This window comes from Paraburkholderia sediminicola (assembly GCF_046026895.1).
GTDB lineage: Bacteria > Pseudomonadota > Gammaproteobacteria > Burkholderiales > Burkholderiaceae > Paraburkholderia > Paraburkholderia sediminicola_C.
This window is the reverse complement of sequence record NZ_JAQQEU010000009.1, coordinates 1-115343: the sequence shown is the minus strand read 5'-3', so window position 1 is coordinate 115343 and position 115343 is coordinate 1. Positions and strand designations below refer to the sequence as shown.

The 115343-nt window shown below is 61.9% G+C and carries 90 protein-coding genes and 13 pseudogenes; 59 read left to right on the top strand and 44 right to left on the bottom strand.

Translation table 11 applies throughout. The features are described 5' to 3' along the window. The first annotated feature begins 599 nt into the window (after window positions 1-599). Together PQR02_RS09235 and PQR02_RS09230 are read left to right on the top strand one after the other, a co-directional pair. Window positions 600-1292 (top strand): phosphatase PAP2 family protein, encoded by a 693-nt coding sequence (locus PQR02_RS09235; RefSeq protein ID WP_408228672.1) that lies wholly within the window; start codon window positions 600-602, stop codon window positions 1290-1292. 617 nt (window positions 1293-1909) lie between these two features. Further along, window positions 1910-2299, top strand: coding sequence for a hypothetical protein (locus PQR02_RS09230; protein WP_408228669.1), 390 nt, complete (start codon window positions 1910-1912; stop codon window positions 2297-2299). A gap of 83 nt (window positions 2300-2382) precedes the next feature. On the opposite strand, the gene PQR02_RS09225 is transcribed toward PQR02_RS09230, so the two are convergent. From PQR02_RS09225 to PQR02_RS09210, 4 genes and pseudogenes are all read right to left on the bottom strand, one after another. Further along, entirely contained in the window at window positions 2383-3822 is a 1440-nt protein-coding gene (locus PQR02_RS09225; RefSeq protein ID WP_408228666.1) for an MFS transporter, read from the bottom strand. 104 nt (window positions 3823-3926) lie between these two features. After that, window positions 3927-5002, bottom strand: a pseudogene (hppD, locus tag PQR02_RS09220) (4-hydroxyphenylpyruvate dioxygenase). A gap of 41 nt (window positions 5003-5043) precedes the next feature. Next, window positions 5044-6192: a CaiB/BaiF CoA transferase family protein gene (locus PQR02_RS09215; RefSeq protein WP_408228663.1), complete on the bottom strand. Its 1149-nt coding sequence runs from the start codon at window positions 6190-6192 to the stop codon at window positions 5044-5046. Window positions 6193-6199: 7 nt separating this feature from the next. Next, window positions 6200-7066 (bottom strand): annotated as a pseudogene (locus PQR02_RS09210) (hydroxymethylglutaryl-CoA lyase); the annotation flags it as partial. Window positions 7067-7154: 88 nt separating this feature from the next. On the opposite strand from PQR02_RS09210, the pseudogene PQR02_RS09205 reads away from it, so the two are divergent. Continuing rightward, window positions 7155-8065 (top strand): annotated as a pseudogene (locus tag PQR02_RS09205) (LysR family transcriptional regulator). A 565-nt stretch (window positions 8066-8630) separates the two neighbouring features. Next, window positions 8631-9407, top strand: coding sequence for a sulfite exporter TauE/SafE family protein (locus PQR02_RS09200; RefSeq protein ID WP_408228660.1), 777 nt, complete (start codon window positions 8631-8633; stop codon window positions 9405-9407). Window positions 9408-9426: 19 nt separating this feature from the next. On the opposite strand, the pseudogene PQR02_RS09195 reads toward PQR02_RS09200, so the two are convergent. The 3 genes and pseudogenes from PQR02_RS09195 to PQR02_RS09185 all read right to left on the bottom strand — a co-directional run. Continuing rightward, window positions 9427-9513, bottom strand: a pseudogene (locus tag PQR02_RS09195) (molybdopterin-binding protein); the annotation flags it as partial. Window positions 9514-9673: 160 nt separating this feature from the next. Beyond that, on the bottom strand, window positions 9674-10504 hold the full coding sequence (locus tag PQR02_RS09190; RefSeq protein ID WP_408228657.1) for an anti-sigma factor family protein: 831 nt from the start codon (window positions 10502-10504) through the stop codon (window positions 9674-9676). Beyond that, entirely contained in the window at window positions 10501-11034 is a 534-nt protein-coding gene (locus PQR02_RS09185) for an RNA polymerase sigma factor (RefSeq protein ID WP_149675076.1), read from the bottom strand. The genes PQR02_RS09190 and PQR02_RS09185 overlap by 4 nt, the downstream gene beginning before the upstream one ends. Before the next feature lie 170 nt (window positions 11035-11204). On the opposite strand from PQR02_RS09185, the gene PQR02_RS09180 reads away from it, so the two are divergent. The 16 genes from PQR02_RS09180 to tagF all read left to right on the top strand — a co-directional run bounded on the left by PQR02_RS09180 (window position 11205) and on the right by tagF (window position 32879). Further along, complete coding sequence (locus PQR02_RS09180) at window positions 11205-11477, top strand: hypothetical protein (protein WP_408228653.1); 273 nt, start codon at window positions 11205-11207, stop codon at window positions 11475-11477. Window positions 11478-11672: 195 nt separating this feature from the next. Next, complete coding sequence (locus PQR02_RS09175) at window positions 11673-12158, top strand: Hcp family type VI secretion system effector (protein WP_408228650.1); 486 nt, start codon at window positions 11673-11675, stop codon at window positions 12156-12158. 107 nt (window positions 12159-12265) lie between these two features. Next, window positions 12266-13303: a type VI secretion system protein TssA gene (tssA, locus tag PQR02_RS09170; RefSeq protein WP_408228647.1), complete on the top strand. Its 1038-nt coding sequence runs from the start codon at window positions 12266-12268 to the stop codon at window positions 13301-13303. Window positions 13304-13353: 50 nt separating this feature from the next. Further along, on the top strand, window positions 13354-13914 hold the full coding sequence (tssB, locus tag PQR02_RS09165; RefSeq protein ID WP_408228643.1) for a type VI secretion system contractile sheath small subunit: 561 nt from the start codon (window positions 13354-13356) through the stop codon (window positions 13912-13914). 4 nt (window positions 13915-13918) lie between these two features. Beyond that, the gene (gene tssC / locus PQR02_RS09160; RefSeq protein WP_408228639.1) at window positions 13919-15436 is read left to right on the top strand and encodes a type VI secretion system contractile sheath large subunit; all 1518 of its coding nucleotides are present in this window, start codon (window positions 13919-13921) and stop codon (window positions 15434-15436) included. 44 nt (window positions 15437-15480) lie between these two features. Continuing rightward, complete coding sequence (gene tssE / locus PQR02_RS09155; protein ID WP_408228636.1) at window positions 15481-16044, top strand: type VI secretion system baseplate subunit TssE; 564 nt, start codon at window positions 15481-15483, stop codon at window positions 16042-16044. Further along, window positions 16041-17927: a type VI secretion system baseplate subunit TssF gene (tssF, locus tag PQR02_RS09150; protein WP_408228632.1), complete on the top strand. Its 1887-nt coding sequence runs from the start codon at window positions 16041-16043 to the stop codon at window positions 17925-17927. Before tssE ends, tssF begins: the two co-directional genes overlap by 4 nt. Continuing rightward, entirely contained in the window at window positions 17912-18994 is a 1083-nt protein-coding gene (tssG, locus tag PQR02_RS09145) for a type VI secretion system baseplate subunit TssG (protein WP_408228629.1), read from the top strand. The genes tssF and tssG overlap by 16 nt, the downstream gene beginning before the upstream one ends. Then, window positions 18987-21671, top strand: coding sequence for a type VI secretion system ATPase TssH (tssH, locus tag PQR02_RS09140; protein WP_408228626.1), 2685 nt, complete (start codon window positions 18987-18989; stop codon window positions 21669-21671). Before tssG ends, tssH begins: the two co-directional genes overlap by 8 nt. A 22-nt stretch (window positions 21672-21693) precedes the next feature. Beyond that, window positions 21694-22083: a DUF4280 domain-containing protein gene (locus PQR02_RS09135; protein WP_408228623.1), complete on the top strand. Its 390-nt coding sequence runs from the start codon at window positions 21694-21696 to the stop codon at window positions 22081-22083. A gap of 1 nt (window position 22084) precedes the next feature. Beyond that, on the top strand, window positions 22085-24103 hold the full coding sequence (locus tag PQR02_RS09130) for a type VI secretion system Vgr family protein (protein WP_408228620.1): 2019 nt from the start codon (window positions 22085-22087) through the stop codon (window positions 24101-24103). Next, entirely contained in the window at window positions 24100-25590 is a 1491-nt protein-coding gene (tagH, locus tag PQR02_RS09125; protein ID WP_408228617.1) for a type VI secretion system-associated FHA domain protein TagH, read from the top strand. Before PQR02_RS09130 ends, tagH begins: the two co-directional genes overlap by 4 nt. Then, the gene (tssK, locus tag PQR02_RS09120; RefSeq protein ID WP_408228614.1) at window positions 25577-26920 is read left to right on the top strand and encodes a type VI secretion system baseplate subunit TssK; all 1344 of its coding nucleotides are present in this window, start codon (window positions 25577-25579) and stop codon (window positions 26918-26920) included. The genes tagH and tssK overlap by 14 nt, the downstream gene beginning before the upstream one ends. A gap of 37 nt (window positions 26921-26957) precedes the next feature. Further along, window positions 26958-28469, top strand: coding sequence for a DotU family type VI secretion system protein (locus PQR02_RS09115; protein WP_408228611.1), 1512 nt, complete (start codon window positions 26958-26960; stop codon window positions 28467-28469). A 40-nt stretch (window positions 28470-28509) separates the two neighbouring features. Then, on the top strand, window positions 28510-32196 hold the full coding sequence (tssM, locus tag PQR02_RS09110; protein ID WP_408228608.1) for a type VI secretion system membrane subunit TssM: 3687 nt from the start codon (window positions 28510-28512) through the stop codon (window positions 32194-32196). Then, window positions 32193-32879, top strand: coding sequence for a type VI secretion system-associated protein TagF (gene tagF, locus PQR02_RS09105; protein ID WP_408228605.1), 687 nt, complete (start codon window positions 32193-32195; stop codon window positions 32877-32879). The genes tssM and tagF overlap by 4 nt, the downstream gene beginning before the upstream one ends. Before the next feature lie 64 nt (window positions 32880-32943). Here the strand turns inward: tagF and PQR02_RS09100 are convergent, their stop codons facing one another. From PQR02_RS09100 to PQR02_RS09085, 4 genes are read right to left on the bottom strand one after another with little or no spacing between them, the layout of a single operon-like run. Then, a complete protein-coding gene (locus tag PQR02_RS09100) occupies window positions 32944-33792 on the bottom strand; it encodes a PP2C family protein-serine/threonine phosphatase (protein ID WP_408228602.1) in 849 nt (282 codons plus the stop codon). A gap of 58 nt (window positions 33793-33850) precedes the next feature. Then, complete coding sequence (locus PQR02_RS09095; protein ID WP_408228599.1) at window positions 33851-35299, bottom strand: serine/threonine-protein kinase; 1449 nt, start codon at window positions 35297-35299, stop codon at window positions 33851-33853. A gap of 10 nt (window positions 35300-35309) precedes the next feature. Further along, complete coding sequence (locus PQR02_RS09090) at window positions 35310-36188, bottom strand: Tll0287-like domain-containing protein (protein ID WP_408228596.1); 879 nt, start codon at window positions 36186-36188, stop codon at window positions 35310-35312. Further along, window positions 36185-37108, bottom strand: a complete 924-nt coding sequence (locus tag PQR02_RS09085; protein WP_408228593.1) for a FecR family protein — start codon at window positions 37106-37108, stop codon at window positions 36185-36187. The genes PQR02_RS09090 and PQR02_RS09085 overlap by 4 nt, the downstream gene beginning before the upstream one ends. Before the next feature lie 306 nt (window positions 37109-37414). On the opposite strand from PQR02_RS09085, the gene PQR02_RS09080 reads away from it, so the two are divergent. Next, the gene (locus PQR02_RS09080) at window positions 37415-38020 is read left to right on the top strand and encodes a YceI family protein (RefSeq protein WP_408228590.1); all 606 of its coding nucleotides are present in this window, start codon (window positions 37415-37417) and stop codon (window positions 38018-38020) included. A 238-nt stretch (window positions 38021-38258) separates the two neighbouring features. Continuing rightward, the gene (locus PQR02_RS09075) at window positions 38259-39788 is read left to right on the top strand and encodes a phage tail family protein (RefSeq protein ID WP_408228587.1); all 1530 of its coding nucleotides are present in this window, start codon (window positions 38259-38261) and stop codon (window positions 39786-39788) included. Window positions 39789-39936: 148 nt separating this feature from the next. On the opposite strand, the gene PQR02_RS09070 is transcribed toward PQR02_RS09075, so the two are convergent. The 3 genes from PQR02_RS09070 to PQR02_RS09060 form a co-directional block, all read right to left on the bottom strand. Further along, window positions 39937-40440 carry a lipocalin-like domain-containing protein gene (locus PQR02_RS09070; protein WP_408228584.1) on the bottom strand — a complete coding sequence of 168 codons (504 nt, stop codon included), beginning with the start codon at window positions 40438-40440 and terminating at the stop codon, window positions 39937-39939. Between the two features lie 469 nt (window positions 40441-40909). After that, the gene (locus PQR02_RS09065) at window positions 40910-42568 is read right to left on the bottom strand and encodes an NRAMP family divalent metal transporter (protein WP_408228581.1); all 1659 of its coding nucleotides are present in this window, start codon (window positions 42566-42568) and stop codon (window positions 40910-40912) included. Window positions 42569-42684: 116 nt separating this feature from the next. Beyond that, the gene (locus tag PQR02_RS09060; RefSeq protein WP_408228577.1) at window positions 42685-42825 is read right to left on the bottom strand and encodes a hypothetical protein; all 141 of its coding nucleotides are present in this window, start codon (window positions 42823-42825) and stop codon (window positions 42685-42687) included. Between the two features lie 937 nt (window positions 42826-43762). Here PQR02_RS09060 and PQR02_RS09055 point away from each other — a divergent pair. The 3 genes from PQR02_RS09055 (at window position 43763) to PQR02_RS09045 (ending at window position 47042) form a co-directional block, all read left to right on the top strand. Further along, a complete protein-coding gene (locus PQR02_RS09055) occupies window positions 43763-44890 on the top strand; it encodes a VIT1/CCC1 transporter family protein (protein ID WP_408228574.1) in 1128 nt (375 codons plus the stop codon). 187 nt (window positions 44891-45077) lie between these two features. Then, on the top strand, window positions 45078-45875 hold the full coding sequence (locus PQR02_RS09050; RefSeq protein ID WP_408228571.1) for a molybdate ABC transporter substrate-binding protein: 798 nt from the start codon (window positions 45078-45080) through the stop codon (window positions 45873-45875). 834 nt (window positions 45876-46709) lie between these two features. Continuing rightward, window positions 46710-47042, top strand: a complete 333-nt coding sequence (locus PQR02_RS09045) for a hypothetical protein (RefSeq protein ID WP_408228568.1) — start codon at window positions 46710-46712, stop codon at window positions 47040-47042. Window positions 47043-47512: 470 nt separating this feature from the next. Here PQR02_RS09045 and PQR02_RS09040 read toward each other — a convergent pair whose 3' ends face one another. From PQR02_RS09040 to PQR02_RS09025, 4 genes and pseudogenes are all read right to left on the bottom strand, one after another. After that, complete coding sequence (locus tag PQR02_RS09040; protein WP_408228565.1) at window positions 47513-48502, bottom strand: cytochrome d ubiquinol oxidase subunit II; 990 nt, start codon at window positions 48500-48502, stop codon at window positions 47513-47515. Between the two features lie 16 nt (window positions 48503-48518). Continuing rightward, window positions 48519-49912 (bottom strand): annotated as a pseudogene (locus PQR02_RS09035) (cytochrome ubiquinol oxidase subunit I). After that, entirely contained in the window at window positions 49905-52253 is a 2349-nt protein-coding gene (locus PQR02_RS09030) for an FdhF/YdeP family oxidoreductase (protein WP_408228562.1), read from the bottom strand. Before PQR02_RS09030 ends, PQR02_RS09035 begins: the two are co-directional and overlap by 8 nt. Window positions 52254-52376: 123 nt before the next feature. Further along, on the bottom strand, window positions 52377-52631 hold the full coding sequence (locus PQR02_RS09025) for an H-NS family nucleoid-associated regulatory protein (RefSeq protein WP_408228559.1): 255 nt from the start codon (window positions 52629-52631) through the stop codon (window positions 52377-52379). A 514-nt stretch (window positions 52632-53145) separates the two neighbouring features. On the opposite strand from PQR02_RS09025, the gene PQR02_RS09020 reads away from it, so the two are divergent. The 6 genes and pseudogenes from PQR02_RS09020 to PQR02_RS08995 all read left to right on the top strand — a co-directional run bounded on the left by PQR02_RS09020 (window position 53146) and on the right by PQR02_RS08995 (window position 58461). Beyond that, window positions 53146-53529: a response regulator transcription factor gene (locus PQR02_RS09020; RefSeq protein ID WP_408228556.1), complete on the top strand. Its 384-nt coding sequence runs from the start codon at window positions 53146-53148 to the stop codon at window positions 53527-53529. Window positions 53530-53748: 219 nt separating this feature from the next. Continuing rightward, window positions 53749-55950: pseudogene (locus tag PQR02_RS09015) on the top strand (PAS domain-containing sensor histidine kinase). Continuing rightward, a complete protein-coding gene (locus tag PQR02_RS09010) occupies window positions 55940-56614 on the top strand; it encodes a response regulator transcription factor (protein ID WP_408228553.1) in 675 nt (224 codons plus the stop codon). The pseudogene PQR02_RS09015 and the gene PQR02_RS09010 overlap by 11 nt, the downstream one beginning before the upstream one ends. A 289-nt stretch (window positions 56615-56903) precedes the next feature. Beyond that, window positions 56904-57863, top strand: coding sequence for a helix-turn-helix domain-containing protein (locus tag PQR02_RS09005; protein WP_408228550.1), 960 nt, complete (start codon window positions 56904-56906; stop codon window positions 57861-57863). After that, window positions 57850-58017 (top strand): hypothetical protein, encoded by a 168-nt coding sequence (locus PQR02_RS09000; RefSeq protein ID WP_408228547.1) that lies wholly within the window; start codon window positions 57850-57852, stop codon window positions 58015-58017. The genes PQR02_RS09005 and PQR02_RS09000 overlap by 14 nt, the downstream gene beginning before the upstream one ends. A gap of 48 nt (window positions 58018-58065) precedes the next feature. Next, on the top strand, window positions 58066-58461 hold the full coding sequence (locus PQR02_RS08995; protein WP_408228544.1) for a DUF3331 domain-containing protein: 396 nt from the start codon (window positions 58066-58068) through the stop codon (window positions 58459-58461). Between the two features lie 178 nt (window positions 58462-58639). Here the strand turns inward: PQR02_RS08995 and PQR02_RS08990 are convergent, their stop codons facing one another. Then, window positions 58640-59092: a hypothetical protein gene (locus tag PQR02_RS08990; RefSeq protein ID WP_408228541.1), complete on the bottom strand. Its 453-nt coding sequence runs from the start codon at window positions 59090-59092 to the stop codon at window positions 58640-58642. 748 nt (window positions 59093-59840) lie between these two features. Here PQR02_RS08990 and PQR02_RS08985 point away from each other — a divergent pair. From PQR02_RS08985 to dhaK, 9 genes are all read left to right on the top strand, one after another. After that, entirely contained in the window at window positions 59841-60860 is a 1020-nt protein-coding gene (locus tag PQR02_RS08985; protein ID WP_408228833.1) for a LacI family DNA-binding transcriptional regulator, read from the top strand. Between the two features lie 113 nt (window positions 60861-60973). Next, window positions 60974-62305, top strand: coding sequence for an ABC transporter substrate-binding protein (locus PQR02_RS08980; RefSeq protein WP_408228830.1), 1332 nt, complete (start codon window positions 60974-60976; stop codon window positions 62303-62305). 71 nt (window positions 62306-62376) lie between these two features. Further along, window positions 62377-63333: a carbohydrate ABC transporter permease gene (locus PQR02_RS08975; protein WP_408228538.1), complete on the top strand. Its 957-nt coding sequence runs from the start codon at window positions 62377-62379 to the stop codon at window positions 63331-63333. Further along, window positions 63330-64283, top strand: coding sequence for a carbohydrate ABC transporter permease (locus PQR02_RS08970; protein ID WP_408228535.1), 954 nt, complete (start codon window positions 63330-63332; stop codon window positions 64281-64283). The genes PQR02_RS08975 and PQR02_RS08970 overlap by 4 nt, the downstream gene beginning before the upstream one ends. After that, on the top strand, window positions 64280-64474 hold the full coding sequence (locus PQR02_RS08965) for a hypothetical protein (protein WP_408228532.1): 195 nt from the start codon (window positions 64280-64282) through the stop codon (window positions 64472-64474). Before PQR02_RS08970 ends, PQR02_RS08965 begins: the two co-directional genes overlap by 4 nt. Window positions 64475-64477: 3 nt before the next feature. Then, complete coding sequence (locus PQR02_RS08960) at window positions 64478-65581, top strand: ABC transporter ATP-binding protein (protein ID WP_408228529.1); 1104 nt, start codon at window positions 64478-64480, stop codon at window positions 65579-65581. Next, entirely contained in the window at window positions 65574-66620 is a 1047-nt protein-coding gene (locus PQR02_RS08955; protein ID WP_408228526.1) for an ABC transporter ATP-binding protein, read from the top strand. Before PQR02_RS08960 ends, PQR02_RS08955 begins: the two co-directional genes overlap by 8 nt. Further along, on the top strand, window positions 66617-67255 hold the full coding sequence (dhaL, locus tag PQR02_RS08950) for a dihydroxyacetone kinase subunit DhaL (protein ID WP_408228523.1): 639 nt from the start codon (window positions 66617-66619) through the stop codon (window positions 67253-67255). The genes PQR02_RS08955 and dhaL overlap by 4 nt, the downstream gene beginning before the upstream one ends. Before the next feature lie 14 nt (window positions 67256-67269). Continuing rightward, window positions 67270-68259, top strand: a complete 990-nt coding sequence (dhaK, locus tag PQR02_RS08945; RefSeq protein ID WP_408228520.1) for a dihydroxyacetone kinase subunit DhaK — start codon at window positions 67270-67272, stop codon at window positions 68257-68259. 94 nt (window positions 68260-68353) lie between these two features. On the opposite strand, the gene PQR02_RS08940 is transcribed toward dhaK, so the two are convergent. Beyond that, entirely contained in the window at window positions 68354-69268 is a 915-nt protein-coding gene (locus PQR02_RS08940) for a response regulator (RefSeq protein ID WP_408228517.1), read from the bottom strand. Further along, window positions 69255-72738, bottom strand: a pseudogene (locus PQR02_RS08935) (hybrid sensor histidine kinase/response regulator). The gene PQR02_RS08940 and the pseudogene PQR02_RS08935 overlap by 14 nt, the downstream one beginning before the upstream one ends. Window positions 72739-73459: 721 nt before the next feature. Between PQR02_RS08935 and urtA the strand changes: the two are divergent. From urtA to nudC, 16 genes and pseudogenes are all read left to right on the top strand, one after another. Continuing rightward, window positions 73460-74632, top strand: a complete 1173-nt coding sequence (urtA, locus tag PQR02_RS08930) for an urea ABC transporter substrate-binding protein (RefSeq protein ID WP_408228827.1) — start codon at window positions 73460-73462, stop codon at window positions 74630-74632. 122 nt (window positions 74633-74754) lie between these two features. Further along, window positions 74755-75672, top strand: coding sequence for an urea ABC transporter permease subunit UrtB (gene urtB / locus PQR02_RS08925; protein WP_408228824.1), 918 nt, complete (start codon window positions 74755-74757; stop codon window positions 75670-75672). Between the two features lie 23 nt (window positions 75673-75695). Further along, a pseudogene (gene urtC, locus PQR02_RS08920) lies at window positions 75696-76841 on the top strand (urea ABC transporter permease subunit UrtC). 31 nt (window positions 76842-76872) lie between these two features. Continuing rightward, a complete protein-coding gene (urtD, locus tag PQR02_RS08915) occupies window positions 76873-77616 on the top strand; it encodes an urea ABC transporter ATP-binding protein UrtD (RefSeq protein WP_408228514.1) in 744 nt (247 codons plus the stop codon). Between the two features lie 53 nt (window positions 77617-77669). Continuing rightward, entirely contained in the window at window positions 77670-78359 is a 690-nt protein-coding gene (gene urtE / locus PQR02_RS08910; protein ID WP_408228511.1) for an urea ABC transporter ATP-binding subunit UrtE, read from the top strand. A gap of 67 nt (window positions 78360-78426) precedes the next feature. Then, window positions 78427-78681, top strand: coding sequence for a hypothetical protein (locus tag PQR02_RS08905; protein WP_408228821.1), 255 nt, complete (start codon window positions 78427-78429; stop codon window positions 78679-78681). A gap of 53 nt (window positions 78682-78734) precedes the next feature. Next, window positions 78735-79913 carry a formamidase gene (gene fmdA, locus PQR02_RS08900; RefSeq protein ID WP_408228506.1) on the top strand — a complete coding sequence of 393 codons (1179 nt, stop codon included), beginning with the start codon at window positions 78735-78737 and terminating at the stop codon, window positions 79911-79913. 99 nt (window positions 79914-80012) lie between these two features. Next, window positions 80013-80306, top strand: a complete 294-nt coding sequence (locus PQR02_RS08895; protein ID WP_408228503.1) for an FmdB family zinc ribbon protein — start codon at window positions 80013-80015, stop codon at window positions 80304-80306. Window positions 80307-80452: 146 nt separating this feature from the next. Continuing rightward, complete coding sequence (locus PQR02_RS08890; protein WP_408228500.1) at window positions 80453-81490, top strand: aliphatic amidase; 1038 nt, start codon at window positions 80453-80455, stop codon at window positions 81488-81490. A gap of 83 nt (window positions 81491-81573) precedes the next feature. Continuing rightward, window positions 81574-82374, top strand: coding sequence for a CbbQ/NirQ/NorQ/GpvN family protein (locus PQR02_RS08885; protein ID WP_408228497.1), 801 nt, complete (start codon window positions 81574-81576; stop codon window positions 82372-82374). Window positions 82375-82377: 3 nt separating this feature from the next. After that, the gene (locus PQR02_RS08880; RefSeq protein ID WP_408228494.1) at window positions 82378-84435 is read left to right on the top strand and encodes a nitric oxide reductase activation protein NorD; all 2058 of its coding nucleotides are present in this window, start codon (window positions 82378-82380) and stop codon (window positions 84433-84435) included. Between the two features lie 243 nt (window positions 84436-84678). Beyond that, window positions 84679-85071, top strand: a pseudogene (locus tag PQR02_RS08875) (transposase); the annotation flags it as partial. Window positions 85072-85428: 357 nt separating this feature from the next. Then, window positions 85429-85563 (top strand): DUF3563 family protein, encoded by a 135-nt coding sequence (locus PQR02_RS08870; protein WP_408228491.1) that lies wholly within the window; start codon window positions 85429-85431, stop codon window positions 85561-85563. 514 nt (window positions 85564-86077) lie between these two features. Further along, on the top strand, window positions 86078-86230 hold the full coding sequence (locus PQR02_RS08865) for a hypothetical protein (protein ID WP_408228488.1): 153 nt from the start codon (window positions 86078-86080) through the stop codon (window positions 86228-86230). 26 nt (window positions 86231-86256) lie between these two features. Beyond that, on the top strand, window positions 86257-86484 hold the full coding sequence (locus tag PQR02_RS08860) for a hypothetical protein (protein ID WP_408228485.1): 228 nt from the start codon (window positions 86257-86259) through the stop codon (window positions 86482-86484). Between the two features lie 197 nt (window positions 86485-86681). Continuing rightward, complete coding sequence (gene nudC / locus PQR02_RS08855; RefSeq protein ID WP_408228818.1) at window positions 86682-87626, top strand: NAD(+) diphosphatase; 945 nt, start codon at window positions 86682-86684, stop codon at window positions 87624-87626. A gap of 384 nt (window positions 87627-88010) precedes the next feature. Here the strand turns inward: nudC and PQR02_RS08850 are convergent, their stop codons facing one another. The 18 genes and pseudogenes from PQR02_RS08850 to PQR02_RS08765 all read right to left on the bottom strand — a co-directional run bounded on the left by PQR02_RS08850 (window position 88011) and on the right by PQR02_RS08765 (window position 106816). Further along, entirely contained in the window at window positions 88011-88529 is a 519-nt protein-coding gene (locus tag PQR02_RS08850) for a helix-turn-helix domain-containing protein (RefSeq protein ID WP_408228815.1), read from the bottom strand. Window positions 88530-88632: 103 nt separating this feature from the next. Then, complete coding sequence (locus PQR02_RS08845) at window positions 88633-89937, bottom strand: M20 family metallo-hydrolase (protein WP_408228482.1); 1305 nt, start codon at window positions 89935-89937, stop codon at window positions 88633-88635. Between the two features lie 45 nt (window positions 89938-89982). Beyond that, window positions 89983-91275 (bottom strand): amidase, encoded by a 1293-nt coding sequence (locus tag PQR02_RS08840; protein WP_408228479.1) that lies wholly within the window; start codon window positions 91273-91275, stop codon window positions 89983-89985. Window positions 91276-91299: 24 nt separating this feature from the next. Continuing rightward, on the bottom strand, window positions 91300-92007 hold the full coding sequence (locus PQR02_RS08835; RefSeq protein WP_408228476.1) for an ABC transporter ATP-binding protein: 708 nt from the start codon (window positions 92005-92007) through the stop codon (window positions 91300-91302). Then, window positions 92004-92789 (bottom strand): ABC transporter ATP-binding protein, encoded by a 786-nt coding sequence (locus PQR02_RS08830; RefSeq protein WP_408228473.1) that lies wholly within the window; start codon window positions 92787-92789, stop codon window positions 92004-92006. Before PQR02_RS08830 ends, PQR02_RS08835 begins: the two co-directional genes overlap by 4 nt. After that, window positions 92786-93967, bottom strand: coding sequence for a branched-chain amino acid ABC transporter permease (locus PQR02_RS08825; protein WP_408228470.1), 1182 nt, complete (start codon window positions 93965-93967; stop codon window positions 92786-92788). Before PQR02_RS08825 ends, PQR02_RS08830 begins: the two co-directional genes overlap by 4 nt. After that, window positions 93964-94893: a branched-chain amino acid ABC transporter permease gene (locus tag PQR02_RS08820; protein WP_408228807.1), complete on the bottom strand. Its 930-nt coding sequence runs from the start codon at window positions 94891-94893 to the stop codon at window positions 93964-93966. Before PQR02_RS08820 ends, PQR02_RS08825 begins: the two co-directional genes overlap by 4 nt. 95 nt (window positions 94894-94988) lie before the next feature. Continuing rightward, a complete protein-coding gene (locus PQR02_RS08815) occupies window positions 94989-96131 on the bottom strand; it encodes a branched-chain amino acid ABC transporter substrate-binding protein (RefSeq protein WP_408228804.1) in 1143 nt (380 codons plus the stop codon). Window positions 96132-96673: 542 nt separating this feature from the next. Continuing rightward, window positions 96674-96889: pseudogene (locus tag PQR02_RS08810) on the bottom strand (winged helix-turn-helix domain-containing protein); the annotation flags it as partial. A gap of 22 nt (window positions 96890-96911) precedes the next feature. Continuing rightward, window positions 96912-97631 (bottom strand): ferredoxin reductase domain-containing protein, encoded by a 720-nt coding sequence (locus PQR02_RS08805; protein WP_408228467.1) that lies wholly within the window; start codon window positions 97629-97631, stop codon window positions 96912-96914. Between the two features lie 366 nt (window positions 97632-97997). Next, window positions 97998-98354: a hypothetical protein gene (locus PQR02_RS08800; RefSeq protein ID WP_408228464.1), complete on the bottom strand. Its 357-nt coding sequence runs from the start codon at window positions 98352-98354 to the stop codon at window positions 97998-98000. 177 nt (window positions 98355-98531) lie between these two features. After that, window positions 98532-99380 carry an ureidoglycolate lyase gene (locus tag PQR02_RS08795; RefSeq protein WP_408228461.1) on the bottom strand — a complete coding sequence of 283 codons (849 nt, stop codon included), beginning with the start codon at window positions 99378-99380 and terminating at the stop codon, window positions 98532-98534. Between the two features lie 176 nt (window positions 99381-99556). After that, a complete protein-coding gene (locus tag PQR02_RS08790; RefSeq protein WP_408228458.1) occupies window positions 99557-100315 on the bottom strand; it encodes an amino acid ABC transporter ATP-binding protein in 759 nt (252 codons plus the stop codon). A gap of 69 nt (window positions 100316-100384) precedes the next feature. Then, window positions 100385-101521 (bottom strand): amino acid ABC transporter permease, encoded by a 1137-nt coding sequence (locus PQR02_RS08785; protein WP_408228455.1) that lies wholly within the window; start codon window positions 101519-101521, stop codon window positions 100385-100387. Continuing rightward, entirely contained in the window at window positions 101521-102753 is a 1233-nt protein-coding gene (locus tag PQR02_RS08780) for an ABC transporter permease subunit (RefSeq protein WP_408228452.1), read from the bottom strand. Before PQR02_RS08780 ends, PQR02_RS08785 begins: the two co-directional genes overlap by 1 nt. Before the next feature lie 99 nt (window positions 102754-102852). Further along, window positions 102853-103914 (bottom strand): transporter substrate-binding domain-containing protein, encoded by a 1062-nt coding sequence (locus tag PQR02_RS08775; protein WP_408228449.1) that lies wholly within the window; start codon window positions 103912-103914, stop codon window positions 102853-102855. Window positions 103915-104143: 229 nt separating this feature from the next. After that, window positions 104144-105286 (bottom strand): alanine racemase, encoded by a 1143-nt coding sequence (locus PQR02_RS08770; RefSeq protein ID WP_408228446.1) that lies wholly within the window; start codon window positions 105284-105286, stop codon window positions 104144-104146. A 99-nt stretch (window positions 105287-105385) separates the two neighbouring features. Beyond that, on the bottom strand, window positions 105386-106816 hold the full coding sequence (locus PQR02_RS08765) for an aldehyde dehydrogenase family protein (RefSeq protein ID WP_408228443.1): 1431 nt from the start codon (window positions 106814-106816) through the stop codon (window positions 105386-105388). Between the two features lie 296 nt (window positions 106817-107112). On the opposite strand from PQR02_RS08765, the pseudogene PQR02_RS08760 reads away from it, so the two are divergent. Beyond that, window positions 107113-107273, top strand: a pseudogene (locus tag PQR02_RS08760) (IS6 family transposase); the annotation flags it as partial. Window positions 107274-107319: 46 nt separating this feature from the next. After that, on the top strand, window positions 107320-107661 hold the full coding sequence (locus PQR02_RS08755; RefSeq protein ID WP_459252047.1) for a transposase DNA-binding-containing protein: 342 nt from the start codon (window positions 107320-107322) through the stop codon (window positions 107659-107661). A gap of 105 nt (window positions 107662-107766) precedes the next feature. Here the strand turns inward: PQR02_RS08755 and PQR02_RS08750 are convergent. The 3 genes and pseudogenes from PQR02_RS08750 to PQR02_RS08740 form a co-directional block, all read right to left on the bottom strand. Next, window positions 107767-108003: pseudogene (locus PQR02_RS08750) on the bottom strand (IS5/IS1182 family transposase); the annotation flags it as partial. A 28-nt stretch (window positions 108004-108031) separates the two neighbouring features. Further along, a complete protein-coding gene (locus PQR02_RS08745) occupies window positions 108032-108823 on the bottom strand; it encodes a molybdopterin-dependent oxidoreductase (protein ID WP_408228440.1) in 792 nt (263 codons plus the stop codon). A 2-nt stretch (window positions 108824-108825) separates the two neighbouring features. Continuing rightward, window positions 108826-109449: a cytochrome b/b6 domain-containing protein gene (locus tag PQR02_RS08740; protein ID WP_408228437.1), complete on the bottom strand. Its 624-nt coding sequence runs from the start codon at window positions 109447-109449 to the stop codon at window positions 108826-108828. Window positions 109450-110232: 783 nt separating this feature from the next. On the opposite strand from PQR02_RS08740, the gene PQR02_RS08735 reads away from it, so the two are divergent. Further along, window positions 110233-112326: a phosphocholine-specific phospholipase C gene (locus PQR02_RS08735; protein WP_408228434.1), complete on the top strand. Its 2094-nt coding sequence runs from the start codon at window positions 110233-110235 to the stop codon at window positions 112324-112326. Between the two features lie 519 nt (window positions 112327-112845). Here the strand turns inward: PQR02_RS08735 and PQR02_RS08730 are convergent. Both PQR02_RS08730 and PQR02_RS08725 read right to left on the bottom strand, forming a co-directional pair. Further along, window positions 112846-113937 carry a TIGR03118 family protein gene (locus PQR02_RS08730; RefSeq protein ID WP_408228431.1) on the bottom strand — a complete coding sequence of 364 codons (1092 nt, stop codon included), beginning with the start codon at window positions 113935-113937 and terminating at the stop codon, window positions 112846-112848. A 468-nt stretch (window positions 113938-114405) separates the two neighbouring features. Further along, window positions 114406-115343 (bottom strand): annotated as a pseudogene (locus PQR02_RS08725) (transposase family protein); the annotation flags it as partial.

The following is a 115343-nucleotide window of genomic DNA, read 5'->3' as shown; positions in this document are numbered from 1 at the left end:
TGTGGCGCAATGCTGAAGGAAGCCTTGAGCGGGTAGGGGAGGACGAATCCATTGGGGACCCCTGACTCCAATCAATCGGCTATAAAAAAAAGCCGGCGCGGGGCCGGCGTTAAAGGTCTAGCATCCGAGGCAAGCTAGAACCTGAGAGGCGGTGAGGCGGTGAGGCGGTGAGGCGGTGAGGCGGTGAGGCGGTGAGGCGCAGATTCGCAGTGACTGTCCTGCGCCGATGTAGGGGATATGTGCGATTCGACGGGGAAGATTATTACCTGAAATTGCTGGCAAAAGCGTAAGATTTTATTAAGGAAGGGGCGCAGCGTCTGTGTGATGATCGGCAACCCATCAGACAGGATGACGCTCCGCATTTGTACAATTTCTCCACCACCGCATGCTTCAGTGCGGGTATCATGCGCACTCGTGGAGCACGATGAATCCAATGTGGTCAATCGCGCGTTCGCTTGCAAATGTGAGTTCCTCTTCATCAGGAGTTAGCTTACTCTGCACCTGTCAATAAATAGATTTGATGGCGGTTTATCGGCCAACCCATTCCAGAAAATGTGCAAGGCTCGCCCTGCTGCACCGAACGTCATAGCTACCGCGAAATGAACAACATCGATGCGGTCTTCGAGAGCTATCTCTCAAGCCTGAATTTTTGCCCGTTGTGTAACCACGCGATAAACGCCGTCACGAATTTTTATACGTTCAAGGGTCTGTTGCTCATCCCCGTCTTGTGGTGGCTATGGTTCCGCGCGGACGAACGTAGAGAATGGACACGCCAAATCGTTATCGCGACCATCCTGAGCGGCATATTGGCTCTTTTCATAGGAAGGGTCCTCGCAGATTTTTTGCCCTTCCGCATGCGACCGATCAACACCCCGGAATGGCATGAACACTTCGCATCTATTTTGCACCGGGAGAGCGTGCTGTCGGCATGGAGTTCCTTTCCGAGCGATCACGCAATGCTATGGATGTCGGTGGCAGTGGGCATCTTCATAGCCTCCCGCAGGGTCGGGATCTTTGCGCTTCTCTATACCGCGATTTTCATTTGCGCGCCGCGCGCTTACCTCGGCATTCATTACCCCACCGACTTGCTCGCGGGAGCCGTGATCGGGATTGTCATTACCTGCATCATGACCCGGGGCTCCATCCGAACCCGTTATGCGCCGACTGTGTTGCGATGGATGGAACGCTACCCGGGACCGTCGGCGATGCTTGCGTTTGTGCTCTGCCTGGAACTGGTTACCCAGTTTGACGAATTAAGGAAATTCGCAAGTTCCTTTTACAAGGTTCTGTGAGACGTACAGGCAATGTGCCAATTTAGGACCTGGTTCGAAAGGCGCATCCCTTCGCCTCCACATTCCTCTAGAGGCGCTCTTTCGGTGCAATGATCCGCCGATAGCCAGAGCGCACGGAGGCAGCAAATAAAGTCCCGATGCGGAACGGACCGTCGCGCTCGCCCGAAAGCGGTCCCACAGTTCACCTGCGACTAAACGTTTTGGCTCGTCAACAGCACGCGCTGCACGACGGAGGGAGTCGACGCAAACGTCTACGTGTAACTTGGGAAACCAGCGGTTACCGTCGTTGCCATAGGCAATGTTTCTGTGCACCATCGGCGTCATATCTGAAGAACCAATCTGAATTTGGAGTCCTTAAGCTTGCATTCAGATGTTCAGGTTAGACTTCTGGTTGCCTGGCATAAGCGCGCGTAGAGGCGGCTGACAAGTGATCGAGTGAGGGGGCAGACGGCTTGCAGAGGTCAATATATTGCGGGCCGAACTGACGCGACATCCGACGCTTGTCTGGCTTCTTGTATGACGGAATAGAGAAGGGCGGAACGAATCATGTCGCTCACTGCGAGCGGCACTCACAAATATGGCGGAGCGCTTGGCCCGATTTAGGGAGGTACAAGACAGTGAGGAACCCAGCCTGGCTTCGAATCCAGCTGATTCCGAGCGCCGATGACGGCCCATTTTTCAGTGACGGGTTTCAGGCCAGCCTGAGAGCCTTTTACCAGGCGCTTGATGCCGCGGACATCCAGGTCAATTCTGTAGCCTTGAACATGGACGTTGTCGACGCTCGCAGGGCCCTAATAGGCGAATTCGTTTTTTCTCTTGCCCAGGTAGGGCCGGCACTAAGCGCCGCCGTCGGGGCGTGGTTGGAGGCGGACCCCGGACGGAAACTACGCTTGAAAATGTTCGGTGTCGAATTTGAAGTCAACACGATGACTCAGCTAATCCAGGTGCTGGATAAGGCAATCGCACTGAGAGAAGAGCGGATGAAGCCGGCAGGTTGCGACAAATGAGACCGTAATGCCGTTCGGTCTCGGGCGCTCCTCGCCGGTCTCGTCACCCACTCCCGCGGAAATTGGAGCGCTACTGGAAGCGCTCAGTGGTTGATCTCTTCAAGCCGCAGCCCGTTGGTCCTGGGACCGAACGCACCGATCGAGATCATCACCACCATCATGCACGCGGTAATCCCGGCGAACACCCCACTCACGCCGAAGTCGCGCAACAGGAAGGCGATAAGAAAACCTGACATCATTGCGCCGACCCGGCTCGCCGAATACACAATGCCGTTGGCGCGGCAACGCACAGCGGTTGGGAACAACTCCGACTGGTACGCGTGGTAGCACACGGAGATCGTTTGCCCGGCGAGGCTGATCAATACGCCGAGTACGATGAGTAGTCCGACCGATCTCACCTGACCAAAAAGCAGTCCGAACACAACGACTGCGAACGCGGCGCCGACAATCAGCCATTTGCGCTGCACCTTGTCCGCAAACAGCATGGCGATCATCGGGCCAACAGGCAGAGCGATCGCAATCACGAACGAATACAGCAGACTCTTCGTGACGGTGATACCTTGCCCGATGAGCAGCGTCGGCACCCAGTTGGCAAAGCCGTAGTAGCCGATCGCCTGGCAGAAATTGAACACGATGAGCATGATCAGCCGGCCGCGATAGGGCGGCTGCAAAAGCTCGGCGAGCGACGCGCGACGGTGGGCCGGCTGCTCGACAGCAGGCGCGGGCGCAGGCAGAGGACGCCCCGACTGCTGTACAGCTTTTGCCTCCATTTTCTCGACGATTCGTTCGGCTTTCTCCTCGCGGCCATGCGACGCGAGCCACCGCGGGCTTTCCGGCACGGCTCGGCGAATGAACCATACGAACACGGCGCCAATCGAACCGATGAGTACCACACAACGCCAGCCGTCGAGCCCGAGCACGGTCGTCGGCACCAGCCAGAACGAGAGGATGGCGGCCACCGGCGCGGCGGCGAACATGATCATCTGGTTGAAGGCCATCGCCCGGCCTCGCATATGCTGGGGGACAAGCTCGGTGACGTAGCTGTCGATCGTCACGATCTCGATCCCTACGCCAATGCCGGTGATGAAGCGCCACAGAACCACGCCTTCGGCCGTGGTCTGAAATGCCATGATGGCCGAGCCGATGGAATACCAGAGCAGGGAGAACGTGAACACGGCGCGGCGCCCGTAGCGATCAGGCAGCCAACCGAACCCGAACGTCCCGACGAAGAGGCCCGCGAACGTGGCCGCGATGAAGCCAGCAATCCCCTGAAAGCCGAAAAACGCTGTGGTGGTCGTCTGCAGCAGGCCGCTTTTAGCCATGCCCGGCGCGATATAACCTGTGAATATCAGGTCATAGACTTCGAAGAATCCGCCGAGCGAGATGAGGAACACCAGCATCCAGAGATAGCTTGTGGCGGGTAGGCGGTCCATTCGCCCCGAAAGCACCGCAGCGGTACGTGCCTGGGTTCGGGCATCGGATGCCGCGACTTGCGGAATTTCCGTGGTGATGACGCGTTGCATGACTGTCTCCTTGATGTGTCCCGTGGCCCTGTTGTTTTTAGGAAGCCGGATGGGATTTGCGTCGTCGCCGGATTCCGCTCAAGACGTACCGGCGATTTCACGAACTATTCCTGCGCGAGCACGCCACGGCGAACCTGGTCGCGTTCGATCGACTGGAACAGCGCTTTGAAATTACCTTCGCCGAATCCGTCGTCGCCCTTGCGTTGAATGAATTCGAAGAACACCGGACCGAGCAGCGTGTCCGAGAAAATCTGCAACAGCAGGCGAGGTTGGTCTCCCGAGGTATTGCCGTCGAGCAGGATGCCGCGTGTCTGCAGTTCCGCCACCGGCTGACCGTGCCCGGAAGCCGCTCTTCGAGCATCTCGTAGTAGGTTTCGCCCGGCGCCGTCATGAGCGGCACGCCGGCCAGGGCGAGGCTGTCGATCGTCGCCAGCAGGTCCTCGCTCAGCAGCGCGACGTGCTGGATGCCTTCGCCGTTGAACTTCATCAGGAACTCTTCGATCTGCCCGGCGCCCTTCGACGATTCCTCGTTCAGCGGGATGCGGATCTTGCCGTCGGGCGCCGTCATCGCTTTCGAGGTCAGGCCGGTGTATTCGCCGGAAATGTCGAAGTAGCGGATTTCACGGAAGTTGAACAGGCGCTCGTAAAAGCTCGCCCAGAACGACATGCGGCCGCGATAGACGTTGTGTGTCAGATGATCGACAAGCTTCAGGCCGTGCCCGAGCGGATGGCGCTCCACGCCTTCGATAAACTCGAAGTCGATGTCGTAGATCGATTTGCCGTCTTCGAAACGGTCGATCAGATAGAGCGGTGCGCCGCCGATACCCTTGATCGCCGGCAGACGCAATTCCATCGGACCGGTGGCCATGTCCATGGGCTGCGCGCCGAGTTCCAGCGCGCGGTCGTAGGCCTGGTGGGAATCCTTAACCCGGAACGCGAGACCGCAGGCCGACGGGCCATGTTCAGCCGTAAAATACGCCGCTGGGCTCTTCGGCTCCCTGTTGACGATGAAGTTGATGTCGCCCTGCCGATACAGCACCACGTCCTTCGACCGGTGACGCGCGACCAGCGTAAAGCCGAGCTTCTCGAACACGGGTTCCAGCGTATTGGGGGTGGGCGAAGCGAATTCGACGAATTCGAATCCCATCAGGCCCATTGGGTTCTCAAACAGATCAGCCATGACCCGCTCCACAGTTCAGAATTCAGTTGCAAAAAGGTGACTCAGACCGCTGCCCGCCCGGTCAGGCGCGCGAGAATTTCCTGCGTATGCTCGCCGACACGGGCCAGCGCCTGACGCACGCCCGGCCGGCGTCCGCCCATCAGCAGCGGCAGGAGCACGACGTCGGTCATACCGTCCTCGGTTTCCATCGGCACGAGGCCGCCGCTTGCTTTCAGGTGTGGGTCGTCGAGCAACTGATCCGGTCGCACGATCGGCGCGTAGGGAATGCCGGCGGCTTCGAGCTTCGGCGACAGTTCCTCGGCGCGATGATGCTTGAGGATTTCGCCGAGGCGAATCAGCAGTTCAGGCCGCACCGCTACGCGCAGAGCGTTGTTGGCGAACTGCGGTTCGGCGGCGAGATCGGGCCGCTCCAGCACGTCGCACAACGTGATGAACTGCTTGTCGCTCACGGCGCCGATGAAGAGCTGTTCGCCGTCGGCTAGCGTGAAGACGTCGTAAACGCTCCAGGCCGAAACGCGTGAGGGCATCGGTGGCGGCGGTTCCTTCGTCATTGCGTATTGCTGCATGTGCTGGCTACTCAGGAACACGCAGTTCTCGAACAGCGCACTCTGGATTTCCTGGCCGCGGCCCGTCGTGTCGCGCTCACGCAGTGCTGCCAGCACGCCGATCGCGCCGAACATGCCACCCATGATGTCGTTGACGGAGGTGCCGGCGCGCAGCGGGCGGCCAACCGGTCCGGTCATGTATGACAGGCCGCCCATCATCTGGACGACCTCGTCGAGTGCGAGGCGCTTTTCATACGGGCCGGGCAGGAAGCCCTTGTGCGAAACATAGATCAGCTTCGGATAGATCTTCGAGAGGGTTTCATGGTCGAGCCCCAGCTTCGTCATCAGGCCCGGTCGGAAGTTTTCCAGCATGACGTCGCACTGACCGATCAACTCCAGAGCGGCGGCGTGGCCGTCAGGGGTATTGATGTCGAGCACCACGCTCTTCTTGTTGCGGTTGAACGAGCGGAAGAAGCCGATACCGAGGCCGGGCAGCTTGCGCGTCTTGTCGCCTCCCGGCGGTTCGATCTTGATGACTTCGGCGCCGAGGTCGGCGAGGATCATGCCGCAGGTCGGACCCATGACCATGTGCGTGAACTCGATGACGCGCACACCGGCGAGAGGAAGCGGATTCGGGATATTCATGAGGACCTCAGGCGTTGAGTGTCGCGGTCGAAGCGTGCGCGAAGGTTCTTGGCAAACCCGAAAGCCACAAGGCGCCGTGAAGCGTTTCGCCGGATAGCCATTGCGCGACCTTTTCCCGCAGAAGAAGCAGGCGAGGAATATCGATGCCGGTGGCGATGCCCATGTCGGCAAGCATGAATGCAAGGTCTTCGCTGGACGCGTTGCCGCTCGCACCCGGCGCATGCGGGCAGCCGCCGATGCCGGCGAGCGTGGCATCGAAGCGGGCCACGCCGGTTTCGAGCGCCGCGTAGACGTTGGCGAGTGCAAGACCGCGCGTGTCGTGGAAGTGACCGCACCAGAACCTGTCGCCGGCAATTGCGCGGGCCTTGCCGAACAGGTCGCGCACGGCGGCGGGTCCGCCGTAACCGACCGTATCGGCGATGCTCACGCGATCGGCTCCCGCGTCGAGCAGGCCTTGCATGCAGCGCAGCACTTCGGCCTGAGCGACCGCGCCCTGACTCGTGCAGCCGAACGCGGTGCCGATGCCGCCTTCGATCAGCGTCTTCGAGCCGGCGGCGTCGCGTGCGGCACGAATGCGGGCGACTTCGGCGATGACTTCGTCGGGCGTCTTGCGCAGGTTGGCGACGCTATGGGCCTGGCTGGCGGACAGCGGCACCAGCATCAGGTCCGCCTGCGACTCGATGGCGCGCTCCGCGCCCTTGAGATTGGGGACGAGGACCGAGACGAGCAGTCCGGGCAAGGTTTTCGCGTAGGCGACCAGTTCGGCGGTGTCCGCGAGTTGCGGCAGGAGTTTGGCGGGAACATACGAACCCACTTCGATTTCGCGCTGGCCCGCGGCATAGGCGTCGGCGATCCACTCGATCTTGTGTTCCGTTACCTGCCAGTCATCTGTGCTGGCGATGTGTGCACTTTAGGCCCATGAGATTCCGATATGGAAAGTAAAGGGCGGGAAGGAGACCAAGATGCGAGACATCGATCTCAAGACGCTGCGGCTGTTCGTGGCCGTCTGCGAGCACCGCAACATGGGCCGCGCGGCGGAGGAAGAACACATCGAACCGTCTGCGATCAGCAAGCGCATCGCTCAGTTGGAGACCGACCTCGGCGTCCCGTTGCTGACCCGCTCGCGTCGCGGCGTCCAGCCGACGCCTGCAGGGCTGAGTCTGGTCGAGCACGGCGCAATGTCCTGTTCACGATGGACCGGATCGCGAGCGATGTCGCGGCCTTTGGCAGCGGTCTGAGAGGCAGCGTCAGCATTTGCGCGTCGGCTTCCGCGATCGCCGAGGTACTGCTGGACGACATCGCATCCTTCATGCGCGCACCGGGTAACCAGAACATCCGGGTGGACGTGGAAGAGCGTCTGTCCGTCGACCTTGTTCGCCAGCTCCGGGAAGGGGCGGCGTCGGTCGGTGTCTGCTGGGACAGTGCGGACCTCGAGGGCTTGCAGCATGTGCCCTATCGTCAGGACCGGCTTGCGCTCGCCGTCTATCCCGGACATCCACTGGCCGGATTGGAGTCGGTGTCGTTTGAACAGACGCTCGAGCACGATCACGTCGGCATGCCGCCTGCAACCGCCGTCCACGCAATGTTGCAGCGCTCGGCCGCCAAAGCCGGGCGAACGATGTCGTACCGCGTGATCGTGTCCAACTTCGACGCCGCGTTCCGCGTGGTCGCCGCCAGGCTCGGCATCAGCGTTGTGCCGCTCGAAGTGGGGGAAACCTACAAGCGGATCTTCGACGTCGAAACGATTCCGCTGACTGACCCGTGGGCGCTGCGCCGGTTCGTGGTGTGTTTTCGCGAGCTGGAAGCGTTGCAGCCGGCCGCCCGGCGCATGGTCGATTACCTTGCGAGCAAGGCGACGGCAGCGGCTGTCTGATCGATGCCGTGGCTTGGTTCCTCCGACGCCGCCGCGATCTCTCGCCTGATGTCTTTCACGCTCTGCAAGGCGCCGATGATTTCGGTCCTCGTGCGGCCGGCTTGATCGACTATTGCGGATCCGGACTGCACGGTCGGAGGACCGCAGGTCGCGGCGAAGCCGCATTGAGATGGCGACATCGGTGACGAGGTCGAAGAACCGACTGGCATCAGTGGCGCTGCCTCGACTCGAGGGGCAGCCATATATCATTCGACGCGCAACAATCCGACCAACAGCCGGCCAAAAGAGAAATAATAATCGTTATCATTGCACCGGTGATCTGGTCGATGTAGCATGCCAACTTTCGCGCTTGTGCGGTTTTATAGCGGCCGCCTGCCCGACAGTACCGCTGTTGAGTTTCGTCATTCGCGTCGGTAGTCACTGCTACTAACGCGCCCTCGAATCTGAGTTGCACCGCATGCGACCTGCCCGGTCGGTTGTGCCGGAGCGGGCGACCGTCTCTGGACGAGCCGCGGTTGAAGAGTCGCCTCAAGGTTCACAACGCGTCGGCACAGAAATTCACTAGATGCTTGGTACTTCCTTAATCAGCGACCCGTGGTTCTACGTTGCGAGCATACCGGCACTCCTGCTGACCAGCATCTCAAAGGGTAGTCTCGGGCTTGGCCTCGGCATCGTGGCCGTGCCACTCATCGCGCTGCACTTGCCAGTGCCTGTCGTGGTGACACTTTTGTTGCCGATCCTTTGCCTGACTGATCTGGTCACGCTCTGGCAATATCGCGGCGAATGGAGTTGGCCGTTGCTGCGTATCGTGATCCCCGCCGCACTCGTTGGCACTGGGCTCGGTGCACTGGCGATACACCATCTTTCGGAAGCATGGCTAAGACTCGGCGTCGGTGTGATCTCAATCGACTTTGCCCGGCGTCGCTGGCTGCAGTCTCGCCGCACCGCACGGGAAGAGGAACATCGTTTGCACCCGGCCTCGAGCATCTTCTGGGGCGCCACCTCGGGCTTCACAAGTTTCATGGCGAACGCGGGCGAACCGGCACTGGCCATCTATCTGTTGCCGTATAAACTCACCAAGCGCTGCTTTGCCGGTACCACGGCTGCATTTTTCGCGGTAGTCAATCTGGCGAAACTGGTCAGCTTTTCCATGCTCGGGCAGTTCACCCGCACGACTTTACTCGCCAGCCTCGTTCTCACGCCTTTTGCGGTGTTTGGGATCTGTGCAGGTGTTTGGCTGAACCGCCGGCTAAACGTCACGCATTTCTATAAATTTGCGTACGTCATCCTGGTTGTGATTGGTGTGCGACTCGTCTACACGAGCCTCAAGGTCATTGTGTAGCGCAGATGCTGGTTTAATCGCTGTCCGCGCAGTGCAGCGACACGTACTTCGCAGTAAGGTCCGCGCCCGAATGCTTCCGGAAACGGGAGAAGCGCACGCCGCCCCCGTCGCCAAAACTCTCGTCGAGCCGTCAATCCGGGTATGAGCCGGAAGCCCACCCCAGGTTGACCGGATATCCCCAAAGCGGCGCGCCGCGCAGTATCCCGGGAGTACGTTGTATCCCGGGATCACGTTGCCAGTGTCCACAACGCCGCCCGATCGTCCCCTCAACTGCTGACGGCGTCGTCGTCCGTTGCCTTGCTATAGAGGTTGGTCGTCTTGCCGGCGGCGATCCGTTCGGCCATCTGCTGCAAGTCCACGGAAGTGTCTTTCGCAAGCAGCACATAAGCCATCCGGTTCGCGCGCCAGGTCACCGTCTTCATATCGCCGACCTGTTGCGCGTGAATCGGCTCGTCGGCGCTCGCGTCTTCAATCACACACAGCGCCACCGGATCGCCGCGTTCGGGTAGATAAACCATCTGGATCAGAGGGCGGTCGTGATAGTCCAGTCGCTGCACGCGCTTGAACTTCAATCCCGCTTGACGCAGGTCCGGCACGCGAACCGGCATGCCGTCGCGTTGCCGGATGTCGGCAAGTACCTGCGCGGTCGTGGCAGGGTCCTCCTTGATGCCGGCGACCGTCTCGCGTCCATACAGCACCTGATAGTCGGCCACGCTTTGCACCCAGGGCGAGACCTTCGAGTGGAACGGTGTCAGGGCGCCGAAGTATCCGGTCAATACGCCCGAACAGATTGCGCCCGCGACGAACGCAGCCGCCAGCCATTGCACCGGCGCCCGCCGCCGATCGCGCCCGCTGCGCTGCGACGGCGTGCTGACACTGACCAGCTCGTCGATCCGGCGCTTCAGGCTTTCCGGCACGGGCGGCACCGCTTGCCGCTCGTAGGCGGCGCGGTACGGCAACACCGATGCACGCAATGCGGCGACCCGCGCGGACAGATCGTCCGAGTGGGCAATCGCCGCTTCGACTTCCGCGCGCTGTTCCGGCGGAAGCTCCCCGTCGACATACGACATCAGCAGCGAGTCATCGACGTTCATCATATTGATTCTCCCTTGCGAGCCGCAGACGACGATTGCACACCAAATTGTTGGCCAATTGTCAGCCTTGCCCGCGACAGACGGCTCATGACCGTGCCGATTGGCACGTCGAGCACTTCCGCGGCCTCCCTATAACTCAATCCTTCGATCGCCACCAGCACCATCACGACGCGCTGCGCGTCCGGCAGGGCTTCCACTGCGTTGATCACCTGACGATGCATCAGGTCGATCTCCGGATTGTGCGCGGAGGGGTCGGCGAAGGCTTCGATCTCTTCGTCCTGCCAGTCCATGCTGCCGCGCCCCCGGATCGAACGGGCCCGAAGCTCGTTCATCCACGTCGAGTGCACGATCGAAAACAGCCAGCTCAGCGTCGAAGTGCCGGGCTGCAACTGACTACGTCGCTCCAGCGCCCGCACGCAGGCGCGCTGGACGAGGTCCTCCGCGTCGTGCTGGTTCTGGGTCAGGCGCAGCGCGAAGCGCCACAACCGGGGCAGCAGCGTCGGCAGGACGGCCGGCAGATCATCGTCGTTCATCGGCGGCGCTCCTCTACATATCGCGCGTGTATCTACATAACAGTTGAGCCCCGTCTTTATTCCAAGGTTTGTTTGGGTTTTTTTCGCGATTTTTCCGGAATAACCAGACGAGCCCGGCTGTTTTCGGGTCACCAGTTGCGCAGATGCACGGTGCGGATAGGAGACAGACCATGGAAAGCATCCTCGACAAGGCCCGGGAAGCCGGCATGACGGTATTGCTCGATGCCTGCATCGGCCACCAGCGCTTTCATAGCGTAGTGGGGTCGGAAGGCACGCTCCAACGTTTTGCCCGCTTGTGCGAGACCCCAGTGGCGGATCGCGCGACGCTTGGCGAATGGGCGGAACTGTGCGATCGCGGCGCTGGTGCGGCGGTGGCGGCGGCAATCCGGAGCGCCATTGGTTCGCATAGTCCGGGCAAAGCGTCCACGCAGGCAGCGCCGTGAACGCAGCAATGAAGTGAGCGTAATGAACGCATGATTGCAGGTTGAAACAAGGTTTTGGATTGAACAGCGATCCACCCAAAACGATTAGGTTTCCGAAGTAAAAAGCGGTCCGAGCCAGGCACCGCTTTTCTTTCGCGAACCCATGACACGATTTTTTCTGGTGCGACGAAGCGCACTCTTTTTTTGGAGACTGAAATGGCCGTAGATATGTTCCTCAAACTGGGCGACATCAAAGGTGAATCGCAGGCAACCGACCACGTGGATGAGATGGAGCTGCTGAGCTGGTCCTGGGGCTGTATGCAGACCGGCAGCACGCATAGCGGCACAGGGGGTGGCACGGGCTGCGTGCATGTGCAGGATCTGACCATCTGCAAGTACGTCGACAAAAGCACCCCGACGGTGATTCAGGCTTGCTGCGCGGGCACCCATATGCCCGAAGCGCTGCTGACGCTGCGCAAGGCGGGCGGCACCTCGCCGGTCGAGTACCTGAGGATCAAGCTCAACGAGGTGCTGGTGAGCAGTCATACGTTCGGTTCGGGCGGCGGCGACGAAGTGACGGAGACGATCACGCTGAACTTCGCGCAATTCAACATGGAGTACCAGCCGCAGGACAACACCGGCGCGAAAAAGGGCGGCGCCGTCACCGGCAAGTGGCATATCCCGAAGAACGCCGCCGCTTGAGCGCGCAGCACGCGGCCCGCCAACCCCGTACCTGAACCCAACCGGAACCGTGATTGCCCGCGCGCGCTTCGCGACGCGCGGGCAGCCCACCACGCATGGACATCGAGATGAATCAAGCTGACAGCGCCGCCTGGCTGACCGACCTGACACCCGGCCAGCCGTGCGGCGAAGACGAGGAGTACGGCGCGGAGTTCCGGGCGCTCGAGCAGGCGGTGACCGGCAAGCCCGACGCGCAGTATGGCGACACGGTGATTCCGGCGACGCCGCCGGATTGGGCCGAAGCGCTGTCGCTCGCCAGCGCGCTACTCGCACGCAGCCGCGATTTGCGGGTAGCCGTGCACTACACGCGGGCGGCCTTGATGCGTGAGGGTTTCAGCGGGCTGGAGAGGGGGCTCGGCCTGATCGAGAGCCTGCTCGAAACGCGTTGGGACACCGTTCATCCGCAGCTCGATCCGGACGATCAGAACGATCCCACCGCGCGAGTCAACGCGATGTCGGGATTGATCGATGGCGCGGCGCTGCCGGCTGATCTGCGTGATGTGCCGTTTATCGTGCCGCGCGGCCAGCACGGTATCACGTTGCGCCATGTCGAGCTGGCCATGGGCGAGCAGCAGCAAGACGGCGCTGACGTGCCGAGCCAGGAAGCAATCGACGCGGGGTTCGCGCTGACCGGTCTGGCGCAGCTGGAGGCGGCGCTGGCCACGGTGCGTGGGTCGCTGGCGTCGGTTGCGCGGATCGAAGCGTTGCTGACGGAACGCGTCGGACCTGCCCGCGCGCTCGATTTCGCGCCGCTCGGCAGGGTGCTGGCGCGGATCGCTGAAGTCGTCGCGGCGCACGTTCCCGCCCGAGACGTACAGGCGGATGTTGCGACGGACGATCACGCGAGCACCGTCACCGGAATCACGGCATCGACCGCGACGGACCAGGCAGCGGCACTTCGTAGCACCCAGATCGCAAGCGCACAGGACGTGATCGACGCGCTCGACAGGATCTGCACGTACTACGCGCGGCACGAACCGTCGAGCCCACTGCCGGTGTTGTTGCAGCGGGCCCGGCGGCTGGTCGGCAAGAGCTTCATCGAAATCGTCGAAGACGTGGCGCCGGACGGCGCCAGTCAATTCAGGCATCTGGGGGGCGTCGCGTGAAGGTGCGCAGCGTCTCGTGCAGGCAGGTTTGAATCCATAGGAGAGCAATCGTGGCAAAGGAAAGCAGTCAGAAGTTCATCGCGCGCAATCGGGCGCCCCGTGTGCAGATCGAGTACGACGTCGAAGTCTACGGCTCGGAGAAGAAGGTCAACCTGCCGTTCGTCATGGGCGTGCTGGCGGACCTGTCCGGGCAACCGGCCGAGCCGCTCGTCCCCGCCAGCGAGCGCAAGTTCCTGGAGATCGATGTCGACAACTTCGACGAACGCCTGAAGTCGATCAAGCCGCGCGTCGCGGTGCAGGTGCCGAACACGCTGACCGGCGAAGGCAACGTGGCGGTCGACCTGACCTTCGAGAGCATGGACGACTTCGCGCCGGCCGCGATCGCCCGCAAGGTCGAGCCGCTGCGTCGTCTGCTCGAGGCCCGCACTCAACTTGCCAATCTGCTGACCTACATGGACGGCAAGAGCGGCGCTGAGGCGCTGATCGCGAAGCTGCTCGAAGAACCCGCGCTGATGCAGGCCTTGTCCGCCACGCCGCGGGCGCATGAGTCGCAGGCCGACGACGGCGGCCACGCTGCCCAGGACCCGCAAGCCCCTTCTTCCGGAGCATGACGCCATGAACGATCTCAGCACCCAGCGCGAGTTGGAGTCCGCCACGACTGACCCAGCCACTGCCGACGGCGCGGCCGGGCTCGACGACTTCTCGGCCTTGCTGCAAAAGGAATTCAAACCGAAGTCCGAACGCGCCCGCGAAGCTGTCGAAAGCGCCGTCCGCACGCTGGCCGAGCAGGCTTTGCGCGACACCGGCGTGATCAGCGGCGACGCGCTCGCGACCATCGAAGCCTTGATCGCACAGATCGATCACACGCTCACGCAGCAGATCAATCTGATCCTGCATAGCGAGCCGTTCCAGAAAGTCGAGAGCGCCTGGCGCGGTCTGCATTATCTCGTCAACAACACCGAGACCGACGAGTCATTGAAGATCCGCGTGATGAACATGTCGAAGACGGAACTGCACAAGACGCTGAAGAAGTACAAGGGCGTCGCGTGGGACCAGAGTCCACTGTTCAAGAAGCTTTATGAAGAAGAGTATGGCCAGTTCGGCGGCGAGCCGTACGGCGCGCTGGTGGCGGACTATTACTTCGATCACGGCGGCCCCGACACGGATCTGCTCACGCAGATCGGCAAGATCGCCGCGGCCGCGCACGCGCCGTTCATCGCCGGTGCCGATCCGGCCGCGCTGCTGATGGATTCGTGGCAGGAACTGGCCAATCCGCGCGATCTCACCAAGATCTTCCAGACGCCCGAGCACGCCGCGTGGCGCTCGCTGCGCGAGTCGGAGGATTCGCGCTATATCGGCCTCGCGATGCCGCGTTTTCTGGCCCGCGCGCCCTACGGCGCGAAGACCGACCCGGTCGAGGAATTCGACTTCGAGGAAGACACGGCAGGCGCTGACAGCAGCAAATACGCGTGGGCCAACGCCGCGTATGCGATGGCGACCAACATCACCCGCTCGTTCAAGATGTTCGGCTGGTGCTCGCGGATTCGCGGCGTCGAATCGGGTGGTGCCGTCGAAGGTTTGCCGGTGCACGCCTTCCCGACCGATGACGGCGGCGTCGATATGAAATGCCCGACGGAAATCGCCATCAGCGACCGGCGCGAAGCGGAACTGGCCAAAAGCGGCTTCATGCCGCTCGTGCACAAGAAGTACTCGGATTTCGCGGCGTTCATCGGTGCGCAATCGCTGCACAAACCCGCTGAATACGAAGATCCGGCCGCGACCGCCAACGCCAATCTCGCCGCGCGTCTGCCGTATCTGTTCGCGTGCTGCCGGTTTGCGCACTACCTGAAGTGCATCGTGCGCGACAAGCTGGGCTCGTTCAAGGAGCGCGACGACATGCAGCGTTGGCTGCAGAACTGGATTCTGCAATACGTCGACGGCGATCCGACCCATTCGTCGGATGACACCAAGGCGCGCAAGCCGCTCGCGGATGCCCAGGTGGTGGTCGAGGAAGTGGAGGGCAATCCGGGCTACTACACGTCGAAGTTCTTCCTTCGTCCGCATTACCAGCTCGAAGGCCTGACCGTGTCGTTGCGCCTCGTCTCCAGACTGCCGACGGCTGCCGCCGCCTGAGTCCCACGGGCCTGCGGGCCCGCCTTCGCCACGGAGTGTTTCCGATGACCGAACTGACCGCGCGTGACCGCCTGCAGCCTTCGCTGCTCGACCGGCTCACCGATCTCGAACCCGACGTGCGGCACGAGCCGCGCGAGCGCCGCGTGTTGTCGCAACGGGCGTTGCGTGACAGCGTGCAGCGCGATATCGGCTGGCTTCTGAATGCGAGCGGGCTGGATGGGGTGCAGGAGGTCGCGGCTTATCCGCATGTCGCCACCTCGGTGCTCAACTATGGTTTGCCGGACCTCGCGGGGCGGCATGTCGCGGGGCTCACCAAGGCGGCGCTGGAGCGGCGTATCCGCGATGCGTTGTGGGCCTTCGAGCCGCGCCTCATCCGCGAAACCGTGCGGGTCGCCGCGTTGGAGGACACGCAGGGCGCCCACCACGCGCACGTTCTGCGCTTCGAGATCGAGGCCGATATGTGGTCGCAGCCGTATCCCGAGCGTCTGTATCTGCGTACCGAACTGGATCTCGAAGCAGGCGAGGTGCGGATTCTCGACTCCGCGGCCGCCGTGCCTGCGCCTGCGCTGATCAGCGGCGCTGCATCGCGTACCGGGCAGCCGTCATGAATCCGTCCCTGCTCAAGTACTACAGCGAGGAGTTGCAGCATCTGCGCGAAATGGGCGGAGAGTTCGCCGCGGCGTTTCCGAAGATCGCGGGGCGGCTCGGGCTCGATGGCATCGACTGCGCCGATCCTTACGTGGAGCGTCTGCTCGAAGGTTTCAGCTTTCTCGCCGCGCGTGTGCACATGAAGCTCGATGCCGAGTTTCCGCGCTTCACGCAGCATCTGACCGAGCTGACGTATCCGCATTATCTGGCGCCTACGCCGTCGATGGCGGTGGTGCAATTGCAGGCGGATCACACCAATCCGCAACTCGCGTCAGCGGCGCATGGCGTGGCGGTGCCGCGTCATACCGTGCTGCGCAGCCTGCTCGACAAAGCGGGCTCGACTCGCTGCGAGTACCGGACCGGGCATGCCGTGACGCTGTGGCCGATCGAGATCACCCAGGCCAAATTCTTCACCCACACCGGTTCGTCGAGCACCCCAGGCGTGCCGCTGCCCGCCGGCGTCAAAGCGGGACTGCGGCTGCGTTTGCGTGCGACCGGTACGTTGCCGTTCGAGCGAATGAACCTCGACAGCCTGGCGATCTACCTGCGCGGCGCCGACGCGCTGCCTGCGCGGATCCACGAGTGCCTGCTCGCCGGATGCGTCGGCGTTGCGGTGGTGCCCGGCGCGTCCGGATCGGTTGCCGCTGCGCTGCTGCCCAAAAGCGTATTGCAGCCGCTCGGTTTTGCCGAGAGTGAAGCCTTGCTGCCCGTCGCCAGGCGGTCGTTCGACGGCTACCGCCTGCTGCAGGAGTATTTCGCGTTCGCACCGCGCTTCCAGTTCGTGCGGATCGACGGACTGCGCGACGCGCTGCGCGCCTGCGGCGGACGCGAGGTCGAACTGGTCGTGCTGCTCGATCGCGAGGAGGCGTTGCTCGAACGCTCGGTCGACGCGTCGCACTTTGCGTTGCATTGCACGCCGGCCATCAACCTGTTTCTGCGCCGCACCGACCGTATCGCGCTGAGCGACACCGCGTTCGAATATCACGTGGTCGTGGACCGCACCCGGCCGATGGACTACGAGATCCACCAGATCGACTCGGTCACCGGCTACCGCGCCGGGGCGCTGGCCGAGCAGCCGTTCCGGCCGTTCTACTGCGCGAAGGATCTCGATGCGCAGCAACAGGGCGGCGCGTTTTACCAGATGCGGCGCGAAGCCCGCCGCCCTTCGGTACGGCAGCAGCAACAGGGGGCCCGCAGCAGCTATCTGGGCAGCGAAACGTTCGTGGCGCTGGTCGACGCCGCCAGCGCGCCGCTGCACGGTGACCTGCGCCAGCTAGGCATGAGCGCATGGTGCACCAACCGGGATCTGCCGCTGTCGATGCCGGTCGGCGCCGGCTCGACCGATTTCACCGTCGACGCCGAAGTGCCGGTTGCGGCGGTGCGCTGCGTGGCGGGTCCGAGCCGGCCGCTGCCGTCGTTCGCCGAAGGGCCGGCGGCGTGGCGGCTGTTGAACCATCTGTCGCTGAACTACGCGTCGCTGCTCGACAGCGATCCGCAGCAGGGCGCGCACGCGTTGCGCGAGTTGCTCGCGCTGTACTGCCCGGCAGGCGACAGCGGCGCGCAGCGTCAGATCGACGGTTTGCGTTCGATCGACTCCACGCCGGTCGTGCGGCGTTTGCCGTCGCCGGGGCCGATCGTGTTCGGGCGCGGGCTGCAAATCACGCTGCAGTTCGACGATGCCGCGTTCGAAGGCGCCAGTGCCTTTCTGCTCGGCGCCGTGCTCGCGCAGTTTTTTGCGCAATACGTATCGATCAATTCGTTTGCCGAGACCGTTGCGGCGACCGCGACGCGCGGCGAGATCATGCGCTGGCCAGCGAGGGCAGGACGATGCGCGACGCTTTAGAACTCGAACGCAAGTTGCAGCAGGACGCGCGTCACTTCGACTTTTTCCAGGCGCTGCGGCTGATCGACTGCGCGCATCCCCAGCGCCCACGTCTGGGTACGTCGCCCAGCGCACGCGATGACGCAGTACGCATTGCACAGGATGCCGAACTGATTTTCCATCCCAGTACGCTAAGCGGCTATACGCCGGGTGTGGACGGCAGGCCCGGACGGCTGGCGGTGAATTTCCTCGGCCTGCTCGGCCCGAACGGCCCGCTGCCCACGCATCTGACCGCGTATGTGCGCGAGCGTGAGCGCCATGCGAACGACAGGACGCTCGCGCGCTTTCTCGACATGTTCCATCACCGGATGCTGACGCTCTTTTACCGCGCGTGGGCGGCGGCGCAGCCGGTCGTGAGCGCCGACCGCGCGGACGAGGACCGTTTCTCGGCGTATGTCGGCAGCCTGTTCGGGCTGGGCACCCCGGCGCTGCGCGAGCGCGACACCGTGCCCGATCACGCGAAACTGCATTTTGCGGGCTTGCTGGCGGCACCGACGCGGCATGCGGGCGGCCTGCGGCTGATCCTCGAGCAGTTCTTCGGCGTGCCGGTCGAGGTCGAGTCGTGGAGCGGTCACTGGCTGAGCTTGCCGGCCGATCAGCACACCCGGCTGGGCGGCGCGCGGCTCGGTGTGTCGAGTGTCGTCGGCACGCAAGTCTGGGACTGTCAGCACAAGTTCCGGATCGTGATCGGGCCGCTTGGCTACGAAGCCTTTCAACGCTTTTTGCCTCGCAGCGCCAGTCTGCGCAAGCTGGTGGATTGGGTCCGCAACTATGTGCGCGATCCGCTCGACTGGGACGTCACGCTGCATCTGCGACGTGACGAGGTGCCCGCGCTGCGGCTGTGCGGCGATATGGCCGCTTCGTCTGGAGCATCCGTACCCGGCAATCGCACCGCCGCCTGCGGCGCGCGGCTTGGCTGGACCACATGGCTCTCCAGCGGCGCGCCTGTCCATGACAAACATCGGGTCGTGATCGCGCTGAACGCGCCTACCGCCACGACTCGTCAACCGGAGACGCTTCATGGCTGAGATCAGTCGGATCGCGCTGTTCAGCAAACTCAATCCGCTGGCTTACCGCGCTATCGAAAGCGGCACCGTGTTCTGCAAGCTGCGCGGCAATCCCTATGTCGAACTGGTGCACTGGCTGCATCAGATCCTGCTCGCTCAGGACTCCGACTTGCGGCGCCTCGTCACGCACTTCGAACTCGACCCTGGCGCGCTGGCTCGCGATATCACGCTTGCGCTGGATAGCTTGCCGCGTGGTTCGACGTCGATCTCGGACATCTCCGCGCAGGTGGACGAAGCCGTCGAGCGGGGTTGGGTATTCGGCTCGCTGATGTTCGGCTCGACCCAGGTTCGTACGGGGCATTTGCTGGTCGGTATGTTGCGCACTTCGAATCTGCGCAACGCGTTGTTTGCGATCTCGCGGCAGTTTGAAAAAGTCAGGCTCGATACGCTGACGGAACGCTTTGCCGTGCTGCTCGACGGATCGCCGGAAGCGGGTATGGCGGCCATGGCGCCGGGTGTCGGCACGCCTCATGATCGCGCTGCTGCAACGGCTGAAGGTGCAGCCAGCGGCGCCGGGGCCAGCGCGTTGCCCGCTGCCGCGCTTGGCCGCCAGGAAGCGTTGCACCGCTACACCGTCGACCTGACCGAACAGGCGCGCAGCGGCAAGCTGGACCCGGTGGTCGGCCGCGACGACGAGATCCGCCAGGTGATCGACATCCTGATGCGCCGGCGGCAAAACAACCCGATCCTGACGGGGGAGGCGGGTGTCGGCAAAACCGCCGTCGTCGAAGGTTTCGCGCAGCGCATCATCGCGGGCGACGTGCCGCCCGCGCTGCGCGACGCAGTGGTCTGCACGCTCGACGTCGGCTTGCTGCAAGCCGGCGCCAGCATGAAGGGCGAGTTCGAAAACCGCCTGCGCCAGGTGATCGAAGAAGTCCAGGCGTCGGCGCGGCCGGTGATCCTGTTCATCGACGAAGCCCACACGCTGGTCGGCGCGGGCGGCGCGGCGGGCACCGGCGATGCGGCCAACCTGCTGAAACCGGCGCTCGCGCGAGGCACGCTGCGCACGATTGCTGCGACGACGTGGAGCGAATACAAGAAGCACATCGAGAAAGACCCCGCGCTGACGAGGCGCTTCCAGGTCGTGCAGGTGCCGGAGCCGTCCGAGGAATGCGCGATCCGGATGATGCGCGGCATTGCACGCCAGATGCAGCAGCATCACGGCGTGCTGGTGCTCGACGAAGCGCTCGAAGCAGCGGTCACGCTGTCGCACCGCTATATTCCGGCGCGCCAGTTGCCCGACAAGGCCGTGAGCCTGCTCGATACCGCTTGCGCACGGGTCGCGGTCAGTCAGCACGCGGTGCCGCCGGCGGTCGAGGACGTGCGCCGCCGCATCGATGCGTGGCAGACCGAGGCCGGGATCATCGCGCGAGAGAACGCGCTCGGCATGGACACCGCCGGGCGCGCCGCGGACATCGCCGCAAAGCTCGAAGCCGAACGCGCACGCCTCGCGCAATTGACCGCGAATTGGGACGGGGAGCGCGAACTGGTGACACGCATCCTTGCGTTGCGGTGCGAACTCGAAGAAGACGTCGGCACGGATACCGCCGGCGATCAACGCGTCGCCGAACTGCAGGCGCTGCAACGCGAACTCGCAGGGCACCAGGGCGATCAGCGCTTGATTCTGCCCGGCGTGGACCGGCATGCGGTGGCGGCCGTGGTGCAGGACTGGACCGGTATCCCGGTCGGCCGGATGGTGCGCGACGACCTCGCGAACGTGCTGAAGCTGGCGGATACGCTCAATCAGCGCATCGTAGGCCAGGCGCACGCGATGGAGATGATCGCGCGGCGCGTGCAAACCTCGCGTGCCGGGCTCGACAACCCGCACAAACCGATCGGCGTGTTCATGCTGGCCGGCACCTCGGGTGTCGGCAAGACGGAGACCGCGCTCGCACTCGCGGAAGCGCTGTATGGCGGCGAGCAGAACGTCATCACCGTCAACATGAGCGAGTACCAGGAAGCGCATACCGTGTCCTCGCTCAAGGGCGCGCCGCCGGGATATGTCGGCTATGGCGAAGGCGGCGTGTTGACCGAAGCGGTGCGCCGCCGTCCCTATAGCGTGGTGTTGCTCGACGAGTTCGAGAAGGCCCATCCCGATGTCCATGAGCTGTTTTTCCAGGTATTCGACAAGGGCCGCATGGAAGACGGCGAGGGCAGGCAGATCGATTTCCGCAACACGCTGATCCTGTTGACCACCAATGTCGGCACTGAACTGATTACCCGCCTGTGCGGCAAGCCGGACAGCACGCCGAGCCCGGAGCAGATCGCACGCGCACTGCGCGCGCCGCTCGTCGAGGTGTTCCCGCCGGCCTTGCTGGGGCGCGTCGCGGTGATTCCGTATTACCCGCTCGACGACGGCATGCTCGACGCCATCATCCGGCTGCAACTCTCGCGCATCGAACGACGCATCGTCGAACAGCACGGCGTGTCCTTCAGCTACGACGACGCGATGGTCCGGCAGGTCGCCGCGCGCTGCACCGAGTTCGAGAGCGGTGGACGAATGATCGACGCCATTCTCACGAACACACTGTTGCCGCGCATCAGTGCCGAATTCCTGACCCGGCTGATCGACGGGCGGACGGTCGCGAAGGTCGAGGTCGGCGTGAGCGACGGCGAATTCACCTACGCGTTCGATTGAACGAGAGCCAGAGGAGAAACTCATGCCACAACAGGTCACCATGGGCGCGATGCTGCAATGTTCGTTCGGCGTCGCGCCGTCGACACTGGTCGTGCTGCCGCTTAACCGCGTGCTGTGCGAAGGACCGCCGGCGGCCAACATCATGGATCACATCCCGCTCGTCAATATCATGCCGTTCGGCATGTGTAATTCGCCGGCCAATCCCGAGGTGGCTGCGGCGACCGCCGCCGCGCTCGGCGTGCCCACGCCGATGCCCTGCGTGCCGGCAACCGTCACGCCGTGGGCGCCCGGCACGGTGAACGTGCTGCTGGGCAATCAGCCGTCGCTCGACAACGTGTCCACCTGCACCTGCATGTGGGGCGGTGCGGTCACGATCGTCGATCCCGCCACAGTCAAAACGCAGGTGCCGTGAAATGGAAACCGTGATGATGCTGACCGACTCCAACCGCGCGATCCGGCTCAAATGCGCGCTTCAAGCCGATGGACTCGTGCTGTTCCGGATGCGCGGCCACGAGGAACTAGGGCGTCTCGCGCAGTGGGACCTCGAACTGCTTGCCGAGCGCTCGGATCTGGCGGTCGCGCCGATGCTGGGCAGCGACCTGTCCGTGAGCCTCGAACTGCCGGGCGGTGGCGAGCGCGAATTCAACGGCATCGTCACCGCCTTCGAACTGGTTCGCCCGGCGAGCGCCAATCCGAACCGGCCGGCCGCGTATCGCGCCACGGTCCGGCCGCGTCTGTGGCTGCTCACGCGCGCATCGCACTATCGCTTCTTCTACGAGATGACGGTGCCGGCGATCGTGAGCCAGGTGCTGGCCGGTTATCAGATCGACTTCGACAACCGCTGCACGGCGAGCTATACGAGCCGCGAGCATTGCGCGCAGCACCGCGAGAGCGACTTCGATTTTGTCAGCCGTCTGCTCGAGCACGAAGGCATCTACTACTACTTCGAGCATCACGGCGGCAAGCACAGGCTGATCCTCGCGGATTCGCCGCAGGTGCACACGGCGACACCGCATTACGCGCAGATTCCGTATCGCGCGCAGATTGCTGCGCCATCGGAATTCGAATGTATCTATGCGTGGTCGTGCGGCGGCGAGGTGCAGGCCGGCATCAGCGAAGTCAACGACTACGATTTCGAAAAGCCGGTGCAAAGCGCCCAACAGGGCTTGCTGAGCCGCGCGCTGCGCACGCAGCCGCTCGATCCGGTGCTCTACGCGATGCAGGAACACGGCGTCGGCTATACACGGCATGCCGACGCCGACCGCTACGCGCAGGCGCACGTCGAGGCGCATCAGGCCGCGAACGAGCGCTTGAGCGGCCGTACCACGGCGCGCGGCATCTGCCCCGGCGGCCTGTTTACGCTCACTGGGCATCCGCGTGGCGACCAGAACGGCGAGTACCTGGTCGTGTCGGCCCGGTATGAACTTCAATCGGACACCTACCTGTCCGCGCGAGAAGCCGGTGTGCCGCGCTTCGTGTTCGACAGTTCGTTCACGGCGCTGCGTCACGACAGCGCGTTTCGCACTGCCCGGCTCACGCCCCGTCCACGCGTGTGCGGCCCGCAGACGGCGGTGGTGGTGGGGCCGGGCGGTGAGGAAATCCATACCGACAAGTACGGCCGCATCAAGGTGCAATTCCACTGGGAGCAGTTCGCGCCACCCACGGGCGATCAGGCGTTGCAGCGTTGCTGGGTGCGGGTCGCCCAGGCGTGGGCGGGGCAGCAGTGGGGCGCGTTCTTCTTGCCGCGTATCGGCCAGGAAGTGTTGGTGGAGTTTATCGAGGGCGATCCGGATCGGCCCATCGTCACGGGCAGCGTCTATAACGCCGCGCACATGCCGCCGTATGCGCTGCCCGAGCATGCCGCGCGCGCGACCTTCAGGAGCAACTCCACGAAGGGCGGCGACGGCTTCAACGAAATGCGCTTCGACGATAGCAAAGGAAGCGAACAACTGTTCTTCCATGCGGAGCGCAACCTCGATACCTATGTGAAGCACGACGCGCTGTACTGGATTGGCCACGAGCGGCATGTGATCGTCAAAAGCGACGATCTGGCGCAGTGCAGCGGCAATCGCAGCGATGCGCTCACTGGCAATCACAACGGCAAGATCGGCGGCAAGCTGTCGCTCGACGTCGGGCAGGACACCCAGCACAAGTCCGGCATGAACCTCGCGCTCAGTGCGGGCGAAAACATCGACATCAAGGGCGGCATGAACGTGACGATCGAAGCGGGGATGATGCTCACGCTCAAGGCCGGCGGCAACACGATCGTGCTCGGACCGGAAGGGATCGCCATCAGCGGCGCGGGGCCGGTGACGATCGATGGGCCGATGGTGCAGATCAATTGCGGTGGTGGCGGCGGCGGTGCGGGGGCGCAGAGCGCGTCGCCCGATGCGCCGACCGACCCGCAACAAGCTGACGACGGTTCGCGATGAACACGCTCGCCTACCACTTCGCGCCTGGCGCACCCGGACACGATGACCCGCAGCCCGGATCACGCATGACGCTCGAAGTCAGATCGTACCAGGGCACGTTACTCGCGGCGCCGCTTGCCCGCTGCTTCGATGCGGCGGGGGGTGCCATCGGCCGAGGGCCCGATAACGCACTGGTCCTGCCGGACGCGCTGAAAACCGTGTCGCGTGTGCAAGCGCGGGTCGATTGCGCGGACGGTGCATGGTGGCTGACCGACCTCGGCAGCAACCCGAGCCGGCTGAATGGCCGGCCGGTGACGGCTCACGCGCGCAGCCAGCTCGCCGATCGCGACCGCCTGGAGATGGGCGCGTATGTGCTCGACGTGACGATCGAAGCGCTTGCCGTCGCGCCAGCGAGCAATGCGAGCCACGACGCGGAAGGTGTGTTTGCTCTGACGGACCCGGATCACGCCGCGGATCTGCTGGGCGGCGTGCCACCGTTCGCAACCGATGCGCTGCTGGGCGATCCACTCGCGCAGGCGGCCGTACTGGCGGGTGCGCGCTTGCCTGGCGCGCCGTTCGATCCGCTGGGCGCGCCGCTGCGGCAGTCCGTGCAGGCAGCGGATGGACGCGCTGCGTTCGCCGGCTCGGAACACGATCACGTGTCGCCGGAGCAGTTCGCTTTTGTGCCGCCGGAAATGGCGCATGGGGTTCAGTCGGCGCTCAGCATTCCTGACGACTATGACCCATTGAACGATGCGGCGCTCGGGCGGCATGCGCGCAGCCACGGCGAAGGTGGCGCCGATGCTGTCGCGCCCCGAACGGTCGCTTCGACCGTCGTGGCGCAATCCGCCGCCGCTGCCTCGTCCGATCTCACACTCGCGGCGCTGCTCGACGGCCTCGGCCTCGACCGGTCCGCCGTGCGCGAGCGCAGTGGCGCCGACGTGGCCCGTCTGGCGGGCCGCATGCTGCGCACGGCAGTCAGCGGCACCGTGAACGTGCTGCTGTCACGTTCGGTGCTCAAGCGCGAGGTGCGGCTCGACACCACCTTGCTTTTGCAGCGTGACAACAACCCGCTGAAGTTCTTCCCCGACGGCGACAGCGCATTGCAGCAGATGCTGAGCGGCCGCGGCAGCGGCTACCTGCCTGCGGAAGCCGCCCTGCAACGTGCGTTCGAGGACATCCGCGGGCACGAACTGGCGGTGCTCGCCGGCATGCGGGCCGCGCTACAGCACGTGCTGGGCCGCTTCGATCCGCACGTCCTGAGCGCCGCGTCCGAGGCGCAAGACGCGCGCGGCTGGCTCGGCAAACTGCCCGGACGCCGCAAGGCTCAACTGTGGGACCAGTTCACCGCGCTCTACAGCGAGCTTGCGCGCGCGAGCGACGACGACCTGCAGGCGCTGTGCGGCAGCGCCTTCAACGATGCCTACGAACGGCAAGCCGGCCTGTTGCGCGATGGCCAGCCGCTGACCTCCACTCATTCGCAGCGAGATGACAATGTCCATGAATAACAAGGTGATCTGGTCCGAAGGCATGCTGCTGCAGCCGCAGCACCTGCAGCAACACGACCGCTATCTGCACGCGTTAATCGACACGCGTTGTGCGGCGCTACGGCCGTACGCCTTTGGCTTCTCGTCGCTGTCCATCGATACCGAACAGCTCAAGCTCGGCCGGATCGCGTTGACCGAGTGTTCCGGCGTGCTGCCGGACGGCACGCCGTTTCGCCTGCCCGCGGATGACGAATTGCCGCTGCCGCTCGCCGTGCCGGAAGGCGCGCGCGATCTGAAGGTGGTACTGGCGTTGCCGGTGTCGCGGCCCGGCGTGCCGGAGGCCGCGTATGCCGGGCGCGGCGACGCGCACGACAGTTTCACGCGGCACCGGATCGCCGAAACGGAAGTCCGTGACAGCAACGACGGCGCCACGGGCGCCGCCTTGATGCAGGTCGGCAACCTGCGCCTGCGGCTCGCGTTCGAAGCGGAGGTCGCCCATGCCTATGCATCGCTGGGCGTGGTGCGGGTGGTCGAACGGCGCGCCGATAACCGCGTCGTGCTCGACCCCGGCTACGCGCCGCCGTGCGTCGACTATCGCGTCACGCGCCGGCTGGCGTCGTTCGTCGATGAATTGCTGGGCCTGCTGCATCAGCGCGCCGATGCGCTGGCCGCGCGCCTGTCCCAGCCGGCGTTGACGGGCGCAGCCGAGATCGCCGACTTCCTGCTGCTGCAGGCGCTGAACCGCGCCGAGCCGCTGTTCGCCGCGTTGGCGACGAGCACCGGCTTGCATCCGCACGACCTGCACCACCATGCGCTGCAACTGGCCGGCGAACTCGCGACCTTCTGCCAGGTCGGCAAGCGGCCGGACGCATTTCCGGTCTATCGGCACGAGCGGCTCGACGAGACCTTTACGCCGCTGATCGACGCATTGCGCAACGCGCTGAGCGCGGTCATGGACCCGCATGCGGTGCCGATTCCGCTCGAAGAACGCAAGTACGGTTTGCGGGTGGCCGTGGTGCCCGACACCGACCTGTTCCGCTCAGCGAGCTTCGTGCTCGCCGTGAAGGCGGACCTCGCCCCGGCGGCGCTGCTGAACGGCTTCCCTCCGCAAGCCAAGCTGGGCCCGGTCGAGCGGATTCGCGATCTGGTGAACCTGCAATTGCCGGGCATCGGGCTGCGCGCATTGCCGGTCGCGCCGCGCCAGTTGCCGTTCCACGCCGGGTTCACCTACTTCGAACTCGAACGCGGCAGCGACTTGTGGAAGCAGTTTGCGACCTCGGCCGGCGTGGCGCTGCATGTTGCCGGCGACTTCCCCGGACTCGCGCTCGAGTTCTGGGCCATCCGTCCATGAGCGGGCGCGACGCCAGCCCTCGTATAAGGAACCGATCGTGAATACGCCGTCTCCATGGCCGCTTGACGCCAACTCCGACGAAACCATCCTGATTCCGCAGCCCGGCGGACGGCGCGGGGCCGCGATGGGCCCGCCCTTTGCGATGCCGTCCGCTGTGCCCGCCGATGCGGCGGCGCGGCGCACTGCGCCGTCCGCCGCCGCGCGGACAGAGCGCGCACCGCAGCAGATACTGGGCGGCGCACCGCTGCCATCGCCAAACGCCGCACCACCGCCCATCGGTCAGGCCGCGCCCGAGCCTACACCGGCCGCGGCCACCGCGCAGCAGAGCGCCACTCGCGCCGCGTCGCCCGCGGCCGCCCGCCGCGCGCCGCTCATCGCAACGGCCAGCGGCTTGAACCCACTGGTGCGCGCGGCCAATCCGCTGCTCGACCTCGCCTTGCCGCTGCGCACCTTGCCCGCCTGTGCCGATGTCGAAGGGCTGCGCGCGCAACTGCTGCAGATGGTGAAGCTTTTCGAAGCCGAGGCGCGCGCGAGCGGCTTCGACACCGAACAGGTCGCCGCGGCGCGCTATTGCCTGTGCACCTGCATCGACGAAGCCATCTCGGGCACGCCGTGGGGCAGCGGCATGTGGGCGAGCCGCAGCCTGCTGGTGATCTTTCACAACGAAGCATCCGGCGGCGAGCGCTTCTTTCTGATCCTGCAACGGCTCGCGCAGGACCCGGCGCGCAACGTGGATGTGCTCGAACTGATCTACGTGATGCTGTCGTTGGGCTTCGAGGGCCGCTACCGGCTGATCGAGGGCGGACGGGCGCAGCTCGAATCGGTGCGCGAGCGTCTTGCGCAGATCATTCGGGTGCAGCGCGGTTCGTTCGAAGCTGAGTTGTCGGTGCAATGGCAGCCGGTGCAGCGTGCGCGCCGCTCGCTGACGCAACGGGTGCCGCTCTGGGTCACGGCCGCGTTGGCGGGCGTGGCGCTGGTCGCAACGCATATTGCACTAGGCGTGAATCTGAATCGCGCGTCGGACCAGGTCTTCGACGCGTTGAATGGCATCCGCGTGAGCGCGCCGCCCCTGATGCCGGCCGTCGCCGCCGCGCAGCCGGCCGCGACGGCGAAGCTCGCGACCTTTCTGGCGCCGGAGATCGCACAGGGACTCGTCAGTGTGCGCGACAGCGCCGACCGCTCGGTGGTCACCATCAATGGCGATGGTCTGTTCGCGTCGGGCAGCGCGGCGCTGGAAGCGGCCTACCAGCCACTGATGACACGCATTGGGCAAGCGCTGCAGGCGGTGCCCGGCAAGGTCGTCGTCACCGGGCACACCGACAACCAGCCGCCGTTGTCGGCACGCTTCCCGTCGAACTGGGCTCTCTCGCAGGCGCGCGCCGACAGCGTGCGGACCTTGCTTGCCGCCACCACCACGGGCACGCCGGAGCGTTTCAGCGCGGAAGGACGCGGCGATGCCGAGCCGCTTGCGTCCAATGACACCGCTGCGGGCCGCGCGAAGAACCGGCGCGTCGAGATCACTTTGCTGGCACCGGGAGCGTCGTCATGACGCGCCGCTGCACTTCCATTACCTATGCGGGAGTCGTCGCATGAAAAAGCTTGCTGGTTGGATCAGGACGCCGCAGGGCCTCACGCTGCTCGGGGTTGCCGCACTCGCGCTGGTGCTGTGGTTCGAAGGGCCGCTGGTGGCGTTCGGCGGCAGCGTGCCGCTCGAAACCGATCGCAGCCGCTGGATCGCGGTTGCCTGCCTGCTGCTGGCGTGGGCGCTCGGCTGGTTCGTTCACTGGCTGTTGGCGCGGCTCGTCAATCTGCGCTTTGTCAGCGGTGTGGCGGCGCAGAACAGCGCGGCGATGACGGACGACAGCGGCGCGCTCGCCGCATCACGCGCCGCCAGCGCGGAAGTCGCGTTGCTGCGGCAGCGCTTCGAGCAGGCGCTCGCGGTGTTGCGAAAGGCGCGCATGAAGGGCAGCTTCGGCAGCCAATGGCTCTATCAGTTGCCGTGGTACATGTTCATCGGCGCGCCGGGCACCGGCAAGACCACCGCGTTACAGCATTCCGGCCTGCGCTTTCCGTTGCGCGACATGCTGGGCCAGGACGCGATCGGCGGCGTCGGCGGCACGCGTCACTGCGACTGGTGGTTCACCGACGAGGCCGTGCTGGTCGATACCGCCGGCCGCTATACGACCCAGGATAGCGATGCGCAGGCCGACCAGTCCGCCTGGGACGGCTTCCTGAGCCTGTTGCGCAAATATCGCCCGCGCTGTCCGGTGAACGGGATCATCGTGACGCTGTCCGCCGCGGATCTGGTGCAGCAGGACGACGCCGCGCGTGCCGCGCACGTGCGGCTGATCCGCGCCCGTCTGAGCGAACTGGCGGAGCGTCTGGGCACGCGCTTTCCGGTCTATCTGGTCGTGACGAAATGCGACCTGCTGGCGGGCTTCACGGAGTTCTTCGACGACCTCGGCCAGCACGAGCGCGAACAGGTGTGGGGGATCACGTTTCCGCTCGACGAAAGCGGCCGGGCCGAGCAGGCGCTCGGCGCGTTTCCGGCCGGGTTCGACGCGTTGGGTGAACGGCTGCAGGCGCGCGTGCTGGCCCGGATGCAGCGCGAGAGCGACGTGCGGCGGCGCGCGCTGATCTACGGTTTTCCGCAGCAGTTTGCCGGTCTGCAGCCGGCGCTGCGCAGCTTCCTCGACGACGCGTTCGGCGGCACCCGCTATGACGCGCCACCCATGTTGCGCGGCGTGTACTTCACGAGCGGCACCCAGCAGGGACGACCGATCGACCGGGCCATCGGCGCGCTGGCGCAATCGCTCGGGCTGCGTCATGACGTCGGCGTCAATCAGGGCGCCGCCGGCCGTGCGTACTTCATCAAGCGGCTCCTGAAGGACGTGATTTTCAGCGAGGCCGCGCTGGCGGGCGCGAATGCGCGCCTCGAACGGCTGCGCACGTGGCTGCAACGCGGCGCGCTGGGTCTGATCGGCATCGTGCTGGCGCTCGCGCTGGCTGGCCTCGCGATCAGCTATCAGCGCAACCGCGCGTATGTGGCCGAGTTCAATCAGCAGATGACCCGGCTCCAGGGCCTCGCCCACAGCGCCGACCCGCAGCGCGATCCGCTTGCGCTGCTGCCGTTGCTCGATGCCGCGCGCGATCTGCCCGGCGGTTATGCCGATGCGGGCAAGCCGGTGCCGTTGCTGACGCGCCTTTGGCTGTACCAGGGAGACAAGCTCGGCGCCCAGGCGCGGGTGACCTATCGCCGGCTGCTCAACGAAACGCTGCTGCCGCTGGTGGTGCAGCGTCTCGAAGCTCAGTTGCGGCGCGGCGCTGCGAACCCGCAGGAATACCAGTATGAAGCGTTGCGCACCTACCTGATGCTCGGCGACCCGCAACACTACGACGCGAACACCGTACGCGCGTGGGTCGACCTCGATTGGCGGCGCGATGTGCTGCACGATGCGAGCGCGGAACAGCGCAATGCACTCGACGGCCATCTTGCGGCGCTGTTCGACAAGCGGCGTTTCGATCCGTCATTGCCGCTCGATCGCCACCTGATCGAACAGGCGCGTGCTTCACTCGGTGAGTTGCCGCTGGAAGAGCGTCTGTTCAACCGCGTGCAGCGCGATCTCGAACAGGCGAACCTCACGCCGTTCAGCGTCAGCGCCGCAGCGGGTCCGAACACGCCTTTGCTGCTGACACGCACGAGCGGCGCGCCGCTGACGGGCGGCGTACCGGGTGCGTACACGCGCAGCGGTTATGCACGTTTTGTGCAGCTGCGCGAGGCGGCGCTCGCGGACGTCGCGCGGGACGCGTGGGTGCTCGGCCGGCAAGACGTCGCGCCCACTCCGGCAGGCACCGACGCGTTGCGCGGCGCGCTCACGCAGCGCTATTTCGACGCCTATGACCACGCGTGGGATAGTCTGCTGGCGGACTTGAGCGTGGTGCCGTTCGCCAACCTCGCCGATGGCGCGCGGATCGCCAACCAGTTGGCGGCGCACGATTCGCCGCTGCGCAATCTGATCGTGGCGGCGGCCCGCGAGACCACCCTGGCGGATCTGGCTGTAGAGGGGCCGGCCATCGGGCAGCGTGCGCGTGATGCAGCGACGGGTACCGCGGGCAGCGCCATCGTCGGGAGCGCCGGCAAAGAGGGGGCGGACGGTGCGTCGGGCACGACCCTCGCCGGCGCATTCGATGCCGCACGCAAGCGCCTTGGCGCGGCGCTGGGCAATGCGTCCGACCCACCGCCAGCCGGTTCGGCAAGCCAGGCCTCGCTCCCCACGCCGGTCGACGCGCACTTCCAGACCTTGCACGAACTGGCCGGCAAAGCGGCTGCGGCGGCTAACGGCGACATGGCTGCCGCGGACAATGCATCCCTCGATCAGGCGTTTGCGCCGCTCAAGGACGCCGCGCTCTACCTCGAAGCAGCCGATGCGGCGCGCCGCCTCGGCCAGCCGGCGCCGGCGGGCGACGCCCTGAGCAAGCTGAAGCTGGCGGGCCAGACGCAACCTGCGCCATTGACGGGGATTGCAGCGGCGCTATCGGCGGCAGGCGGCGAACTGCTGCAAGGCGGCGAGCGCGCCCGGCTCAATGCCCTGTGGACCTCCAGCGTCGGCCCACTGTGTCACAGCGCGCTGGACGGCCGCTATCCGTTAGTGCGGACTTCGACCCGCGATGCGGCCGCCGACGACTTCGGCAAGCTCTTCAGCCCGGGCGGCCTGATCGACGATTTTTTCCAGAAGAATCTCGCGAATCTCGTGGATTCGAGCACGCCGGTGTGGCAATGGCGCGCGGGGGCGGCGCCGCTCGGCCTTTCGCGTGATGTGCTGGCGCAATTCCAGCGCGCCGCGCAGATCCGCGATGCGTTTTTCCGTAACGGCGGGCGCGATGTGTCGATTCGCTTCGGCATCAAGCCGCTCTCACTCGACTCGTCGCTGACTCAGGTGACGCTCGACATCGACGGCCAGCAACTGGTGCTGACGCACGACGCGCTGCAGTCCGCGCAATTTCAGTGGCCGAGCGGCAAGAACACGGGCCGCGCGCAGGTGGACTTCACGCCGCCGCCAGCGGGGCAGCGCGCGTCGTTTGACGCGAGCGGCCCGTGGGCGCTCCTGCATCTCGTCGATGCGGGGCAACTGGAAACGACTGCGCAAGCGGACCGTTTCCGCTTGAGCTTCGATTCGGCGGGCCGCAAGGCGGTTGTCGAACTCGACGCGGCCAGCGTGGTGAATCCATTCAGGCGAGCCGCCCTCGAACAGTTTAGCTGTCCGACCCATCTATGAAGCGCGGACCCGGATTGGCCGGTTGCTACGGCAAGGTGCGCTGCAACGGCGATTTTGTCACTCGACACTTGCCGCCCGAGTTCGTCGCGCGCTGGGACCTGATGTTGCAGGCAGGTGTTCTGCAAGGCCGGGGCGCGCTGGGTGACGACTGGTTGGGGGCCTACCTGAGCGCACCGCTGTGGTACTTCGTGCTCGGCGCTGACGTGATGGGTCCGACCGCGTGGGCCGGGGTGCTGATGCCTGGCGTGGATAGTGTCGGACGTCATTTCCCGTTGACGATCACGGCGCCACTGGATGCCTGCATGCTTCCCACGTGGGTGGCCGAGGCGCGACCGTGGTTCGTCCGCTGCGGTGAACTCGCGTTGGCCACGCTGGAGAGCGGCGCGCGGCTCGCGGAACTGGAAGCCGGACTCGCGGCGCTTGCGGATGGAACGGGTGAAAGCGATCTGCCTGACCGCTTGCCGCGCGATGCGATGCTCGCGAGCGTAGCGGATGCCATACGCGCTGGGACCGCTGGCAGCCGTGGGCACTGCGTTTGGTGGACTGACGGTGGCGAGACGCTCCCGCCGTCGATGCGCCGATGCGCGGGTCTTCCGGATGCGTTGCAGGTCGCGGGGCTGTTTTACGGCGGCACCGCGGGTTGGCTATCGCATGGTCCGTGGCCGGGTGGCGCGCCCGAGTGACTATCGAGGTTCGCGGTACGGGCGCGGCACAGTGAGAGCGATGCCTGCTTACCGCGTCAGGGATTCAGATGCCACCGGCGGCCGCATTGTCATAGCAGGCCACCACCGCCGTCACGTTATCTTTTCCACCCGCATCGAGCGTGAGTTCGACCAGCCGCTGGCAGGCCGCCTCCAGCGTATCGACGCTCACCGCTGCCAGCACCGCTTCGATCTCATGATGCGGCACCTCGCCATACAAGCCGTCGCTGCATAGCAGATAACGATCGCCCGGCGCACAGGGATGGGTCTCCACCACCGGCGCCACCGCTGGCAGCGGACCGAGCGCCTGAAGCAACACATTGCGCGGCGGCAAATGGTCGATGTTGCCGAGGTCGAGTGCCTGCTGGTAAAGCGTCTGGTCGCGCGATAACTGCAGCAGCGCACCGTCGCGATAGCGGTACAGGCGGCTGTCGCCAACCTGAAACGCCACGAGCAGATCCGATGCCGCAGGTTGCCAGAGCCCGGTCACCGTCGTGCCCATGCCGCGCTCGAGCGCGCCAGGCTCACGCGTATTCAGCGCATAGAGCGTGGCATTTGCCTGATCGAGCGCATCGAGCAGGGTGCGTATCGCGTCGAGCGCGTCGTCGTGAACCGTGGCGTCAGGATCGCCGGCAGTGACCGGGCCAGCGCTTGCGCGCGGTGTCGCGGCGCAGGCGGCGCCAACGGTTGCGGCGATGCGTTGCAAAGCGGTCTCGCTGGCGAGTGCGCCGTCCGTGTGACCGCCCATGCCATCCGCGATCACGATCAGGCCGAGCGCCGGGTCGATCAGGAAATGGTCTTCGTTGACCCGGCGCACCCGCCCTGGATCGGACAAGCCGCACGCGGTGCAGTGGTTGAAGCGGTGGAGCGTGAGCGACAGTGTGGCGGAACGCATGCGCGGTTCTCCTGCGGGCCGCCGTCGACTCGACGCGGCCGGTTGGTTCGGTATGGATTCAATCCGTTCTCAATCCAGTGGCGCGCAGGAAACTGGCGCGGTCGTGATCGTTGGAAATCGCTTCGGCGAGCCGCTGTTGCAGCATCCGCAGATCGAGCGCGCGCGGGGCTTCCCGTTTGACGATGAGCTGTGCAATCGGTCCGAGATAGACCGCCAGTTGCAGCGCGGCGGCGCGGATCTGCTCCGGGGTCAGCGACGTGGATGGCGCCGAGCCGTCCAGCGAAGTCACATCGCGCTGCGCGGTCTGCGGCTGCGAAGGTCGCGGGCTCGTATCGGTGCGCAGGCTAGCGTGCCACGTTTCTTGTGCGAGCGTGCTGAGGGCATCGGCGAACTGCTTGCGGCCCTTGTCGGAAGGAATGTGCGGGACTAGCAGCGCGCTCAGCGTCGGCAAATCCGCGGCTCGGGTTGCCGCGCGGGCGACCAGCAGGCGCGCGACCGGGCCGACCTGAGCGGCGAGCCACGCCTGGACCGCGGCGAGATCGCCAGCGGGCCAAACGGTGGGGAGCTTTTCAACCGTAGCGGGGGCAGGCGGCGGCGGGACAGCCGACGCGGCGGTCCCGCCAGAGGCCGCCGCCATCAACACGGTGCGGTCATTGTCGGCGCAGGTCGAATGCGATGACACGCCGTTGAGCGCCTCGAACAAGGCCGCACGCAGTTCGGCCGGCGTCTGGTAACGCGCGGCCCGCTCCTTCGACAATGCGCGCATCAGCACCGCGTCGAGCGCGGCGGGCAGGGTCGGATTGCGTTGCGTGGGCCGCGGCGGCGTATCGCGCAGCACCTGTTGCATCACCGACGCGGGCGGCCCCGCAAACGGCCGCTGGCCGGTCAGCATTTGGTACAGCACGACCGCTGCGGAGAACAGGTCCGAGCGGCCGTCCACCGAGTCGCCGCAGAACTGTTCCGGCGCCATGTAGCTCGGCGTGCCCACCACCGAGCCGACCACGGTCATCGTCGACGATTCGATATGGGCGATGCCGAAATCCGTGACTTTCAGTCGACCGCGTGGGGTGACGAGCAGGTTGGCGGGCTTGATGTCGCGATGCACGACGCCGTGCTCATGGGCGTAAGCGAGTCCGGCAAGCAATTGCGTGAACCAGTCGAGCGCGGCGTGAAGATCGAGCGGCTCGCCTGCGCGGAGGAAGGCTTCGAGGCTGCGTCCGTCGACGTATTCCATCGCGATGTAGGCCGTGCCGTCGGCTTCGCCGTAGTCGTAGACCGCGACGATGTTCGGGTGCGACAGGCGCCCCGCAGCTTGCGCCTCGTTGCGAAAGCGCGCCATCAGGCTTGCGCGCTCGCCGCTGTCGAACAGTTCGTTGCGGATCGTCTTCAGGGCGACGCGGCGCTCGATATGCGGATCGAACGCGCGATACACGACACCCATCGCGCCGGCGCCGAGCGTCGTTTCGACCCGGTATTTGCCGAGCGACGTGATAGGAGCGGAATCCATCGTGGGTCCGTCAGCTCTCGATCATCCGGAACGCCTCGACGAGGCTGGTCTTCATGCGCGCAAACGAGGCCGCCAGCGAGGCGATCTCGTCCTGCCCGCGTTCGACGAAATCCGCGCCGTCGAGCTTGCCGAGACTGACTTCGTCGGCGGCTTGCGAGAGCGCGCGAATTCTCCGCGTGACGAGCAGATGAACCATGACGTTCAGCGCGATCAGGACGCTACCGAACACGGCGAGCAGCGACAGCAGGAACGTACGCAGCACGCCGTGGCTGCGGGCGATCGGCAGGGCCATCGGCACTGAGACGAAATCCGCCCCGATGGTTTCGTGCAGCGGCCAGTTGAAGCCGTTATTCGGACCGTATTTGTCGAGCAAGGTCTTGGGCGCGGCGGACGGCACGCTGTGGCATTCCATGCAGGCCGCGTCGTTGATCCGGTTGGGGCGAGCGATATACAGATTCGGACCGCTCGGCGTGTCGCGCAGGCCGACCACTTCCTTGAGTTCGGGCTTGTCGTGCAGGCGGCGGATCACATCGGTCTCCCAGTCGGTCGGCCGGTCGCGCGGATTGGTGGGATTGAGCATGGTCGAGCGGTATGAATAGCCGGCCAGGTGCTTTTCCAGCGACATCAAGGTCTCGACGGCGGAAAAGGCCGGCACCGACTGCGGCACGAAGCTGTACTTGAGCTGCGTTTGCAGCAAGGGCGTGACCTGGGTCGCGGTGTAGTTTTGCGAGGCGCTGGCTGCTTCCATCAAAACCCGCGCGTTCTGCACGGTCTCTTCGACGGCGGCGCGCTGCAACAGGTCGTTCGCGACCCAGCCGGCGCCGCCGAAACCCGCCGCGAAAATGCCGAGAAAAACCAGGTTGAATTTGACGCTCAGCGACAGTCTCATGACTCCTCCGCGGACGGACGTGGCGCACGCGGCCGCTGGGGCGGCAAGGGCGGCGGCGGGTAAAGGACAGGGCGCCATTCGGGTAACACGCGCAGATTGAGGCGGATCTGGGTGCGAAACGGCTCGGTATGGATGAGCGCGCGAAACCGCGCCACGAAGGTGTGGCGCACCGGCAAGCTGCACGTGAGCCAGTCGGCCAGATCCGCATAAGCAACCGGTCTGCCCTGGACCGGCGTGACGGGTTTCGCCGGGTTATGCGACGCAAGCGGAGTCAGCGGCGCGAGCGGGTCGCGAAACGGCAGCGGCAGTTGACTCACGAATGCTGTCGCAGGACGAGCGGACAGCACAGGCGGCTTGCCGGGCTCGCGTTCGAGGTAAGCATCGGCGGCGAGGGTCTGCGGCGCGTCCCGGCCTTCCGGCAAGGTCACCACGGCGCTGCCAGTTTCGACAAACAGGGCGCTCGACGTACCGGTGGCGTGGACCGCGCTCGAACCTTGCCGCAACGCGATGTGTATCGATGACGTATCCAGCAGCAGCGGTGCGGGGCCGCCAGCGCCCGCTCGGGCCAGCTTGATCCACCCCGCCAGGAGTGACAGCGAGGGCAGCCCGGCAGCGTCTTCACCATGGGGCGGCGCGTCGATCGAGAGCCGCGTCAGCGGGCCGAGCGCCACCAGCGTGCCGTTGGCATCTTCCAGTTGGGCGCCGGACTGGGCGTCCGTTGTGAGGAGGTCGCCGGGCTGCGTGGCGAGCGGCGCGTCTACCGCGAACACGGAGGTGCCCCGGATCAGCGTCACTGAGCCCTCCGGTAACAGCAGCAACGCCGAGGCATGCGTGAGCGGCGTGACGCACAGGCATGCGGCCATGGTGCCGCGCCGCAGCCAGGCAACCATGCGTGACGTTGCGCGTTGCGGAAGGTTCATCGCCGCCGCTCCTCGATATGAGTGGGATCACGTCGAGAACAGCCAGAGCGTGGCTTCTATTCCATCGGAAATTTTTTTATCGATGCGTGGAACAAGCACGCGGGCTCGGCTGTTTTCGGCAGGACGGGAGCGGACGGCGGAGTATCCGGCAGGATTGCGTGCACGCCATCGCCGTGCGAACCCGTTTCGCTCGCGTTCAACGCGTGATCGACGCGTGATCGAGGCGCGTTGGATCGATATATATTCAGGATAGCGATCTATTTATTCAGGCCAACCCGGATCGCCGAACCACTTAAAGGAAGCTATATGATGCGTCACTCCATTCTCCATGTTGCGGCCGCCGCGCTCTGCCTGGCTGCTTCGTCGACTTATGCCGCGTGGCACGTCGACAGTTCCGAATCGACCCTTTCCTTTGTGACTGCCAAGGCAGGTGCGCCTGGCGTTGGCGGCATCGAAGAGGTGCAGACGTTCAAACAGGTGGGCGGCTCGGTCGGCGACGATGGCAAGCTCCGCTTCAACGTCGATCTCGCCAGCGTCGAGACCAATATCCCGTTGCGCAACGATCGCCTGAAAGATCTGTTGTTCAAAGTGGCCGACTATCCGCAAGCGGTGTTCGCCGGTGCAGTCGATGTTCACCGCTTCGATGCGCTGCGTGTGGGTGCGAACGCCGATATCGAACTGACCGGCCAACTGACCATTGCCGGACAGAGCAAGCCGCTGAGCGCCAATCTACGCGTCGTCAAGCTCGCATCGAACGCATTGCTGGTCGGCACGCGCACACCCATTGTCGTGAATCTGAAGGATTACGGCCTGCAGGACGGTGTGGAAGCCCTGCGCTCGTTGATGAACCTGAATGTGTTGACGAGTTCGGCGCCTGGCAGTTTCTCGGTGGTGCTGCGCTCCGGCAACTGAAAGAGGCGTGCATGCGGCGGCACACGGGCGACCTGGCCGCGGCCGCTTCAGCGCCCCTTTCTACAAGACCGGCCAACTGCTCGCGAGCGGCGCCGCCGTGCCGACCCTCTTCCTTGCCGATACCGCGACAACGCTGATTGCGTCGGCCGGTCGCAAATCGAACCGTTGTTGAACCCGGCGCCGCCGCAGGGCAAGCCTGGTTTTCATTGCAGTAACCCATTGCCCCAGGAGACCTTCGATGCCTTCCAAAAGTTCAACGTTGCAGCAACTCGTGTCTTACGAAACCTGGATGAAAGACACGGCGCTGACCATTCAGCCACGCGATGCCCTGCTCAAGGCACTCGACGAGCAGATCCTCCAGTACCAGCGCAACCCGACCGTCTACCGCTTCTACGAGGTACAAACCCACTTCAAGGCGTGGAAGGAGGGCAGGGGCGCGGGCAACGCGTGGAAGAAAGATCCCCGCAATCACAAGCAGTGCTTTACGCGGCTTGATGAGCAGTTGAGGGGATTGGGGGATACGGATGTCGCGATGGGCGCGCAGAATTTTATGGCGCCCGCGCTGATCAATTCGAGGCTCGGGGTGCTGTATCTGTTTGCCAATACGTCGATCGAGGACAGCATCTTCCGGGTGGTCCTCGAAGGAGCGTTCGACGTCACGACGGCGGGATTGGGGACTGCGCCGGACAGCAATACGGCGGCGTCGCGTGCATCCGACATATTGGACCTGGCGCAGAAGCCCGCCGGGATGGCGGCGGCCAAAGTCCAGGACAAGGTGACCCAGCATTTCGGCAAGAAAGTGGTCCCCGCCAGTCAATTGACCTCGGGCCCAACCCCGCCCATGCCCACCGACAGCAACTTGCGACGGCTGTACGAGGCGATCCGCGCCAAAATCAACGACGCGGCGACCAAGCTCTGGGGCATGATCTGCGACAAGATCGCCGATATCCGCAAGGACCCCGGTGGCACCGCCCTCGACGTGCTGCCGGGGATGCTCCGCAAGCTCGTGAACTTCCTGTGCGGCAAGCTGTTCGCGGCTGCGGCTCCGTTTATCGGCGCGGGTCTGGATCTGGCCAAGGGTATCGCCAACACCATCGATGCCAGCATCACCAAATACCGCGAATGGGTCGCGGGGCGCGACGTTCAGATTCTGACCGGACATCCCGGCACGATCGTCGAGGCGATTCGGCGGTCGATGTCGCTGAGCGTGGGCGAGGGCGTCTATGACATGGTCAAGGGCGGGGCGAGTCTCGGCATTCAGATCGCGTCGCAGGGCGCCGCATCGATCGTCAGCGCGGTCGTATCGATTCTCGAAACGCTGGCCAAGACCATCTGGAAGATCGTCGAAATCGTCCGCATGAAGATGTTTTTCAGCCAGGCGCAAACGCATTGGCAAGCGCGCTATCAACGTGATGCGCTGCATACGCGGCCGATTGCCTTCAACAACTGGTTCAAGCGCTATTCGGTTTCGATTCCCGCGTTATCGGTTTTAGCGCTGAACTCCGGCATATGCGGCGACAAGATGCATTTTCTGGCGATGTACAAGGACGATGAAGCGGTGATCAGCCAGTCCGAGTTTACGGCCGGATGCCGCTATGTGGATGGACTGAAGATATGGGGGACGAGCTATCTGAACGATGCGGGATTCAGCTTCGCGTCCGAAGACAAGGTGGTGCAGGGCCTGCTCAAGCTGGCGCAAAGCCATACGGAGGAACAGAGCAAACGGGCCAGGGCATGGCAGGCGACGCTGGGGTTTCTGAATGGTTGACGAACCCGACAATTGACGTAGCCGTTTGCCTTCGCGGCGCGCCGGCGGTCACGCGACTTCGTGAAGCCGTGCATGGTTGCTGGCTGGCTGCCAACGCCGTGGCGGGCGAGGAACCGACATCCGAGTTTGTACTTCGTCTTGACGGGGCTCACTTCAACCGTTGCCACGAAACTTTCGATGCCCCATATCCGAAGCTCCCGGGCGTGACGTAGGTCAACCGGTCGCCATCAAGGGTAAATGGACGCCGCTGAACATCGCCGTCCCAATTCGGAAAGGTGCTGTTGTGGATGTGGAAAACAATCACTTGTCCGGCAGGATCGACGGTATAAGTGCCGAAATGGGCGAAGCTGCCCTGGACGATGCGCTGGTTCTCTTCCGCACTCCCCGATAGCCGGTTATCCGCCGCGAATTTCGGCAAATCCGCGCGAACGCCGACCAGGACGTAGCGGCCGTCGCTGCCGAAGATGAGTTGGCCCTGCGGATGCGGACCCAGCACCTCGACTTCGCTACCGCTTCTGAAAACGGTCAACGAGACCAAAGACCATGACCCTGCCAGGCCAGACGCCGCCTGGGCAAAAGTCTCTGGTGCGGGCAGGCAAAGTGCAAGGGCCGTCAGCGCGGCAGCGGGCAGGGTTTGGAGTAGCGGCTTCATGGTGTTCTCCAACGCGCGGGAGGTGCGATTGTGCCAATACGAAACACCGGACATTCCTTTGCACCATTCCTGGTGCGCTCGAACTCGCCAGGGAACAACTGATCTCTCCAGCACGATGCCATCCTTGCTCCGCAGGTATGCGCTATCGCCGCTACGGTCGAGAGGAACCACGCGGGTCGCCTGTATCGGAACGGTTCGCTTACAACGTCGCGGTACGATGCATGGTTCGCATTCGACCGCCAGAAGATACGCTTGTAGGATAGCTTTCCCGGCCACGACTTCCAACGAACATCGATACCGGAATGCGTGACAGCTGGGAGCTTTTCTATATTGAGGTCACACCTGATGTCGAAACGAGCGAATCATCGCGTGCGCACAAGGCCGTTTGAAATCGGCACGCAAAATGGCGAACCATCTTGCGTGCCTCGTCTACTGCCAACCTGCCTGGGCAGCGGGCGACGCCATTCTGTTACTGCAGCAGGGTCATCTGAACGACCTTGACGATAACCAGGGCAACCGCCACGACGAGATAGCCGCGCAGCACGCCCATCCAGACGCGGTTGGACAGCGTCAGCCTGGGCGGGGGCAATTCGTTCAAGGGTGGCATACGCCACGTGTCGCGCGCCGCCTTGGGATAGACCACCCCGTCGTCGTGCGTGGCCCCTGTTGCCGGTTCCTGGCGGCGCTTGCGCAACAATACTGTTGCAGCAAATCCCGCAATGGCGAGCAGCGTTCCCCCGCCTAGCATCTGAAGAATGGTCCGACCGGCGATGTCCGGGTACATGACGGACGCGGTGAGGATGATCGACAGCATCACCAGCACCCAAACGACCGCGCCGGTAAACAGGTTCAGCCTCCTGGAGTTGACCCAGGGACCCAGCACGGCCTTGTCGTTGCACAACAGCAGCAAAAACACCGTGGCGCTCGGCAGCAGTACGCCGGCAAGTGTCTGCACCGCTTCGGTCAGCAGTCCGAGCGGGCTGCCCGGAATCAATACCAGAGCGGCAGCGGCGGCAACAATGCCAAAGTAGACCAGATAAAAGCCTTTGGCATCCGAAACATTACGGTGCAGCGAATGGCGAATCTTGAACACGTCGCCGATCGCATACGCGGTCGACAGCGATACCGCCGCCGCGCCGATGATACAGGCATCCAGCAGCGCCACCGCGAACAGCACAGCGCTCGTGCGTCCCGCGTATCTTTCCAGGCCGGCGATGACGCCGCCCGCGTCCGTAAAGTTGCCGAATTCGGGGCTGCCGGCGAACAGCGCGGCACAGAACGAAATCATCGCGATCGCCCCGATCATGACGAAGACGATACCGATCCACAGGTCGGCCTTCTCGTATTTCATGAAGCGCGGCGTGATGCGCTTGTCGACGATGTAGCTCTGCTGGAAGAAAAGCTGCCAGGGCGCAACCGTGGTTCCGACAATGCCGATGACGAGCAGCATGACGTCACTGAGCTTCGAGTGAGCGGGCCAGTTCGGAATGAGGAGATCGCGCGTCATTTGCGAAACCGGCGGGTGAATCGACACCAGCACGGGCACCAGCAACAGGCTTAACGCGCACAGCACCAGAGCAAAGCGCTCGAAGCGCCGGAAATTTCCCGTACTGACGGCGGCCATCGTCAGCGCCGCGGCAATGCAGACGCCCGCAATCTTGGAGACACCGAAGAAGTCGAGGACAAACGTGATGCCGATGAACTCGGTCACAATCGTCAGCGCGTTGAGAATGAACAGGTCGACGACGCTGAATGCCCCCCAGAATTTACCGAAGCGCTCGAAGATGAGACGCGCGTGACCGACGCCGGTTACCGCGCCCAGGCGCAGCACCATTTCCTGATTGACGAAGAGGACCGGCACCAGCAGCAGAAGCGTCCACAGCAGCGTGGTCCCATAGTTCTGTCCCGCCTGGGTGTACGTGCCAAAGGCACCCGCATCGTTGTCGCCGACCATCACGATGAGGCCGGGGCCGAGAATGGCGAGCAGGGTGCGAAAGCGCGCCCACCAGGTTGCGCGTGGAGCGGTGTCATGGTACGCGATAGTGCCGAAAGCGCCCTTGATGTCGCCAAGGTGGGCATCATCGAGCACGGCCGTGCGTGGTGGTGCAACGTGCGATGGAGTGGACATCTTGTTTTTTCCCCGAGTATGAGTTGCTGAAGCGAAAATGCGCAACCCGGCATACGGAAGAGCGTCAGTCATCGGGAACAACGACGTCGCTTTCGTATGGCCGGAGGGCACGGGACTTACGAAACGAGCGCCCTGAGACGCTGCCAGAATGCGGCGAATTTGTGCGGTTCGCGGGCGTGCAACGCAAGCATGGCGTCGTAGTGGACGCGCGATTCACGCACGTGCGGCAGTTTCGGCAGGAGGAGGCCGAAGTTCATGATATTTCTCCGAGCGTCAGGCACGACGCGGTTCGCGGAAAGCCAGCAGACTCGGAGCGCGAGCGCATGATGCGCGCGACGGGGCGGTCTACTCGCGTCCCTCAGGTAAGGGGGAAGTGCGGCGGCATATGGGGTAACTATCACTGTCCGGCATGGCGGCTCCTTATCGGTGTCTGGTTCGCACTTCTGCTACGCGCGTCTGCTACGCGCGTGTTTATCCACGCGCTGGTTTGCGCCGGCAATTCGGATGGGCGCAAACGAACGCGGCCGCGAGTTGACGCTCGCGACGCGATGCCACGCGGACGCGCGTTAATGGCGCGTCCAGATGGCGCTAATCAGGGTGCACGGAGAGAAACTACAGCGCGCACCGTCTGCCTGCTGGCAGGACGGCGGCGAAAGAAGGGCGCGCGGACGTCCTGCCAGTCAGGCAATAAAACTGTTCGAAAGTCGACTACTGCAGGTGTCCAAGGCAAAGGCCCCTTTTTGTGAAGACCCTAAATTCTAGGCGCGTGAAGAATTGGAAGTCAACACGATTCGTTCAGCAGAGCCAATATAGTTTCGCGGTTCCTTGTGCAACGCGTTGAGAGGAGTCGGTATGCCACCGGAGTCTTTCAGAACATCAGACTGGAAAGGCATGCGAAAGCGCCTGTAGGCTGATACGGATGTGACTCGCCATCGTTTGTCATCCGGATACGTCAGGTGAATCAGCGTCCAATGCGTTCGGCTGGCCTGTCCTGCCCTCGGTCGACATGCCTGTTCTGACCAGTTGTACTATGGCCTGTGCCCGTGTATGCAAGCCAGTATATGGGGGCAGCCCAAAAACGGCATGAGAACCATAGACGTTCTCGCTTAAGGTGCGCTAGAGGGGCTTTGTGTTTCGCGGCTCCTTGATCCACTACGCTCCGTGTTCCACAGAAAAACAGGCAGGGGCTTCGCCATGGCATCGAAACAGGAAATAAGACGGTTCAGGGCAAACCTCGCCGATGAACTTCATAGTGCTGCGTTATACGAAACGCTCGCGAAGGTCGAGGAAGATGAAACCCGCAAGCAGGTGTATAGCGACCTGGCCAGATCCGAGCGCGAGCATGCGCAGGTGTGGGCCGAAAAGCTGAGAGTCAACGGCGTCCGTCCGAAGGGGAGCGGGCAAGCAGTCAAAACGCGCCTGATGCGCACAATGGTCCATTTTTTCGGCGCGGGTTTTGTATTGCCCACGCTTGCCGCGGCCGAGTACGCAGACCGGAACAAATATCACGGGCAACCGGATGCGGGGCACATGTCGGCCGACGAGCATCACCACGCCGAAGTGGTCCAGACGCTGGCACACAGCGGCGACCCGACCATGTCGCAAGGCGCGCGCATCGCCGCAGCGGAGTCATGGCACAAGGGGGTTTCGTCGGGCAACGACCTGCGCGCGGCAGTGCTCGGCGCGAACGATGGGCTGGTCTCCAACTTCTGTCTGATCATGGGTGTCGCGGGTGCGGGCACGGCCAACAAGGCAATCCTGTTGACCGGGCTCGCCGGGTTGATTGCCGGCGCCTGCTCGATGGCGCTGGGTGAGTGGCTTTCGGTGACCAACGCGCGGGAGCTGGCCAGCACCCAGATTGCTAAAGAAGCCGACGAGCTGGAGACTTCACCCGAGGCCGAAGAGCATGAGTTGGCGCTGATTTATCGCGCGAAGGGACTCGACGACGGGGAAGCGAAGCGCGTTGCATCGCAGATAATGCGCGACAAGGACAAGGCGCTTGATACGTTGACACGGGAGGAACTGGGTCTTGACCCGGCGGAGCTGGGCGGGAATCCGTGGTCGGCTGCCGGCGTTTCCTTCTGCCTGTTCTCGGTGGGCGCCATTTTCCCCGTCATGCCGTTCTTGTGGGCGCATGGATTCAGCGCCATCGCGCAGTGTATTGCGCTGAGCGCGCTTGCTCTCGCGTCCATCGGAGTCTTCACGTCGCTCTTCAACGGACGAAGTGCGGCTTTCTCTGCATTGCGCCAGGTTGCCATCGGCCTTATCGCTGCAGCTTTCACCTTCGGCGTTGGGCGGCTCCTGGGCGTGTCGGTCTCGTAGGGCCTGTCTATCCGCAGGCGTGCTTTCCAGCTTGCACCAGAGCGATTCGTCCGGGTCGAACAACGCCCGTCGACGGCGGTCGTGAGCTGACGGCTTGCGGCACTCTCGCTGCCGGCTAACATCATGACTGGCATCCGGACTCAATGCATATCCGGACGAGGTCATCCGAACGACATGGGGCCCGGCCATGACCATCCGCAAGCTGAGGATTCGAGCACTCGCGCTCTGCGCAGCCGGCGCGATACTGGGCAGCGGGGCAGCATTGGCAGACGAAGTCAAGGTAATGATTTCGGGCGGATTTGCGTCGGCCTATCGCGAACTGGGCCCGCAATTCGAGGAGACGACCGGCCGTAAGCTGATCACCGTCTGGGGTCCCGCGGTGGGTGCGGCCGCGAATGCGATCCCTGTGCGGCTTGCGCGTGGCGAGTGGGCCGACGTGCTGATCGTGGTTGGGTATGCGCTCGACGAACAGATCAAGGCCGGCAAGGTCTTGCCTGACAGTAAAGTGGACTTCGCACGCTCGGCAATCGGCATGGTGGTTCGCCAAGGGGCGCCGAAGCCGGATATCAGCTCGGCCGACGCATTGCGGCGAGCGCTGCTCGCAGCGAAGTCGATCGTCTATCCGGACAGCCCGAGTGGCGTCTATGTCGGCAGCGAACTGTTCTGGGGTCTCGGCATCGCGGGGCGGATGGAGGGCAAGAGCCGCATGATTCCAGCCGGGCGGGTCGCCGATGCCGTCGCGAATGGCGAAGCTGAAATCGGCATTCAGCAGGTCGTCGAACTGTTACCGGTGAAGGGGGTGGCGGTGGTCGGCAGTTTGCCCGCGGAAGTGCAGAGGTACACGGTGTTCTCCGGGGGAATCGCCAGCAGTGCGAGAAATCCGGCCGGCGCGCAGGCGCTGATCCATTTTCTGTCCTCGCCGGACGCGGCGCCCGCGATTTCGAGGACTGGGCTCGAACCGCTTCCGGCGACGCCTGAGAAATGAGCCAAACCCTCTCTAAAGAGAGTTGCCTCGTCCGGACCTGCAGTCATCACGAATCGCGCTTGGCGGTTGGTTTGTGTAGGTTCTCTGCTACCTGAGCTTAATCGCTGTCCGTAATCACCTTCCCGCTCGACCTTAGCGGCGAGTAAAAGTCGGATTTCGCTGCGTGGATTGCCTTGCAATTACCTATCTATGACCTATCGTACAGCCTACATATTAAAATTATTCAATGAAAGCAAGCGACATTCCAGGTAGAACGAATTAATTGAAATCAATGTAATTTACCTTGAAGTCAATAGATCGTTAAAAAGCCGATGTGGTGGTGTCTATGATTCATTTACCCAAGTTATGGCTCCGCCGCTGGCCGACCGCTGGTCTTTTTTTGATCTTCTTTGCCGTCGGCGCCCTAGCGAAATCTCCTTGTCCAGACTGGGTTGTTACCCCCGCCGGGAGCGCATTTAATGTAGCGGCGCTAATTTCTGACAACGGTTCGCAGCGAGCAGCCCTCGCGAAGGTACGCAGCGCGTTGGCGCGCGTGAATAGCGGTGGCGGATGCGAGTCAATCGCCGGCGACTCGGCCGCATGCAATGAAACGATTGCGCTCGCTAAAAAGGCCATAGCGGCCTTGGAAGTTTGTGAGGCACCGAATGCCCATGACAAACCAGCTCCAAAAACACGACTCCCTGTCGAGACAGTAGACGAACCTGGCCCGTAGCAAGGCACTCGATGACACGTGTGCCTAAACGAAGCTGCGGCGGCCTGGCTCAGTGCGCTGACTCTACAATGTATGGAGCTATCAACTCGAAGTTTCGCCTCGTGTCACACCAGAGAATGATGATGAACAAGAAATCCGTCGCAAACGAGTTAGATGACACTAACGAGACGACCGAAGCGACGCTTGCGGCACTGACCAATCAGGTCAGCAAGTTCGTCCGTGAAGGGACGCTCGACAGTCGCTTTGCCGCAAAGCTGGCGAAGCGGCTAAAAAAGGAAGCGGACGCCATCTCCGACAGCGGCAACACGACGAAGCCGGGGCAGAAGGAACTGAACTCTGCTTTCGGCCAACTCGACGCGGCGTTGCGCGACCACGATGCCAAGCTGCTGGTCGAGGCCAATGCGGCACTACGTGCCTCAGACGCAGTGGTTGGCGCCGGGAAGAAGTCGCGATAACCTGGCAGCCATCCTCTCGGCCCTCCACGTTTTCACCGATTTCACGCGTGGATGAAGCTTCTGCGCATCGTGTACGAGATAGTACCCGTTCGGCAACGACAGCGCTTTGCCGAACGGTTCGACGAGCATTTCTTCAGCGAACTCGGCTTCCACCAGGACGGGACTTGTCAGGACCACCCCTGTGCACGCACTGGCGCTTCGATCGCCATCAGAGGCTGGTCGAATTGAATGCCGTTGATCATCTCGATCTGCGCATCGACAAGACTACTGAAACGTGTCAACCACTCGCTCCTCCGGTCGCTGTTCCGCATGTCGGCCGTATTGGACTAGCTGACCAGTACGAAAGGCAGCCTGCGAGAAGCGCGAATTCCGCTCGGCGAGTGGCAGTAACATGACCCGCACGGTGGCTGGCGTTGGTGTTCACAAACGCTGCTCGAAGCCAGTTCTCGTGCGACCGGACGATCATCCCCTCACTCTCCCGCATGCGCAACGCCCACCACCTTGCCGCGGAAGAGATAGTATTGGTACAGGTTATAGCCGATCATCACCGGGAAAATCAGGCCGATGCCGATCAGCATGAAGACGAGCGTCGGCGAGTCGGATGCCGCCTCGATGATGCCCAGCCTGCCCGGAATGAAGTCGGGAAACAGGCTGATGGCAAGACCCGCGAACGACAGAATGAAGAGCGCGACCGACGCGAGGAACGGCCCGCGCGCACTGCCCAGATAAAGCGACGCCATAATCAACGCAAATGCGAGTGCGGCGGCCACGCCGAGCGCGATCAACAGATGCAACACGCCCGGCTGCGACCAGCGGTCGTGCCCGACCGTGCTGAAGAGCCACGTCGCAGCGGTCAGCGGCACGGCGACCATCACGGTCAGCATGGCGCTCAGCAACGCGAGTCGTCGCGCCCATTGTTCGATCGCGCCAACTGTCTTCTTGACCAGATAGGTCGCGCCCAGCAGCGAATACCCCGCCACCACGCCAATCGCCGATATCACGACGAACAGGCCGCTAAGCTCGCCCGGCGCGAACGCCGTAATGATCTTGCCGAGCACGACGCCTTGCGACGCTGCCGCAATCAGGCTGCCTAAACCGAACACCTTGTCCCACAGCGGGCCATGGTCGACGCTATGCCGGAACTCGATCGCCGCGCCACGCATGATGAGACCGGCGATCAGCGCCATCACGGGAAGATACAAAGCCTGCAGCAGCAGTGCGTACGCGGTGGGAAACGCCCCGAACAGGCCGCCGCCCAGCACGACGAGCCATGTCTCATTTGCGTCCCAAACATGGCCGATCGCCTGCGTCATCACATCACGGTCTTGACGGCGATTGCGCAACAGGCTGAGTATGCCGACCCCGAGATCGAAGCCATCGGTGACCACGTAGAAAATCAGCATCAGGCCGAGCAAGCCGAACCACGTGACAGCGAGCATCGAATGAGTGGAGCTATCCATGAATCAACCTCCTTGTCTAGTAGCCGGAGACGGTCGTCGGCGTTTGTGCGGCGACGGGGGCGGGCGGCGTGCTCGTTAAATCGTGGCCGGTGCGCAGCCATCGGCGGGCCAGCACGAAGAACGTAACCAGCAGCACGACATAGAACGCGAAGAACATCGCCATACTCATCGATACCGACGAGGCAGCCACAGTCGAAACCGCGTCCTTCGTGCGCAGCAGGCCGTACACGATCCACGGCTGGCGTCCCACTTCACGCACGATCCAGCCCGCTTCCACGGCGACATAGGGCAACGGAATGCACAGCACCCACGCGAGCAGCAGCTTGCGTTGCGCGAGCAGGCGGCGAGGCTGCCGCGCGCCCTGCGCAGCGCATAGGCCGTCCAGAACGCGAGCAGCATGAACGCGAAGCCGATGCCCGCCATCGCGCGAAACGCGTAGTAGAGAAGGGGAATCATCGGCGGCTGATCGGCGCGCGGAAAATCGGTCAGCCCTTTCACCTTGCCGTGCAGCGAGTGCGTGCCGAGTATGCTGAGCATGCCGGGCACTTCGATCGACCAGTCGTTGTGCTGCTTCTCCTGATCCGGCCACGCGAGCAGTGACCATGCCGCGCCCGTGCCGGGCTTGTTGGTGTTCCAGTTTCCTTCGATTGCCGCACCCTTGGCCGGCTGCGATTCGAATACGCTCACGCCGCTCGAATCGCCGAGCCAGATCTGTAGCGGCGCAACGAAAACGAGCACCGTCAACGCGATCTTGAACGAGCGAGCGAAGAACTCCGGGTTGCGTCGGCGAAACAGGTTCCATGCCGAAACCCCGGCGATCACGAACATGCCCGTCTCGATCGCCGCAACCCACATGTGCGACACACCCCACGCCATATCGGGGTTGAAGATCGCGGCCACGTAGTCGGTCACGACGACCTTGCCGTCGACTATGGAGATGCCGGCGGGCGTCTGCATCCACGAATTGGCGACCATGATCCAGAACGCTGAGATGCTCGACCCCAGCGCCACCATGGCCGTGGCGAACAGATGCACACCACGCGGCACCCGCCCCCAGCCGAGCAGCATCACGCCGATGAAGCCCGCCTCGAGCATAAATGCCATCGCGCCTTCGAAGCCGAGAATGTTGCCGATGAACTGGCCGCTGAATTGCGAAAAGCCGGCCCAGTTGGTGCCGAACTGAAACTCCATCGGAATGCCGCTGACCACGCCGACCGCGAAGTTGAGAACCAGCAGCTTGGTCCAGAACCGCGCGTGCCGGTAGTACATGAGGTCGCCCGTTCTGAGCCACAGCACTTCGACCAGGAAAAGAAACGCGGAGAGGCTGATCGTCAGAATGGGCCACAGGATGTGAAAAATCGCGGTCATCGCGAACTGCGCACGCGACAGATCGAGTACATGACTAAGCATGATGAGCGTCCTCCTGTCCAGGCACTACGGCACGGGGGGCGGAATCCGGACCGACAGCGGCGGCGCGCACCACCTTCACCGGCACCGATTTGTACGAAGGCGTGCGGCTTTGCGGATCGAATGCATAGAGCGGCACGAGCGGATTGACTTCAGGGTAGTAGGCACCGCAGCAGCCGTCGGGCAGCGAATACTCGATCACCTTGAAACTGCGGATGATCCGTTCGATGCCGTCGGTCGACAGCGCAACGATGTCGACGCGTTCGCCCGGATGAAGGTTGCGCCTTTGCAGCTCCCGCGGATTTATGAAAATGACATCGCGATGGCCGAACACGCCGCGGTAGCGGTCCGAGTGCGAATAGAGCGTGGTGTTGTACTGATCGTGGCTGCGCATTGTCGTGAGCCACAGCGCGTCGGGATCGTTGTGGTACGGGTTTTCCTCGAGCCCCTTGAAGACGAGGAAATTGGCACGGCCTGTCGGCGTGGCCCATACGCGTTCGCGGGCTGTCGAGGCCAGATGAAAGCCGCCCGGCACGCGAATGCGCTCGTTATACGCCTGGAAGATCGGAAAGACCATTTCGATCGCATCACGAATGCGGTCGTAGCTCGCGACCAGTTGTTCCCACGGCACACGCGAGTCTTCACCGAGGGTTGCGCGCGCGATGCCCGCAACAATCGCCGGCTCGCTGCGCAGATACGGCGACGCGGGTGCATTGCGGCCGGCAGACGCATGCACCATGGACATTGAATCTTCGACCGTGATCGATTGCGGGCCGTCGGCCTGAATGTCGATTTCGGTGCGGCCGAGGCAAGGCAAAATCAGCGCGTCCTTGCCATGCACCAGATGGCTGCGGTTGAGCTTGGTCGAGATGTGCACGGTCAGATTCAGCTTGCGGATCGCGGTCTGCACGCGCACCCAGTCGGGGATCGCCGCTGCAAAGTTGCCGCCTAGCGCGATGAACACCTTCGCGTCGCCGCGCATCATTGCGTCGAGCGTCGCGATCACGTCGTTGCCGTGTCCCCTCGGCGCTTCGAAGCCGAATGCGCGCTTGATGCCTTCGATCAGTTGCGCAGAGGGCTTCTCCGTAATGCCGACGGTGCGGTTGCCCTGCACGTTCGAGTGTCCGCGCACCGGGCAGATGCCCGCGCCCGGCCGCCCCACATTGCCGCGAAGCAGCGCCAGATTCGCAATCTGCTGCACGTTTTCGGTGCCGCGATGATGTTGCGTCAAACCCATCCCGTAGACGAGGATCGCGTTGTTCGCCCGCATGTAGATCTGCGCGGCGTTCGTGATGTCGGCGCGCGTGAGGCCGGACTGAGGTACGATCGCCTCCCACGGCGTTTCGCGCAGATCCGCGAGCAACTCGTCGATGCCGTGTGTGTGCCCCTCGATGAACTCGATGTCGAGCACGCGCGGCCGGTCGGCGGCGAGCGCGGCGTCGTCCGCTTCGACGATCGCTTTCATCATCCCTTTGAGCACGGCCACATCGCCGCCCACATGCACCTGATAGAGAAACGTGCTGATCGGCGTGTAGCCGAGCGTCGCCATTTCGACGGGGTCTTGCGGCGATGCAAAGCGTTCCAGCGCACGCTCGCGAAACGGGTTGAACGACACGATCTTCGCGCCTCGCCGCGACGCCGAATGCAGGTCGCTCATCATGCGCGGGCTGTTGGTTCCGGGGTTTTGTCCGAAGATAAAAATCGCGTCCGCGTGTTCGAAGTCTTCGAGCAGCACGGTGCCCTTTCCCACGCCGATCGACTGCGGCAAGCCGACGCTAGTGGCTTCGTGACACATGTTCGAGCAATCGGGGAAGTTGTTCGTGCCGAACTCGCGCACGAAGAGCTGATAGAGGAACGCAGCTTCGTTCGATGCGCGGCCCGACGTGTAGAAATCTGCCTGGTCCGGATGATCGAGTGCGTTCAGATGCTGCGCGATCAACGCGAACGCATTGTCCCATTCAATCGGGCGATAGCGGTCCGATGCCTTGTCGTAGACCATCGGGTGGGTGAGGCGGCCGGCCATTTCGAGGTCGTAGTCGTCCCACGCGGCGAGCTCGGAGACGCTATGAGCAACGAAGAACTCCGGCGTGCAGCGTTTGGCCGTCGCTTCCCACGCAACCGCCTTCGCGCCGTTCTCGCAGAACTCAAACGACGACGTATGCTTCGGGTCGGGCCATGCACAGCCCGGGCAATCGAAGCCCTCTGGCTGATTCATGTGCAACAGCGTGCGCGCGCCCGACACCGCCACGCCCTGCAACGCGAGCGCTTCGCCGGTTGCCTTCAGCGCGCCCCAGCCACCGGCCGGCTCGCTATAGATGCGTATCACCTGCTTTTTCTTCGCCATGTCGATTTTCCTTTCCGCTCTCAGCGAGCCATTGGATGCCATCATCGGCGTCCGGAAGGGCGTGGTCTTTTGCAATTGCCCGTCCATTTCAAATCCGCACGGCCATCGTCTGCGTGGAGGCGCTCAGCCGCAGCGGAAGTGATCGATGTTCTGGCCGGCGGCCGCTGCGCGGCGCAGCCACTCGGGCATCTCACCGAGACCTGTCCACGCATTGCCGTATGCATCGCGATAGCGAATTGTCCGGTCATCCTCGACATCGCGATTGAGCGCGTGTTCCAGCGCTTCGATCGTGATCCCGGCTTCCATCATGCGACGCCTAAGCCAACATATCAGGCGCTCGCGCGCTTCTCCTTCAAGACGCTCAATGAACGTCGACATAAGTCGCTCCCGGGCGTGAATTTGATTGTGTGGATCAAAGGGCGTTGGCTACCGCTTCCGACTTGGCATGCCGTCCTCGCGGGCCTTTTCATGGGCCCCGCGCGTCAGCGTTTCGATCCGCTCGTGTCGCGTGAACGAGGTTGCAAATGTAGCGGCTGTGTCTCAACCGTCGTTTAGCGAAGGCACGCGCGACTTCCAATACGCACGACGGGCAGCGACGGGCAGGCGAACTCGCTACACGACCCGGGGCCGCGACATCTGCAAGCCGGTCGCACGAAAGGAGTCCCCGCTGCGGAGTCACCATTCGGGCCCGCAGCGACTGCGCCCAGCAAGGCCGCATGTGGGTGGACAGTCTGTCCCGCCGCTTTTCCGCGTGTTTTACGGCTCCGCGGCCTTACCCTATACACACATATGATTTTCGCGGCAGCGGTTTGTCGATAGCATGGGAATACATGAACGACGGCGACACAGTATCGTGCCGCGGCAATCGCATGTATGGCAGAGGATGAGTCGCTTGCATACACATCGGATAGTTTCAATCATCGACGACGACGAATCCGTCCGCATCGCCACATCGAGACTTGTTCGTTCACTCGGTTGGGACGTCCGGCTCTATGCGTCCGCTGAAGATTTCCTCGACTCGGGCGAGATCAGCGATGTCGCGTGCATTATCTCCGACGTGCAGATGCCGGGCATTACCGGGCTCGAGATGCAGCGGCGCCTGCTCGACGGTGGGATTATGCTGCCTATCATCTTTATCTCCGCTTTCGCATCGGAAACGGTGCGTCGCCAGGCGCTGGGCGGCGGCGCGGTATGCGTGCTGAGCAAGCCTGTCGATGGCGGGGCGGTGTCGCGTTGCCTTGAGACGCTCCCGGCCGAAGGCGGCGAGCCTCATTGAAGTCCGCGAGCAGCGGGCCTTGAATGTTGGATATAGGGAAATTCGGATAAAATATCGGATTAAATTAGTCGGCGTCCTGCATGTCTGACTTTGATGTGCCGTTCTTGCGGCACGGGACAGGGTTCCGGTACTCGTCACTGAACGTTTTCCTGGAATGCCTATGCCAACATCGCGGCGTTTAGTTTTCCTCCTTCCCGCGCGGCGCGCTCAATCGTCGTCATGATATTCCGCTCACGCGCCGACGAACCGATGCGGCATGACGCGCGCGTGCTGTCCGTTCTCGCTGCCGCCATCGCGCTAGTCGTCTTCCTGATCGACGCGCTCACGCCACTCGATATCGCGATTGCCGTGCTGTACGTGGTCGTGGTGCTGCTCGTCGCGTCGACCGGGTCGAGGCGTGCTGCGATCCTCACCGCATGGAGCTGCGTGGCGCTGACCTTGATTGCGTTTGCGATGTCGCATGACGAGCACTACTCGGGCGGCGCGATTGCGCGCTGTGTCGTCAGCCTGCTCGCCATCACGACGACGTCGGTGCTGGCGTTGCGCAATCAGAAGAACACCGCGACGCTGCAAGAGCAACTGCAGTTGCTCGATCTGACGCATGACGCAATCGTCGCGTACGACATGAACGATCTGATCACGTTCTGGAATTAGGGCGCCGAAGCACTCTACGGATGGACCCCGCACGAGGCAATCGGCCAGCCAATTCATGAGTTGACGCGAACGCGGTCATCAGTCTCGCTAGGCGACATTCGTAGTGAGCTCTTGCGTTCGGGCCGTTGGCAAGGCGAATTGCAGCGCGTGCGCAATGACGGTGCTACGGTCATCATTTCGAGTCGCCTGGCACTCTGGCGCGATGCGAAGGGCAAGCCGCGCGCCGTGCTCGCCACCAACAACGACATCACCGTGCGCAAGCAGATGGAAGGCGAACTGCAGCGCCAGAAGGACGAGTTGCGCGCGACTATCGATGCGATTCCGGGCATGGTCTGGAGTTCGTCGCGCGATGGGCGCATAAGCTTCATCAACCGCCGCTGGAACGAACTGGGCGTGACGCTGCCTGAAGATGGTGGCGGTATCTGGCGCTCGATCCTTCATCCCGACGACTACTGCGCGGCGCAGCACGCCTGGCACGAAGCAATTGCAACGGGTGTGCCGTTCGAACACGTCTCGCGCATCCGGCGCAGCGATGGGGTGTACCGATGGATGCATATCGGCGCGGAACCGCTGCGCGATAACGCCGGCAACATTTTGCGCTGGTACGGCGTCAACACCGATATCGAAGAACGCAAGCGGGCAGAGCAGGCGCTCGAGCGCAGCGAAGCGTTCCTGTCCGACGCGCAGCGCCTTAGCCGCACCGGCAGCATTGCGACAAAACTGCCCGACGGCGATATGTGGTGGTCCGACGAAACGTATCAGATCTTCGACTATCCAAAGCGCGTCACACCCAGTTTCCAACTGATCCTCGAGCGCTCGCATCCCGAAGACATCGCGCTCGTCAGGCGCGCTTATCAGCAGAGCCTCGCGGGCGCGCCGTTCGTCGACGTCGAACATCGCCTTGCGATGCCCGGTGGAAGTGTCAAATACGTGCATTACGTCGCGCACCTTGCAGCATCTCAGTCGGCGAGCCCCGAGTACGTCGGCGCGCTGATGGACGTGACGGAACGGCAGGTGGCGCAGGAAGCGCTCGACCGCTCGACGGCCGAACTCGCGCACGTGACGCGCCTGACGATGCTCGGCGAACTGGCCGCGTCGATCGCGCACGAGGTCACGCAGCCGCTCGCAGCTATCGTGACTTGCGGCGACGCTGCCTCGCGCTGGCTCAACCGTCCGCAGCCCGACCTGAGGGAAGTCGGAGAGTCGATTAACCAGATGATTTGCGATGCCAGGCGCGCGAGCGATGTGATCCGCCAGATACGGTCGATGGCGCAAAAGCGCGATCCGACTCAGGCTATACTCGATCTGAACGCTGTAGTAAGAGAATCCATCGAACTGGTGCGACGGGAACTGGATGGGCACCGTGTCGCGGTGGATTCCGACTACGCGGCACCGCCGCCGCAGGTGTGTGTCGACCGGGTGCAGTTGCAGCAGGTCATCATCAACCTCGTGATGAACGGCATGCAGGCGATGTCGGGCGTCACCGGACGGCCGCGGAAATTGCGGATCGGCACGCGCCGCTTCGATGCGCGGCACGCCCAGGTGATCGTAGAAGACTCGGGCACGGGCATCAGCGAAGAGAACGCCGGGCGGCTTTTCAACGCATTCTTTACGACGAAGGCGGAATGCATGGGAATGGGACTGTCGATCTGCCGCTCGATTGTCGAGGCGCACGGTGGCCGGATCTGGGCGGAATCGCATGAGGGAAAGGGTGCAGAGCTGCAGTTCATCCTGCCGCTCGTTGGGGGAACCTGCCATGAGCAGTGACAGAGGCCTCGCCGCTGGTAACTCGATTGTCTATGTCGTCGACGACGACGGGTCGATGCGTGAAGCGGTCAGCAGGTTGCTGCGCTCGGTGGACTTGCGAGTTGAAGCGTTCGTCTCCGCACATGAATTTCTTGCGTTCGAGATGCCCGATGTGCCGAGCTGTCTGATTCTGGACGTGCGGCTCAAAGGGCAGAGCGGCCTCGCCGTGCAGGAACAGCTTGCGGCGGGTGAACTGCGTGTGCCGATTATTTTCATGACTGCGCACGGCGATATAGCCATGTCGGTCAAAGCGATGAAGGCCGGCGCGATGGACTTCCTCGCGAAGCCATTTCGCGACCAGGACATGCTGGACGCCGTGGCGACTGCCCTCGGCAAGGGCGAAGAACGGCGCGAAGCGGACCGCTCGGTTGCAGATTTGCGCCGCCGCTACAAGTCGCTTACGCCGCGCGAGCGTGAAGTGATGGCCTTTGTCGCGAGCGGCTTGATGAACAAGCAGATCGCGGCCGAAATGAACCTGAGTGAGATCACGGTGAAGATTCACCGCGGTCAGGCGATGAAGAAGATGGAGTCGCGCTCGCTTGCCGATTTCGTGCTGAAGGCGGAGGCACTCGGCGTCAACTCGCCACAAGGCGGTACTACGCCGCCCCGCGTTCAGCGCGTCTGAATCGCGCGGGCATCTTTGCCTCCCGAACGGCGAAAATCGCATCGCCGTTCGTTTCTCCCTCGAATCCCTGGCAATGTCGCGCTCCGGCGCGCACACGGTCGCCGTCGCGCAGCATTGCATCTACACATTTCGCCCCCGCATTAAAACCTTCATATAGGTTGGCCCACCCATTCGACGCCGTAGGCAACCGTATGTACGGCTAGGCATATGCGCTCCGTTTGATTAACTTTGAGTCATCGCGGTGCCGGTGTTTCGACCGCAGCAGATCACTCTATCGGACGGAAATACCATGAACAGTTCGCTGCTCTCGCATCCTGAACCCGGTGCCGACATTGCGCCGAAACGCATCGCCAGCGCAACCGACAGCGAGGATCAATGGCGCCGCCTGCACGCCAATCATGCGCAGTCGAGCCCTCAGCGGAGCAATGTGCTGGTGTCGCGCTGGACGCGCGACATCACCGCCCCGCTCGAAGTCGTCAATCACGGCAACGAGTCAGATCACTGCATCGGCCTCGCTCTGAAATGCGCGTCGCTGACTTTTAATCATGGGGGCCGCAGGCTCATGCGAGGGCGGGTGACCGCGGGCACGGTTCAGGTTACGGCGCCCGCTGTGCCCGTCAGCGCCGTCTTCGAGTCGCCCGTCGACGTGCTGCATCTGTTCGCGTCGCAGCAGGTTCTCGCGGAGTGCTACGAAGATCTGTTCCAGCGTCCGCATGCGGACGACATCGTGCTTGGCGATCCGAAGCTGGTCCGCGATCCCGCACTCGACCGGCTTGGACAGGCGCTAGTCGTGTCACGGACCGGCGATGCCGCGTTGGACAAGGTCTTTACTGAAAGTGTCGGCCTCGCCATCGTGTCGCGCATCGTCGCGCGGCAATTCACTGCGTCGAACACGCAGAACCGCGAAGGGGCCGCGCTGCCGCAGTGGCGCATGAACCGCGTAATCGAGTACGTCGACGCGCATCTATCCGAGACCATTGGCCTCGCTGACATTGCCGCGAGCGCCGGCCTCACCCGCATGCATTTCGCCGCGCAATTCCGGCGCGCGACGGGCTTGCGTCCGCACGAATACCTGCTGCGCCGCCGGATCGAACACGCACAGCATCTGTTGCTGAACTCGAAGCACAACGTCTTCGATGTCGCGCTGAGCTGCGGCTTTCGCTCGCAGCCACATTTTACGACGGTGTTCAAACGCTTTGTCGGCGAGACGCCTTACTGCTGGAGGATGAAAGCGAATGACGCTCAATAGACAGGTTCAGTCGTTCCTTGCGATCAGCGAGGCGTTTCTGAGGCACACCGGTGATTCATCGTCCAACGAGGACAGCCGCGAAGCCGACGAAATTTCTGTGACGGCCGACGCGCACGGTGAAGCGGTGCGTGAATGCCGCGATTCGTTGCAATAGACCCCGCACAAACCATTTGACCAGGTAACGCTTGAACAGGAGTCCGACATGCTCGCAAACGCAAGTATCATCGATCCGTGGATGCAAACCATTGGCCTGCTGTCCGCGCCGGCGGAGGGGTCGAAACGCCGTGGCAGTGGGCCGAATGAAGGCCACAGGGCGCGTCACCTGGACGGCACGGCGCTTCGAGGCGTCAGCGTAAGCCTGTTGGACCGGCCAACGTCTTCGACGGCAACCATCTCCTGGCGCGACTCGACCCGGTGCTGCTACGGCGACCAGGTCTGGCACTCGTGGCGGGCTGGCACAGAGGGCGTCTGCGCGATGAGCGGGCGCCCGATTCGTCCCGGCGACGCGGTGTACAAGCCGCGTCCCTGCCGGCCTGCGCCGTGCAATGCCGGCGCGATGATCCTGACGTCAGCTCTCGACGCTGCAAGAAAAAACTGACTTTGCTTCTTTCTCGCACGGCTTGCGCTGGCTGGCCGTTGCCGGAATCCTGCAGTCGGTAGAGCACAGAGGAAGACTTCGACGAGTATTGCCATTTTTTTATTTGAACGATTGTGTTCTTACCGTGTGGCGGATGATGCGCTTCAGTCCGCGCTATCAATGCGGACTCGCAGCACCATTATGTCCAGTATTTTAAGTCCGTGATCGCCCGCTGATGGCCGGGCGTATGACTTGGCGCGGGCACACTCGGGTCCGCGCGGTGGCTGGTCTCCTTCCATGAATGTACCGGCGATTGCGCATGCGCGGATTCCCAAGCGGAAGTGTGCAGTGGTTCCGGCAGGTCAATGACTTGCGCAGGCTTCTGGCTATCTGTGGCGACCCGTTCGAGCGGCAGTTGAACGTCTGTTCCGACAGTAATGAACGCACGCATCAGGCCGGGTGTCGGCAGCGCGCAGGATGCACCGATCGTCAGGCACACGGCCGTGGCGACGTAGGCGGTCAGGAACCTCGGAAATCTGATTGCAGTCATTGTGTGTTCTCCGCAGTCCGCTGTGGTCACATCCAGGGCGCGCAAGGAAGTGATTGGACATGAGTCGAGTATCGCGGTGCGAACCAGTTCTTTCTTTCGCATGACCACCCCACCTTGTCGAATCGCACCCGCATATGCCGATAGCTAAAGACAGCGCGTTCAATCGAAGTGCCCTGAATGACCGGCGAATGCGACCGGATGTCAGTGGTCCCGCAGCGTTCGCTAACCGCCGACCAGCGACATACGTGAGCATCCACGAACCGATTAGCCGTGCACGTCCTTTGGTATGGAAGGCCGCACTCGTGCATGCGTATAAAGACCGTGCGGCCACGAAAGCTGCAATGACAGGCGATCGCCAGAATCCGGACCTGCGCATGTAGTGCCTTTCCTTGCGGTGATCAAGGGGGCGTGCGCTTCGTCGGTGAGTCACGTCCCGACCCATGCGCACACTGCCGTACTCGATGGAGCGGCCAAAAGCACACGCGAGCGCTTCATCGATTCAGACTCGCTTGTGGCCCGACATTACCCCTTGGAGTCACTGCGTTCGACGCGGTAAACGATGATTTCAAATTCTTCCTTCACACGGACGTTCAAGCGTCGTGCCTGCCTGCGGAGATCAACTACCAACCGCGGACCGCAGGCAGTTAGCCGGGGTTCTCTCTTCGGGCGCTAGTCGCCGCCGCACCCCATGGACTCTCGCTGCAATTCGCGATCTTCTGGCCCGCTGCGCCGTCCGTTCGTTCGTCAAAACCATGACGCTTTTTTCCTGGAGAAAAAGCTTGCATTTTTTCTAGAAAAAACTACCTTCAGTGAAACAAAACAATTCTTCGCTCGGCACCGGAGGAGACCCATGCCGGCTACTCGTACGATGATTGCGCGTCGGGCCGGCGTCAGCGTGGCCACGGTCGACCGTGTCCTGCGCGACGACCAGGCTGTGCGTCCGGAAACCGCCGAACGCGTGCATCTTGCACTCGCGAATCTGCGTGATGAGCGGGCGAGCCGCGGCCGGCCGGCAAAGATCAGTTCGTTCCGAGTCGCGTTCGTGCTGCCGCAAGTGAACTCCCGCTTCCTCGATCATGTCGAGCGCGATATTGCGCTGTCCGCCAGCTTCTTTCGCGAGCACCGCATAACCCCTTCGTTTTACCGCTGCGATTTTTCCAGCCAACGCGAGACCGCGGCGTTCGCCGCTGAAGTGATCGACTACGACGCGCTGGTTCTCGCACCTCTCGACTATCCATGGGTTGAACGTTTCATCGAAGAGATGAGCGACGCTCACGTGCCAGTCGTCACAGTGTTCTCCGATTTACCCGCGAGCCGACGCGCCGCGTACGTGGGTGTCGACAACAGGATTGCCGGACGCACGGCAGGACTACTGATGGGGCGCTTCCTTTGCGCGAAGCTCGGCACTGTTGCCGTGCTATCGGGATCGTCGCGTCTGCATGACCAGGTGGAACGCCGCACCGGCTTTTCGCAAGTGCTGGAGGAGAACTTCCGCAACCTGCGCTGGATCGCTGAACCGGACTTCGCCGAAGACGACGATGGCGCCGGCCTTGCCGTACAGGGCTTAAGTGCGCGCCATGCGGACCTGGTCGGCGTGTATGTGACGGGCGGCGGGATCTCGGGCATTGCAGCGGCATTGCAGGACTCCGGCGATAAGGGTCACCTCGTCCTGATTGGCCACGGATGCACTGCGGAGACCCGCACCCAACTGTCGGAACGAGCGATCGACGTGATACTCGATCAGGACGTGCGCGGCATTGTTCATTGGGCTGGGCTCGCCGCGATTAATTTTCTTAACGACGTCCGGGGGGCGCTTGCCATCCCGACGCCGGAGACCCGGATTTATCTTCGTGAGAATGCGCATGCCTGACGCTCGCGACACGCGGATCGACTTCTGATCTGCCAGAGCCGAAATGCGGTGCCCGGCGCATGGGCGCTGAATGTCATCAGGTTGGAGACCCGAGAAAGACAAGGAGAAGAGACATGTTACGTCTAACGTCAGCGAGGGTAGCGGCGGCAACCCTCATATTGCTGGGGCTCGGCACTGCAACGGGCGCGCAGGCACAGGACAAGCAGTTGACACTCTGCTGGGCGGCATGGGATCCCGCCAATGCACTGGTCGAACTGTCGAAGGATTTCACGACCAAGACCGGCATCAAGATGAAGTTCGAGTTCGTACCGTGGACCAGTTATGCCGACCGCTTCATCAATGAACTCAATTCGCACGGCAAGTTGTGTGATCTGATCATTGGCGACAGTCAGTGGATCGGCGGCGCGGCGGTCAATGGACATTACGTAAAGCTCAACGACTTCTTCACCAAGAACAAGATCTCTATGAACGACTTCGTGCCGGCAACGGTGGTGGGATATTCGGAGTGGCCAAAGAATACGCCGAACTATTGGGCCTTACCTGCGATGGCTGACGCGGTTGGATGGACTTACCGCAAGGACTGGTTTGCGCGCCCAGAACTACGCAAAGAATTCAAGCAGAAATACAACCGTGAGCTCGCGCCGCCTGCTACGCTCGATGAGCTCAAGCAGACTGCGGAATTCTTCCAGGGTCGAAAGATTGACGGCAAGACGGTCTATGGCGTGTATATCTTCACGGAGCGTGGATCCGAGGGAATCACGATGGGCGTGACCAACGCCCTGTACAACTTCGGCTTTGAGTATCAGGATCCCAAGAAGCCCTATCACCTCGATGGCTTCGTGAACTCGCCAGGCGCGGTGAAGGGGCTCGAATACTACAAGGCACTCTATAAGTGCTGCACGGCGCCAGGTATGACCAACGCCTACATGCAGGAAGGGCTCGACGCGTTCAAGTCTGGTCAGGTGGCGATGCAGATGAACTGGTTTGCGTTCTTTCCAGGGCTTTATAAAGACCCGAATGTCGGTGGCGACAAGATCGGCTTCTTCGTCAATCCGCGTGAGCTGAAACAATACACGCAGTTAGGCGGGCAGGGCATCTCGGTCGTCTCGTACTCGGACCATAAAGAAGACGCGCTCGAATATATCAAGTGGTTTGCGCAACCTGACGTGCAGAAGAAATGGTGGCAACTGGGCGGCTATTCGGCGGCCAAATCAGTGGTCGACGCGCCGGACTTTCCGAACAGCGCGCCGTTCGCGCCGGCGTTCCTGAAGTCGATGGCAATCGTTAAAGACTTCTGGGCAGAGCCGGCTTATGCCGAACTGTTGCTCGACATGCAGAAGCGTGTGCACGATTACGTCGTGGCCGATAAGGGCACGGCCAAAGATGCGTTGGATCTGCTGGTGAAAGACTGGACCAAGGTCTTTAAGCAAGAAGGGAAGTATTAGGTTTTAGCTGGACTTGACTGGACCGGCGACGGCTGAACGGCCCGTCTCCGGTCCGCTTAAAGGAGCCAGGCATGTTGGCAGATAAGCCTTTTTCTCCCACGAGTCTCGAAGCGGGAGCGTCAACGCGCATAACGAAGCGGCTAAGCGGACTGTCGGATCGGGCTATCGCGTGGCTCTTCATTCTTCCGACCATTCTGTTGCTTCTCGCGATCAACATATTTCCGTTGATCTGGGCGCTTCGACTGTCGTTCACCAACTTCAAATCGAACATGCCGAGCGTGCCCGCGCGTTTTGTCGGTATCGACAATTATGTCGACATCCTGACCGACGAAGATATCTGGTACGCGATGCAGGTGACCGCGCGTTTCGTGTTCTGGTCGGTCGGGTTGGAGGTTCTGCTGGGATTCGGTCTTGCATTGCTGATCAACCGGCAGTTCCGCGGACATAGCTTCTGGACCACGCTAATCCTGCTGCCGATGATGTTGTCGCCTGCGGTAGTGGGCAACTTCTGGACGTTCCTGCTGCAACCGCAAACCGGGCTTTTCAACGATATCGTCAGCTTCTTCACCGGCATCGCGCCGGGGTCGTTCCAGATGATCGGCGACGTAGCGCTCGCACCGTGGACCATTGTGATGGTCGATACGTGGATGTGGACACCATACGTCATGCTCATCTGCCTGGCGGGCCTGCGTTCAATTCCCGACTATATCTACGAAGCAGCGGAAGTGGACCGCGCGACGCCGTGGCGTCAGTTCTGGTCGATCACGTTGCCCATGACCATGCCGTTCCTGATGCTGGCGGTATTGTTTCGCGGCATCGAAAACTTCAAGATGTTCGATATGGTGAACCTGTTGACATCCGGCGGCCCGGGCTCGGTTACCGAAACAGTATCTATCACGCTCAAGCGGGCCGCGTTCGAGAAGTGGCAGACGGGTTATTCGTCCGCGCTCGCAATCATTCTGTTCGTGACGGTATTCGGTGCGGCGAATATTTACGTGAAGGCACTTAACCGGATCAAACAGCGATGAGACCGACTACGACACAGCATTCCGTGGTGGCGTCATCTCCGCGCGCCAAGCGCTTCGCGGCCGCGGTAGTTATCACGTATGCGCTGATTGCTACGGTACCGATGGTCTGGATCTTCCTGACGAGCTTCAAGACGCAGGAAGATGCGATAGCTTATCCGCCCGTCGTGCTGTTTCAGCCTTCCATGGAAGGCTATGTAAACCTGCTCACGATCCGCTCGCGGCAGACACCTGAGTTCATTGCGAGCCTGCCGCCTGCGCGGACCTGGTATGAGCGTGAGGTCCGCAAGCGCAACATGGTGATCGCCGGACCTTCGAAAGTTTTGCCGCGCTTCATGAATTCGCTTGTCATTGGATTTGGTTCGACGTTTCTTGCGGTATTTCTCGGCACGCTGGCGGCATACGCGTTTTCGCGCTTCAAGGTGCCGCTGTCCGACGATCTACTGTTCTTCATTCTCTCCACACGGATGATGCCGCCCATTGCCGTCGCTATTCCGATTTACCTGATGTATCGCGCGCTGGGTTTGAGCGACAGCTATGTCGGCATGATTGTGCTGTACACGGCGGTGAATGTCTCACTAGCGGTGTGGCTGCTTAAAGGTTTCATGGATGAGATCCCGCGCGAGTATGAAGAGGCTGCGCTAGTGGATGGCTACACGCGCTTGCAGGCCTTCGTAAAGGTGGTGTTGCCGCAAGCGATGACGGGCATTGCCGCTACAGCGATCTTCTGCCTGATCTTTGCATGGAACGAATACGCATTTGCTTCATTGCTGACAAGCGGCGATGCGCAGACCATGCCGCCATTCATTCCATTTATCATCGGAGAAGGCGGTCAGGACTGGCCGGCCGTCGCAGCTGCAACAACATTATTCGTGCTGCCAATTCTCTTTTTCACCGTTCTGCTGCGCAAGCATCTGTTGCGGGGCATCACTTTCGGAGCCGTGCGCAAATGAAACGCGAAGTCATTCCGCCGCACCGTTGGCTGTTACATCGCAGCTACAGTGAGGGTGCATCGACCATACTGATCGGCTTAGGTGTGGCGATGCTGGTGCAGCCATTTTCGTTGGTGCTCTTCACCTGGTCGTTTCCGGTTCTTTTGGTGGGCGCGCTTTCGTTCGTCGTCACGAGCCATTTTCCTGCCTGAATCATGTCCACGATCGTTCTCGCTCATCTCCACAAACGCTTCGACGATTTCGTCGCGGTGCGCGACACCAGCCTGACCATCGGCGCGAGACGCTTCGTCGTGCTGCTCGGACCGTCGGGCTGTGGCAAGACCACAACGCTGCGGATGATTGCGGGGCTGGAGCTACCGACTTCCGGGCAGATCCTGATCGATGGTGAGGACGTCACTGCGTTGCGCGCGCGGCAACGCGATATTGCTTTCGTGTTCCAGATGTTTGCGCTGTATCCACATATGACGGTGCGCAATAACATCGCGTTTCCGCTGAAGAACGAACACGTGTCGCGCAGCGAGATTGCCGCCCGGGTCGATGCAGCGGCGCATATGCTGCGCATCGAGAACATTCTCGATCGTAAGACTGGAGGCCTGTCCGGGGGAGACCGGCAACGCGTGGCGCTCGGCCGCGCGATCGTGCGGCAACCGAAAGCATTCTTGATGGACGAACCGCTCGGCACGCTCGACGCGGACTTTCGTGAACTGATGTGCCTGGAATTGCGCAAACTGCACAACGCGCTTGCCGCGACCACGGTGTACGTCACGCACGATCAGAGTGAGGCGATGGCCATGGCAGACGATATCGTCGTGATGAATCAGGGTGAAGTGTTGCAGGCGGGCTCGCCCAATGAGATTTATCACTTCCCCGCGACAGTGTTCGTTGGCAACTTCATCGGCAGTCCGCCCATGAACTTCTTGCCCGTTGACGAGGCGGTTACGGCGGGGCAGGAGCAGGTGAGTCTGCACGGCGCGGCGGTGTCCGTGCCGCGTTGCGATGCCGCTGCACCACACGTGCTGCTGGGAATCAGACCAGAGCACGTCGTGATTGACGAGCACGGTCCGCTGCGCGGTCAGGTGATCGCCGACGAATACCTCGGCTCGCACCAGGTATTGGCGGTTGAGACCGCGCTCGGCGTCGTGCGCGTACGGGCAAGCAAAGACGATGGTGTTGCCGCGGGCACCATCGTCGGTCTGTCGTTTCGGAAAGAACGCACGCTGCTTTATGACGCCGCTACTGAACGCCTGCTGCCGGGCGCTGCTTCCACGCTTTCTGTCAACGGAGACGTTCATGGCTGAAGTCCAGCTACGCGATGTATCGAAGCGCTTCGGCAACATCGTGGCGGTGGACGACCTGTCGATCGATGTGAAAGACGGCGAATTCGTCGTGCTGCTCGGACCGAGCGGCGCGGGCAAAACCACGACGCTGCGCCTGATCGCGGGACTGGAACGTCCCGATGCCGGCGACGTGCTGATCGACGGCGCGGTCGCCACCGGCGTGCATCCTTCCGATCGCGATATCGCGTTTATCTTTCAGCAATACTCGTTGTATCCGCATCTGACTGTGTTCGGCAATCTTGCGTTTCCGCTGCGTTCGCCACGTCGTCGCAGCAGCGAGGAACAGGTCCGCGCGCGCGTGCATGCGGTCGCGCAGATGCTGCATATGGAAACGAAGCTCGGCAACATGGCAACGCATTTGTCGGGCGGCGAAATGCAGCGCGTTGCGATCGGGCGTGCGCTCGTGCGTGAGCCGAAAGTGTTTCTGATGGACGAACCGCTGTCATCGCTCGATGCAAAATTGCGTGAGGAATTGCGTATCGAACTGAAGCGGCTGCATCGTACGATTGGCGCGACCATTCTCTATGTCACGCATGATCAGGTCGAAGCCACCACACTGGCCGATCGCATCGGCATTCTTGAACACGGCCGTCTGGTGCAGCTCGGCACGCCGCGCGAGGTCTACGGTAATCCGGTTTCATTGAGCGCGGCGCAGCGGCTCGGCTCGCCGCCGATCAACCTGTTGCCGCCGACGCTGTTCGCTTCAGCAGCGGTGCCGACCGGCACCGCGACCGTGGCGATCCGTCCTGAAGACGTGGTGCTGCACGAGGGCGACGCGCGTGATGCACCCGGCACCCATCATGCACGCGACACACTCGACCTGAAGGTGCTCGAATACTCACCGCTGCGTCATCTGCTGATTTTGGAGCGCGCCGGAACTGCAGTTGTGGCGACCACGATGGCCGAGCGAAATTTCAGCCCGGGGCAGTCGGTGGGCGTGTCGCTGCCCGCTCACAGCCTCTTATATTTCGGTGCAGACGGCAGGAGGATCCCGACATGAACGGCAAAACGGTCATGGCGTGTATGGACGCCGCATACGCGGCGCTCAAAGAACACACGGACGAAATCGCCGTACTCGACCAGCAGATCGGCGATGGCGATCACATCTTCAATCTGCTGCGCGGCATGGAGGCCTTGCTTGCAGTGCGTGCGGACATCGAAAAGGAAACCTTGGAAGCCGCGTTGGAACTCGCGGCGAACAAGGTGCTGTCGACGGTCGGCGGATCATCCGGGCCGCTGTTCTTTTCGTTGCTGAACGGGATGGCCAAAGCATCGGCGAACAATCCCCTGGATGTTGCGGGCACCGCGCTCATGTTTGCGGCGGGCGTCGAAGCGGTCGGGCAGCGGGGTAAGACGGGCGTAGGCAGCAAGACGATGATGGACGTGCTGATTCCCGTTGCCGCGCGCTTTAAGGAGCTTGCGACTATCGAATCACCTGCTTTGCAAAAAACAGTGCTGGATGAATTGCCGCAGGTGGCCGAGCAGAACATGCTCGCCACCCGCGATATGCTCGCGACCAAAGGGCGGGCATCGTTTCTGGGTGAACGCTCGCGCGGTCATATCGACCCTGGTGCGCGTTCCAGTCAGATCATGATCACCGCCGTATGCGCGCAGCTGGCGCGCAACAGGGCGTGAAAGGAGGCCAGGCCATGAAAAAATTCATCAACCACGTCGACGATTTCCTCGCCGAAAGTCTGGCGGGATTCGCATCCGCCCATAGCGACCTGGTCGTACTCAACAACGAACCGGTGTATGTGCGTCGCAAGACGCTCAAACCGGGCAAAGTGGCATTGATATCGGGCGGCGGTTCGGGGCATGAGCCGTTGCACTCCGGTTTTGTCGGCTATGGAATGCTCGACGCAGCCTGTCCCGGTCAAGTCTTCACATCACCTACGCCGGATCAGATGATGGCCGCTGCCGACGCTGTCGATACCGGTGCGGGGGTACTATTCATCGTGAAGAATTATTCGGGTGACCTGATGAACTTCGAAATGGCATCGGAGATGTCCGAGATCCCAAACGCGATGGTGCTGATCAACGATGACGTGGCAGTGGAAAACTCTAGCTACACCACCGGGCGGCGTGGTGTAGCTGGCGCGGTGATCGTTGAGAAGCTGGTAGGCAGCATGGCCGAAAGCGGTGCCGACCTTGAACAGTGCAAGGCGTTCGGCGACCGGACCAACAAGCGCACCGCTTCGATGGGCGTGGCATTCAGCAGTTGCACCGTGCCGGCCGCGGGAACCCTGACGTTCAAGATTGGCGATGATGAGATCGAAGTGGGCGTGGGCATTCACGGTGAGCCGGGCCGGCGCCGCGCAAAGTTCGCAGGCGCCGATGCGATTGCGGGAGAGCTGCTCAAAGCGATCGTCGATGACCTCAAGCCCCAGGCGGGGGCTGAATTGCTGGTGCTCATCAACGGCCTTGGTGGAACACCGCTTGGCGAGCTTTACCTGCTGTTCAATTCAACGCGCGCGTGGCTTCAGCAACGCGACCTGAAGGTCGCCCGGGCACAGGTGGGTGCGCTGACGACTTCGCTCGAGATGGCGGGCGCGTCGATTACATTATGTGTGCTGGACGACGAAATGGCACGCCACTGGGACAGCTCGGTCCATACGCCGTCGTTGCGTTGGGGGATATAGGACGCGCTGCCTGCGAGAAACGCGCTGGTGCCGTGATGGACTGTCTCTACTGTGGTGGTTCGGCCACCGCGATGCAACGGCTCGCCGACGCGCCTCACTGCATGCTGCGCCGGGTCACGACATTCAAAGCCATGCGTGCGGCCGAGGTACGGGTTTCCACACCCAGCTTTTCGAAGACGTGTTCCAGGTGCTTGTTGGCGGTGCGCGGGCTCATGCCGAGGATATCGGCGATATCGCGATTGGTCTTGCCCAGCGCGACCCAATACAGCACATCGGCTTCGCGAGGAGTCAGCCGGAACGCCTGCATCAACGCGGCGGGTCCGGGCGAACCGGCCTTGCACTGGATCAGCAGCAGTTCCTCGTCCTGCGCGCCGGGACGCAGCCGGCTGACGACCAGTTGTTCACTCGCGGCCATCAACTCGAACGGCCTGACCTCGGGGGCCTCGAGCGCGTCATGAAGCCAACTGCACAACTCGGCCGGCAGGCGACCGTGTGCATCGAGCGAGCTGCGCAGCCACGACAGGGCAAGCGGCGTCATCCACAGCACGTCGCCGTTGGGGTCCACGGCGACCACAGCCTGGCCGGCAGCATCCATCGCCGCCCGGGTCTGCACGACCAGGCGCGAATTGCGCAGGTGCGAAGCGATGCGCACCATTACTTCGGCCGGTCGAATCGGCTTGGTGATGTAATCGACCCCGCCAGCCTGGAAACCCTGCAGAATATGCTCGGTCTCCGTCAGACCGGTCATGAACACTACCGGAATCGTACGGGTCTGGAGGTCCTCCTTGAGCTGTCGGCAGGTCTCAAATCCATCGATGCCGGGCATCACCGCATCGAGCAGGATCAGATCCGGCGGCAAGCGGCGGGCGCGGTCCAATGCCCCCGCGCCGTCGGTTGCGACCAGCACCGTGTAGCCCGATCTATCTAGCAAGGTATGCAGGATAGAGAGGTTTTCGGGGGCGTCGTCAACAATCAGGACGACATCGCGAAGCGGATCAGGACGTAGCATCGGGGTTCGCCTGCATGGCTCGGTCAAGGTATCGCAAATATTCAGGAAGGTCGAAGCGCGCGACGTGAGTGCGCAAGATCCCCGTGAAAACTCCATAGGACGGGTCCAGTTGCTCGATCTCGCTGAGCTTGTCGAGAATGCCGCGCACGTACCCGAGGGTGCCGACCTCGCGCAGGCTGCGCAACAGTTCCGGGTCGGGTAACGCGACTTCGGTTGGCGCAATCGCGCGTGCCGCGGCGGGCAGCGGGTCTGCTGGCGCTATCTGCGCCGCAACAGCGGGCGTTGCCGGGACCCATTGCAGATTCAGACGCTCGCGGATCAATTCAAGCAGTTCGACAACATTGACGGGCTTGACGAGGAAATCCTCGTTGCGAATGCCCGCTGCGTTTTTCCGGCCCTTGTCGAATGCATTGGCCGAGACCACGATAATCGGCGCATTGCTCAACAGATTCGCGCGAAGCAAGCGCGCGGTTTCCCACCCATTCAGTTGCGGCATGCCGATATCGAGCAGGATCAGATCGGGTGCGAACGAAGAGACGGCGCGCAGCGCCTCGATTCCGGAAGCGACTTCCTGAACCTCGAAGCCCAGCGGCTCAAGTAGCTTGACGTGCAACTCGCGATCCACCCGCTCGTTATCTACCACCAGCACACGGCGCGTCGGGCCGGCATAGCCACCGATCGGCAGTTTAGGAACGGCTGGAACCGGCTTCGGGTCGCGCACTTCCGGCAAGAACAACTGGACGCGAAATGTGCTGCCGCGGCCGGTCTCGCTCGTTACGGTAAGAGTGCCTCCCATCACGTCCGTGAGCATCTTGGCGATGGTCAGGCCTAGCCCCGTGCCGCTTTCCGAGCCGCCCGGGACACTAGCACCGCGCTCGAACGGCAGGAAGATGCGAGTCAAGTCATCCGCATCAATGCCCACGCCGGAATCGATGATTTCGAAGACGGCCATCTCCCGGCGGTATTGCAAGCGCAGCTTGACCTCGCCGCGATTGGTGAACTTCACCGCGTTGCCCAGGACATTGATGAGGACCTGACCCACGCACTTTTTATCGGCACGCACGGCACAGGGCAAATTGGGCGGCGCCTCGTAATGGAAAGTAATGCCCTTGGCACGCGCCTGCAAGCTCACCATATCGGCTAACTGCGCGACGAATTCGGGAAAGCGCACTTCCTCGAATTCGAGCGTCATCTTGCCGGTCTCGATCTTGGCGATATCGAGCAGGCCGTCGATCAACGAAACGAGGTGTTCGCCGCTGCGGCGAATCACCGCCAGTGCGACATGGCGGTGCGGAGGAATGGACGTATCCTGTTCGAGCATCTGCGCATAGCCGAGAATGCTGTTGAGCGGCGTGCGCAATTCGTGGCTGATGCCGGTGACATAGCGGCTCTTCGCTAAATTGGCTCTTTCGGCTGCCTGCTTTGCGCGTTGCAACTGCGCATCGGTGCGCTGGTGGGCATCGATTTCCTCGAGCAGCAAATGAGTCTGCCGGTTCGATTCCTCTTGCGCGACGCGCCGGCTTTCGGCCGTCAGCACACTCCACCAGCAGCCAATCCCGCCCGCGAGCGCCAGCACCGCAAACAGTTTCAGGAATGCCGCACGCAGTAGCACGTCGACGGCCGGCGAGAGTTCGTTGACGAGCACCGACTCCTGCGTATAGATCAAGCTGAGAATGGCGGCCAGAATCATGGTCACAAGCACGAACAGCAGCAGGTACTGGCCGATGCGCGTATTGAAACGGGTCGACAGCGCCTTGGGCAAAAGCCAGCGTATCACTGCATTGGTCTGTTCGGATAGCCGTGCGCCCGGTTTGCACACGTCATGACAGCGCGCATCCAGCGTGCAGCACAGAGAGCAGATCGATCCTTCATAAGCCGGGCAGTGCGCCATGTCTTCGGTTTCGTACGCCTTTTCGCAAATGCAACAGCGAATCGACTGATAGCCCTTGCCCAGCGGAACCCCAGCCAGCGCGACCGGCTGGCGCGCGATGTAGTATTTGCCGCCGGTCGCCCAGGCGATCGCCGGCGCGGTAATCAGGGCGGTTGCGAGCGCAATGAGCGCCGAGAACGCGTGGGCAGTCTCGCCCAGCACATGAATAAACGCCAGCACAAGACAGCGACGAAGCAATCAGCGTCGCGCCAACCCCCACCGGATTGATTGCGTACAAATGCGCGCGCCTGAATTCGATGCCCTCGGGGCTCAGGCCAAGCGGCTTGTTGATCACGAGATCGGCCACGACCGCGCCGACCCAACTGATCGCGATATTCGAATAAAGCCCGAGGACCTGTTCCAGTGCGCGGAAAACCCCAAGCTCCATCAGCATGAACGCGATCAGCACATTGAACACGAGCCACACCACGCGGCCCGGATGACTATGGGTCAGCCGCGCGAAGAAGTTGGACCACGCCAGCGATCCCGCATAGGCGTTGGTCACATTGATCTTGAGTTGCGACAGGATAATGAAGAAGGTAGTGACCAGCAGTGCCGTTTCAGGCGAACCGAACACGTATTTGTACGCGACGAGGTACATCTGGGTCGGTTCGATCGCGCGGTCGGGCAGCACCTCATGCTGTATTGCGAGGAAAGCGAGGAAAGAGCCGCCTAGCAGCTTGGCCACACCAAGAATGATCCAGCCCGGGCCGGCGCTCAGCATGCACAGCGTCCAGCGGCGCTTGTTGAGCGCGGTCCGCTCGGGCAGAAAGCGAAGGAAGTCGACCTGTTCTCCGACCTGCGCAATCATGGAAATTAGCACGGTGGTGGCGGCACCGAACATCAGCAGATCGAAGTGGCCGTCGCTGCCGGCGTTGCCGAGAAAGCTCGGCAGTTCACGCAGCACGCCTGGTTCTTTCCAGATCACGGTTGCATAGGGCAGCAGCAGTAACACGACCCAGAGCGGCTGGGTGAATGCCTGCAAGCGGCTGATCAGTGTAATGCCGTGCGTGACGAGCGGGATGACGATCACCGCGCAGATAAAATAGCTTAACGAAACGGGGATCTTGAAGTACAGCTGCAGCGCGAGCGCCATGATGGCGGCTTCCAGCGCGAAGAAAATAAAAGTAAAGGACGCATAGATCAGCGATGTGATCGTAGAGCCGATATAACCGAACCCGGCGCCCCGCGTCAGCAGATCCATATCGACGCCGAATTTCGCGGCGTAGTAGCTGATCGGAAGGCTTGCCAGGAAGATGATCACGCCGACAAACAGGATCGCCCAGAGCGCATTGGTGAAGCCGTAACTGACGGTAATCGATCCGCCAATTGCTTCCAGGGCGAGGAATGAAATCGCGCCGAACGCAGTATTGGCCACCCGGAACTCGGACCATTTGCGAAATGTGCGTGGTGTGAAACGCAGCGCATAGTCTTCGATGGTTTCGTCGGCGACCCAGGTGTTGTAGTCGCGCCGTACCTTGATGATGCGCTGGACGGGTATCGCGTATGGCACCGCTGATTCGGGGGAGTGGTTCACCAAAATTTTTCGGGATCGGACTGTGGACGGAACGAAGCGCCCAACAGACGCAAGCAGCATGCCACATGCCCACGGTCCGTACGAAGCCAGCAAGAGCGTGCAAAAGCCCGCGGCGCTGGATATGCGCTGCGCAGGTGCAGGGCGGCGGCGCGGCGCGCCCCTAATGTGACATTGCCGCACCGGGACGGTGCGATGGCGTTTTAACCGGTATGCCAGCGCCGCCGCTCACTGTTAACGGCGGCCTCTTCACGTGCCAACGTCCTGTGCCAGCTTCCCCTTATGCGCGTCGAGCATAGCGCCGCCCCCCGAGCCGGCCGATAAGTCATTTGACGTAGGACCGCGCACTCTCCACGCGGCGCCGCGATTGCTAATGTCGCAAATCCGCTCGTGCCAGCGCATTGCTGCGCTCGTGCGTTAGCGCCGCGCGTGGGTAAGTCAAATGACGTATATCGATGCGGAATTCGGATACCTATTCTGCACCCGCCGTTCAACGACAAACCAGCCACCGTGTCGGCGCCATGCAGACTGGCGCGCGTGCACTTCGCGTCACGCCCGGCTCGCCGGCCAGACCTGAAAAACCAAGCAGAAAGGGACTTTGAACATGACACAACGCTTCGACGACAACGGCGGCGACCACGCTGACGAGTTATCCGACCACGCTGCCGAACTTGCCTCTCCGGCCCGCCGCAAAATTGCACTTGGCCTGGCTTCGCTGCCGTTTGCGATGATGGCCAAGCCGTCGTTCGCTGCCGCTCCGCCGACTTCGCAAGTCAACACGACGGGCAGGGCGGTCACAGACACCACAGTGACGGTTGGTCAGTTGCACTCATCAACCGGTACGATGGCGATCAGCGAAACCGGGTCGATCCGTGCCGAACGCCTCGCGATCGAACAGATCAACGCGATGGGCGGGATCCTCGGGCGCCAGATCAAGGTGATCCAGGAAGACGGCGCCAGCGACTGGCCGACCTTCGCGGAAAAGGCGACCAAGCTGCTCGAAAGCGACAAGGTCGCCACGGTGTTCGGCTGCTGGACATCCGCGTCGCGCAAAGCCGTGTTGCCGGTGTTCGAAAAGGACAATGGCCTGCTCTACTACCCGACCTTCTATGAAGGCCTGGAACAGTCGAAGAATGTTTTCTATACCGGCCAGGAAGCAACCCAGCAAGTACTGGCCAGCCTGAGCTGGTTCGCCAAGGAGAAGAAGGCGAAGACCTTCTATCTGGTCGGCTCCGACTACATCTGGCCGCGCACCTCCAACAAGATCGCCCGCAAGCACATTGAAAACGTGCTCCACGGCGAAGTGGTCGGCGAAGAGTACTACCCGCTTGGCAACACTCAGTTCGGCTCGCTCATCAACAAGATGAAGTTCAAGAAGCCGGATGTGATTTTCGCGGACGTAGTCGGCGGCAGCAACGTGGCGTTCTACAAACAACTGAAGGCCGCCGGCGTGACGGGCGACAAGCAGTTGTTGCTGACGATCTCGGTGACCGAAGATGAGTTGCTGGGGATCGGCGGCGAAAACTTCCAGGGCTTCTACTCGTGCATGAAGTATTTCCAGAGCCTGGACAACCCCGCCAACAAGAAATTCGTTGCGGCTTTCAAGGCCAAATACGGCAATGACGCAGTGATCGGCGACGTGACCCAGGCCGCCTACCTCGGCCCGTGGTTGTGGAAGATGGCCTGCGAGAAAGCCGGCAGCTTCGACGTCGATAAGGTGGTGGCGGCTTCGCCGGGTCTGGAGTTCAAGGACGCTCCGGAAGGGTACGTCAAGGTTCACCAGAATCACCACCTCTGGAGCAACACATTGATCGGGCAGGGTCAGCGCGATGGTCAATTCAAAGTGGTCTACAAATCGGACTTGATTGAGCCGAATCCGTTTCCGAAGGGCTATCAGTAAAAAACCGTGAGAGTCGCACAGGCGGCACTGTGAAAGCCGCCTGTGGGAAACCGCAGGTAGCAACCGTACTTTTCGATGTTCAAGGCAGCCTGCTCGAACGCAGGCCGCGCAGGGGATTAACCATGGCTTGGTTCTCGCAGTTCGGTGCGATCGTCGCTATGCAGGGTTTCAACGGCCTCTCGGTCTTCAGCGTCTTGCTGCTGATGGCGCTTGGTCTCGCCATCATTTTTGGCCAGATGGGCGTGATCAATATGGCGCACGGCGAGTTTCTGACGATCGGTGCCTACACCACTTACGTGCTGTCGGTCTTGACCCACAAATATGCACCGGCACTGCAACCAGTCTATTTCTTCGTGGCCATTCTGGTGGCGTTTGCAGTTGCTTTTGCATTCGGCTACCTGGTGGAATGGCTGCTGATTCGCCATCTGTACCGGCGTCCTCTTGACACGCTGCTGGCGACGTGGGGCCTGTCGCTTGCGATGCAGCAAACCTTTCGCTCGGTGTTCGGCTCCGAAGAAGTCAGTCCGGATCTTCCGCAGTGGCTGATGGGTTCGCTCACGCCCTATCAGGGCCTCGATATTCCGATCAACGGCCTGATGGTGATGGTCGTCACCCTTGTGCTCACGGCGGTCCTGCTGCTGTTTTTGTACAAATCACAGTGGGGCGTGAAAGTGCGGGCCACGACCCAGAACCGGGTCATGGCGGGCGCGGTCGGGATCAATACCGGCAAGGTCGACCGCCTGACGTTTGCGCTTGGATGCGGGATTGCCGGCATAGCCGGCGCGGCGTTTACGACCATCGGCTCGACCGGCCCGACAAGCGGCTCGCTGTACATCGTCGACACCTTCCTGACCGTGGTCTTTGGCGGCGCGCAAAGCCCGTTCGGCACGATTGCGTCAGCGTTTTCGATCGCTCAGACCCAGTCGACAACCGAGTTCTTCCTGTCCGGCTCGATGGCGAAAGTGCTGACCCTTTCAGCCGTGATCGTCATTCTGATGCTACGTCCGCAGGGCCTGTTCGCAACCAAAGTGCGGCGCTAATTGTTCGATCGCAGGAGAAAGCAATGAATTCGGGATCTCTAAAGTGGCTGGGCGGACGCTCCGGTGTGATGGGGTTCATCTGGCTGGGCCTTCTGATACTGGTGCTGTTGCCGCTGACGCTGGACGTCTTCCGGCTGAACCTGGTGGGCAAATACCTGACTTATGGGTTCGTCGCGATTGGACTCACACTGTGTTGGGGTTATGGGGGCATCCTTAGCTTGGGGCAGGGCGTGTTTTTCGGTCTGGGCGGCTATTGCATGGCAATGTTTCTCAAGCTGTAAGCATCGGACCCGATCAGTACCAAAATCCAGTCGACGCCGGGGATTCCAGACTTCATGGACTGGAACCAGATCACTCACCTGCCGCTGATCTGGGAGCCCTTCAGGCACATGGGGTTCGCTGTGGCGGCGGTGCTGGTGGTGCCGGCTCTGCTGGCCTTCGTGATCGGTCTTGCCATGTTCAAGCGGCGCGTCGGCGACGTGTACTTCGCCATTGTGACCCAGGCGATTGCCGCCATTCTGTCGATCCTGATCATCGGCCAGCAGGGGCTGACCGGCGGCGTAAATGGCATTACCGATTTACGCACGATGCTCGGCTGGGATATCCGCACCACTTCGGCGCACTACATCCTGTACTTCGTCAATGCGGTCCTGCTGTTCCTGTGCATCGCGTTTGGCAAGTTCCTGCTTTCGAGCAAGCTCGGCAAGCTGCTTGTGGCGATGCGCGACAAGGAGGAACGCGTACGTTTCTCGGGCTATGACGTGGCTGCCCTGAAGATATTTGTGTTCTGCGTCGCGGCCGTGTTCTCTGCCATCGGCGGCGCGATGTTCACGTTGCAGGTGGGCTTCATGTCGCCATCCTTCGTGGGCATCGTCCCGTCGATCGAAATGGTGATCTTCTGTGCAGTGGGCGGCCGTACATCCCTGTTCGGGGCCGTTTACGGCGCCTTGCTGGTGAACTTCGGCGAGTCGTATTTTTCGGAATCTTTCCCGCAGCTCTGGCTGTTCCTGATGGGCGCGCTTTTCATCGGCGTGGTGATGTTCTTCCCCAATGGACTGGCGGGTCTTTATGAAAGTCACGGCAAGAAGCTGCTGGCGCGCTTACCGGTTGCCGGCTATCTGCGACGTCGCGCGCTGGTTGCAGCTTCAGCTTCCGAACCCAAGGCCTGACGCTCGTCTACTCCCAAATACAGAGAACATCATGGCTCAAAAAGATCTCGTTTTATCGGTCGAGGACCTGACGGTTTCATTCGATGGCTTCAAGGCTGTGGACGGCCTGAACCTCTATGTGGACCGCAATGAAGTGCGTGTCGTGATCGGTCCGAACGGCGCGGGCAAGACCACCGTGCTCGACCTGATCAGCGGCAAGACGCGCGCTACCGGCGGCAGCATCAAATTCAAAGGCCTGGAGTTGACGAACATGAGCGAGCACATGATCGTGCGCGCCGGGATAGGCCGCAAGTTCCAGACTCCTTCGATCTACGAAAATCTCACGACGTACGAAAACCTCGAAGTGTCCTTTCCCCGAGGACGCAGTGTGTTCGGTGCCATCGCTTTCCGGCGCACTGCCGACGTCGACGAACGCGTGCGCCAGATTGCGGAGGAAGTATTCCTCACCGAGATGCTGGATCACACCGCCGATTTGCTTAGCCACGGCCAGAAGCAGTGGCTCGAAATCGGCATGTTGCTGATGCAGGACCCTGAACTGATGCTGCTGGACGAACCGGTTGCGGGCATGAGCGTGTCTGAGCGTGAAAAGACCGCCGAACTGCTGGCGCGAGTGGCCAAAAATCGTTCGGTGGTGGTGATCGAGCACGACATGGAGTTCGTCAAGAACATTGCGCACCGCGTCACTGTGCTGCATCAAGGCAAGGTGCTGGCCGAAGGCAGCATGGAAGCGGTGCAGTCCAACCCGAAAGTCATCGAAGTGTATCTCGGGCATTGAAGCTCGATCCTGAAGCGCCAGAACGGCAACTTGCAAATCAAAAGGAACAGCTTATGTTCAACGTTAGCGGACTGGTCTCGGGCTACGGTCAGAGCGAAGTGATCCATCAACTCGACTTGAGCGCCGCCGCCGGCGAAATCGTCGCAGTGATGGGGCGCAACGGCATGGGTAAGACCACCTTTTTCAAATCATTGATGGGGATCCTGCCGTGCCGTGCGGGCAAGGTGGAAGTGGCCGGCGTCGACGTCGCAAAACTGCAACCATTCGAGCGAGTCGCGCATGGGATCGCCTATGTGCCGCAAGGCAGAATGATTTTTTCGACCCTCACCGTGCTCGAAAACATCAAGGCGGGTCTGCCGAACTCGGCGCGCGGCAAGGTGCCAGCGGAGGTATTCGATCTGTTTCCGGTTCTCTACGACATGCGCGATCGCCGCGGCGGCAATTTGTCGGGCGGGCAGCAGCAACAACTCGCCATTGCGCGCGCGCTTGTCACCAATCCGAAGGTACTGTTGCTCGATGAACCTACTGAAGGAATCCAGCCTTCCATCATCAAGGACATTGCCCGCTCCCTCAAGGAGATCCGCACTCTCAAGCAACTCACCATCGTCGTTTCCGAGCAGGTGCTCAGTTTCACGATGGACATTGCGGACCGTTTGCTGGTGATCGAGAAGGGCCGCTTCGTCCATGAAAACCGGCGCGCGGAAGTCGATATCGCGAAGATCAGCAGTTACCTGTCAGTTTGATATCCGAAATTATGCGATGCAACGCGGAAACCTGGCGCGCGCTGCTTATTGGAGAGGAGTGAGCAAGATGATTGGCTACCTGTACTACAACCGCTTCGGCCATGCCGGCTTTACCGACCGGCATAAAGGCCGCACCGCTGCGTCGGTGCAGACCTGCCCGGTCTGCCTGCTGCGCGTCGACGCACGCGGCGGCACGTTGCCTGACGGCACGGTGCTGGGAAAAGCCGAATGGACAGCCAAGGTCTGTACGCAGATCAAGGACGACACCGTCAACGGCGGCTATCAGGCCGGCTGCGCCGCATGTGTTTATCCGGCTGCCTGAGTCGAGACTTTAAGCCGCAGTGCAATTGCAACGTGATACCACGGAGAGAATAGATGCAACATTTCACCATTAAACCTGGCGTGCCGCTTGCCGAGCAAGCCGAACTCGGGCATAACCGCTGGCACCCGGATATTCCGTTTCTGTCGACGGTTAAGCCCGGCGAAGAAATCATCATCGAGTCGCTCGATTTTCTCGATGCGCAAATCAAGGACGATGACGGCACCGACGACGTGCGCGACATCGACCTTACCCGTGCGCACCCGCTGACCGGTCCGTTCCATATCGAAGGGGCGGAGCCTGGCGACTTGCTGGTTGTCGATCTGCTCGATATCAAACCGATCACGCCGGTAGGGTTTTCCGGCGTATTCGCGAAGAGCAACGGCGGAGGTTTTCTTGGCGACTATTTCCCCGATCCGGCCAAGGCCATTTGGGACCTCAAGGGTTTGTACGCGACCTCGCGCCATATTCCGGGCGTACGCATCGCCGGGTTGACGCACCCCGGCCTGATGGGCTGTCTGCCGTCAGCCGAATTGCTGGCCGAATGGAATCGCCGCGAGGCGCCGCTGGCGGCGCTAGGTCTTGCCAAACCGCCCGAGCCGTCTACCGCCGTGCTGCGCGGCGTGAGCGGAGCTGCGTTCGACCGGATGGCGAAAGAGGCAGCCCGTACGGTTCCGCCGCGCGAACATGGTGGTAACACCGACATCAAGGACCTTTCTAGCGGAACCAGGATTTTCTTCCCGGTTTACGTCAAAGGCGCGGGATTCTCGATGGGCGATCTGCATTTTTCCCAAGGCGACGGCGAGATCAGCTTTTGCGGCGCGATTGAAATGGACGGCGCGACGCACGTGGGCTTCGACCTGATCAAAGGCGGCATGGCGAAGTACAACCTGAGCGCGCCGGTCTTCATGCCTAGCCCGGTCAGGCCGCACTACGACCAATGGCTGACCTTTGAGGGCATCAGCGTCGAGAACGGCAAGAACTACTACATGGATGCAACGGTCGCTTACCGCCAGGCTTGCCTGAAGGCAATCGACTATCTGACGCACCACGGATTTACCGGACCGCAGGCATACATGCTGCTCACCGCGGCGCCGGTCGAAGGGCGCATCGGCGGCATTGTCGATATTCCGAATTGCTCGGCTACCGTGTCGTTGCCGCTCGCCATCTTCGAGAAGAACATCGCCCCGGCCGGGATGCTCAACGATCGCGCCTTCTGGGGCCACAGGAACTGACGAGGAGATCGACAGACAGGCGGCGGCCATGGTCATCCCGCCGAGACACCCGGCGCATTGCGCGCCGGCATTTTTGACGATCGAATCGGGATACTTGCCGTGCCTCTCTACGATATGCGTTGTCCCCTATGTGAGGGCATCTTCGAAAAACTGCTCGCCGTATCCAGACGCGACGATCCTGTCGAGTGTCCCTACTGCGAGCAAAGCGTCGAGCCGGAAACGATGATTACCGCACGCAATGTGCAGGTCAGCGTCACCGAACAATGGAGGCCGCGCAGCCAGGCCGAACGGTTGACCGGTGCGGGCGTGACCGGCCCCGGAACGCGCGCCAGAGCGGGACGTTCGAGCGTCCTGCATGTCTGCAAAGGCGGCAATTGCAGTCTGTGCGGCTAAGGGCGAGGCGGCGCATTTTGAGGGCGAAGCCCGCACGCAGTTCATCTGCCGCGGGCCTTGTGTTTCCAGGGTGCCGGCCACGGCCGGCACGTGATCGATTGGTACGTGGACAGAAGTGATGGGCGAGCTTGCCCGGGAGATGAGTTATGCGACACGGCGATATATCGAGCAGCAACGATTGTTTGGGCGTAGCGGTGGTCAACTACAAGATGCCCAGCCTGCACACGAAGGCAGAGGTTCTCGACAACGCGCGCAAGATCGGCGAGATGCTGGTCGGCATGAAGCGCGGTCTGCCAGGCATGGATCTCGTGGTATTTCCTGAATATTCGACTCACGGCATCATGTACGACGCCAAGGAAATGTACGAAACGGCGTCGACCATTCCCGGCGAAGAGACTGAAATCTTCGCCGCCGCCTGTCGCAAAGCCAACGTATGGGGCATTTTTTCGCTGACGGGCGAGCGCCACGAAGAACACCCGAACAAGGCACCCTACAACACGCTGATCCTGATGAACAACCACGGCGACATCGTGCAGAAATATCGCAAGATCATGCCTTGGGTGCCCATCGAAGGCTGGTATCCGGGCGATTGCACGTATGTTTCGGACGGTCCCAAGGGCATGAAGATCAGCCTGATCATCTGCGACGACGGCAATTTCCCGGAGATCTGGCGCGACTGTGCGATGCAGGGCGCGGAACTGATTGTGCGCTGTCAGGGCTATATGTACCCAGCCAAAGAGCAGCAGGTCATGGTGGCCAAGACCATGGCGTGGATGAACAACGTGTATGTTGCGGTGGCCAACGCTACCGGCTTCGATGGTGTTTATTCCTATTTCGGCCATTCTGCAATCGTCGGCTTCGACGGCCGAACGCTCGGCGAGTGCGGCGAGGAGGAGATGGGCATTCAGTATGCCGAACTGTCGGTCAGTCTGATTCGCGATGCGCGCAAGAACATGCAGTCGCAAAACCACCTATTCAAGCTGCTGCACCGCGGCTATACGGGAACCATCAATTCAGGCGACGACGTCAACGGCGTCGCCGCCTGCCCGTATAACTTCTATTCCCGATGGATCAACGATCCTGAAGGAACCCGCAAAACGGTCGAATCGTTTACACGCAGCACGGTGGGCACACCGGAGTGTCCGATCGAGGGCATTCCCAATCAGGAACCCAGCCACCGCTAAAGGCCGGCCACGTGGCGCCGCGGTATGCCATGTGTCTACAAGATTGTCCGCTGAGGCGGTTTCCCGACGCAACGCGACTCACCATGCCCATCACGCCTTATCTGCTGACTGAAGAGCCGTACTATCAACCGGTCGATAGCGAAATCGCGGTATACGAATCGGCCTATCGCCTGCGCTTGCCGCTGATGCTCAAAGGCCCGACCGGCTGCGGCAAGACGCGTTTCGTCGAGCACATGGCATGGCGCCTGAAGCGCCCTTTGATCACGCTCGCCTGTAACGAGGACACGACCGCGGCCGATCTGGTCGGCCGCTACCTGCTCGGCCCCGATGGCACCTTCTGGCAAGACGGTCCGCTAACACTGGCCGTGCGCCACGGCGCGATCTGCTACCTCGATGAAGTTGTGGAGATGCGCCAGGATTCGATGGTCGTGATCCATCCTTTGACCGACACGCGGCGGTTGCTGCCGCTCGACAAGAAGGGCGAAGCCGTCAACGCGCACCCGGCTTTTCAGTTGGTGGTCTCATACAATCCCGACTATCAAAGCACTTCAAAGGACCTCAAGCAATCGACGAGGCAGCGGTTTTGTTCGCTCGATTTCGATTATCCGCGAGCCGAACACGAAGCGATGATCGTCGCCCATGAAAGCGGCGCGGCGCTCGCTTTGTGCGAGCAGCTGGTCGACATAGCGGCCTGCTCGCGGGCATTGCGGGGCAGAGGGCTGGACGAAGGTATGTCGACGCGGATGCTGATCCATGCCGCGCGTCTGATCGGCGACGGCCAGCCGGTTCGGCTGGCCTGCCGGGTGGCGCTCAGTCTTCCGCTGACGGACGACCCCGATATGCTCGAAGCGCTCGACGGATTTGTCGAGGCACATTTCGGCTAGACGATGCCGCCAGCTCTCGCCAATCAAGCCGCCGGCGCGCATGCGCGCGGGGACGGCGCAGGCTCCGCGCCCGCTGTTCCGGCTCAGTCTGCAGTGTTCGATGCGGCGCGTCTTGCACCCTATTGGCAGGCGCCAGGCCGCATGCTGGACGAGGCTTCGCAGGTAGCGCTGCTTGAAGTGCTCGGCGAACTCGAACGGGCCGCGCCTGATTGCGTGCCGCCCGTGCTAGGCCGAATCGAATTCCTGCTCGCAAGAGCCGGGGTTCCCGGCTTCTATGGATGGGCGCTTGCCGGTCTGCGCGCCTATGCCGGCGAACGTGCCGCGCGCCTGCGCTATTTCACATGCGGCGACGCACTGTCGGTGCAGATTCTGAACTGGGAAGCGGCAGGGCGTCCTAAACAGCCCGCGCCCGCAGCATTGGAAGCTTACCTGTTCGGCCTAAGCGGTCTCACAGTCGCTATCGGCACCCGTCGACAAGGGGTCCTGAACGGGCCGCCGGCGCGTCCGGTGCTAACTCGCGCGATGCTTGCGTTGCCGGATTCGTACACCTTCCTCGACTGCCCGGATCGAGGCGGCCTGATGCGAGCGGCGGCTGCCCATGCGGCTGCCCATATGTTGTTCTCACCCGCGGCTCAACCCGCTGCGGCGCGCAAGCCGCTCGCACTGACGGTGATCTCCTTGCTCGAGGATGCACGGGCCGAAGCGCTGCTGGCGCGCCGCTATCCCGGCGTGGAAATGCTTTGGCGCGGCCTGCATAGCGCGTCGCCGACCGACGGCCTCGGCTGCGCCGCATTGCTTGCGCGCCTGAGTCGCGCGCTGATCGATCCGCACTATCAGGACGCCAACTTCTGGGTGAATAAAGGCCGTCGTCTGTTCGACGCGCAGCGTGCGTGCCTGGAAGATGTCGCTGCGTTCCACAGCATTGCCGCCTTGCTGGCTAACGACCTGGGGCAGATGCGCGTGCAGTTCGACTTGCCCGGCTACGCCGCCACTCCGGCATACCGCGATGACCATAGCTATTTGTGGGACTACGGTGAGCAGGCGGCATCCGATCATGCTGCGATAGAGCAACCAGTCACGTTGCAATTGCTGTATGGCGGCATATCGGCCGATGCGGCCAGCGGGGGCAGTGCGGTGAGCCCGCTGGACGCATCGCCCGCCGAAGCATTGACTTGGGGAGCACAGCGTAGTGTGAACTACCCGGAATGGGACGAGCGAATCGAAACGTTGCGAGACAACTGGTGCACGCTGTACGAAAGGTCCGGGCGCGAGCCGTGCGCAACGATTACGCAAATGCGCAGGGCGCGCTTGCGCAGCCTGGAGGGCGGGGGCGTACTCGACCGTTCGGTGCGGCTAAATCGACAGCCACAGGGGGAACGCTTCGTTCTGGATGCATTGGTCGATGCGATTTCAAGCCAGCGACAAGGCGGCAATATCGATGAGCGTGTATTCGAGAATCCCGGAAGACGTGTGCGTGAAGCATCGGTATTGTTACTACTGGACGTATCCGCCTCGAGTGCGAGCCGGTTGGGTTCGCATTCGGTCAGCGTGCTGGAAACCGAGAAAGCCCTTGCCCTGCACGCAGTCGCGCTGGCCCGGCAAGGCGGCCACAGGGCTGCCGTGCACGGTTTTGCGTCCAACACACGCAAACACGTGCACTATGAACGCTACCTGGATTTCGACATGCCATTTTGCGAGGCTCCGCGCCAACGCCTCGCCAGCGCAACGGCCGCCTGGTCAACCCGCTTCGGCGCGGCACTGCGCCATGCGACCGCGCTGATCGACCACCAGCCCGATGACATCAGCGCCATTCTGATGGTGACGGACGGCGCGCCGGCGGACATCGACGTGACACGCGACGCCTATCTGGTCGAAGACGCCCGGGTCGCGGTCCAGCATGCAAGGCGGGCTGGCATCCGCTGCTTCTGCATGGCTTTGGACACGCAGGCCGACTCGTATGTGCGTCGAATTTTCGGACAGGGGAACTATCTGATCGCGGTGGATCCGGATTTTTTGCAACAGCGCTTGAAGTCCGTCCTGGCGAAACTGGTGCGCCCCTAAGCGGTGGATTGACAGCAATGGCCAATAGCGGCGGTGGGTACGAAAGTACGTATCCGCTTATGGTGAGACCTGACATTCGCGGAAGCTGAGATGCGAATGTCGGGAAAGCAACCTGTAACTGCCTCATAAACCCGATGCCCGAACGTCAGCTTAGGCCTGCTGAACCTGCTGGTCAGCATTCCGGCCCCGTACGCGATGGCGAAGATCCGCTATATCGGTCGCGACCTGTCAGTGTATTTCATGCTCGCGACCACGCGCACCGACGCGTATGCCGCGTTTGATCGTTTCGTAACGGTCTACGCGAAATATCCGAAGGCAACAGAGACGTTGAAGAAGGATCGGGAAAGCCTGATGGCGTTTTACGACTTCCCGGCCGAGCATTGGCAGCATTTGCACACCACGAATGCGATTGAATCGACGTTCGCGACGGTGCGCCACCGTACGACGCGCACGCGCAACTGTGTATCGCGACCAACCTTCCTTGGTCTGGCAATCAAGCTGATCGAGGAAGCCGAGAAAAGCTGGCGTCGCATCAACGGCCCTGAACAGATCAGGCTGTTGCTGGAGGGCATTGCCTTCAGGGACGGCGAACCGGTGCAAGACGATCGACCCGGTCAGCAGAAACTCGCCGCCTGACGCCGCCGCCCATCAACCGCTCATACACCAGACTTGACCGTATTTCCTGGGAATTTCAACCGATCGACGTCCAGGCAATATCTCCCGGTCCTGTCAGTCCGCGCGACAACGAACACAAAGGAAATCAGTCGCGCGGGGTGGCATCAAACGCTGTACGTTTGGCATGCTTCGAGGCATCCACTCGCTTGAATGAGAGTCGCCCGCATCACATACTGACCTCAAGCGAACGCCGTCGGATTGCTATCTCCCATTCGGGAATACCGTGCAGTGCCAGAAGAGCTTCTGCGCGCACAAGGGTGAAGCTTTTCCGTTAACTGACGAAACCTTAAATAGCCTTCTACCGAATCGGGTGTACGTATGCTTTTGACTCTGCTATTAGAACGCCTCGACCGGCGGCTGGAAAATATCCACCGGACCCGCCGTGATGAACACCTCGCAGCTTCGAAGGATATTGCCGAGCTTGAGCGTCGGATGAAAGAGATTGACGGTTAGCTCGGGCCGGCACCGGTCGCGAGCGATTCGCGATAGCGGCGCCAATGCCCGCTCTATGCCCGTCGCGAGGACGAATCTTCTCAGGACAATGCGTCGTCGTCATTTTTCGCAGGCGGCTCAGCTGGGGCAGCTTTCATCCGTCGAAGGAACGCACCTTACCGCGGTTATACGTCCGTATAACCAGGCAACGCTAACGCGGTATCGGCATATCCAAGCGTAGAGTAGATTCGCCCTTCGGCAAAACCTATTCTTCTCTCATAGAGAAAGCGCTCGCCGCTTGCGTATGGTCAGAGCCATTCTCTGACAGCATGTCCGAAGTCGTATTGGGTTCAGCGTTCGCGGGGAAGAAATCAGTGGATGGCTGCGACGCGCACAAGTTGCTTCGAGATAACAAGCATGTAACCCGAGAGACAGGATCGAGTCAACGGCGGTTGACCAGAATGGAATCAACCCGTCCGGATCAGCGACGAAGGGCGCCAAGGCGCGTTGATAGTGAATGCCACAGGAGATTGCCATGTTCATCTACTCGATCCGTTATCGCGCTGGCTGCGGCCGTTGGTCGGTCGCCTTCGCACAGGCCGCTTCACAGTCCGACGCTGAAGCGATTGCAACCTGCCGTTATGGCGCTTTCCATTCCGTCAGCCGTGCCGGCTTTGTCCGGGTATAGAAAACGTAGTTGTGGTCGAGGCAGATATGGAATTCGACGCATTTATCAGACAAGCCGAACGGGACGCCAAGATGGTCGACGCGCTGTATATCGCGCGTCACATGCTGGCGACGTACCACGGTCTCATTGTCCATTCCGAACGTGAACAGTGGAAGACGGACTTCAGGCCGCAGATCAAGCAGATCGACACGGCTCTTCGCCTGCTTGGCATCGATATTGACGATCCGATGATCGCCCATACGCAGCGGCCGTGATGACGCTAATTGAATTCAGGCCCAAACTCACGGCAATCTTGCGCAATGCAACGCTGTCGCAGTCGCAATGATCACAGGCTCGGCCATCTTGGCCGGCTGGCGTCCCTGGTGTCGACGCCGACCGAACCCCGGCGAGCGAACGGACTGAACTCCGTGCCATACTTGCGAATCTCCTCGCCCATATGTCAACGACCTTGATGACCGCCTTTTCCGCGTCTATCGGCTTTAACTTCAACCCGCTCGACCGACGCTCCGACAAGCGGGACGACCACGCTTTCTTCGAGCATCTGCGTAGCGACCCGGCCGCGCGCTTTCTCGTCTTCGACGGCGACGTCCCCTTGCTCAAGCGAGGCAGCGAGTATGACCCGTGGTTCGTCGCCAGCGAGACCGCTGCCTTTGGCCAGCCGCTTCATTGCGTCTTCCTCGGGGAGGATACCGACGGCGGCGGACGCTTCGCGCTCGGCTTCGCACTCAACCTTGCACCAGAGGACCTATCGCCAGACACCGGCTATGACCGCATCGACCTTCGCTCGATCGCGTTGCAAGACCTCGTCGCTGCGGGAGCGCTCGGAATACTGGCCGAGGCGAAGTCGATGCTCGACTGGCATCGACGCCACTCCTTCTGCGCAAACTGCGGCTCTGAAAGCCGCGTCACGACGGCCGGCTGGCAACGCATCTGCGATGTTTGCGGCGCACGCCATTTCCCCCGTGTGGATCCTGTCGTGATTATGCTGGTGATAGACGGCGAACGGTGTCTGCTCGGACGCCAGCGCCATTTCGCCCCTGGAATGTACTCGGCGCTTGCTGGTTTTGTTGAACCGGGCGAGACCACCGAAGACGCCGTGCGCCGCGAAGTGATGGAGGAGGCTCGCGTGAAGTGTGCACGGGTTGTCTACTTCGCGTCGCAGCCGTGGCCGTTTCCTTCATCGCTGATGATCGGCTGCTTTGCGCAGGCGAGCGATACCGACATCGACGTCGATACGGACGAACTCGAAGACGCCCGCTGGTTCTCGCGCCAGGAGGTTGCGGCGATGCTCGCGGGAACGCATGCGAATGGTCTGTCGACGCCCAAGCCGTTCGCCATTGCCCATCATTTGCTGAAGGCGTACGTCGAGAAGGGCGGTTCGGTATTGCTCAGCTGAGCGTCCCGCAAAAAGGAGCGCTTGCAATTGCACAGAATCGCCTGGCGCGCGAGGCCAGAAGCTGAATCGTTCACTCCGGCGTAAGGCGTCGGCGGGGACCGATTCTTGCCGCCCCCCAGGCTTATCCCGTCGGCCCAATTCGAATGATGCGCGACGACCCATTCATCTCAAGCTGGACTTCCGATGGTTGACCATCTGGGGCAATGCGTCGGCCGGTTGAATCCGCAGCCGAACTGAGTCGCACGCCCCCATGGACTTCGCCGCGCCGCAAAGGCCAGGGCCGCTATCCGCGGCTCACCGCGTCGCCAATCCCACGCGCTCGAAGCCGTTGTCCTGTCTTTCTGCTGCTGATCGGATGTACGCCGTGCTACCCCAGCACACCATTCAATAAGTCGCGGGCGTATTGACCCAAAGGATCCTCGCCGTCGTGTCGCCCGCGTTGCGGTAGCCATGCGGCGTCTCGCTCGTGAAGGTAAAGGCGTCCCCTGCATGCAGAATATAGCTCGCGCTACGCAAGGTCAGTTCGACGGTGCCTTCGAGCACGTAACCGACTTCCTCTCCAATGTGTTCAATCTGACCGTCGCTGCCCTGACCCGGCTCGAGGATATGAATATTCGCCTGCAGCAAACCGTTGCGGTTCGGCAGCACTACGCGCTCGAGCGCGATGCCACCGCCGCGGATCACGGGTCGCTCTCCTTGCCGCATCACTGGACCGCCTGTCGGCTCCGTCGGCGACGTCAGCGCGGCGATATTGGTATCCAGCGCAACGGCCAGCCGGTGCAAAGTGGCCAGCGAAGGCGTGGCATTGCCTTTCTCGATCTTGGAAATAAGGCTTTCCGAGCAATGGGCCTTCTGGGCCAACTGCAACAGCGTCAGCCCGGCCATCCGCCGTGCATGGCGCATGCGGCCGCCGAGCAGAGCATGGGGCGTGGAGGCGTCGTCTGGCTCCGGTGGCGCCTCGGCGACGCTGTTCGGTTTTTTCAAGGTATGTGTCGGCTGGAAAGAGTTAGCGACAGGCCAGTTCGGCCACGACGTACGCGAGCGCTTGTGCGCCCAGATAGAGCTGGTGGGGCTCAGTATACTCGGCGGCATTATGGCTGATGCCCGAACGGCTGGGCACGAAAATCATCGCGGTCGGACACAGGTCCGCGACATACATCGCATCATGGAAGGCGCCCGACGTCACCCGTATCGGCGCCCCCTCGCCGGCGTTCGCCGCCGCGCGTGCGCAACCTCGCTCGACCAGGTCGGTCATATCAGCCGGGAAGCGCGTCGTAGCCCGTGCAAAGAGGTTCTGCACCTGCGCGGCGAAGCCGTCGGCCGCATTGAGGCCCGCAACGGCATCGCGCAGTGCCGCTTCGAAGCTGGCGAGCACGTCTTCGTCGACGCAGCGCGCGTCGACCGTGAACTCCACTTCGCCCGGGATCGTGTTGATCGAGTTCGGACCGACCCGCCACCGGCCGAGCGTCATCCGCAGCCCGCGAGCACGCACCGCGTCGCCGCACGCGTACAGATGGCCGGCCAGTTCCACCGCCGCGCGCATCGCGTCGCGACGCACCTCCATCGGCGTGGTGCCCGCATGCGCGGCGGCCCCAGAAACCGTCACGTTGAACCAGCGCACGCTCTGGATGCCGGTCACGACGCCAAGCGGTACATTCGCACCTTCGAGCACCGGCCCTTGTTCGATATGTAGTTCAACGCAAGAGTCGACGGAGTGCCCCAGCGCGCTGTGCTCGACATCCGGAGTGTCGGCCAGCGCGGCGTCAAGCGCGTCGCCGAACAGGATCCCCGACGCATCGCGCGACGCGCGATAGCCGGCAAGACGCCCGGATTGTGCGAACGCGCTGGAGCCCATCGCTCCGGGTCCGAAGCGCGAGCCCTCCTCATTGGTCCACACCACCACTTCGACCGGGCGCCGGGTCGCGACGCCTGCATCGTTCAACGCCTGAATGACCTCGAGTCCCGCGACCACCCCGTAGGCACCATCCAGCTTGCCGCCGACCGGTTGCGTATCGATGTGGCTGCCGGTCAAGACCGGCGGCAAATCGGCTTGCCGCCCCGCGCGCCGGAAAAACAGATTGCCGCACGTGTCGACGCAGACGCTGCAGCCCAGCGCGCGAGCGCGCTCGATCAGATGGCGCCGCGCCTGCAAATCGAGCGGCGTCAACGTTTCGCGGGAAACGCCGCCGTCGCTGCGACCGCCGAATGCGGCCAAGTCCGCGATAGCGTCGTTCAGCCGACCACTGTCGACTGCGTCCTGGGCGCGCGCAGCGGCTTTGGCCGCTGCCTGACTGACTTCGTTACTGCTCATAGGGGATTACCTGAGATTGCATCTGCTGAATCGAGGCGTCGCGCATCAACGCGCGCCCACTGCCTGTTCCAGTCGCGCGGCGGCTGACAGTGCCACCTCGTCGCGCCAGCGCGGCCCGATCACCGTGACACCGATCGGCAGTCCGGCAGGGCCCGTGCCGACCGGCACGTTCACGCAAGGATTGCCGAGCAGCGTCCACATCCGGCTGAAGATCGGGTCGCCGGTCGAAGCGAGGCCCGCGGGCGCTTCACCGGGTGCGCTCGGTGCCAGCAGCACATCGAACCAGCCGAAGAGGGCGGCCAACGCTTGGCGGCCCCGCTCGGCCCGGGACTGCAAAGCCGCATAGCGGGCGCCCCCCAGCGACGCTCCCGCCGCGAGAACTTCGCGAAAGGGCTCGCTCAGATCGTTCCGGCATGTCCGATACTCGGGCGCGTACGCGAGCGATGCTTCGTAGCTCATGATCGCGCTCTGCACGTCGGCGAGATTGTCGCAAGCCTGCGGCAGCACCGCGTCGGCGATCGTTGCGCCGGCTGCCTCCAGCAAACGCGCCGCGTCGCCCAGCGCCTGGCGGCTGGCCGGCGTCGCAGCATCCCAGTGCGGCGTCGTGCACACACCGACCCGCAGCGAGCTGGCCTTCTGGATGACGAACTCGCGCTGCGCAAGAATCCCCACGAAGAAGGCCGCGTCATCGACGCGGCGGGTCAGCACGCCGATGGTGTCGAGACTCGGCGACAGCGGTTTGACGCCGGCGGTCGGCAAAGTACCGAAGGTTGGCTTGTAGCCGACGATGCCGCAGAACGAAGCCGGACGCAGGATCGACGCCGCGGTCTGTGTGCCAAACGCGACCGGCGCCATGCAGGCTGCCACCGCGGCGGCCGAGCCGCTCGATGAGCCACCCGGCGTGTGCGGTTCGTTCAGGCGGGGCGAACGCGGGTTCACGGTCGGTCCCGGTTTGAACGTGGCAAATTCGGTCGTAACGGTCTTGCCCAGCACGATCCCGCCGGCGGCGCGCACCGCAGCCACCGCCGCGGCATCGACCCGAGGGCGATGTGCCGCGTAGATCGGTGAGCCATAGCCGCTCGGCATGTCGGCGGTGTCCATCACGTCCTTGACAGCGACCGGCACGCCGGCAAGCGGGCCGGCCGCACCGCCTGCGGCATCGATGCCGCGCGCCTGCGCGAGCGCCTGCGCCGCATCGAAGTATTGCCACGCCTGCAGCGCGGCCTCCTGCGCCTCGATTCGCTGGATATAGGCGCGCGCTACCGCTTCCGCAGTCAATGTGCGCTGCGCCACCTTCTGGGCGAGTTCGCGTACGCTCAAGCTGAGAACGTCAGTCATAGCGTGTTTCCTCTAGTCGGGTCGTCAGGCGAAGTACGCGGCGCGCACTTCATTGTTTTCGGCCAACTGCTGCGCGGTGCCGGACGCAACGACGCGCCCTTGTGACAGCACGTAGCCGTAGTGTGAAATCGCGAGCGTCTGGTGGGCGTTCTGTTCGACAAGCAGCACAGCGGTGCCCAGGTCGTTGATCTGCTTGATGACCTTGAAGTTCTCCTTGACGAACAGCGGCGACAGCCCAAGAGACGGCTCGTCGATGAGGAGCAGCCGGGGCGCGGCCATCAGACCGCGGCCGATCGATACCATGGCCTGCTCGCCGCCCGACATCGTGCCGGCGAACTGGCGCGCGCGCTCCCGCAGGCGCGGAAAGATCGCATAGACGCGCTCGATCCGTTCACGCAACCGCGCGCCGCCTTTCTCGAGGTAGGCGCCGAGCATGAGGTTCTCTTCGACGCTCATGCGCGGAAAGACCTTGCGCCCCTCCGGAATGCAGGCGATACCGCGTGCAATGATGCGATGGGTCTTCTCGCCTGTGAGATCGGCGCCGTCCCAGAGCACCTGTCCGGCGCGCGGCGGCGTCAGCCCGAGGATCGAGCGGATCAGCGTGCTCTTGCCTGCTCCGTTGGCGCCCAGGATACACGTGATCTTGCCTGGCGCGACGTCGATCGAAACATCGTGCAGCACGTCCACCTTGTCGTAGCCCGTGCGGAGATTGCGGATCTGCAGATTGCTCATGCGGCCTCTCCCAGATAGGCCGTTTGAACCACCGGGTCCGCGGTGATCTGCGCGAAGCTGCCATCAGCGATCTTTCTGCCGTAGCTGAATACGATGCAGCGCTCAGTCACACGCTCGATCACGTTCATGTCGTGTTCGATCAACACGACCGTCAGGTTGCGCAGCTTGCCGCGCACCTCGAGGATGTCGTCCATCAGTTCATGGGTCTCGTCGTGCGTCATGCCGGCCGACGGCTCGTCGAGCAACAGCAGTTGTGGACCGCTCATCAGCGCACGGCAGACCTCGATACGGCGCCGGTCGATCATCGAGAACGTCCCAACCGGCTCGAACAGCCGATCGAGCAGCGGCGGACTAAAAATCGCCAGTAGCTGGCGCACCCGTTCGACGGCTTGCTCATATTCGGCGCGAAACGCGCCGCGCCGGAACAGGTTGAAGAGCATGCCACGCTGCAGGTGCTGGTAGTCGCCGATGACGATGTTGTCGAACACGGTCAGCGGCAACGACAGGCGCGAACGCTGGAATGTACGCGAAATGCCCGCGCGGTAGATTTCTTGCGGGCGCAGGCCGGTCAGGAGCCTGTCGTTGAAGCGGATCGCGCCGGCACTCGCTTTGTAGATGCCCGTCAGCACATTGAAGAACGTGGTCTTACCCGAGCCGTTCGGGCCGAGCAGGCCCAACACTTCGCCCGCGCGGATATCGAGCGTGAGGTTGTCGAGCGCCGTGAGTCCGCCGAAGCGCATCGTCAAGTCCTGCACTTGCACGAGGGATTGGTGTGCGGTCATCGCGGCACCTCACTGTTGAAGAACTGCCGGGTCCGGCGCGGCAGCAAACCATCCGGGCGGAACAACAGAATCGCGATCACGACCACCGCGTAGAAGAGGAAACGGTACTCCTGGATGAACTGCAGCTTCTGCGGCAGCACCAGTACGATGAAGGCCGCCGGCACCAGGCCGAGCGGATTGCCGAGACCGCCCAGCACCGCAATCGAGACCAGCAGGAGCGAATCGCTGAAGGTGAAATTGTCGGGCGATACGAAGCCGGTCATCATCCCGTACACACTGCCCGCCACGCCGGCGAGGAAATTGCCGAGCATGAAGGCGATCACCTTCCAGCGTGCAATGTGAATGCCGAAGGTGGCCGCGGCCGTCTCGTCGGTGCGCACGACATCCATGCTAAGGCCGATCCATGACCTCTCGAGCCGCTTGATGACCACATACGCAGCGGCGAAGATCACGAGGCTGAGCAGCGCATAGGGGACGTAGAACGAGACGTCCTGGTCGAACAGTTCGAGTCCGTCACTGAATGAATAGCCGAATGTCGAGATGCCGGGCAGGTGCAGCCCCTGCGGTCCGCCGAGCAGGTTGTTCACCTCGACGAAAGTCTGGAACAGGATGCCGAACGCGATCGTCACCAGGGCCGCATAGTGGCCGCGCGTGCGCAGCACCGGCAGAATCAGGATCGAACCGATTGCGGCCGACACCACCCCGGACAGCACGATCAGCAGCAGGTGAGGGATACCTGTACGGGCCGCCAGCACGGCGATCGTATAGCTGCCGATGCCGAAAAAGGCGGCGCCGGCGAAATTTGCTATACCCACATAGCCGAACTGCACGGTGAGACCGAGGCAGGCCGTCGAGAACAGCAATACCGTGCAGATCAGCAGCAGCACATAATGCACGTCGTAAAACACGGCGATCAGCGCCAGCGTGCCGACCAATGCGCACCACGGTCCGGCGCGTGGGCTCGAGCGCGTTGCGACTTCGATGCGCCCGGTCAGTCCGAACCGGTTCGCGGCAAACACCGCCACGGCCGCAACGACCAGCAGCACGCACACTTCGATTTGCGACCGCGCCTGCAGGAACAGCCACAGGTAGACGGTAATGACGAGGGCCAGCGCGATCTGGATGGCAACGCCGCCGCGGCCACGGCCGCGTGCGAGGGATGGGGTCAGCGTACTCATACTCGTTCACTCATTCGTTCGGCAATCAGTCCCGTCGGCTTCCACGCCATCAGAATGATGACGACAGCAAACGCGAACACGTCCTTGTAGGCGCTGGGAATGTCGGGAACCAGGGCGGGCAGCGCGGCGCTGCCAAGCACCTCGAGCCCGGCGAACAGGAAGCCGCCCAGAATCGCGCCATACACGTTGCCGAGGCCGCCCAGAATGGCCGCCGAAAACCCGATGACGCCGAGCAGCAGTCCTTCGTTGAAATTGATCTCGTTGTAATAGAGACCATTCATCACGCCGGCCAGCGCAGCGATGGCCGAACCCAGGCCGAACGTCAGCAGCACGACCGCGCTGAAGTCGATGCCCATCAGCCGCGCGGTTTCGCCATCCTGCGCGACAGCGCGAATCGCCAGTCCGAGCCGGGTTCGCGTAATCAGCAGATGTAGGCCGATGATCACGACGAGCCCGGCCAGCAACAGGATGATGTTATCGACGCGCAGCCCAAAGCTGCCGAGCTTCACAAACGACGTGGGCAGCAGCGCCGGAAACGGTTTCGGATTGGCGCCGTCCGGATAGAACAGACGCACGCATTCGCGCAGCACCGAGCCGAGCATCAAGGTCGCCAGCAACGTATTGAGCGGTGGCGCCCGATGCAGCGGCAGGATCAGGAAACGCGCGATCGCTGCGCCCAGAAGGCCGGTCACGACCACGGCGCACACGAGCACGGCCGCCAGTTGCAACCATGGGGAACGGATGCCGAGCGCCGACACGCCAAGCGACGCGGCGAGGCCGGCGAAAGCGCCGAGCATCAACACATCGCCGTGCGAAAACTGAATCGCGTCGAGCACGCCGAAAAAGAGCGTGAACCCCACCGCGACCATCGCGTAAATCATACCGAGCATGAGCCCGTTGACTATGTACTGCCCTAACGCATCCATCATTGCCCTATCAAGCGGATCATCGAACTGCGCGGCACACAGGCTGCGCCGCGTTGGTCATCGGCGGCCCGCGTCAACTGGACCGGGCCGCCCGGTCACAGACCCTTTAATTTCCGTTGGCCCTTTGCGTACGCACTGTCCTCCCAGATCACCCACTTGCCGTCCTGTACGACGTACTTGGAGACGAGCGGCACGATGTTCTGGCGATGATCGTCGAACGTCACCTTGCCGATGATCGTATCGACGTTGCTGGTGTGGTTCAGCGTGTCGCGTACCTTGTGGCGGTTCGGACCGTCCTTCTCGACTGCATCAATGATCAGATTCGTCGCCGCGAATGCAAATGCGCCGTAGGCTTCCGGCGGCTCGGCATACTTCTGGGCGCTGTACTGCGTGAGGAAGTAGGCGCCGCCCGGCAGCTTGTCGGTGGGTGCGCCCTCGAGGAATGACAGCGAACCTTCGGCAACGGCCTGGCCGGCGCCGTCGATGTACGCGTCGGACTTGATGCCGGAGGTGCCCTCGAACTGCGCGTTGATGCCGAGCTTCTGCATCTGTGTACGGATGCGTACGCCGATTGGCGTCAGGCCGCCGAAATACACGACCTGTGGCTTCAGATCACGGATTTTGGTCAGTTCGGTCGTGAAGTCCTGCTGGTCCGCGGACACGCCGATGTCGGCGAGGATCTGGCCGCCGTCCTTGGTCAGGGCCTCGCTGAAGTACTTGTTATGGCCGTTGCCGTAGTCGGTCGTGTCGTGGATGATCACAAACTTCTTGTAGCCGAGGCCCGTCATGAATTTCGCGGCGACCTGGCTCTGGTTGATCATGGTGCCGTTGACCCGGTGGACTTCCTTGTAGTCGTTGCTGTATGTGACATCGGGCAGCACGGCGCCCCACACCACGACCGGCAGGTTGAAGCGATGGTAAACGTCCACGCTCGCCACTGCGACGGCCGAGCAGAAGTTCGTCACGCCGGCAACGATGCTGTTGTCCGATGCTGCCTGCGTGGCGACCTGCACACCCACGTTCGGTTTGCATTCGTCGTCGAGCGCAACCAGCTGGTATTGATATTTCGTTTTTGGCTCCGCATTGCGCAAGCGCACGGCGAGGTCCGCGGAGTTACGGCCGCCCAGGCCAATCGACGACACACCACCGGTTAGCGGTCCAATGAACGCGATCTTGACGACGTCTTTCGCGAAAGCCGATCCTGCTAGCAGCGACCATCCGAGCGCTGCGAATCCCATTACCTTCGAAAGCTTCTTAATGCCCACCGACATTCCCCTTTCATTAAATTCAAGCTCTTGGATTAGCATTCAAGTATCTTGAATTCAGTGTAACGCAAGTTGCATGCCATGGGTGCCAGTTACGAACGGACGGCCTGTTATCGAATGGCAGCGGCGATTTATGGGGCGCCGGCGAGACTGCCGCAGAACGGTTCCCGCACCACATGACGCTGCCCACGCACGACCGAGGTGCACGAGGCAAGGCGATGGCGTGCCGAATCAGTGCATCGGACGCCAGGCATCTGATTCACTTCTCCAATATTCGGTAAGCGGTGGCTACCGGGCGCACGGGGAGACAACCGCTAACCATTCATAAGCTGCAGTTGGTCAAGCGAAACGGCGAACGCACGTCGACGACGAGATGCAACGGTCAGCGGTCGAACGTGTTTAATTGCCGCAGGCGCGGGAATTTCCAGAACGGAGTAATCGGAGCGGCATTGCGATAGGGATGCGGAGTTTGTTCAGAACGTGATAGCGCCGGTTAGACCGACAGTCGAGAAATGTCAGGTCTCCCTTGCGGCCTTGATGAACGTTTCGGCAAGTTCGTCAAAGTGTCGTAAGGCCGCAGGCTTGAGCCCGATCTGTTTGCCGCGAACGTCTTCCGTATCACTGAGTGTGAGCCAGCCGTTTTCCCGCATCGACGTGACGCGGGCATGAAGGGTAGCAGGCGATCCGAACTCGCTTTGGCTCATCATGTCCCGGACTGACTTGCGATTGTGCATCAACTGCGGAAAGCGCGCCTCAGTTGCCGTGCCGTCGCACTGCCGCTGACCATGCCGTTTGGTCGCCAAGGGCGATTTTATGAACGTTCGCTGCGCGCACCCATTCGCGGGCTTGGCGCTCAATGAGATCCATGAAAGCAGGGGGGCCGCTGCAGTAAATTTGTGTGTTGGAATGAGTTGGACTCATTGCGTGGGAACTCTTCTGCGCGAATAGATCATCGGACAGGCCGAAATGGTGATAGACCTCACCGTGACTTCGAAGCGCGTCGAATTCTTCTCGAAGAACTGCGCGGTCGGCCGATCGGGCGAAATTGTGCACCTCGAACCTTTGACCCGCCGATGCAAGCCGCTTCGCGATTCCCGCGATCGATGCTGCGCCTATTCCGCCAGCAAAAAGGATAGATCGCGCACGATCGTCCAAAATTGTCGGGGGGCTTTTGGGGGGGCCGACAAACACTTCGTCTCGCTCATTCAACGGAAACCTGGTTAACAGACTATCCGTTCTGCCATCACCTTCTTGTCTCATGCCTACCACGTAACCATCGGGCAGGGACGAAACACCGAGCAATGGATAAATTCTTTGCTTGTCGCCAGCGCTATTCAGACAGAGAGTGACGCACGATCCATCGTTAAATGGCGGAAGCGCCGATCTGGACGTTGTTCGAAGTTCGACGGCATGGTACCCCTTAGCAATTTGCCATTTCCGGCCCACGATGACGGGAATCAGATTGTCGCGCATGTCTTCTCCAATAGGACCTGCTTCACAGGTGGAACTCTAGCCGATACCGCGTAAGAGATGGAGAGGGGAGCCGGGTTGTAGCCAACCCGCCGTGATGATCGGGCGTCGAAGCCCGCGTGGTTAAAGGCGTTGAGCGATTAGTGCAAGGATGGTATTTCCAGAACGTACTTTCTGGCTATTGATCACATCACGGTGACGAAACTTGGCATAGCATAGTAAATGCACTTGGGAACGGCATGTCCATCAAGGATGACAAGGCAATGCTGCTGCTTTCACACCGATCCATGCACGATCGCTGATGCAGACTATAAGAAACTTCAACTTTATCTTGTGGGCGGGAGAAGGCACTATAGTTTTCCGTCCGCTTTAAAGGCCTGTCGACCGGCAAAGAGGCGTCACGTTCGGCCACTGCAGACAGGCGGGCGAGGAATCGTTTTCGCCGTCGTCAATAGATGAAGACGGCTGTATCCTTGGCAGGGGTGCCCATGCATCGCGCACGTCAGAGCGGATTTCATGCACAAGCTCACGACTCGGTTCTGCCGCGAGAACCAAGCGGTGGTTATCGAGGACCTGAACGTCAGAGGGATGCCGGCGAACGAACGACTTGCCCGGGCGATCTCGGATATAGGCTTTGGGATCTTTCGCCCCTTGATACGCCGCTACGTCGCGCTGAGCGTTTCGGCTCAATTGCGAAGCCGCGCGTAGCCATGCGGGATCTTTCATCGATCGCTCTTCATCCCCGGCGTTACTCGAACTGGCGTGCGGTGATACGGCGTGTTCGAGCGCGTGCTGTTCGACAACTTGACAATACCCAAAACACTGCTGCATTTCATGGGAACAGTTCACGCCGAGTGTCCCTTCACCGCTCAATTGCTCGCTGGAATACAGACCGCCAGAGCGTCACCCAGCCGCGTACGCAGTCTGGCGCTGTTCGCCGAGTCCCTCGATGCCAAGGCGAATCGTCTGACCTGCCTTCAGGTACATCGGCGACGGCTTTACGCCCATTCCAACTCCCGGCGGCGTGCCGGTGGAGATCACATCACCCGGTTGCAGACTCATGCACTGGGACAGATACGACACCAGCTTCGCGACACTGAACACCATGGTGCGCGTATTGCCATTCTGGTAGCGATGGCCGTCGACTTCGAGCCATAGATCGAGTGCCTGCGGATCAGCCACCTCGTCGCGTGTCACGAGCCAAGGGCCGATTGGACCGAAGGTGTCACACCCCTTGCCCTTATCCCACGTACCACCGCGTTCGATCTGCCATTCGCGCTCCGAGAGGTCGTTGATGACGCAGTACCCCGCTACGTACGCAAGCGCATCTGCTTCGTCGACGTACTTGCAAGGCTTGCCGATGACGACTCCGAGTTCAACCTCCCAGTCGGTCTTTTTGGAGCCGCGCGGGATTTCAACGCCGTCATTCGGGCCGCACACGGCGCTCGTCCACTTGTTGAACACAATCGGCTCCGTGGGCACCGGCAGATTCGACTCGGCCGCATGATCGACGTAGTTCAGGCCGATGCAGACGAACTTGCCGATGTTTCCAACGCACGGACCGATGCGCGGTTCGCCCTGCACGAGAGGCAACGACGCTGGATCGACGGCGCGCACCCGAGCAAGTCCGGCGTCCGTCAGCACGTCACCAGCGACGTCGGAAACGACATCCGACAGATCGCGAATCTTGCCTTCGTGATCCAGCAAGCCCGGTTTTTCCTGGCATTTCGGCCCATAACGAAGCAGTTTCATCGCTGTATTTCCTAAGGAATTCTATTGAAAAGCGAACTTCTTTGAATCGCCCGTTTAGTTCGAGCTCTCGCCGCGTGACGTATCAGCCGCTCACATGTCGACGCTGGCCGTCGCAATACCAACCTTACTGTGCGCCGGCGGGATACGTTCCTGGATCGGTCAGCGTCGATGCGGCATCAATGCTTGAGCACCCGTGACAGGAACGTTCGCGTTCGCTCATGCGTGGGACTGTCGAAAATGACTGCCGGCTTGCCCTGTTCGAGCACCTTGCCGTGGTCCATGTAGATGACCCGGTCTGCCACCTCGCGCGCGAAGCCCATTTCATGGGTAACGATCATCATCGTCATCCCCGAACTGGCAAGCTCGCGCATCACTTCAAGAACCTCGCCTACCATCTCGGGGTCAAGTGCCGACGTCGGCTCGTCAAACAGCATGATCCGCGGCTCCATTGCCAGCGAACGGGCAATCGCGACCCGCTGCTGCTGTCCGCCGGAAAGCTGGGAGGGGTACTTGTCGACATGGGCGCGTAATCCAACGCGGTCGAGGAGCTTGCGGGCGATCGTTTCGGCGCGCGCACGTGGCCACCTTCGGACGCGGATCGGCGCAAGCATCACATTTTCCAGAACGGTCTTGTGCGGAAACAGGTTGAAGTGCTGGAACACCATGCCGACTTCCCTGCGGATATCGGCCAATTCCTTCCTCGACGTTCCGAAGCCATCCTCCGATGGCGCCAGCTCGATGCCATCGACAATCAGTCGGCCGTCGCCGAAATTCTCCAGCCCGTTGACGCAACGAATCAGGGTCGACTTGCCGGAGCCGCTTGCACCGATAATGACAACCACTTCGCCACCCTGTACCTGCAGATCTATGTCTTTCAACACGTGAAATGCGCCGTACGATTTGTTCAGCTTGTGCATTTGGACAATCGCAGACATATCCACTCCTTCGTCAAAAATATCTTCACCCAGCAAAGAGGCCGGCCATCAATTTGTTCGACGCGCCGGTTAGCGCGCCCCTTCGCTCATCTTCAGTTCGATACGGCGAGCCCCGTACGATATGAGCGAGCCGATCACAAGATAAGCTGCGAACAGAAAAACGTAGACCTCATATTGCGAGCTGCTGTACTGCGGATTGGCGAGCACCGTTTGTCCCGCCTTCAGGAAATCGGTGAGCCCGATGATGAACAGCGCCGGTACGTTGTTGAACAGGTCAAGCACGTTCCCGACGAGCGCAGGAATCACCGCCTTCAACGCCTGCGGAAGAACGACGATGAAACTCTCGTCCAGCTTGCTGAAGCCCAATGACTGGGCTGCCTCCGATTGCCCCCGTGGCACGCTCTGAATACCCGCGCGAACATACTCGGCGGCGTAGGCTGCGTAGAACAGGACGAAACCCGCGACACCCCGAGCCAGATCGGGAATGTGAATGTCAGGGGGAAACACCAGCGGGATAATGATCCATGACCAGTAGACGGTACAGACGAGCGGCACGGAACGCATCAATTCAATGTACCCCGAGCACACCAGTCGCAGGCTCGAGAACCGACTATTTCTGCCGAATGCCAGCAGGATGCCTGCCGGCAGGCTGAGCAAGGTAGCAATCACCGTCACTAGGACGCTCAGGAGCAGACCACCCCATCGGTCGACGCCGGCCGGAACCAACAACGCGCAGAGGGCACCCACGCCCAGAAGCCACAACAGGCCCATGCCACGACCGATCTGCGGCCAGCGGCTCGTAGCGGCGCATGCTACAAGTGCAATGGACAGGCAGCCGAACGCACCGGCGAGCCACTGCAGTTGCATCCCGTAAGATACCGCGGCGGCCACCGCCAGAGCGGCTGCGATGACAACATAGCGCTTCCAGCGTTTCGCGATCAACACGAGACCCAGTGTCATGCCGAACAGTGCGCTCAGTCCAGCCCCAGCGACCAGCGCACGCCAGATCTGGTCCCCGGGAAACGTCCCGACCAGCAATACGGCCAGATTGTCGACCACGACCGACCAATGCGCCGTGAACAGGACCCAGCGCGCGGCAAAGATCGCGACATACAGCGTCAGCGGAATCGACACCAGAGAGAGCAGTGAACTGGATGGGCTCGCAAACAGGTTGTGCCGCGCCCAGCGGCCGATCGTCATCGCCATTACCGTGCTCCTTTCTTCATGACACGCCGGTTGTACAGATTCGCGATTGCGCTGATGGACAAACTGATCAGCGTGTAGACCACCATGACGATGATGATGCCTTCCAGCGCCCGGCCGGTCTGGTTGGCGACAGTCCCATATACACTGAACATATCGGGAAAGCCGATCGCAATCGCAAAGGAGGTGCTCTTGGCCACGGTGACGTACAGGTTGCCAAGCGACGGCAGGATGACGCGTACCGCCTGCGGCAAGACGACGACCCAGAGGGATTCGCGATGAGCAAGACCTAATGCCGCAGCGGCTTCCCACTGTCCTTTGTCGATCGATTGCACCGCGCCGCGGACCACTTCAGCCACGTACGCGGCGAAGTTCACGCCGAGTGCGATGATCAGGCTGGCCATCTCCGGAGAGAAGCCTGCGCCGCCCGACACCGAAAAGGCGCTGGCCTGCGGCATGTCGATGCTGAACGGCCGTCCAGCGAACGCCAGGCCCAGCACCAGTACCCCGGCACCAATTGCAAAAGCCGCGCGACGCCCACCTGGCGTGCGAAGCAGCACGCCAATCGCGAACACGGCCACCGCGAGTCCTGCAAACCACGCGCAGCGGGAGAAAGCCGGCGTTGCGACCAGCCACGGGATAAACACACCTTGACGGCTCGCGATCAATGCGCCATGCAACAGCGACGCATCCGCCAGGCTCGGCAGTTGCAGCAGCACCGCGAAATACCAGAAGATGAGCTGGATGAGCAGCGGCGTATTTCGTATGAGTTCGACAAACGCCCACGCCCAGTTTTTGACAATCCAATTCCTTGACATCCGCCCAACGCCGACAATCACGCCGACAACCGTGGCAAGCACGATAGATATGAGCGTGACGACGAGCGTGTTATAAAAACCCGCAAACAGCGCCTGGGCATACGTCTGCTGGGAATTGAACGGAACCAGCGACAGGCCATGCGGACTCTTGGCTATCGTGAGACCTTCACTGAGGTTGAAGCCAGCGGGCTGCTCGAGAAAGTCGAGGCTAAAACCGATGCCATGGCGTCGAAGACCTTCCCATACCAGGCCCAGGAAGGCCAATACGGTCGCGACGATACCCGCAAGGATCAGCGTCTGGATCGCGGCTGCTCGTGTGCGTGCCAACCTCCGCCGCTTCAACTCCGATTGTGAAGCGGGCGAAAGAGGACGGCCGAGCGATCTGTTTTCCGTGCTGGACAGCTTTACTTGCGACACGGTTCCTTCTCCACGGGCAGTTCATCTGGTTTCATATCCGGACTCCGCTGAAGACGGCGGCAGGTTACTCGCCACTGGCTTCAGCGCGACTCACGCTGCTTAATACCAAGGCGGCGAATACATCATGCCGCCTTCGTTCCACGCCGCGTTCAGAGAACCCTTGCGCTCGATCGCATAGGGTGTCTTTGGGCCAATGTTGCGGTCGTAGATTTCCCCGTAGTTGCCGACGGACGCGATGACCTTCTGCACAAAATCAGGCTGCAGCCCGAAGTCCTTGCCGAGCGTACCGTTCACCCCCATGAATTTTTGCAGGTACGGGTCAGTGGTCTTCACGAAGGTTGAGAGATTGGCCGACGTGATGCCGTGTTCTTCGGCTTCGAAGGTCGCATTCACAATCCACGTCAACGCGGCGTGCCAGCGAGGATCGTCCTGCGATACGAATCCAGCCAGCGGTGATTTGTCGAACGCCTCAGGGAGAATCTCGAAAGCAGCCGGATTGCTCGCATTGCCGCGCCAGCCAGCCAAAGCGGACTTGTCCGTCACCATCGCATCACAACGTCCGGAATTCAGGGCGTCGAACAGCTTGTTCGTGTCCTGATAAGTCAGCGCCTTTGTCGATGTTTTCCAGTTGTGAGCCTTGAAGTAACCGGCCAGCATCTGTTCCGTTTCCGAACCTTGGGTGGTGCAGAACGTTGCGCCGTTGAGGTCGCTAATGTGTTTCACTTTCAGTGCGGTCTTGACGAGGACGCCGGTGCCGTCATAAAAGTTGGTGGGCAAGAAGGAAATGCTAAGCGCCGCCGACTCGCGCGTCGGAGTGACCGTACTATGGGCGAAGACGACGTCGGCCTGTCCGGTGCGAAGCGCGTTGAAGCGGCTCCGGTCCGTGACGATCACATACTGGACCTTCTTCGGATCACCTAGTACGGCGGCAGCGGTCGCTTTGCACAGATCGACATCCATCCCTTCCATCTTGCCGGTCTTCGTATTCAGATAGCCGAATCCCGGCGTCGCGTTGTCCGTGCCGCACAACAACGTACCGCGCTTGACTACCGTGTTCAAGTGATCTTCATCAGCGTGCGCAGCCGACATCCCCAGAGTCAAGGCGCCGCAACTCACCGCCAGCCACGCAAAGAGACGGCCTGCATCAAAGCGAATCTTCATGACATTTCTCCCGCCCGGAAAGATGACGTCGACCCGCCTGTTCCGGACACCATCGGCGCGACGCAAAGATACAACCAATCGTTAATATTCAATTCGTATTCCTCTACATCGCCGCCATTTCATCGCTCGGCAGAATCAGCCAACACAACTTGTCGAGCCAGTCGCCAACGTGAAATCCGCTATGCTGATAGGTGACTTGTCAGCGGGCGGATCAATTGATCGCCAGCTTTCACCAGCCCCTGAATCGTGGCCACTGCGCTGCGATTTCCCGCGAGCCCGTGCGAATCAGCTCGTAGTTGGCGTGCTGGGCGGCGGTCGCGCAGGCATGATTCGGAAGGATGCGCACCAGCGAACCGATTGGCAAGTGAGGCAGCGACGCCTCACTACCGTTTCGTACGGCGATAATCCCTTGCTCCTGGTTCGCCTGGACCATGATCAGGTCGGGGTAGGGCACGCCGTCGACACTGCACACGACACCATAACCCTGGTCGATGCGCTGCGACGCCGTACCGCGATCGCGCGACATCGCCATCCAGCCCGCATCGACGAGAATCCACCCCTTGTCTGCCTGGTGACCGATGACGGTGGCAAGCACGCTGAGCGCGATGTCGTCGACCGTGCAAACCTGAAGACCCGTCATCACGAGATCGAAGAAGACGAACACACCCGCACGCACTTCCGTGACGCCCGTCAGGTCGGCCGCGAAATGAGCCGTCGGCGTCGAGCCCACGCTAACGACGGGGGCGGGCAGTCCCGCATCGCGCAACACCGTTGCGCAACCGACCGCGGCAGCGCGTTCGCGTTCGGCGATTGCGACGATCTCTTCGATGCTCCTGCAGGCGTACGATTCCCCCGCATGAGTCATGACGCCGCGCAATTGCGCACCGCCACCGTGCAGCGTGTTTCCGATGGTCACCAGGTTGACCGTGTCCTCGAGCCGCACGCCGGCACGATGACCGTCCGAGTCGATCTCGATCAGCGTTGGAATACGGTCATTCGTGCGGCGCGATTGCTCGGCCACCGCACGCGCGGCGTCGACGTTGTCCACCACGACCGACAAGTCGATGCCCTGCCGGCGCAACGCAGTCACGCGCTCGAGCTTGCTGGGCACCACGCCTACACCGTAGAGGATGTCGCGCAGGCCGCCGGCGGCAAACTGCTCCGCCTCCTGCAGGGTCGAAACCGTGGCCGGTCCGCCCGGACCATCCATCACGCGGCGAGCCACTTCGATCGACTTCGGCGTCTTCAGGTGCGGGCGCAACTTGACACCGCGTTCCGCGAGACGCGCTCGTAGACGCGTGATGTTGCGCATCATGCGGCTCTCATCGAGCAACAATGCGGGGGTGGGTAAGCACTCGATTGAACTAGACATTGCTGCGCGCGACTCGCTGCTGCTGCCCGGCGCACTCGGGTCCGTTGATATTCGTATGCTGCTCGGCATATATCCGACCGTGGAATGGGTTGCGGGTACTTACAGCGCGACGACGCCGGTCTTGATCTGCGCAAAACTGCGCAGTCCCTCCGCGCCTTTCTCGCGCCCATACCCCGAACGCTTGAAGCCGCCGAACGGCAGTTCAACGCCACCCGAAGCGCCGTAAGTGTTGACGAAGACCTGTCCCGCCAACACCTCGCGGATCATCCTGTGCGCAGTGCTCAGATCGCGCGTCCACACGCCGGCCACCAGACCGTAGTCCGTGCCATTGGCGAACTGCACCGCCTCGTCGATGTCGCGGAACCTGGTCACCGCCAGCACCGGCCCGAAGACTTCTTCCTGGCCCAGCGGGCTATCCGGGTCGACATCGTCGATCAACGTCGGCTGCAGGAAAAAGCCCTCGCCGAACACGCCGCCGTTCAGCGCGCTGCCGCCGGCGACGATCTTCGCGCCGTTGCCGCGTGCCTCGTCGAGGAACGACAGGACGCGGCTGCGCTGCGCCTGCGAGATGAGTGGCCCGAGGGTCAGGTCGCTCAGCGCCGGACCGATCGTCACGTTGGCAAAGGCCTGCTGGATGCGCTCCACCAGAATGTCGTGCACGCTTTCGTGGACCAGCAGCCGCGAACCGGCCGAGCATGTTTGGCCTGCCATCTGAAGAATGGCGTTGACCACGCCCGGCACGGCGCGTTCCATGTCTGCATCGGCAAACACGATATTGGGCGACTTGCCGCCCAACTCCAGGGTCACGGGAATCACGCGGTTGGCGGCCGCGCGAGCGATGGTGCGTCCCACTTCGACCGAGCCGGTGAACGAGATATGGTCGATGTCGCTGTGGCCCGTCAACGCCGCCCCTGCCGTCTCACCATAGCCGGTCACAACGTTCAGCGCGCCGGCGGGCAAGCCCGCTTCGAGTGCTAGCGATGCCAGTCGGAGGGCCGTCAACGGCGCTTCTTCAGCAGGCTTCAATACACAGCAGTTGCCCATCGCCAGCGCCGGTGCGATGGTGCGCGCGAAGATCTGCATCGGGTAATTCCACGGAATCACGTGCGCCGTGACCCCATGCGGCTCCCATTGCGTAAAAATCATTGTATCCGCGTTCAACGGAATGGACGATCCGTAGTGTGTTTCGACTGCGCTTGCGTAGAAGTCGAAATACCGCGCAGTGAGTTCAGCATCACGTCGCGCTTGCCGCAAAGGCTTGCCCGTCTGCAGTGCTTCAAGATGCCCCAGATCATCCCGGTCACGTTCGATCAGCTGCGCGAAGCGGCGCAAAATCCGCGCGCGGTCAGCAACCGCCACCTTGCGCCACTGATGCGACGCGCGCCGTGCCGCGCTAACGGCAAGGTCGATTTCCGCAGGACCACAGTCCGGCGTCTCGGCGATGACTTCGCCGCTGGATGGATCCAACACCGCGACGGTGTTGCGTGTCTGAATCGACTCACCGTTGATGACTGCGGCTACCTGCTTCATTGCTTGACTCCTCAATCGTTCGTGGATGGATCACCGCCGATAGGTAGGGACCCGTCCCAGGAAATTCGCCGGGGCTCGCTGCGCCTGCGAGCACGCGACGGCATACGACGGAGCGGATTATTGGCAGCCAAAATGCCTCTCGGGTTAACGCCGCGTAAATTTCATCATTAACACCAGGGTTAAGGACGGTCCGCAAAAGGGCTCTGTCGCGCTAAGTCGTTCAGGTAAGATTTGGTCTCCCGAAATTCACGAAACCGATGATGGCCAGGACGAAGTAACCGCGAAAGACACTGCCTGTGGGCGTGGCGCGGGTACTGAACGGCTGCACTATCGGCTGGGAGTGATCCTGCAATGCGTGCGGTGGTATGTGGCTTACTCGCTGAGCCTGCGTGATCTCGAAGAGATCATGGCCGAACGGGGTTTCGAGGTCGACCATTCGAGCATGCACCGCTGGGTGAGCATGAAGATCCGAAACGACGCGGGAGCATGGGTGGACGAAGAATTTGGGACGCTGGATTCGGGCGATCCACGGCGAGACCGCCGCGAAGGAACTGATCAAACGGTTTGCCAACCGGCCCACGGCCAGCATTCCGGGCGCGTGCGAAGGCTGGGCCGAGACGATGGCGGCATATCGCTTTCTGGGCAATGAGCGCATCGACTGGCGCGACATGATGCAGCCGCGTTGGGATCGCACCACGGCGCGCATGGGAGCGTTGCCGGTGGTGCTGTGCATTGCCGATACGACAGAACTGAACTTTAACGGTCAGGACATCGAAGGAGGGGGGGCGCCCCACTCAGTTATGAAGCACAGGTGGGCATGTATCTTCACGCGACTTATGCGGTGACACCGGATCGGGAGCCGCTGGGTGTGATGAATGCCTGGAGGGGGGCGCGCGAGTCACGCGATGCAAACGGCGGGCGTGGCGGTGTCAGGGAAAGTGCGCGGTGGCTTTCTGCATCGATTGCATTTCCGGATTGCGCGTGCCGGAGCCATTCTCTGTCGAACTGGGCGCGGCAATCAGGGTGGCGTCGACTGCCGACCCAGCCTTAAGCATCAGGCCTCTCTCCGTCAGGATTTCATTGACCAGTGCCAGCATTTGCACCGCCAGTCCGTGCGTTTCCAGCAGGTGGCGAAACCGGAGAATCGTGCTTTCATCCGGCAAGCGATCCATCCCGCCGTCGAGACCTGTTGAGCGGAGAGTGGACTAATGCGCATCAGGAACCGCCGAACCAGTTGTAGCCCTGATTCTCCCAGTAACCACCGGGATATTCGTTCGTCACACCGATCGCGACGATATGCTTCGGATTCTTGTAGCCGAGTTTGGTCGGCATGCGCGGCTTCATCGGGAAGCCGTATTTCGGCGGAGGCACCTCGCCGTCATAGGTCAGCGTGAGCAGCGTCTGGGCGTGCAATGCCGTTGGCATGTCGATGCTGGTCCAGTAGTTGTCCGCGCAGTGCAGTGACACGTACCTCGCGGTCGTGTCCATGCCCGCACGCTTCATGAAATCGGAGAAGCGCACGCCACCCCAGCGGCCGATCGCACTCCATGCTTCGATGCAGATATGACGCGTAATCTGGCTTTCCTGCGGCAACGCACGCGGTTCGTCGAGCGTCCAGACGCGTTTGCCATTCGCGAGGCCACCCACCTGGAGCCGGTATGTAGCGGCGTCGACTTCGGGCACATCGTCGATATCGTAGAACGCGTTGAACTGAAACGGCCGTGTGATCATCGACTCCGGATAGATCGGGGCCATCTCGTTCGGATTGAACAACAGCGCTTGCACCTCGTCGTTGAAGAACGACATTCTGCGCAGCACGGTGTTCACCGACTTGTCATTCGACAGATCGCAGCCTGACAGCGTCGCAATGCCGCCGAGCGTGAGAACTCGCTTTCCGAGCAGCCGGCGCGTCGGATTTTTCAATTCGTTGCGCGCATCCTTGATGATGGATTCAGCGTGAGACGAAAGAAACGTATCGGGCTTCACAGCCCTTTTTCGAAAAGTCATGGTTATCGTCCGCCAATCATCAGAAACAATGAGCGCGGCACCAGCGCGACCATGACGACGTGCAGGACGAAGAACGCAACCAGCACGCCCATTGCAAAGAAATGCACGACGCGCGCATTGTCGTAACCGTCCATCAGCGTACGCAGCAGCGGGAACTGCACCGACTTCCATATCGCCAGTCCCGACAGGATTACGACGCCGATATCGACGATGGCCACGAGGTAGGCGAATTTCTGTACCGCGTTGTAGCGTGTGAGGTCCTCATGCGCAAGCGTGCCACGCAGTGCGCCGACGAGATCGGTTGCAAGTGATTTGAAGCTGACCGGCAGCAGTTGTCTGCGCAGACGTCCGGAAGCGATATTCAGCCCGACATAGACGAGGAAATTCACAAACAGCATCCACATGATCGCAAAATGCCATCGCAAGGCCCGGCCGAGCCAAGCTCCCAATGTGATTGCGGAAGGAAACCGTAAGACCTGAAAAATCGGTGAAGCGTTATAGATCTGCCAACCGCTTGTTACCATCAGTACGACAGCGAGGGCGTTAATCCAGTGTGTGCAGCGGACCCAGGCGGGTTGAATCGTTGTGCGAATCAAAGCGATCCCGTGATTGATGAGGTTTCCCATTGTCGGACTGCTGGCCTGCCTCGACGCAGGCCTGCGTCTCCATACTTAAACGTAACCTGCGCGCAACTATTCCATTGCGCGACAAATAATTTCTCTTACAAGCGACCGCATGCGCAGCATTGTGGCCAAATGCGTTACACCCGTCGCCCAAGGACACCACGCCCATCGCAAAGGGCCCGTGCTGCCCGGCAGCAGGCGCTGGTTCGATGCAGCGACGTGGAGATTCGACACCGCCGTCACGGTCGCAAGATCACGCGCCTCAGCAAATGCGTTTCGCTTGCCGGGCGCCGCGGTAAATCTCAGCAGCTTCTGCAGCGAAGTCGTGGGGGATTTACATCGAGCACCTTCGGAGGAAGCGCGGATGCGCCGTCGAGCAACGCGTCTAGTCCAAACTTTCGGTTGCGGTATTCAACTTCGATGACGATGAGGCATTGACGTTACCGTTGCGCGCGCCTTACGTTTCTCAACGTACTTGCCAACGTTCCGCCTACTCGGGTCACACCCGTGCGCCTCTGTCATGGTCTCGTCCAGAAGCCACTGACATGATCCGGCAGATCGGCGAATCAGACGTACTGGATGCCAACTTCTGGCCGCCACATATCGCCTCATTTCTAAAGCAGGTGCCACATTTTGGTCATGTTAAAGGCCCATTCTCCCGGATGCCTTACGCGGTTCTGAGTCAATAGTTGTCTCCCTGTAACGCGTGCCGTGAAGTCACGAGTTCCTTTGTTCTGGCTGCACTGGACGCTGTTTCCTTCAATCAACGGCAGATAAACAACGAACATGACATCAAACAGTCGACGTGATTTCCTGCGAGCCGCTGCGCAAGCGGCCGGCGCGGCCACCGCGCTGGGTGCAGTGCCTATCGGTATCCGCAGTGCACTGGCGATACCCGCGCACAATGCGACCGGCAGTATCGAGGACGTACAGCACATCGTTGTCTTTATGCAGGAAAATCGTTCTTTCGATAACTACTTCGGGTCACTACGCGGCGTGCGCGGCTTCGGCGACAAGCGTCCCATTCCGCTTACAACCGGTAAGTCCGTATTCTTCCAACCCGCCAGCAACGCCGACGGCTATGTCTTGCCTTTCCGGCCCGATCTTCCGAACCTCGGCTTGCAGTTCGTGCAGGATCTGGATCACAGCTGGCCCGGCACGCATGCGGCATGGAACAACGGCCGCTATGACCAGTGGGTGCCGGCCAAGGGCACAACGACGATGTTCCATCTGACGCGTGAGGACATCCCGTTTCACTATCAACTGGCCGACGCATTTACGATTTGCGATGCCTATCATTGCTCGGCCATGACGCCAACCGACCCGAACCGCTACTACATGTGGACCGGCTGGGTAGGCAACGACGGAAGCGGGGGCGGCCCTGTGATCGATAACGCCGAAGCCGGTTACTCATGGGGCACATTCCCGGAAAAGCTGGAGGCCGCCGGCATATCGTGGAAGGTTTACCAGGACACCGGTTCCGGTTTGAATCCGTCGACCGGCTGGGGCGATGACAAGGATCCCTTCATCGGCAACTTCGGAGATACGTCGCTTCTGTTCTTCAAGCAGTATCAGAACGCGCATCCGGGCAGTCCGTTGTTCGAAAAGGCACGCACGGGTACGCAGGTCGAGGTGAGCGGGACATACTTCGACATACTCAGAAAGGACGTGCAGAACAATACGCTGCCCCAGGTTTCGTACATCGTGGCCCCGGAGGCGTTTTCGGAGCACGGCAACTGGCCGCCGAACTACGGCGCATGGTATGTCGACCAGGTCCTTCAGGCGCTCACGTCCAACCCGGAAGTTTGGAGCAAGACAGTATTGCTTTTGACCTACGACGAGAACGACGGCCTCTTCGATCACATGCCGCCGCCGTATGCATCATCCACGCCCGGAACTGGCCTTTCCACGGTCTCCACGGCGAACGAGTTTTTCGCGGGTTTGGGCAACAATCAACCCGGTCCCTACGGTCTTGGGCCGCGCGTACCGATGATCGCCATCTCACCATGGTCAAAGGGTGGTTATGTGTGCTCCGAAGTCTTCGACCACACATCGATCATCCGCTTTATCCAGAAACGTTTCGGGGACGGCAACAGCCTGGAGGAACCGAACATTACGGCATGGCGCCGCACGGTATGTGGAGACCTGACATCGGCTTTCAACTTCAGGAACCCAAACGACGGCTTCCCGCAACTGCCCGTCACCACGTTTCCGGCGGACAAGATCCGTCACCCGGACGTCGTACCTGTCGTGCCGAGCGCGCAGTCACTACCGAGACAGGAATCCGGCGTACGGGCGGCACGCGCACTGCCGTACGAGTTTTTCGTTCGCGGCGGCGTGAACGGGCAAGCCAACGCGTTCCGTCTGCACATGACGAACACGGGGCGCGCGGGGGTCAACCTCCTGGTCTATTCGGGCAATGCGACGGATCTGCCGCGCAGCTATACGGTTGAAGCAGGTAAGGAGCTTTCGGACGATTTGATGCTCGCTCCCGGGGGGATCTACGACTTTTCCGTGTTCGGACCCAATGGCTATCTGCGCCGTTTTGTGGGCAAAGCAGACTCTACGAGGAATCAAGGAACAGCGGTTCAGGTTGCCGATGGCTACGATGTCGCAAACGGCAATCTGCAACTACGTCTGTCGAACCCGGGTAAAGCGCGATCCGTCTTCAAGCTCGACAGTGCCTACAACTCGCCGGTGAGCGGCGAACTCAGCGTGCGCGGCGGCGATGTCAGCGTTCTGATGATTGACCTGCGAAATTCATTCGGGTGGTACGACCTGACAGTGACATTCGCCTCCGACAAAAACGCCCTGTGGCGCATAGCCGGTCACGTGGAAACCGGGCGTGACAGCGCATCAGATCCGGCGCTTGGAGGGTGACGTTAAGTCGTCGACGCCAGCCGACCGGTCGTCAACTTCCTGATGGTCGTTGACGAGCGGGGCTCCATTCCACGGGCCATGAGACCCACATGCGGCAACGAGCGGGCCGGTACGGCCGCTCGTCGTTCTATCCTTCGCTCCGCGGACATAAGCGCCGCTGATCATGTGAAAACCACTTCCAGACATGCAGATGATCAGCAGGATAGTCACATCGATATTCCGTCGCGGGCACCACGCATGGGCACGCGTAAATTGCCGCCTGGCGGACGATAGCGACGACACGAATTGGTCGCACGCCTTATTGGGTACCGCATTCTCGCGGCAATATTCCTGTCCGCCATGCTCGGCGCGTGCGGAGACAACAGCAATGCGCCGGACGCCGGTTCCATTTCAATCTTGACATGTTGACAAAGTCGGTTCGCACCGGCAATGCACTCCGCTAGAAGTGCTTGGACGGGACAGCTAGCCGTCTCTGGCGCCTCGCTTGACGACATTGCATCGAGCCTTGGACATTCAGCCCTACATCGACGAATCTATGCGTCCATAGACACCCGTCGTCGCCGTCGGACCCGCCGCGAAAAACAACGTGTTGGAAGGCTGGTTGTCGGCGTTGTTGCCGAACGCCAGTCCCCAAAGTCCTGGCTGCGTCACTTTCGAACCATTGGCCTGCGTGAGCGGCCCTTTCGACTCGCCAGTCGCAGGATCGAACGCATTGATGGTGCCGTCGCCGAAGTTGCCGATCAGTAGGTCGTTGCTGAACGCGCCGAAATTGGCCGGCGCCATGGCGATCCCCCACGGCGAATTGAGCGGCCCGTTTGACGCGATGCGCCTGATCAGGTGGCCGGTGGTATCGAATGCATCCACCACGCCGTTGCCCGCACCGCTTTGATCTCGGTGACCATCGGGCCCGAGCTTCGCATACGCCACATAAATCGTATTGCCGACGGCTTGGATGCCGAACGGATTAAACCCCGCAGGTACGTTCGGATCGCTGAAGGCGCCGGCAACCGAAACTTTCATGAAAGTCCTGTCGAACATATCGACTTTGCCGTTATGGAAATCGGCGGCGTACAGCGTGCTTGTGCCGGCGTTGCTGGCGATCGCAAGGCCTGTGTATTCGGCTGCGCCTGCGCCGTCATCGTGAACGGTGACAGCCTGCGTCGGCAGCACCTTAGGCGACCAGGCCGCGATCGTGCCCGCGAGGGTGGCAAAAATGAATGCCGCGTTGCCGGCTGCGCCATTCGCCGTGACGGCGAAGTCAGTGGTACCGTTGAAAACGATGCCGGTCGGACTCGCGGGTTGACCGCTTGCGGCCGGCGGTAGTGTAACGACGAGCGACTGCACCACGCCATTGCCGTCATACAGCGACGACTTCTGTGTATTGTTGTCCGATACCCAGACGGGGGTGGTCGGACCGAACGCGATGCCCCAGCTGTTTTGCAGATTGGGGTCGACGTGCGGCGCGGCGACGCTGCCGTCGGACACGAGAATGGTCGACTTGAATGTTCCGGCGGTCGCCGTGGGCATGTTGTTGTTCGAGTTGCCGCCGCACGCAGCAAGTACGAGCGTGGCCGCTCCAGCAAGCGAGAAAACACTTGCACGCTTATGCATGTCACCTCCTGATCGGTAAATGATTTGCTTATAGTCCCCACGCGGCACGACCACTGGCAATGCGCGTCGATCCTTTTCTGTTCTGAACGAACGCTCCAACCCGCGGCGTCGTCGATGGCATCCTTCCCCGCGAACCTTCGCGTCGGTGTTGCGTCGTCATTGCACATTGAACGACCAAACACGCATGTTTATTCCGTCCGATCCGTATTGGAGCCATCTGAGGTTCACATTGTCGGGCGGTGGTACGCACGGACGCGTTGATATTCAGGTTCTGGTGCAAATAGGTCACTGCACCGGCTAAAGTAGCGATCCAATCAAGCTGGTGGGCGGCGATGAGCAAAGGGAAGGGCCTGGCGGGGTTGTTCGATGGTCGGCATTTTGATCGGGAGATCATTGTTCTGTGTATGTCGAGGCCATCCTGAAATGTCGTAGTGGCAGCAAAGTAGAAATGTCGTGGTTTGTACCTTGTTATCTCTTTGACGCGGTTCTGAGTACAGCGTCCTGGAGGCTGGCCGTCGTTCTGCCAATCGCGGTGTTCAGATCATCAACTGTGAGCTCCCGCTGCTTCTTTGTCCCTGCCTTGCGCTCCTTCAGCCTTGGCGCCTGCCCCTGATTGGTTCGTGACGGCGAACCTGACGCGAGGCGGTTATCGCGATCGGCCTGAACGTGTTGCACGAGCTGCAGCACGTGGCCCAGCCGCTTGTTATCGACCACCGCAGCCTGATCGATTTCCGAGAGCCGGTCATACGGCACACAGGGCAGGGCAGCGCCATTCACCCGGATAACGGTGAACCAGGCGGCGGTTCGCCACGGTATCCTCCAGCAGGTAGATCACCCGGTCGTACTGCACCGTCAGTACCTTCGACACGCGCCGCGGCACACGAACCGTCAGGATCAGATCAAGATCGTTATCCACCCGCAATGGCCGATGCGCATCGAATGTGTTTCGCGGCATCTTGCCAAACCGGCCGTTAAAGTCAGCGATGAAGTGGGGCGCGTAAGCGTTGACCGCCTCCTTCGTGCTGATGCCGCGCAGCCGCAGTTCCTTCACCAGCCGGTCCTGCAACGTCAGGTTGGCGCGCTCGACGCGCCCCTTGGCCTGGCTGCTGTTGGCGCAGTGTCAATGTCGACCGTAATTTCCCCAGAAGTATCGAGGTAAAATTCCCCACCCTGTGTAATCGGTGATCAGCCGGGGTTGTGATCAGCTGAGCTCCGTTTGGGACGGCCTGGCCATCAACCGGCCCGTTGCATCGTCGATGAACACCAGCAGCGTGCAGGCCGGCGCGCGTTCCTCGAACCACCGGTGATCGCTCCCGTCGATCTGCACCAGCTCGTCCAGGCACGCGCGGCGGTTTCTCGGCTGATGCAGCTTCCGGGGCCGCTGTTTGCGCGGAATCCATAGCCCA

Bases quoted from the DNA above. Each gene is read 5' to 3' on its own strand.
- PQR02_RS09235 (WP_408228672.1), top strand. From the start codon at position 600: ATGAACAACATCGATGCGGTCTTCGAGAGCTATCTCTCAAGCCTGAAT.
- PQR02_RS09225 (WP_408228666.1), bottom strand. From the start codon at position 3,822: ATGCAACGCGTCATCACCACGGAAATTCCGCAAGTCGCGGCATCCGAT.
- PQR02_RS09215 (WP_408228663.1), bottom strand. From the start codon at position 6,192: ATGAATATCCCGAATCCGCTTCCTCTCGCCGGTGTGCGCGTCATCGAG.
- PQR02_RS09200 (WP_408228660.1), top strand. From the start codon at position 8,631: ATGCTTGGTACTTCCTTAATCAGCGACCCGTGGTTCTACGTTGCGAGC.
- PQR02_RS09190 (WP_408228657.1), bottom strand. From the start codon at position 10,504: ATGATGAACGTCGATGACTCGCTGCTGATGTCGTATGTCGACGGGGAG.
- PQR02_RS09185 (WP_149675076.1), bottom strand. From the start codon at position 11,034: ATGAACGACGATGATCTGCCGGCCGTCCTGCCGACGCTGCTGCCCCGG.
- PQR02_RS09180 (WP_408228653.1), top strand. From the start codon at position 11,205: ATGGAAAGCATCCTCGACAAGGCCCGGGAAGCCGGCATGACGGTATTG.
- PQR02_RS09175 (WP_408228650.1), top strand. From the start codon at position 11,673: ATGGCCGTAGATATGTTCCTCAAACTGGGCGACATCAAAGGTGAATCG.
- tssA (WP_408228647.1), top strand. From the start codon at position 12,266: ATGAATCAAGCTGACAGCGCCGCCTGGCTGACCGACCTGACACCCGGC.
- tssC (WP_408228639.1), top strand. From the start codon at position 13,919: ATGAACGATCTCAGCACCCAGCGCGAGTTGGAGTCCGCCACGACTGAC.
- tssE (WP_408228636.1), top strand. From the start codon at position 15,481: ATGACCGAACTGACCGCGCGTGACCGCCTGCAGCCTTCGCTGCTCGAC.
- tssF (WP_408228632.1), top strand. From the start codon at position 16,041: ATGAATCCGTCCCTGCTCAAGTACTACAGCGAGGAGTTGCAGCATCTG.
- tssG (WP_408228629.1), top strand. From the start codon at position 17,912: ATGCGCGACGCTTTAGAACTCGAACGCAAGTTGCAGCAGGACGCGCGT.
- tssH (WP_408228626.1), top strand. From the start codon at position 18,987: ATGGCTGAGATCAGTCGGATCGCGCTGTTCAGCAAACTCAATCCGCTG.
- PQR02_RS09135 (WP_408228623.1), top strand. From the start codon at position 21,694: ATGCCACAACAGGTCACCATGGGCGCGATGCTGCAATGTTCGTTCGGC.
- PQR02_RS09130 (WP_408228620.1), top strand. From the start codon at position 22,085: ATGGAAACCGTGATGATGCTGACCGACTCCAACCGCGCGATCCGGCTC.
- tagH (WP_408228617.1), top strand. From the start codon at position 24,100: ATGAACACGCTCGCCTACCACTTCGCGCCTGGCGCACCCGGACACGAT.
- tssK (WP_408228614.1), top strand. From the start codon at position 25,577: ATGTCCATGAATAACAAGGTGATCTGGTCCGAAGGCATGCTGCTGCAG.
- tssM (WP_408228608.1), top strand. From the start codon at position 28,510: ATGAAAAAGCTTGCTGGTTGGATCAGGACGCCGCAGGGCCTCACGCTG.
- tagF (WP_408228605.1), top strand. From the start codon at position 32,193: ATGAAGCGCGGACCCGGATTGGCCGGTTGCTACGGCAAGGTGCGCTGC.
- PQR02_RS09100 (WP_408228602.1), bottom strand. From the start codon at position 33,792: ATGCGTTCCGCCACACTGTCGCTCACGCTCCACCGCTTCAACCACTGC.
- PQR02_RS09095 (WP_408228599.1), bottom strand. From the start codon at position 35,299: ATGGATTCCGCTCCTATCACGTCGCTCGGCAAATACCGGGTCGAAACG.
- PQR02_RS09090 (WP_408228596.1), bottom strand. From the start codon at position 36,188: ATGAGACTGTCGCTGAGCGTCAAATTCAACCTGGTTTTTCTCGGCATT.
- PQR02_RS09085 (WP_408228593.1), bottom strand. From the start codon at position 37,108: ATGAACCTTCCGCAACGCGCAACGTCACGCATGGTTGCCTGGCTGCGG.
- PQR02_RS09080 (WP_408228590.1), top strand. From the start codon at position 37,415: ATGATGCGTCACTCCATTCTCCATGTTGCGGCCGCCGCGCTCTGCCTG.
- PQR02_RS09075 (WP_408228587.1), top strand. From the start codon at position 38,259: ATGCCTTCCAAAAGTTCAACGTTGCAGCAACTCGTGTCTTACGAAACC.
- PQR02_RS09070 (WP_408228584.1), bottom strand. From the start codon at position 40,440: ATGAAGCCGCTACTCCAAACCCTGCCCGCTGCCGCGCTGACGGCCCTT.
- PQR02_RS09065 (WP_408228581.1), bottom strand. From the start codon at position 42,568: ATGTCCACTCCATCGCACGTTGCACCACCACGCACGGCCGTGCTCGAT.
- PQR02_RS09060 (WP_408228577.1), bottom strand. From the start codon at position 42,825: ATGAACTTCGGCCTCCTCCTGCCGAAACTGCCGCACGTGCGTGAATCG.
- PQR02_RS09055 (WP_408228574.1), top strand. From the start codon at position 43,763: ATGGCATCGAAACAGGAAATAAGACGGTTCAGGGCAAACCTCGCCGAT.
- PQR02_RS09050 (WP_408228571.1), top strand. From the start codon at position 45,078: ATGACCATCCGCAAGCTGAGGATTCGAGCACTCGCGCTCTGCGCAGCC.
- PQR02_RS09045 (WP_408228568.1), top strand. From the start codon at position 46,710: ATGAACAAGAAATCCGTCGCAAACGAGTTAGATGACACTAACGAGACG.
- PQR02_RS09040 (WP_408228565.1), bottom strand. From the start codon at position 48,502: ATGGATAGCTCCACTCATTCGATGCTCGCTGTCACGTGGTTCGGCTTG.
- PQR02_RS09030 (WP_408228562.1), bottom strand. From the start codon at position 52,253: ATGGCGAAGAAAAAGCAGGTGATACGCATCTATAGCGAGCCGGCCGGT.
- PQR02_RS09025 (WP_408228559.1), bottom strand. From the start codon at position 52,631: ATGTCGACGTTCATTGAGCGTCTTGAAGGAGAAGCGCGCGAGCGCCTG.
- PQR02_RS09010 (WP_408228553.1), top strand. From the start codon at position 55,940: ATGAGCAGTGACAGAGGCCTCGCCGCTGGTAACTCGATTGTCTATGTC.
- PQR02_RS09005 (WP_408228550.1), top strand. From the start codon at position 56,904: ATGAACAGTTCGCTGCTCTCGCATCCTGAACCCGGTGCCGACATTGCG.
- PQR02_RS09000 (WP_408228547.1), top strand. From the start codon at position 57,850: ATGACGCTCAATAGACAGGTTCAGTCGTTCCTTGCGATCAGCGAGGCG.
- PQR02_RS08995 (WP_408228544.1), top strand. From the start codon at position 58,066: ATGCTCGCAAACGCAAGTATCATCGATCCGTGGATGCAAACCATTGGC.
- PQR02_RS08990 (WP_408228541.1), bottom strand. From the start codon at position 59,092: ATGCGAAAGAAAGAACTGGTTCGCACCGCGATACTCGACTCATGTCCA.
- PQR02_RS08985 (WP_408228833.1), top strand. From the start codon at position 59,841: ATGCCGGCTACTCGTACGATGATTGCGCGTCGGGCCGGCGTCAGCGTG.
- PQR02_RS08980 (WP_408228830.1), top strand. From the start codon at position 60,974: ATGTTACGTCTAACGTCAGCGAGGGTAGCGGCGGCAACCCTCATATTG.
- PQR02_RS08975 (WP_408228538.1), top strand. From the start codon at position 62,377: ATGTTGGCAGATAAGCCTTTTTCTCCCACGAGTCTCGAAGCGGGAGCG.
- PQR02_RS08970 (WP_408228535.1), top strand. From the start codon at position 63,330: ATGAGACCGACTACGACACAGCATTCCGTGGTGGCGTCATCTCCGCGC.
- PQR02_RS08965 (WP_408228532.1), top strand. From the start codon at position 64,280: ATGAAACGCGAAGTCATTCCGCCGCACCGTTGGCTGTTACATCGCAGC.
- PQR02_RS08960 (WP_408228529.1), top strand. From the start codon at position 64,478: ATGTCCACGATCGTTCTCGCTCATCTCCACAAACGCTTCGACGATTTC.
- PQR02_RS08955 (WP_408228526.1), top strand. From the start codon at position 65,574: ATGGCTGAAGTCCAGCTACGCGATGTATCGAAGCGCTTCGGCAACATC.
- dhaL (WP_408228523.1), top strand. From the start codon at position 66,617: ATGAACGGCAAAACGGTCATGGCGTGTATGGACGCCGCATACGCGGCG.
- dhaK (WP_408228520.1), top strand. From the start codon at position 67,270: ATGAAAAAATTCATCAACCACGTCGACGATTTCCTCGCCGAAAGTCTG.
- PQR02_RS08940 (WP_408228517.1), bottom strand. From the start codon at position 69,268: ATGCTACGTCCTGATCCGCTTCGCGATGTCGTCCTGATTGTTGACGAC.
- urtA (WP_408228827.1), top strand. From the start codon at position 73,460: ATGATGGCCAAGCCGTCGTTCGCTGCCGCTCCGCCGACTTCGCAAGTC.
- urtB (WP_408228824.1), top strand. From the start codon at position 74,755: ATGGCTTGGTTCTCGCAGTTCGGTGCGATCGTCGCTATGCAGGGTTTC.
- urtD (WP_408228514.1), top strand. From the start codon at position 76,873: ATGGCTCAAAAAGATCTCGTTTTATCGGTCGAGGACCTGACGGTTTCA.
- urtE (WP_408228511.1), top strand. From the start codon at position 77,670: ATGTTCAACGTTAGCGGACTGGTCTCGGGCTACGGTCAGAGCGAAGTG.
- PQR02_RS08905 (WP_408228821.1), top strand. From the start codon at position 78,427: ATGATTGGCTACCTGTACTACAACCGCTTCGGCCATGCCGGCTTTACC.
- fmdA (WP_408228506.1), top strand. From the start codon at position 78,735: ATGCAACATTTCACCATTAAACCTGGCGTGCCGCTTGCCGAGCAAGCC.
- PQR02_RS08890 (WP_408228500.1), top strand. From the start codon at position 80,453: ATGCGACACGGCGATATATCGAGCAGCAACGATTGTTTGGGCGTAGCG.
- PQR02_RS08885 (WP_408228497.1), top strand. From the start codon at position 81,574: ATGCCCATCACGCCTTATCTGCTGACTGAAGAGCCGTACTATCAACCG.
- PQR02_RS08880 (WP_408228494.1), top strand. From the start codon at position 82,378: ATGCCGCCAGCTCTCGCCAATCAAGCCGCCGGCGCGCATGCGCGCGGG.
- PQR02_RS08870 (WP_408228491.1), top strand. From the start codon at position 85,429: ATGCTTTTGACTCTGCTATTAGAACGCCTCGACCGGCGGCTGGAAAAT.
- PQR02_RS08865 (WP_408228488.1), top strand. From the start codon at position 86,078: ATGTTCATCTACTCGATCCGTTATCGCGCTGGCTGCGGCCGTTGGTCG.
- PQR02_RS08860 (WP_408228485.1), top strand. From the start codon at position 86,257: ATGGAATTCGACGCATTTATCAGACAAGCCGAACGGGACGCCAAGATG.
- nudC (WP_408228818.1), top strand. From the start codon at position 86,682: ATGACCGCCTTTTCCGCGTCTATCGGCTTTAACTTCAACCCGCTCGAC.
- PQR02_RS08850 (WP_408228815.1), bottom strand. From the start codon at position 88,529: ATGCGCCATGCACGGCGGATGGCCGGGCTGACGCTGTTGCAGTTGGCC.
- PQR02_RS08845 (WP_408228482.1), bottom strand. From the start codon at position 89,937: ATGAGCAGTAACGAAGTCAGTCAGGCAGCGGCCAAAGCCGCTGCGCGC.
- PQR02_RS08840 (WP_408228479.1), bottom strand. From the start codon at position 91,275: ATGACTGACGTTCTCAGCTTGAGCGTACGCGAACTCGCCCAGAAGGTG.
- PQR02_RS08835 (WP_408228476.1), bottom strand. From the start codon at position 92,007: ATGAGCAATCTGCAGATCCGCAATCTCCGCACGGGCTACGACAAGGTG.
- PQR02_RS08830 (WP_408228473.1), bottom strand. From the start codon at position 92,789: ATGACCGCACACCAATCCCTCGTGCAAGTGCAGGACTTGACGATGCGC.
- PQR02_RS08825 (WP_408228470.1), bottom strand. From the start codon at position 93,967: ATGAGTACGCTGACCCCATCCCTCGCACGCGGCCGTGGCCGCGGCGGC.
- PQR02_RS08820 (WP_408228807.1), bottom strand. From the start codon at position 94,893: ATGGATGCGTTAGGGCAGTACATAGTCAACGGGCTCATGCTCGGTATG.
- PQR02_RS08815 (WP_408228804.1), bottom strand. From the start codon at position 96,131: ATGGGATTCGCAGCGCTCGGATGGTCGCTGCTAGCAGGATCGGCTTTC.
- PQR02_RS08805 (WP_408228467.1), bottom strand. From the start codon at position 97,631: ATGCGCGACAATCTGATTCCCGTCATCGTGGGCCGGAAATGGCAAATT.
- PQR02_RS08800 (WP_408228464.1), bottom strand. From the start codon at position 98,354: ATGAAAGATCCCGCATGGCTACGCGCGGCTTCGCAATTGAGCCGAAAC.
- PQR02_RS08795 (WP_408228461.1), bottom strand. From the start codon at position 99,380: ATGAAACTGCTTCGTTATGGGCCGAAATGCCAGGAAAAACCGGGCTTG.
- PQR02_RS08790 (WP_408228458.1), bottom strand. From the start codon at position 100,315: ATGTCTGCGATTGTCCAAATGCACAAGCTGAACAAATCGTACGGCGCA.
- PQR02_RS08785 (WP_408228455.1), bottom strand. From the start codon at position 101,521: ATGGCGATGACGATCGGCCGCTGGGCGCGGCACAACCTGTTTGCGAGC.
- PQR02_RS08775 (WP_408228449.1), bottom strand. From the start codon at position 103,914: ATGAAGATTCGCTTTGATGCAGGCCGTCTCTTTGCGTGGCTGGCGGTG.
- PQR02_RS08770 (WP_408228446.1), bottom strand. From the start codon at position 105,286: ATGTCTAGTTCAATCGAGTGCTTACCCACCCCCGCATTGTTGCTCGAT.
- PQR02_RS08765 (WP_408228443.1), bottom strand. From the start codon at position 106,816: ATGAAGCAGGTAGCCGCAGTCATCAACGGTGAGTCGATTCAGACACGC.
- PQR02_RS08745 (WP_408228440.1), bottom strand. From the start codon at position 108,823: ATGACTTTTCGAAAAAGGGCTGTGAAGCCCGATACGTTTCTTTCGTCT.
- PQR02_RS08740 (WP_408228437.1), bottom strand. From the start codon at position 109,449: ATGGGAAACCTCATCAATCACGGGATCGCTTTGATTCGCACAACGATT.
- PQR02_RS08735 (WP_408228434.1), top strand. From the start codon at position 110,233: ATGACATCAAACAGTCGACGTGATTTCCTGCGAGCCGCTGCGCAAGCG.
- PQR02_RS08730 (WP_408228431.1), bottom strand. From the start codon at position 113,937: ATGCATAAGCGTGCAAGTGTTTTCTCGCTTGCTGGAGCGGCCACGCTC.